Source organism: Pseudomonas fragi (assembly GCF_025426255.1).
GTDB lineage: Bacteria > Pseudomonadota > Gammaproteobacteria > Pseudomonadales > Pseudomonadaceae > Aquipseudomonas > Aquipseudomonas kulmbachensis.
In genome coordinates this window covers 4119164-4233372 of the sequence record NZ_CP104861.1, presented here as the reverse complement: position 1 = coordinate 4233372, position 114209 = coordinate 4119164, and the positions used below count along the sequence as shown (strand labels likewise).

At 58.2% G+C, this 114209-nt stretch carries 105 protein-coding genes and 1 pseudogene (1 of these 106 cut by a window edge); 69 read left to right on the top strand and 37 right to left on the bottom strand.

What is annotated here, in order from left to right; genetic code table 11:
* On the top strand, positions 1 to 478 hold the 3' portion of the coding sequence (locus N7D90_RS19640; RefSeq protein ID WP_261739553.1) for a LysR family transcriptional regulator. 434 nt of this gene lie to the left of the window's left edge; 478 of the gene's 912 nt are visible here — the last part of the coding sequence; its start codon lies off the left edge, out of view; the stop codon is at positions 476 to 478.
* On the opposite strand, the gene N7D90_RS19635 is transcribed toward N7D90_RS19640, so the two are convergent.
* Positions 467 to 913: a DMT family transporter gene (locus N7D90_RS19635; protein WP_261739552.1), complete on the bottom strand. Its 447-nt coding sequence runs from the start codon at positions 911 to 913 to the stop codon at positions 467 to 469. The genes N7D90_RS19640 and N7D90_RS19635 overlap by 12 nt on opposite strands.
* A gap of 144 nt (positions 914 to 1057) precedes the next feature.
* Here N7D90_RS19635 and moaC point away from each other — a divergent pair, with 144 nt between their 5' ends.
* From moaC to moaE, 3 genes are read left to right on the top strand one after another with little or no spacing between them, the layout of a single operon-like run.
* On the top strand, positions 1058 to 1531 hold the full coding sequence (gene moaC / locus N7D90_RS19630) for a cyclic pyranopterin monophosphate synthase MoaC (RefSeq protein ID WP_261739551.1): 474 nt from the start codon (positions 1058 to 1060) through the stop codon (positions 1529 to 1531).
* Positions 1528 to 1773, top strand: a complete 246-nt coding sequence (gene moaD, locus N7D90_RS19625) for a molybdopterin converting factor subunit 1 (RefSeq protein ID WP_261739550.1) — start codon at positions 1528 to 1530, stop codon at positions 1771 to 1773. The genes moaC and moaD overlap by 4 nt, the downstream gene beginning before the upstream one ends.
* A 2-nt stretch (positions 1774 to 1775) precedes the next feature.
* Positions 1776 to 2225, top strand: a complete 450-nt coding sequence (moaE, locus tag N7D90_RS19620) for a molybdopterin synthase catalytic subunit MoaE (protein ID WP_261739549.1) — start codon at positions 1776 to 1778, stop codon at positions 2223 to 2225.
* Between the two features lie 132 nt (positions 2226 to 2357).
* On the opposite strand, the gene rhlB is transcribed toward moaE, so the two are convergent.
* A complete protein-coding gene (gene rhlB / locus N7D90_RS19615) occupies positions 2358 to 3854 on the bottom strand; it encodes an ATP-dependent RNA helicase RhlB (RefSeq protein WP_261739548.1) in 1497 nt (498 codons plus the stop codon).
* Positions 3855 to 3938: 84 nt separating this feature from the next.
* Positions 3939 to 4595 (bottom strand): alpha/beta hydrolase, encoded by a 657-nt coding sequence (locus N7D90_RS19610; RefSeq protein ID WP_261739547.1) that lies wholly within the window; start codon positions 4593 to 4595, stop codon positions 3939 to 3941.
* A gap of 421 nt (positions 4596 to 5016) precedes the next feature.
* Here N7D90_RS19610 and N7D90_RS19605 point away from each other — a divergent pair, with 421 nt between their 5' ends.
* From N7D90_RS19605 to N7D90_RS19590, 4 genes are all read left to right on the top strand, one after another.
* On the top strand, positions 5017 to 6045 hold the full coding sequence (locus N7D90_RS19605; RefSeq protein WP_261739546.1) for an amino acid ABC transporter substrate-binding protein: 1029 nt from the start codon (positions 5017 to 5019) through the stop codon (positions 6043 to 6045).
* Between the two features lie 65 nt (positions 6046 to 6110).
* Positions 6111 to 7292, top strand: a complete 1182-nt coding sequence (locus N7D90_RS19600; protein ID WP_261739545.1) for an amino acid ABC transporter permease — start codon at positions 6111 to 6113, stop codon at positions 7290 to 7292.
* A gap of 10 nt (positions 7293 to 7302) precedes the next feature.
* Positions 7303 to 8400 (top strand): amino acid ABC transporter permease, encoded by a 1098-nt coding sequence (locus N7D90_RS19595; protein WP_261739544.1) that lies wholly within the window; start codon positions 7303 to 7305, stop codon positions 8398 to 8400.
* 13 nt (positions 8401 to 8413) lie between these two features.
* A complete protein-coding gene (locus N7D90_RS19590) occupies positions 8414 to 9178 on the top strand; it encodes an amino acid ABC transporter ATP-binding protein (RefSeq protein WP_261739543.1) in 765 nt (254 codons plus the stop codon).
* 114 nt (positions 9179 to 9292) lie between these two features.
* Here N7D90_RS19590 and N7D90_RS19585 read toward each other — a convergent pair whose 3' ends face one another.
* Both N7D90_RS19585 and N7D90_RS19580 read right to left on the bottom strand, forming a co-directional pair.
* Positions 9293 to 9763, bottom strand: a complete 471-nt coding sequence (locus N7D90_RS19585; protein ID WP_261739542.1) for a type II toxin-antitoxin system MqsA family antitoxin — start codon at positions 9761 to 9763, stop codon at positions 9293 to 9295.
* A complete protein-coding gene (locus N7D90_RS19580; RefSeq protein WP_261739541.1) occupies positions 9760 to 10071 on the bottom strand; it encodes a type II toxin-antitoxin system MqsR family toxin in 312 nt (103 codons plus the stop codon). Before N7D90_RS19580 ends, N7D90_RS19585 begins: the two co-directional genes overlap by 4 nt.
* A 164-nt stretch (positions 10072 to 10235) precedes the next feature.
* On the opposite strand from N7D90_RS19580, the gene N7D90_RS19575 reads away from it, so the two are divergent.
* The 4 genes from N7D90_RS19575 to N7D90_RS19560 all read left to right on the top strand — a co-directional run bounded on the left by N7D90_RS19575 (position 10236) and on the right by N7D90_RS19560 (position 13025).
* Complete coding sequence (locus N7D90_RS19575) at positions 10236 to 10895, top strand: FadR/GntR family transcriptional regulator (RefSeq protein WP_261739540.1); 660 nt, start codon at positions 10236 to 10238, stop codon at positions 10893 to 10895.
* Entirely contained in the window at positions 10885 to 12204 is a 1320-nt protein-coding gene (locus tag N7D90_RS19570; protein WP_261739539.1) for a CynX/NimT family MFS transporter, read from the top strand. Before N7D90_RS19575 ends, N7D90_RS19570 begins: the two co-directional genes overlap by 11 nt.
* 66 nt (positions 12205 to 12270) lie before the next feature.
* Positions 12271 to 12741 (top strand): nuclear transport factor 2 family protein, encoded by a 471-nt coding sequence (locus tag N7D90_RS19565; protein WP_261739538.1) that lies wholly within the window; start codon positions 12271 to 12273, stop codon positions 12739 to 12741.
* Positions 12738 to 13025 carry a GIY-YIG nuclease family protein gene (locus tag N7D90_RS19560; RefSeq protein WP_261739537.1) on the top strand — a complete coding sequence of 96 codons (288 nt, stop codon included), beginning with the start codon at positions 12738 to 12740 and terminating at the stop codon, positions 13023 to 13025. The genes N7D90_RS19565 and N7D90_RS19560 overlap by 4 nt, the downstream gene beginning before the upstream one ends.
* Before the next feature lie 71 nt (positions 13026 to 13096).
* On the opposite strand, the gene N7D90_RS19555 is transcribed toward N7D90_RS19560, so the two are convergent.
* Positions 13097 to 13447, bottom strand: coding sequence for a glutaredoxin family protein (locus N7D90_RS19555; RefSeq protein WP_261739536.1), 351 nt, complete (start codon positions 13445 to 13447; stop codon positions 13097 to 13099).
* The gene (yejK, locus tag N7D90_RS19550) at positions 13447 to 14451 is read right to left on the bottom strand and encodes a nucleoid-associated protein YejK (protein WP_261739535.1); all 1005 of its coding nucleotides are present in this window, start codon (positions 14449 to 14451) and stop codon (positions 13447 to 13449) included. The genes N7D90_RS19555 and yejK overlap by 1 nt, the downstream gene beginning before the upstream one ends.
* A 386-nt stretch (positions 14452 to 14837) precedes the next feature.
* Here yejK and N7D90_RS19545 point away from each other — a divergent pair, with 386 nt between their 5' ends.
* Entirely contained in the window at positions 14838 to 15119 is a 282-nt protein-coding gene (locus tag N7D90_RS19545) for an HU family DNA-binding protein (RefSeq protein WP_003440137.1), read from the top strand.
* A gap of 169 nt (positions 15120 to 15288) precedes the next feature.
* On the opposite strand, the gene rlmF is transcribed toward N7D90_RS19545, so the two are convergent.
* The 5 genes from rlmF to N7D90_RS19520 all read right to left on the bottom strand — a co-directional run bounded on the left by rlmF (position 15289) and on the right by N7D90_RS19520 (position 21902).
* The gene (rlmF, locus tag N7D90_RS19540) at positions 15289 to 16305 is read right to left on the bottom strand and encodes a 23S rRNA (adenine(1618)-N(6))-methyltransferase RlmF (RefSeq protein ID WP_261739534.1); all 1017 of its coding nucleotides are present in this window, start codon (positions 16303 to 16305) and stop codon (positions 15289 to 15291) included.
* Positions 16306 to 16403: 98 nt separating this feature from the next.
* Positions 16404 to 19250, bottom strand: coding sequence for a valine--tRNA ligase (locus tag N7D90_RS19535; protein WP_261739533.1), 2847 nt, complete (start codon positions 19248 to 19250; stop codon positions 16404 to 16406).
* A gap of 252 nt (positions 19251 to 19502) precedes the next feature.
* Positions 19503 to 19892 (bottom strand): DNA polymerase III subunit chi, encoded by a 390-nt coding sequence (locus N7D90_RS19530; protein WP_261739532.1) that lies wholly within the window; start codon positions 19890 to 19892, stop codon positions 19503 to 19505.
* Positions 19893 to 19899: 7 nt separating this feature from the next.
* Entirely contained in the window at positions 19900 to 20352 is a 453-nt protein-coding gene (locus N7D90_RS19525; protein WP_261739531.1) for a DNA polymerase III subunit chi, read from the bottom strand.
* Positions 20353 to 20411: 59 nt separating this feature from the next.
* Entirely contained in the window at positions 20412 to 21902 is a 1491-nt protein-coding gene (locus tag N7D90_RS19520) for a leucyl aminopeptidase (protein ID WP_261739530.1), read from the bottom strand.
* Between the two features lie 307 nt (positions 21903 to 22209).
* Between N7D90_RS19520 and lptF the strand changes: the two genes are divergently transcribed.
* The 8 genes from lptF (at position 22210) to pdxJ (ending at position 30628) form a co-directional block, all read left to right on the top strand.
* Positions 22210 to 23328 carry an LPS export ABC transporter permease LptF gene (lptF, locus tag N7D90_RS19515; RefSeq protein ID WP_261742490.1) on the top strand — a complete coding sequence of 373 codons (1119 nt, stop codon included), beginning with the start codon at positions 22210 to 22212 and terminating at the stop codon, positions 23326 to 23328.
* A complete protein-coding gene (gene lptG / locus N7D90_RS19510) occupies positions 23321 to 24382 on the top strand; it encodes an LPS export ABC transporter permease LptG (protein WP_261739529.1) in 1062 nt (353 codons plus the stop codon). Before lptF ends, lptG begins: the two co-directional genes overlap by 8 nt.
* Before the next feature lie 161 nt (positions 24383 to 24543).
* Positions 24544 to 26343 carry a translation elongation factor 4 gene (gene lepA / locus N7D90_RS19505; protein WP_261739528.1) on the top strand — a complete coding sequence of 600 codons (1800 nt, stop codon included), beginning with the start codon at positions 24544 to 24546 and terminating at the stop codon, positions 26341 to 26343.
* Between the two features lie 5 nt (positions 26344 to 26348).
* On the top strand, positions 26349 to 27203 hold the full coding sequence (gene lepB, locus N7D90_RS19500; RefSeq protein ID WP_261739527.1) for a signal peptidase I: 855 nt from the start codon (positions 26349 to 26351) through the stop codon (positions 27201 to 27203).
* A 217-nt stretch (positions 27204 to 27420) separates the two neighbouring features.
* Positions 27421 to 28110, top strand: coding sequence for a ribonuclease III (gene rnc / locus N7D90_RS19495; protein ID WP_019822045.1), 690 nt, complete (start codon positions 27421 to 27423; stop codon positions 28108 to 28110).
* Positions 28103 to 29005 (top strand): GTPase Era, encoded by a 903-nt coding sequence (era, locus tag N7D90_RS19490; RefSeq protein ID WP_261739526.1) that lies wholly within the window; start codon positions 28103 to 28105, stop codon positions 29003 to 29005. The genes rnc and era overlap by 8 nt, the downstream gene beginning before the upstream one ends.
* Positions 29006 to 29144: 139 nt before the next feature.
* Positions 29145 to 29834: a DNA repair protein RecO gene (gene recO / locus N7D90_RS19485; RefSeq protein ID WP_261739525.1), complete on the top strand. Its 690-nt coding sequence runs from the start codon at positions 29145 to 29147 to the stop codon at positions 29832 to 29834.
* A 50-nt stretch (positions 29835 to 29884) separates the two neighbouring features.
* Positions 29885 to 30628 (top strand): pyridoxine 5'-phosphate synthase, encoded by a 744-nt coding sequence (gene pdxJ / locus N7D90_RS19480; protein WP_261739524.1) that lies wholly within the window; start codon positions 29885 to 29887, stop codon positions 30626 to 30628.
* A 168-nt stretch (positions 30629 to 30796) separates the two neighbouring features.
* Here the strand turns inward: pdxJ and mltF are convergent, their stop codons facing one another.
* Positions 30797 to 32254 carry a membrane-bound lytic murein transglycosylase MltF gene (gene mltF / locus N7D90_RS19475; protein ID WP_261739523.1) on the bottom strand — a complete coding sequence of 486 codons (1458 nt, stop codon included), beginning with the start codon at positions 32252 to 32254 and terminating at the stop codon, positions 30797 to 30799.
* Between the two features lie 285 nt (positions 32255 to 32539).
* Here mltF and purL point away from each other — a divergent pair, with 285 nt between their 5' ends.
* Together purL and N7D90_RS19465 are read left to right on the top strand one after the other, a co-directional pair.
* Positions 32540 to 36436: a phosphoribosylformylglycinamidine synthase gene (gene purL, locus N7D90_RS19470; protein ID WP_261739522.1), complete on the top strand. Its 3897-nt coding sequence runs from the start codon at positions 32540 to 32542 to the stop codon at positions 36434 to 36436.
* A gap of 20 nt (positions 36437 to 36456) precedes the next feature.
* Positions 36457 to 36768 carry a YqfO family protein gene (locus tag N7D90_RS19465; protein WP_261739521.1) on the top strand — a complete coding sequence of 104 codons (312 nt, stop codon included), beginning with the start codon at positions 36457 to 36459 and terminating at the stop codon, positions 36766 to 36768.
* 98 nt (positions 36769 to 36866) lie between these two features.
* On the opposite strand, the gene nagE is transcribed toward N7D90_RS19465, so the two are convergent.
* The 7 genes from nagE to N7D90_RS19430 form a co-directional block, all read right to left on the bottom strand.
* Entirely contained in the window at positions 36867 to 38561 is a 1695-nt protein-coding gene (gene nagE / locus N7D90_RS19460) for an N-acetylglucosamine-specific PTS transporter subunit IIBC (RefSeq protein ID WP_261739520.1), read from the bottom strand.
* Positions 38562 to 38589: 28 nt separating this feature from the next.
* Positions 38590 to 41106 (bottom strand): phosphoenolpyruvate--protein phosphotransferase, encoded by a 2517-nt coding sequence (gene ptsP / locus N7D90_RS19455; protein WP_261739519.1) that lies wholly within the window; start codon positions 41104 to 41106, stop codon positions 38590 to 38592.
* A gap of 35 nt (positions 41107 to 41141) precedes the next feature.
* Positions 41142 to 42164 carry an SIS domain-containing protein gene (locus N7D90_RS19450; RefSeq protein WP_261739518.1) on the bottom strand — a complete coding sequence of 341 codons (1023 nt, stop codon included), beginning with the start codon at positions 42162 to 42164 and terminating at the stop codon, positions 41142 to 41144.
* The gene (gene nagA, locus N7D90_RS19445) at positions 42145 to 43251 is read right to left on the bottom strand and encodes an N-acetylglucosamine-6-phosphate deacetylase (protein ID WP_261739517.1); all 1107 of its coding nucleotides are present in this window, start codon (positions 43249 to 43251) and stop codon (positions 42145 to 42147) included. Before nagA ends, N7D90_RS19450 begins: the two co-directional genes overlap by 20 nt.
* A 33-nt stretch (positions 43252 to 43284) precedes the next feature.
* Positions 43285 to 44016 carry a GntR family transcriptional regulator gene (locus N7D90_RS19440; protein ID WP_261739516.1) on the bottom strand — a complete coding sequence of 244 codons (732 nt, stop codon included), beginning with the start codon at positions 44014 to 44016 and terminating at the stop codon, positions 43285 to 43287.
* Positions 44017 to 44288: 272 nt separating this feature from the next.
* Positions 44289 to 44855, bottom strand: coding sequence for a murein L,D-transpeptidase family protein (locus N7D90_RS19435; protein WP_261739515.1), 567 nt, complete (start codon positions 44853 to 44855; stop codon positions 44289 to 44291).
* Positions 44856 to 44890: 35 nt separating this feature from the next.
* Complete coding sequence (locus N7D90_RS19430; protein ID WP_261739514.1) at positions 44891 to 45448, bottom strand: NUDIX hydrolase; 558 nt, start codon at positions 45446 to 45448, stop codon at positions 44891 to 44893.
* A 146-nt stretch (positions 45449 to 45594) separates the two neighbouring features.
* Here N7D90_RS19430 and N7D90_RS19425 point away from each other — a divergent pair, with 146 nt between their 5' ends.
* From N7D90_RS19425 to purT, 5 genes are all read left to right on the top strand, one after another.
* Positions 45595 to 46197, top strand: coding sequence for a CoA pyrophosphatase (locus tag N7D90_RS19425; protein ID WP_261739513.1), 603 nt, complete (start codon positions 45595 to 45597; stop codon positions 46195 to 46197).
* Between the two features lie 131 nt (positions 46198 to 46328).
* Entirely contained in the window at positions 46329 to 46853 is a 525-nt protein-coding gene (locus N7D90_RS19420; RefSeq protein ID WP_261739512.1) for a gamma carbonic anhydrase family protein, read from the top strand.
* A complete protein-coding gene (locus N7D90_RS19415) occupies positions 46850 to 47053 on the top strand; it encodes a DUF1289 domain-containing protein (RefSeq protein WP_261739511.1) in 204 nt (67 codons plus the stop codon). The genes N7D90_RS19420 and N7D90_RS19415 overlap by 4 nt, the downstream gene beginning before the upstream one ends.
* Before the next feature lie 153 nt (positions 47054 to 47206).
* Positions 47207 to 47668 (top strand): VUT family protein, encoded by a 462-nt coding sequence (locus N7D90_RS19410; RefSeq protein ID WP_261739510.1) that lies wholly within the window; start codon positions 47207 to 47209, stop codon positions 47666 to 47668.
* A gap of 85 nt (positions 47669 to 47753) precedes the next feature.
* Positions 47754 to 48935, top strand: a complete 1182-nt coding sequence (gene purT, locus N7D90_RS19405) for a formate-dependent phosphoribosylglycinamide formyltransferase (protein ID WP_261739509.1) — start codon at positions 47754 to 47756, stop codon at positions 48933 to 48935.
* Between the two features lie 107 nt (positions 48936 to 49042).
* Here the strand turns inward: purT and N7D90_RS19400 are convergent, their stop codons facing one another.
* The 3 genes and pseudogenes from N7D90_RS19400 to N7D90_RS19390 form a co-directional block, all read right to left on the bottom strand.
* A complete protein-coding gene (locus tag N7D90_RS19400; protein WP_261739508.1) occupies positions 49043 to 50359 on the bottom strand; it encodes an MFS transporter in 1317 nt (438 codons plus the stop codon).
* Between the two features lie 158 nt (positions 50360 to 50517).
* Positions 50518 to 51381: pseudogene (locus N7D90_RS19395) on the bottom strand (transporter associated domain-containing protein); the annotation flags it as partial.
* 27 nt (positions 51382 to 51408) lie between these two features.
* On the bottom strand, positions 51409 to 52221 hold the full coding sequence (locus N7D90_RS19390) for an inner membrane protein YpjD (RefSeq protein WP_261739507.1): 813 nt from the start codon (positions 52219 to 52221) through the stop codon (positions 51409 to 51411).
* 208 nt (positions 52222 to 52429) lie between these two features.
* On the opposite strand from N7D90_RS19390, the gene ffh reads away from it, so the two are divergent.
* The 6 genes from ffh to N7D90_RS19360 all read left to right on the top strand — a co-directional run bounded on the left by ffh (position 52430) and on the right by N7D90_RS19360 (position 56509).
* Positions 52430 to 53806 (top strand): signal recognition particle protein, encoded by a 1377-nt coding sequence (ffh, locus tag N7D90_RS19385; RefSeq protein ID WP_261739506.1) that lies wholly within the window; start codon positions 52430 to 52432, stop codon positions 53804 to 53806.
* A gap of 249 nt (positions 53807 to 54055) precedes the next feature.
* Positions 54056 to 54307 carry a 30S ribosomal protein S16 gene (gene rpsP, locus N7D90_RS19380; protein ID WP_095036762.1) on the top strand — a complete coding sequence of 84 codons (252 nt, stop codon included), beginning with the start codon at positions 54056 to 54058 and terminating at the stop codon, positions 54305 to 54307.
* 5 nt (positions 54308 to 54312) lie between these two features.
* The gene (rimM, locus tag N7D90_RS19375) at positions 54313 to 54852 is read left to right on the top strand and encodes a ribosome maturation factor RimM (RefSeq protein ID WP_048363294.1); all 540 of its coding nucleotides are present in this window, start codon (positions 54313 to 54315) and stop codon (positions 54850 to 54852) included.
* A gap of 44 nt (positions 54853 to 54896) precedes the next feature.
* Entirely contained in the window at positions 54897 to 55607 is a 711-nt protein-coding gene (gene trmD / locus N7D90_RS19370) for a tRNA (guanosine(37)-N1)-methyltransferase TrmD (protein ID WP_228795904.1), read from the top strand.
* A 45-nt stretch (positions 55608 to 55652) separates the two neighbouring features.
* Positions 55653 to 56003, top strand: coding sequence for a 50S ribosomal protein L19 (rplS, locus tag N7D90_RS19365; protein ID WP_003440273.1), 351 nt, complete (start codon positions 55653 to 55655; stop codon positions 56001 to 56003).
* Positions 56004 to 56098: 95 nt separating this feature from the next.
* On the top strand, positions 56099 to 56509 hold the full coding sequence (locus tag N7D90_RS19360; protein ID WP_261739505.1) for an acyl-CoA thioesterase: 411 nt from the start codon (positions 56099 to 56101) through the stop codon (positions 56507 to 56509).
* Positions 56510 to 56627: 118 nt separating this feature from the next.
* Here the strand turns inward: N7D90_RS19360 and N7D90_RS19355 are convergent, their stop codons facing one another.
* On the bottom strand, positions 56628 to 58427 hold the full coding sequence (locus tag N7D90_RS19355) for a cation:proton antiporter (RefSeq protein WP_261739504.1): 1800 nt from the start codon (positions 58425 to 58427) through the stop codon (positions 56628 to 56630).
* A gap of 120 nt (positions 58428 to 58547) precedes the next feature.
* Here N7D90_RS19355 and xerD point away from each other — a divergent pair, with 120 nt between their 5' ends.
* The 7 genes from xerD (at position 58548) to N7D90_RS19320 (ending at position 65984) form a co-directional block, all read left to right on the top strand.
* Positions 58548 to 59444 carry a site-specific tyrosine recombinase XerD gene (gene xerD, locus N7D90_RS19350; protein ID WP_261739503.1) on the top strand — a complete coding sequence of 299 codons (897 nt, stop codon included), beginning with the start codon at positions 58548 to 58550 and terminating at the stop codon, positions 59442 to 59444.
* Positions 59445 to 59581: 137 nt separating this feature from the next.
* Complete coding sequence (locus N7D90_RS19345; RefSeq protein WP_261739502.1) at positions 59582 to 60313, top strand: thioredoxin fold domain-containing protein; 732 nt, start codon at positions 59582 to 59584, stop codon at positions 60311 to 60313.
* 136 nt (positions 60314 to 60449) lie between these two features.
* Positions 60450 to 61754: a homoserine dehydrogenase gene (locus N7D90_RS19340; RefSeq protein ID WP_261739501.1), complete on the top strand. Its 1305-nt coding sequence runs from the start codon at positions 60450 to 60452 to the stop codon at positions 61752 to 61754.
* Between the two features lie 60 nt (positions 61755 to 61814).
* The gene (thrC, locus tag N7D90_RS19335; RefSeq protein WP_261739500.1) at positions 61815 to 63224 is read left to right on the top strand and encodes a threonine synthase; all 1410 of its coding nucleotides are present in this window, start codon (positions 61815 to 61817) and stop codon (positions 63222 to 63224) included.
* A gap of 119 nt (positions 63225 to 63343) precedes the next feature.
* Entirely contained in the window at positions 63344 to 64969 is a 1626-nt protein-coding gene (locus N7D90_RS19330) for a transporter substrate-binding domain-containing protein (protein WP_261739499.1), read from the top strand.
* A gap of 5 nt (positions 64970 to 64974) precedes the next feature.
* Entirely contained in the window at positions 64975 to 65439 is a 465-nt protein-coding gene (locus N7D90_RS19325; RefSeq protein WP_261739498.1) for a PAS domain-containing protein, read from the top strand.
* A 131-nt stretch (positions 65440 to 65570) separates the two neighbouring features.
* Positions 65571 to 65984, top strand: coding sequence for a response regulator (locus N7D90_RS19320; protein WP_261739497.1), 414 nt, complete (start codon positions 65571 to 65573; stop codon positions 65982 to 65984).
* Positions 65985 to 66149: 165 nt separating this feature from the next.
* Here the strand turns inward: N7D90_RS19320 and N7D90_RS19315 are convergent, their stop codons facing one another.
* Positions 66150 to 66962: a TIGR02285 family protein gene (locus N7D90_RS19315; RefSeq protein WP_261739496.1), complete on the bottom strand. Its 813-nt coding sequence runs from the start codon at positions 66960 to 66962 to the stop codon at positions 66150 to 66152.
* A 42-nt stretch (positions 66963 to 67004) separates the two neighbouring features.
* A complete protein-coding gene (locus tag N7D90_RS19310) occupies positions 67005 to 68204 on the bottom strand; it encodes a CaiB/BaiF CoA transferase family protein (protein ID WP_261739495.1) in 1200 nt (399 codons plus the stop codon).
* Between the two features lie 137 nt (positions 68205 to 68341).
* On the opposite strand from N7D90_RS19310, the gene N7D90_RS19305 reads away from it, so the two are divergent.
* The 19 genes from N7D90_RS19305 to N7D90_RS19215 all read left to right on the top strand — a co-directional run bounded on the left by N7D90_RS19305 (position 68342) and on the right by N7D90_RS19215 (position 90598).
* A complete protein-coding gene (locus tag N7D90_RS19305) occupies positions 68342 to 68881 on the top strand; it encodes a YaeQ family protein (RefSeq protein WP_261739494.1) in 540 nt (179 codons plus the stop codon).
* A 42-nt stretch (positions 68882 to 68923) separates the two neighbouring features.
* Positions 68924 to 70633 (top strand): single-stranded-DNA-specific exonuclease RecJ, encoded by a 1710-nt coding sequence (recJ, locus tag N7D90_RS19300; RefSeq protein ID WP_261739493.1) that lies wholly within the window; start codon positions 68924 to 68926, stop codon positions 70631 to 70633.
* A gap of 289 nt (positions 70634 to 70922) precedes the next feature.
* Positions 70923 to 72029 (top strand): NADH:flavin oxidoreductase/NADH oxidase, encoded by a 1107-nt coding sequence (locus N7D90_RS19295; protein ID WP_261739492.1) that lies wholly within the window; start codon positions 70923 to 70925, stop codon positions 72027 to 72029.
* A 78-nt stretch (positions 72030 to 72107) separates the two neighbouring features.
* Positions 72108 to 72824 carry a tellurite resistance TerB family protein gene (locus tag N7D90_RS19290; protein ID WP_261739491.1) on the top strand — a complete coding sequence of 239 codons (717 nt, stop codon included), beginning with the start codon at positions 72108 to 72110 and terminating at the stop codon, positions 72822 to 72824.
* A gap of 184 nt (positions 72825 to 73008) precedes the next feature.
* Positions 73009 to 74685: an acid phosphatase gene (locus N7D90_RS19285; RefSeq protein WP_261739490.1), complete on the top strand. Its 1677-nt coding sequence runs from the start codon at positions 73009 to 73011 to the stop codon at positions 74683 to 74685.
* 202 nt (positions 74686 to 74887) lie between these two features.
* A complete protein-coding gene (locus N7D90_RS19280; RefSeq protein ID WP_261739489.1) occupies positions 74888 to 76510 on the top strand; it encodes a methyl-accepting chemotaxis protein in 1623 nt (540 codons plus the stop codon).
* Positions 76510 to 77025 carry a chemotaxis protein CheW gene (locus N7D90_RS19275; protein ID WP_261739488.1) on the top strand — a complete coding sequence of 172 codons (516 nt, stop codon included), beginning with the start codon at positions 76510 to 76512 and terminating at the stop codon, positions 77023 to 77025. Before N7D90_RS19280 ends, N7D90_RS19275 begins: the two co-directional genes overlap by 1 nt.
* The gene (locus N7D90_RS19270) at positions 77022 to 78293 is read left to right on the top strand and encodes a CheR family methyltransferase (protein ID WP_261739487.1); all 1272 of its coding nucleotides are present in this window, start codon (positions 77022 to 77024) and stop codon (positions 78291 to 78293) included. Before N7D90_RS19275 ends, N7D90_RS19270 begins: the two co-directional genes overlap by 4 nt.
* Positions 78293 to 78979: a chemotaxis protein CheW gene (locus N7D90_RS19265; RefSeq protein ID WP_261739486.1), complete on the top strand. Its 687-nt coding sequence runs from the start codon at positions 78293 to 78295 to the stop codon at positions 78977 to 78979. The genes N7D90_RS19270 and N7D90_RS19265 overlap by 1 nt, the downstream gene beginning before the upstream one ends.
* On the top strand, positions 78976 to 81270 hold the full coding sequence (locus tag N7D90_RS19260) for a hybrid sensor histidine kinase/response regulator (RefSeq protein WP_261739485.1): 2295 nt from the start codon (positions 78976 to 78978) through the stop codon (positions 81268 to 81270). Before N7D90_RS19265 ends, N7D90_RS19260 begins: the two co-directional genes overlap by 4 nt.
* Positions 81267 to 82277 carry a chemotaxis response regulator protein-glutamate methylesterase gene (locus N7D90_RS19255; RefSeq protein ID WP_261739484.1) on the top strand — a complete coding sequence of 337 codons (1011 nt, stop codon included), beginning with the start codon at positions 81267 to 81269 and terminating at the stop codon, positions 82275 to 82277. The genes N7D90_RS19260 and N7D90_RS19255 overlap by 4 nt, the downstream gene beginning before the upstream one ends.
* Before the next feature lie 52 nt (positions 82278 to 82329).
* Positions 82330 to 83331 (top strand): PleD family two-component system response regulator, encoded by a 1002-nt coding sequence (locus N7D90_RS19250; protein WP_261739483.1) that lies wholly within the window; start codon positions 82330 to 82332, stop codon positions 83329 to 83331.
* A 289-nt stretch (positions 83332 to 83620) separates the two neighbouring features.
* A protein-coding gene (gene prfB, locus N7D90_RS19245) for a peptide chain release factor 2 (protein ID WP_261739482.1) occupies positions 83621 to 84716 on the top strand; the annotation gives its coding sequence in 2 pieces (ribosomal slippage) (positions 83621 to 83692 and positions 83694 to 84716; 1095 coding nt in all).
* Between the two features lie 116 nt (positions 84717 to 84832).
* Positions 84833 to 86335: a lysine--tRNA ligase gene (gene lysS / locus N7D90_RS19240; RefSeq protein WP_261739481.1), complete on the top strand. Its 1503-nt coding sequence runs from the start codon at positions 84833 to 84835 to the stop codon at positions 86333 to 86335.
* A 266-nt stretch (positions 86336 to 86601) separates the two neighbouring features.
* Positions 86602 to 87306 carry a TetR/AcrR family transcriptional regulator gene (locus N7D90_RS19235; protein WP_261742489.1) on the top strand — a complete coding sequence of 235 codons (705 nt, stop codon included), beginning with the start codon at positions 86602 to 86604 and terminating at the stop codon, positions 87304 to 87306.
* A 12-nt stretch (positions 87307 to 87318) separates the two neighbouring features.
* Positions 87319 to 87867: a hypothetical protein gene (locus N7D90_RS19230; protein WP_261739480.1), complete on the top strand. Its 549-nt coding sequence runs from the start codon at positions 87319 to 87321 to the stop codon at positions 87865 to 87867.
* A gap of 43 nt (positions 87868 to 87910) precedes the next feature.
* The gene (locus N7D90_RS19225; RefSeq protein ID WP_395247638.1) at positions 87911 to 89188 is read left to right on the top strand and encodes a flavohemoglobin expression-modulating QEGLA motif protein; all 1278 of its coding nucleotides are present in this window, start codon (positions 87911 to 87913) and stop codon (positions 89186 to 89188) included.
* Positions 89189 to 89369: 181 nt separating this feature from the next.
* Positions 89370 to 90281, top strand: a complete 912-nt coding sequence (locus N7D90_RS19220; RefSeq protein WP_261742487.1) for an alpha/beta hydrolase — start codon at positions 89370 to 89372, stop codon at positions 90279 to 90281.
* Positions 90278 to 90598, top strand: coding sequence for a hypothetical protein (locus tag N7D90_RS19215; protein ID WP_261739479.1), 321 nt, complete (start codon positions 90278 to 90280; stop codon positions 90596 to 90598). Before N7D90_RS19220 ends, N7D90_RS19215 begins: the two co-directional genes overlap by 4 nt.
* A 207-nt stretch (positions 90599 to 90805) precedes the next feature.
* On the opposite strand, the gene N7D90_RS19210 is transcribed toward N7D90_RS19215, so the two are convergent.
* Together N7D90_RS19210 and N7D90_RS19205 are read right to left on the bottom strand one after the other, a co-directional pair.
* Entirely contained in the window at positions 90806 to 91585 is a 780-nt protein-coding gene (locus N7D90_RS19210; protein ID WP_261739478.1) for an OmpA family protein, read from the bottom strand.
* 66 nt (positions 91586 to 91651) lie between these two features.
* On the bottom strand, positions 91652 to 92065 hold the full coding sequence (locus N7D90_RS19205; RefSeq protein ID WP_395247637.1) for a DUF4398 domain-containing protein: 414 nt from the start codon (positions 92063 to 92065) through the stop codon (positions 91652 to 91654).
* Positions 92066 to 92335: 270 nt separating this feature from the next.
* On the opposite strand from N7D90_RS19205, the gene ppc reads away from it, so the two are divergent.
* From ppc to N7D90_RS19180, 5 genes are all read left to right on the top strand, one after another.
* A complete protein-coding gene (gene ppc, locus N7D90_RS19200) occupies positions 92336 to 94966 on the top strand; it encodes a phosphoenolpyruvate carboxylase (RefSeq protein ID WP_261739477.1) in 2631 nt (876 codons plus the stop codon).
* 286 nt (positions 94967 to 95252) lie between these two features.
* The gene (gene adk / locus N7D90_RS19195; protein WP_261739476.1) at positions 95253 to 95900 is read left to right on the top strand and encodes an adenylate kinase; all 648 of its coding nucleotides are present in this window, start codon (positions 95253 to 95255) and stop codon (positions 95898 to 95900) included.
* A 95-nt stretch (positions 95901 to 95995) separates the two neighbouring features.
* Positions 95996 to 96673, top strand: a complete 678-nt coding sequence (tsaB, locus tag N7D90_RS19190; protein WP_261739475.1) for a tRNA (adenosine(37)-N6)-threonylcarbamoyltransferase complex dimerization subunit type 1 TsaB — start codon at positions 95996 to 95998, stop codon at positions 96671 to 96673.
* 233 nt (positions 96674 to 96906) lie between these two features.
* Positions 96907 to 97203, top strand: coding sequence for a hypothetical protein (locus N7D90_RS19185; protein WP_261739474.1), 297 nt, complete (start codon positions 96907 to 96909; stop codon positions 97201 to 97203).
* Between the two features lie 3 nt (positions 97204 to 97206).
* Positions 97207 to 98076 carry a DUF72 domain-containing protein gene (locus N7D90_RS19180; protein WP_261739473.1) on the top strand — a complete coding sequence of 290 codons (870 nt, stop codon included), beginning with the start codon at positions 97207 to 97209 and terminating at the stop codon, positions 98074 to 98076.
* Here the strand turns inward: N7D90_RS19180 and N7D90_RS19175 are convergent.
* Positions 98073 to 98693 (bottom strand): energy transducer TonB, encoded by a 621-nt coding sequence (locus N7D90_RS19175; RefSeq protein WP_261739472.1) that lies wholly within the window; start codon positions 98691 to 98693, stop codon positions 98073 to 98075. The two genes, N7D90_RS19180 and N7D90_RS19175, sit on opposite strands and share 4 nt — an antisense overlap.
* 93 nt (positions 98694 to 98786) lie before the next feature.
* On the opposite strand from N7D90_RS19175, the gene N7D90_RS19170 reads away from it, so the two are divergent.
* Entirely contained in the window at positions 98787 to 99569 is a 783-nt protein-coding gene (locus tag N7D90_RS19170) for a class I SAM-dependent methyltransferase (protein WP_261739471.1), read from the top strand.
* A gap of 99 nt (positions 99570 to 99668) precedes the next feature.
* Here N7D90_RS19170 and N7D90_RS19165 read toward each other — a convergent pair whose 3' ends face one another.
* A complete protein-coding gene (locus N7D90_RS19165) occupies positions 99669 to 100310 on the bottom strand; it encodes a TetR/AcrR family transcriptional regulator (RefSeq protein WP_261739470.1) in 642 nt (213 codons plus the stop codon).
* A 90-nt stretch (positions 100311 to 100400) separates the two neighbouring features.
* Between N7D90_RS19165 and N7D90_RS19160 the strand changes: the two genes are divergently transcribed.
* Together N7D90_RS19160 and N7D90_RS19155 are read left to right on the top strand one after the other, a co-directional pair.
* A complete protein-coding gene (locus N7D90_RS19160; protein WP_261739469.1) occupies positions 100401 to 101501 on the top strand; it encodes an efflux RND transporter periplasmic adaptor subunit in 1101 nt (366 codons plus the stop codon).
* Between the two features lie 5 nt (positions 101502 to 101506).
* Positions 101507 to 104572, top strand: coding sequence for an efflux RND transporter permease subunit (locus N7D90_RS19155; RefSeq protein ID WP_261739468.1), 3066 nt, complete (start codon positions 101507 to 101509; stop codon positions 104570 to 104572).
* Between the two features lie 151 nt (positions 104573 to 104723).
* Here the strand turns inward: N7D90_RS19155 and N7D90_RS19150 are convergent, their stop codons facing one another.
* From N7D90_RS19150 to plsB, 3 genes are read right to left on the bottom strand one after another with little or no spacing between them, the layout of a single operon-like run.
* Complete coding sequence (locus N7D90_RS19150; RefSeq protein WP_261739467.1) at positions 104724 to 105413, bottom strand: DUF4197 domain-containing protein; 690 nt, start codon at positions 105411 to 105413, stop codon at positions 104724 to 104726.
* Between the two features lie 15 nt (positions 105414 to 105428).
* Positions 105429 to 105827 carry a YbaY family lipoprotein gene (locus N7D90_RS19145; protein ID WP_261739466.1) on the bottom strand — a complete coding sequence of 133 codons (399 nt, stop codon included), beginning with the start codon at positions 105825 to 105827 and terminating at the stop codon, positions 105429 to 105431.
* A gap of 12 nt (positions 105828 to 105839) precedes the next feature.
* Positions 105840 to 108350, bottom strand: a complete 2511-nt coding sequence (gene plsB / locus N7D90_RS19140) for a glycerol-3-phosphate 1-O-acyltransferase PlsB (RefSeq protein WP_261739465.1) — start codon at positions 108348 to 108350, stop codon at positions 105840 to 105842.
* 240 nt (positions 108351 to 108590) lie between these two features.
* Here plsB and N7D90_RS19135 point away from each other — a divergent pair, with 240 nt between their 5' ends.
* Positions 108591 to 108800: a cold-shock protein gene (locus N7D90_RS19135; protein WP_261739464.1), complete on the top strand. Its 210-nt coding sequence runs from the start codon at positions 108591 to 108593 to the stop codon at positions 108798 to 108800.
* Positions 108801 to 108960: 160 nt separating this feature from the next.
* Here the strand turns inward: N7D90_RS19135 and N7D90_RS19130 are convergent, their stop codons facing one another.
* The 4 genes from N7D90_RS19130 to N7D90_RS19115 all read right to left on the bottom strand — a co-directional run bounded on the left by N7D90_RS19130 (position 108961) and on the right by N7D90_RS19115 (position 114078).
* Positions 108961 to 109338, bottom strand: coding sequence for a hypothetical protein (locus N7D90_RS19130; protein WP_261739463.1), 378 nt, complete (start codon positions 109336 to 109338; stop codon positions 108961 to 108963).
* An 80-nt stretch (positions 109339 to 109418) separates the two neighbouring features.
* Entirely contained in the window at positions 109419 to 110228 is an 810-nt protein-coding gene (locus tag N7D90_RS19125; RefSeq protein WP_261739462.1) for a putative RNA methyltransferase, read from the bottom strand.
* Positions 110228 to 111379: a succinyl-diaminopimelate desuccinylase gene (dapE, locus tag N7D90_RS19120; protein ID WP_261739461.1), complete on the bottom strand. Its 1152-nt coding sequence runs from the start codon at positions 111377 to 111379 to the stop codon at positions 110228 to 110230. Before dapE ends, N7D90_RS19125 begins: the two co-directional genes overlap by 1 nt.
* A gap of 107 nt (positions 111380 to 111486) precedes the next feature.
* Complete coding sequence (locus N7D90_RS19115; protein WP_261739460.1) at positions 111487 to 114078, bottom strand: glycosyltransferase; 2592 nt, start codon at positions 114076 to 114078, stop codon at positions 111487 to 111489.
* Positions 114079 to 114209: the final 131 nt, after the last annotated feature.

The window sequence follows — 114209 nt, the reverse complement described above, 5'->3', positions numbered from 1 at the left end:
CAAAATCGACCTGGCCGTGGGGGTGTTTGCGACGCTGCCGGCGGATATCAGCTGCGACGTACTGTTCGAAGAAACCTTTACCTGCCTGCTTAACCGTCGTTCGTTGCCCGATAGTGGCGTGCTCGACCTGGACAGCTATCTGGCGCGTCCGCATTTGTTGGTGTCGATGGATGGCAACACCCAGGGCGAGGTCGACAACGTTTTGCGCGCCCGGGGGCTGCAGCGGCGGGTGGCGGTCAACGTTCCCCACTGGGGCACCGCGCCGGGGATGATTGCCGGCACCGATCTGATCCTCACCGTGGCCACCCGCACTCTGGACAACGTGCCGCTGGGGGACACGCTGGTGGCGATACCTCCGCCGCTGACCGTGGCGCCGTTCAACTATGTGCAGGTCTGGCACCAGCGGTTTAATCAGGATCCGGCCCATCGTTGGCTGCGTGAGCTGGTCAAACAGGTAAGCGCGCCTTCAACCCCGTGAGGCAATGACAAACCCTGCCAGCACCACACTCACCCCCAGAATTTTCTGCAGGCTCGGGCTGTTTTTGGGCAGGCCGAGCAAGCCAAAATAATCAATCACCAGCGAAATAATCAGCTGGCCCACCACCACCGCCATGATGAAATTCAGTGCTCCCAGGCGCGGCACGGTGATCAGTGCGACGGTGATGTAAAACACCCCGGCCAGGCCTCCGAGCCAGATCCACCAAGGGCCGGTGAGCAGCGCCGCGAGGTTGGGGCGGGGCACTTTCACGATCAGCATCACCAGCGCAATGGCCACGCCACTGACCAGCAACGAAATCACCGTGGCCCAAAACGGGTGGCCGAGCACAACGCCAAGCCGGGCGTTGCTGCCAGCCTGCAAGGGCACGGCAAAGCCTGCAAACAGGCTCAGGGCAATGACAACAAAAAGAGGCATAAGGACGGCTCCGAAGTTTCAACCGTTGTACGGCGAATGCCGGCAGGCGGCCAATTCGATGTTCTGATGCGCGGTATTCGCGGGGTCGATGGTCTTAACCAATTCTCGGGTTTACACTCCTTGCTCCTGTTTGGAGTACCCCCTGTGCTGACTCATTTAGATTCTCAAGGCCGCGCCAACATGGTTGATGTCACCGATAAAGCGGTGACATCCCGTGAGGCGCTGGCACAAGCCGTGGTGCGCATGCGCCCTGAAACCCTGGACATGATCGTCAGTGGTGGCCACCCCAAGGGTGACGTGTTTGCCGTGGCGCGGATTGCCGGGATTCAGGCGGCCAAGAAAACTTCGGACCTGATCCCGCTGTGCCATCCGCTGATGCTCACCAGCGTCAAGGTTGAACTCAGTGCTCAAGGCACTGATGCGGTGCTGATCGTGGCGCGTTGCAAGTTGTCCGGGCAGACCGGTGTCGAGATGGAAGCCCTGACCGCTGCCAGCGTGGCGGCCCTGACGATTTATGATATGTGCAAGGCGGTGGATCGCGGCATGACCATCGAAAGTGTGCGGGTACTGGAGAAGCTCGGCGGCAAGAGCGGGCACTTTCAGGCAGACGCGTCATGAAGCTCAACGTCGTTTTCTTTGCTCGTTACCGTGAGGCGCTGGGGCTGGATGGCGAGTCGGTGGACGGTGAGTTTGCGTCCATCGAACAGTTGCGGGCGCACCTGGCGCAACGCGGTGGCGCCTGGCAGGTGCTGGCCGAGTCCAACCTGATGTGTGCGCGCAACGAAGAACTGTGCAAACTGGATGAACCGCTGGTAGACGGCGATGAAGTCGCTTTCTTCCCTCCCGTGACCGGAGGCTGAACATGGCGATTCGGGTACAAGCGGCGACCTTTGACCCTGGCGCTGAAGTCAATGCACTGCACGCGGCCAATCTGGGCGTAGGGGCGGTGGTGAGCTTTGTCGGTTATGTGCGCGACTTCAATGAAGGGCGCGATGTGGCGGGGATGTTTCTGGAACACTATCCTGGCATGACCGAAAAGGCCCTGGCCAAGATCATGGTTGAAGCGGAACAACGTTGGCCGTTGCTCAAGCTTGAAGTGCTGCACCGGGTGGGTGCGCTGGAGCCGGGTGAGCCGATCGTGTTTGTGGGAGTGGCCAGTGCCCATCGCCAGGCGGCGTTTGACGCTTGTGCGTTTGTGATGGACTACCTGAAGACCCGCGCCCCGTTCTGGAAAAAAGAACAGACCGCTGACGGCCCGCACTGGGTTGAAGGGCGGGCCAGCGACGAAGTGGCGGCAGATCGCTGGAAGTAGCTAACGAGCTTTGTAGCCGCTGCCGAAGGCTGCGATAAGGGAGCCAGGCCCTTCAAAAAGCGTTGCCGCTTCGCAACCCATCGCAGCCTCGTACCTCGACAGCGGCTACAGAGTAACTACCGATTCAGCGTATTACGCGATTGCATCCGGATCGTGCGGTTTGCGTACCGCTCGTACCACCGGGCGCAGCAATTCGGTTGGCGGCGTTTCGCAGCTGATTTTGCGACCCAGCAAGGCTTCGATCGACGGCAGTTGATACGAGTCGTCTTCACCGGCAAAGCTGATGGAAACCCCGCTGGCACCTGCGCGGCCAGTACGGCCAATGCGGTGCACGTAATCGTCCGGCACTTCAGGCAGGGTGAAGTTGATTACGTGGCTGATGCCGTCGATATGAATTCCGCGACCTGCGACGTCGGTGGCCACCAGTACGCGGATCTTGCCTTCACGAAAGCCTTCCAGCGTCTTGATGCGCTTGTGTTGCGGCACGTCGCCCGATAGCTGGGCAGCGTTGATGCCGTCACGTACCAGGCGCTCTTCTATGCGGCGCACTTCGTCCTTGCGGTTGGCGAACACGATGACGCGCTCCCAGCCGTTGTCGTTCACCAGGTTGAACAACAACTTGTATTTGTCGGCACCGGCAACGGCATACACGTGTTGTTCAACCATATCGCTGGCGACGTTGAGCGCTTCGATTTCGACGATGGCAGGGTCGGTAGTCCATTGCTTGGCCAGGTTCATCACGTCCTCGGTAAAGGTCGCGGAAAACAGCAGCGTTTGACGTTCGGCTTTCTGCGGCGTTTGACGAATGATCTGGCGCACTTGCGGAATGAAACCCATATCCAGCATGCGGTCGGCTTCGTCGAGCACCATCACTTCGACCATGTCCAGATGCACTTCGCCGCGCTGGTTGAAGTCCAGCAGACGGCCCGGTGTGGCGACCAGAATGTCGCAATGACGCGCTTCAAGCTGCTTGAGCTGTTTGTCGAAGTCCATACCGCCGACAAACGTCATGACGTTGAGGTCGGTGTATTTGGTCAGGTCGGCCGCGTCCTTGGCGATTTGCACCACCAACTCGCGGGTCGGCGCGATGATCAGTGCGCGTGGCTCACCCATGTAACGCTCTTTGGGCGGCGGGGTCTGGGTCAATTGGCTGATGATCGAGATCAGGAACGCAGCGGTTTTGCCGGTGCCAGTCTGGGCCCGACCAATCGCATCGCGACCGCTCAGGGTGTAGCCCAGCACACCCGCCTGGATCGGCGTGCAATACGGGAAACCGAGGTCTTGAATGGCGTGCATCAGCTCGGGGGCGAGCTTGAAATCGTGAAAGCGGACTTTGCCTTCTTGTGGCTCGACCGCAAAGTCTTCGAGTTTCCAGGGAATGACCGGTGGCTTGGGGGCCACTTCGCGCCGTGGTTTTGCAACTTTAGGCTTTTCGATACGCGGTTGTTCATCCGCGGGCTGTGCGTCAGGAGTGGTCACCGGCGCTGGGGCTGGAGCAGGAGCAGAACGACCAGGCTGTTGCGCGTCGGTTCGCGGGCTGGTGTTGCTCGAAGGTGTAACGGAAGCTGGCGCGAGCGGCTCAGCCTCGCTTTTACCGAATATTTTTTTGAGTGCTTTGAGCACGGTCATCTCATCAGTTGGTTAAGGAGTGTACGCCGGGCAGTGTAATGCAAGTCGGGTGCTCGGCGTAGTGAACGACAGGATGTTTCGGTTTTAGGTCAGACGTTTCGTCAGCCAGGCCCCGATGTCGCGAATTTCCTCGGGTAACACTTCGTGGCCCATTGGGTATTCCTGCCATGTAACTGCTACGCCTGCTGCCTTTAAACGCTCATAAGCCGTACGGCCCATAGCGTTTTGGACTACATCATCGTACTGCCCATGTAGGCACAGGGCCGGGATACGTTGCTGGCTGGCGGACAATGGCAGCACATCGCTGAACGTCGGTGCATAGGTGGAAAGGGCAAGTACGCCACCCAATGGTCCCTGCCATTTCAAATAAGCAGTGTGGAACACCACGGCACCACCCTGGGAGAAACCGGCGAGGAAAATCCGGTTGGCGTCGATACCGCTCTGGCGCTGGGCTTCGATCAATTGAATGACCATGTCAGCCGACTCTTCCAGCTCTTCTTCGCAGATGGAGCGGGCAGGGCTCATGGCCTTGATGTCATACCAACTCGGCATGGCATAACCGCCATTAATGGTCACGGCGCGGGTCGGTGCCTGGGGCAATACAAAGCGTGTAGTCAAAAGCGACTGCTGCAGGATTTCGGCCACCGGCATGAAGTCATAACGGTCGGCACCCAAGCCATGGAGCCAGATAACACAGGCGTCCGCAGTCTTTTGGGGTTGGATAATCAGAGGTTGGGTCATGGCTGCTCCATCGTTGTGCATGTGCGCAAACCGGGTGCGCTACAAAAGTGCTCGATCGGTGAAAAATTACAGAAAATGTCGCTTGCTTGAACGTTTTTTCCAGCATTACGTACTGAACTTACTTAAGCAGCTGGTGTGGTACGCGCTTTGCTATGTGGACAGGGACGTGAATGCGTTCACCTTCGGCGGTAACACTAACAGGCTACTGCCGATGGGGGGACAGCAAAAATCCCGAGGTTGAAGTTAGACAAGGAATTCAACAGCTCAAGTGAGCGCTTCAGTTTGACGGTTCGTGCGATGCACCCATCGCTCAAGACTTATGCCGCTTGACCCAATAAAAGCCAACACGGGTCAACATTGCCTCACAAGGGGGCGGCGGGTCTTGTTCAAACACAATAAAAGCGCAGTACTGGAGGTTTGAATGAAGCAGTTGAAATCCACCCTGGCTCTGGCCACCGCAGCCATCGTGTTGAGTGTCAGTGGCTTTGCCCACGCAGGCGCAACCCTGGACGGCGTCAAAAAGAAAGGCTTTGTGCAGTGTGGCGTCAGCGACGGGTTGCCGGGTTTTTCGGTACCTGACAAAAACGGCAAGATCCTGGGCATTGATGCCGATATTTGCCGCGCAGTGGCCGCAGCGGTATTTGGCGATGCAACCAAGGTCAAGTTCAGCCAGTTGAACGCCAAGGAACGTTTCACCGCGCTGCAGTCAGGCGAAGTTGACGTGCTGTCGCGCAACACCACCTGGACCAGCTCCCGTGACGCGGGCATGGGCATGGTGTTTGCGGGCGTGACCTACTACGACGGTGTTGGCTTTTTGGTCAACAACAAGCTGGGCGTAAAAAGTGCCAAGGAACTGGACGGTGCAACCATCTGTATCCAGGCTGGTACGACTACCGAGCTGAACGTCTCGGATTACTTCCGCGCGAATAATCTGAAGTACACCCCGATCACCTTCGACACCTCTGATGAAAGCGCCAAGTCGCTGGAAAGCGGTCGTTGCGACGTGTTGACCTCCGACAAGTCGCAGTTGTACGCACAGCGCACCAAACTGGCGAACCCAAATGACTACGTGGTATTGCCTGAAACCATCTCCAAGGAGCCTCTGGGCCCTGTAGTGCGTAAAGGCGACGAAGACTGGTTCAGTATTGTGAAGTGGACTCTGTTCGCCATGCTCAATGCAGAAGAAGCAGGTATCACCTCCAAAAACGTCGTGGCTGAAGCCAAGTCGACCAAAAACCCGGATGTTGCCCGCTTGCTGGGTGCTGACGGCGAGTACGGCAAAGACCTGAAACTGCCAAAAGACTGGGTGGTACAGATTGTCAGCCAGGTCGGTAACTACGGCGAAGTCTTCGAGAAAAACCTCGGCAAAAGTACTCCTCTGGCCATCGACCGCGGGCTGAACGCTCTGTGGAATAACGGCGGCATTCAATACGCACCACCCGTGCGCTGATAGCCCTTTCACCCGGTAGGCCAACTGCCGGGTGATGTTGTTTGATCCATTTTTAGGGGCACTTCATGCAAACTAAAGTCGGCGCACCAAAGCCCAGGCTCAGCCTCGGCGATCCGCGTGTGCGTGGGTGGTTATTCCAGATCATCACCGTCGCACTGGTGGTGTTTATGGGCTGGTATCTGTTCAACAACACCCAGACCAACCTCCAGCACCGTGGCATTACTTCAGGTTTTGACTTTCTTCAACGCAGTGCCGGATTTGGCATTGCGCAGCATCTGATTGATTACACCGAGTCCGACAGCTACTCCCGGGTCTTTCTGATCGGTTTGCTCAACACCTTGCTGGTGTCAGTGATCGGTATCGTTCTGGCGACGATTCTCGGTTTTATCGTGGGTATCGCGCGGTTATCGTCGAACTGGATGATCAGCAAACTGGCAACGGTTTACGTCGAGGTCTTTCGCAATATTCCTCCTCTGCTGCAAATTCTGTTCTGGTACTTCGCGGTCTTTCTGACCATGCCGGGGCCACGCAACAGCCACAACTTTGCTGACATTTTCTATATGAGCAGCCGTGGCCTGAACATGCCGGCAGCCGTGGGCACCGAGGCCTTTTGGCCGTTTATGGCCAGTGTGCTGCTGGCGATTGTGGCTGTGGTGCTGATGGTTCGCCGGGCCAACCAGCGCTTCGAAGAGACCGGTGTTCCATTTCACAAGTTTTGGGTCGGGCTGGCACTGATGCTGGTGATTCCGGGCTTGTGCGTGTTGCTGTTTGGCACTCCGGTGCATTGGGAAATGCCGCAACTCAAGGGCTTCAACTTTGTCGGTGGTTGGGTGCTTATCCCTGAGCTGCTGGCGCTGACCATTGCGTTGACGGTGTACACCGCGGCATTCATTGCCGAAATCGTGCGTTCGGGGATCAAGTCGGTCAGCCATGGCCAGACCGAAGCTGCCCGCTCGCTGGGCCTGCGCCCGGGGCCGACATTGCGCAAGGTAATTATCCCGCAAGCACTGCGGGTGATTATTCCGCCGCTGACCAGCCAATACCTGAACCTGGTGAAAAACTCGTCGCTGGCGGCGGGCATCGGATATCCGGAAATGGTTTCACTGTTTGCCGGCACCGTACTTAACCAGACCGGGCAAGCGATTGAGGTCATTGCCATCACCATGAGCGTGTACCTGGCAATCAGCATCAGCATTTCGCTGCTGATGAATTGGTACAACACGCGTATTGCGCTGATCGAGCGATGAGGACGGGACTATGACGACTCATGTTTTTAAACCCGACATGCCACCGCCGGGTAACCGCATCGGTATTGTCGCTTGGGCGCGGGCCAATCTGTTTTCCAGCTGGCTCAACACCTTGCTCACCCTGTTTGCCTTTTACCTTATTTGGCTGATCGTGCCGCCGCTGCTGAGCTGGACGATTCTTGATGCCAATTGGGTCGGTAGCACGCGGGCTGACTGCACCAAGGACGGCGCCTGCTGGGTGTTCATCCAGCAGCGTTTCGGCCAATTCATGTATGGCTATTACCCTACCGAGTTGCGCTGGCGGGTTGATCTGAGTGTGTGGCTGGCCGTGATTGGCGCAGCGCCGCTGTTTATCTCGCGCTTCAAGCACAAGGCAATCTACGGCCTGGGCTTTTTGGTGGTGTACCCGATTCTGGCTTACAGCTTGCTGCACGGCGGTCACTGGGGGCTCACTAACGTGGCTACCAGCCAGTGGGGTGGCCTGATGCTGACGCTGGTTATTGCCACAGTGGGTATTGCTGGCGCCTTGCCATTGGGGATTTTGCTGGCGCTGGGACGACGTTCGGACATGCCGGCCATTCGCGTGGTGTGCGTGACCTTTATCGAGTTCTGGCGTGGCGTACCGTTGATCACCGTACTGTTTATGTCCTCGGTGATGCTGCCGCTGTTTCTGCCTGAGGGCATGAACTTCGACAAGCTGCTGCGGGCCCTGATCGGGGTGATTCTGTTCCAGTCAGCGTATGTGGCTGAGGTGGTGCGCGGCGGTCTGCAAGCGATTCCCAAAGGGCAGTACGAAGCAGCGGCGGCGATGGGCCTGGGCTACTGGCGCAGCATGGGCCTGGTGATCTTGCCGCAAGCTCTGAAGCTGGTGATCCCTGGCATCGTCAACACCTTTATTGCCCTGTTCAAGGACACCAGCCTGGTGATCATCATCGGCCTGTTCGACCTGCTCAACAGCGTCAAGCAAGCGGCTGCCGACCCGACCTGGCTGGGCATGGCGACCGAAGGCTATGTGTTTGCAGCGTTGGTGTTCTGGATTTTCTGTTTTGGTATGTCCCGCTACTCCATGCATCTGGAGCACAAGCTGGACACTGGCCATAAGCGTTAGGTAGGAGTGCGACATGAGTGAAGCAATCAAAAAAACCGCGAGCGCTGAAGGCATTATTCAGATGCAGGGCGTTAACAAGTGGTATGGCCAGTTCCACGTACTCAAGGACATCAACCTCAATGTGCAGCCGGGCGAGCGCATTGTGTTGTGCGGGCCATCGGGGTCGGGCAAGTCAACGACCATCCGCTGCCTCAATCGCCTCGAAGAGCACCAGCAGGGGCGCATCGTGGTCGATGGTGTAGAACTGACCAATGACATCAAGCAGATCGAATCGGTACGCCGCGAAGTGGGCATGGTGTTCCAGCATTTCAACCTTTTTCCGCATTTGACCATCCTGCAGAACTGCACGCTGGCACCGATGTGGGTGCGCAAGATGCCCAAGCGAAAGGCTGAAGAAATCGCCATGCATTATCTGGAACGGGTGCGTATTCCGGAGCAGGCGCACAAGTACCCGGGTCAGTTGTCGGGTGGCCAGCAACAGCGGGTGGCGATTGCCCGGGCGCTATGCATGAAGCCAAAAATCATGCTGTTCGATGAGCCGACTTCAGCGCTCGACCCGGAGATGGTCAAAGAGGTATTGGACACCATGATCGGTCTGGCAGAAGACGGTATGACCATGCTCTGCGTGACCCACGAAATGGGCTTTGCCCGCACCGTGGCTAACCGGGTGATCTTTATGGACAAGGGTGAAATCGTAGAAGAGGCCGCGCCGAATGACTTCTTCGACAACCCGCAAAATGACCGGACAAAACTGTTTCTGAATCAGATTCTGCATTGATTCAACAGCACCTGTAGGCGCTGCTGCAGGCTGCGATCGAGCCCGAAGGGTTTGCGGTGTTGAAGGGCGAAGGCCCTTCGGGCCTTATCGCAGCCTACGGCAGCGGCTACAGGCTTATTTATGGCGCTGCTGCTCTTTTTGCACCAGCAGCGCATTGATGTCAGCACACGCGTTGATTGCAGGCAGTTCCTGAACCAGTTCGGGATGGCGATCGAGTAAACGCATCAGCACAAACAATGGTTTTGGAGGCTCAACCTCGGCCCGCTCATAACGGCTGAACGCATTGTGGCCGCCCCCTGACAGCAACTGCACGGCACTCTTCTGGGTGAAGTGCAGTTTGCGCCGGATTCGCTTCATCTCTTCTGCCATTACCCGTTTGGCATCTTCAATCAGTTCGTCACCCGCCTGGGCATAACGCTCGGCGCTGGGAGCGTCGAATTCGATCTCAGCGCATTCCGTGCATTCGTAGCCGGCCAGGTTGTGCACCATCCGGTTCAACTGCTTGAAGTCCACATTGAAGCTGCGCCCTTTGAACGCTTGCATCACATCGCCGGCACCGCAGGTGTAGCAGTCATGTTTTTTCATAGGTCTTTTTCCTTGAAAGCGATGACTGGCGGCCCTCCACTTGGGCGATAAGTCACCTTGATGTAGATGGCCAAACCGTAGGCCTGTGCGTGATAGACGTCCTGCCAGACCTTGTGGTCGGCGTGGGTCGACATCGACTTGTAAAGTGATCTGCGCTCTAAAGTGGCAATGACCCGCTGCATTTGCGCGAGGGTAAGGCCCATGGTTCGTCCGCCATCCAATGCGCTTTTGGTAAACGCTACAGCGCCAAGCCGTCGAACATCGGCTTGAATCAACGGCAGGTTGTAGTGAGGTGTTTTCTTTTCCATAAGAGGCAGCCTCGATACGATTTAAATTACCCTTAAAGGGTTTTTTGTTCAATAGTTAGTGATCGTTTTTTGCGGCCTTTAAGCTGTAGTTGATTGCCCAACTGGATGTGTCTGGATAGGATGTAGGGAAATTCATCCTATGATTGGATGAAAAGGCGAATTCAATGACAGACGCTTCTCCGCTGATAAAACGTTCCCTGGTTGATCAGGCCCTTGAGCAACTGCGAACACGCATAAACAACGGCACCTGGGAGGTGGGGCAGCGCTTGCCGACCGAACCCGAGCTGGCGACGCAGCTGAACATCAGCCGTAACACTGTGCGTGAAGCGATGCGCGTGCTGGCGTTTGCCGGGTTGATTGAAATCCGTCAGGGCGACGGCAGTTACCTGCGTGGGCGCGTCGACCCGATGGACACGCTGCGTGCGTTGTCATCGTGCTCGATGGAGCAGGGCCGGGAGATGCGGCAAATCCTTGAAGTCGAAGCGGTTGGCCTGGCGGCCTTGCGTCGCACCGATGAGGACTTGCGGCTGTTGCATCAGGCACTCAATGCCAGTGGCCAGCATTACCACGGCGAACTCGATACCTATATCTGCTGCGACCTGGTGTTTCACCAGCGGCTGATTGATGCCGCGCACAACCCTGCCTTGAGCGAGTTGTACCGCTACACCTCGAGCGTCGTGACCAATCATTTACGCAAGACGATGGATATTCATCCGCGGCGTCAGTTGGTGTTTGACCTGCATGTCGAGTTACTGGAAGCCGTAGAACAACAAAACCCGCAACGAGCCATGGCGCTGTGCCGGACGTTGATCAATGAACCCTGAGCCGGAGCAAGCCATGAGTCCCCCCTCGTCAATCGCCAATGCCAGCGTTGAGCCCGCTCGTCATCTGGATGAGCTGGAAGAGTTACTGATCGACGCCGAAATTGACGATGAGCAGGTGCAACACACGCCACCCGTCGTGCTGCGCCCCTGGATGCTGCTGTTGGGGTTGGTGCTGGTGGCGCTGAACCTGCGTCCGGCGTTGTCGAGCATGGCGCCATTGCTTGGCGAGGTCTCGGACAGTCTTGGTTTGTCGGCAGCGAAGGCAGGCTTGTTGACCACGTTACCGGTGCTTTGCCTGGGGCTGTTCGCGCCTTTGGCGCCGATCCTGGCCCGACGTTTCGGGACGGAACGGGTGGTGCTGGGGATTCTTTTTACGCTGGGTGGCGGCATTGTCTTGCGCAGTTGCCTGGGTGAGGTCGGGCTTTTTGCCGGGAGTATTTTGGCCGGAGCCAGTATCGGAGTAATTGGCGTACTGCTGCCTGGCATTATCAAGCGTGATTTCGCCGGGCATGCCGGGACCATGACCGGGGTTTACACCATGGCCCTGTGCTTGGGCGCGGCACTGGCGGCGGGCGCGACGGTGCCCCTTAGTGAGTCGCTGGGCCAGAGCTGGGCCATGGGACTTGGGTTTTGGGCATTACCCGCACTGTTAGCAGCCATTTTTTGGTTGCCCCAAGTGGGCAAACGTCAGGGCTCACACAACGTTGCTTATCGCGTGCGCGGCTTGCTGCGTGATCCATTGGCCTGGCAAGTGACGCTCTATATGGGGCTGCAATCCTCGTTGTCTTACATCGTTTTTGGCTGGTTGCCCTCAATTCTGATTGGTCGCGGTTTGACCCCAACCCAGGCAGGGCTGGTGATGTCCGGCTCGGTCATCGTGCAATTGATCACGGCATTGAGCGCCCCGTGGCTGGCAACGCGGGGTAAAGATCAACGGCTGGCAATTGTGCTGGTAATGGCGATGACCCTGGCCGGTCTGTTCGGTTGTCTTTATGCCCCCATCGAAGGTTTGTGGGGTTGGGCGATTGTGCTTGGCCTGGGGCAGGGTGGTACGTTCAGTTTGGCCTTGACCATGATAGTGCTGCGCTCGCGGGACGCTCATGTCGCGGCCAACCTGTCGGGCATGGCCCAGGGCATTGGTTATACCGTGGCTTCGATGGGGCCGTTGGCCGTCGGTGTAGTGCATGAATTGACCGGTGGCTGGAATGCGGTGGGCTGGATTTTCGCGGTCATCGGCCTGGGCGCCATTATCGCCGGGCTCGGTGCTGGCCGATCCTTGTACGTGAATGTGCAGAGCGAGAAAGTCTGAGGCCCATAGTGTTTCTGTTCATGGCAGATTATCGTGTTCGGATTCCTGACCCGCACGGACCCTGCCATGAGCCAAGACCATCAAGCTTTGATTACGCGCTTTTATCAGGCCTTCCAGCAGCTTGATGTGCAAGCCATGGCCGCCTGTTATACCGACGATGTGCTGTTCAGCGATCCGGTGTTTGGCGAACTGCGTGGACAGAGTGCCGCTGACATGTGGCGCATGCTGACTTCGCGGGCCAAGGACTTCAGCCTGACTTTCGATCAAGTTCAGGCCGACGGGCAGCGCGGCAGTGCGCACTGGGTGGCAACCTATGTGTTCAGCCAGACCGGGGCTACGGTGGTCAATGATATTCAGGCGCGCTTTGTGTTTCGCGACGGCAAGATCTGCGAGCACCACGATCACTTTGACCTCTGGCGCTGGTCGCGTCAGGCGTTGGGTACAAAGGGCTTGTTGTTGGGGTGGACGCCGCTGGTGAAAAACGCCATCCGGGCTCAGGCCCAAAAAGGGCTCAAGGCCTTTCAGGTTAGCCGTTGAAGGTGAGCGCAAAACCCTGGTTTGTTTATCTGGTGCGGGCTGCCAATGGCTCGCTGTATTGCGGTATTAGCGATGACCCGGTGCGCCGCTTTGCCCAGCATCAAAGCGGTAAGGGCGCGCGCTTTTTTGCTTCAAGCCCGGCCGTGGCTTTGGTGTATGTCGAGACTTGGCCCGATAAAGGCGAAGCCTTGCGCCAGGAACGGCTGATCAAAAAGCTCAGGAAAAGCGCCAAGGAATGTTTGGTGCAAAGCCAGGCAGAGACGGTTTTGACCTGTAGCCGCTGACGAGGAACGAAGGCTGCGATCGATCGCAGCCTTCGTTCCTCGTCAGCGGCTACAGCAAGAGTGGTGTGATGTTATTTCAACGCCGCCAGTATCGCATCCGGTTTGAAGTCCCTGAGTAGCGTGCCGTTCACGTCCAGTATCGGAATTCCGCGTCCACCCAGGGCCTCGTAGGCTTGACGGGCAGCCGGGTCTTTCTCGATATCAAACTCCTTGAACGGAATGCCTTTTTCATCCAGAAACCGCCGCGTGGCCTTGCAGTAGCCGCACCACTCGGTGGAATACAGCACCACCCGGGCGTTGGCCCTGGTCTGTTCAGGCACGACCCCCGAGGGGTTGAGCATGCGCTCGATCTTGCCCCAGTTCTGGAAAATGACCACCACCACCAGAACAAACAGGACCTTCTTCAAAATACCGTTGAGCATTACTTGCTGCGCTTGAGCTGGTCGAGCAGTTGGGTCGGCAGGCCCTTGATCACCAGCGTGCCGGCTTCTTCGTCGAATTCGATCTTGGAACCCAGCAGGTGGGCCTCAAAGCTGATAGACAGCCCCTCAGCGCGCCCGGTGAAGCGGCGGAACTGGTTAAGGGTGCGTTTATCTGCCGGAATCTCTGGCGACAGGCCGTAGTCCTTGTTGCGGATATGGTCGTAGAACGCTTTCGGACGCTCTTCGTCGATCAGCTCCGATAACTCGGCCAGGCCCATGGGCTCGCCGATTTTGGCCTGGCTGCTGGCGTAATCGACCAGGGTCTTGGTTTTTTCGCGGGCGGACTCTTCGGGCAAGTCCTCGCTTTCTACGAAGTCGCTGAAGGCCTTGAGCAGGGTGCGGGTTTCGCCCGGGCCGTCGACGCCTTCCTGGCAGCCGATGAAGTCGCGGAAGTACTCCGACACCTTCTTGCCGTTTTTGCCTTTGATAAACGAAATGTACTGCTTGGACTGCTTGTTGTTTTGCCACTCGGAAATGTTGATCCGCGCGGCCAGATGCAGTTGGCCAAGGTCCAGATGGCGCGAAGGCGTCACGTCCAGTTCCGAGGTCACCGCCACGCCTTCGCTGTGGTGCAGCAGGGCGATGACCAGATAGTCGGTCATGCCTTGCTGGTAATGGGCAAACAGTACGTGGCCACCGGCTGAGAGGTTGGACTCCTCCATCAGCTTTTGCAGGTGCTCGACTGCAATGCGGCTCAAAGCGGTGAAATCTTTACCGCCATCGAGGTACTCCTTGAGCCAGCCGCTGAACGGATGCGCGCCGGACTCTGCATGGAAAAAGCCCCAGGCTTTACCTTGCTTGGCGTTATAGCTTTCGTTGAGGTCAGCGAGCATGTTCTCGATGGCTTGAGACGCGGCCAGTTCAGAGTCACGGGCGTGGAGAACTGCGGGCGTACCGTCGGGTTTTTTGTCAATTAAATGGACGATGCAATGACGGATCGGCATGGGCTTCTCGGCGAGTAATGAGAGGACAGGGGGCGTACCCCGCAAAGACGCCAAGTGTACCGCACCTGAGCGATAGGTCGGGGTTTGGGGGGCTTGAGACTGCTTCAGACGGTTTTTTTACGGTTTTAAGGCGATAAAGCTGACCAAAAGCCCAGGTAGAGGCGGATATTTCACCGTCTCTGTGCTAGTTTTGCCCGGTCTTGCGCTCGGAAACGGCGTAAAGCGTGCATTCAGCATGTGTCAGGTCGAACCAAACCCCGTTTTTGCTATCTACATACGCGATTCGTCGTGAAAGCTGGCGGGTGTGCCAGACCCTTGAGATCTGGCTCGATGGCTGACATTGCACTCTGCAAACCAAATGAATTTGATAGGGAAGGAACATCTCAATGGCTATTACTAAAGACCAACTGATCGCCGATATCGCTGAAGCTATCGACGCGCCAAAAACTACCGCGCGTAACGCTCTGGACCAACTGGCTCAGATCGTTGCTGATCAATTGGAAAATGGCGGCGAAATCACTCTGCCAGGTATTGGCAAACTGAAAGTGACCGAGCGTCCTGCCCGTACTGGCCGTAACCCTTCGACTGGCGCTGCCATCGAAATCGCAGCCAAAAAAGTTATCAAGCTCGTTGTGGCCAAAGGCCTGACTGACGCTGTTAACAAGTAAGTATTAAAAAAGCCGCGCCCGGACAAGTCCGGGCGCGGCTTTTTTATGGGCGCAAATCCTGTAGCCGCTGACGGGGTACGAGGCTGCGATGGGCTGCGAGGCAGCCCCGCTTTTTGAAGGCCCTTCAGGCCTTATCGCAGCCCGCAGCAGCGGCTACAGGCTTATGCACTTACTTCCAGTTCTTTTCACGCCACATCTGCTGCTGCTCTTTGTCGTGGAAGGTCCAGGCCACAAAGCGGCTTTGCTTGTTGCCCTGGGACATGTCCACCACTTGGCTTTCGCGCGCACCGGCTTTTTTCAGCGCAGTCTGGATGGCCGGCAAGTTCGATGCCTTGGATACCAAAACGCTGAACCACAGAATTTGTCGACCCACCTGGATGCTTTCGCGGATCAGTTGCGTGACAAAGCGCTGTTCGCCGCCTTCGCACCACAACTCGGCCGCCTGGCCACCAAAGTTCAGAACCGGCAGCTTGCGCTTTGGATCCGCCTTGCCCAATGCGCGCCATTTACGCTCACTGCCGCGCGTCGCTTCATCCAGGGATGCGTGGAACGGCGGGTTACACATGGTCAGGTCGAAGCGTTCGCTGCTTTCCAGCAGGTCCAGCAGGATTTTCTGCGGGTTGGGTTGCAGACGCAGGCTGATGGCTTTGTTCAGGCCGTTGGACTGCACGATTGCCTTGGCCGCTTTGACGGCTGTTGGGTCGACTTCGGTGCCCAGGAACTGCCAGCGGTATTCGCTATGGCCGATCAGCGGGTAGACGCAGTTGGCGCCCATGCCGATGTCCAGAACGCGAACGTTTTGCCCGCGCGGGATTTCGCCGTCGTTCATGCTGGCCAGCAGGTCAGCCAGGAAGTGCACGTAGTCAGCACGACCCGGGACAGGCGGGCACAGGTAGTCGGCCGGGATATCCCAGTGAGCAATGCCGTAGAACGCCTTGAGCAGGGCACGGTTGAATACGCGCACGGCAGTCGGGTTGGCGAAGTCGATGCTCTCTTTGCCGTACGGGTTGATGATCACGAACTCGGCCAGCTCCGGACATACCGAAATCAGCTGAGGGAAGTCGTAGCGGCCCTGATGGCGGTTGCGCGGGTGCAGGCTGGGTTTGACCCGTGGCTCGACCGGCTTGGCATCGCTGGCAGCCTTGGGCTTGTGGCGTGTGGCTTTGGAAGTACGTGGGGTAGTCATGTTCAATTCATTCCACAAAAGCAATCGCGGGCAAGCCCGTTCCTGCAGAGTTAAACCCTGCGGGAGCGGCCTTGCCCGCGATCAGGTGCGCAGCGTATTTACAGGCTGGAAATCCGCGCGTGCTGGTCTGCCAATTTGCTCAAGGCCTGTTCGGCTTCGGCCAATTTGGCACGTTCTTTTTCGATGACTTCGGCCGGAGCCTTGTCAACGAACGCGGCATTCGACAATTTGCCGCCCACTCGCGCAACTTCGCCGTGCAAGCGCTGGATTTCCTTGTCCAGGCGCGCCAACTCTGCATTTTTGTCGATCAGGCCGGCCATTGGCACCAGTACTTCCATCTCACCTACCAGAGCGGTAGCAGACAGAGGTGCTTCGGCGCCATCTTGCAACACAGTGATCGATTCGAGTTTAGCCAGCTTTTTGAGCAAGGCATCGTTCTCGGTCAGACGGCGCTGGTCTTCGCTGCTGACGTTTTTCAGGTACAGCTGCAACGGTTTGCCCGGGCCGATGTTCATTTCGCCACGGATGTTACGCGTGCCGAGCATCAAGCCCTTGAGCCATTCGATATCGTCTTCGGCAGCCTGGTCGATGCGTGCTTCGTTAGCCACCGGCCACGGTTGCAGCATGATGGTCTTGCCTTCAACGCCGGCCAGCGGCGCGATGCGCTGCCAGATTTCTTCGGTGATGAACGGCATGAACGGGTGCGCCAGACGCAAGGCCACTTCCAGTACACGTACCAGCGTGCGGCGGGTGCCGCGCTGACGTTCTACCGGAGCGTTTTCGTCCCACAGCACAGGCTTGGACAGTTCCAGGTACCAGTCGCAGTACTGGTTCCAGATGAACTCGTACAAGGCTTGTGCCGCGAGGTCGAAACGGAACTGGTCGAGGTGACGGGTCACTTCGGCTTCGGTGCGTTGCAACTGCGAGATGATCCAGCGGTCGGCCAGCGACAGTTCGTAGGCTTCGCCGTTCTGGCCGCAGTCTTCGCCCTTGTCCAGCACGTAGCGCGCCGCGTTCCAGATCTTGTTGCAGAAGTTGCGATAGCCTTCAACGCGGCCCATGTCGAACTTGATGTCACGACCGGTGGATGCCAGCGAGCAGAAGGTGAAGCGCAGGGCGTCGGTGCCGTAGCTGGCGATGCCGTCGGCAAATTCGTCGCGGGTCTGCTTCTCGATTTTCTTCAGCAGTTTTGGCTGCATCAGGCCGGTGGTGCGTTTGGCCACCAGGTCTTCGAGTTCAATACCGTCGATGATGTCCAGCGGGTCCAGGACGTTGCCCTTGGACTTGGACATCTTCTGGCCCTGACCGTCACGCACCAGGCCGTGTACATACACGGTCTTGAACGGAACTTGCGGGGTGCCGTCTTCGTTCTTCACCAAATGCATGGTGAGCATGATCATCCGGGCAACCCAGAAGAAAATGATGTCGAAACCGGTCACCAGCACGTCAGTGGAGTGGAAGGTTTTCAGCGCGTCGGTTTTTTCTGGCCAGCCCAGGGTGGAGAACGTCCACAGACCCGAACTGAACCAGGTGTCGAGCACGTCGTTGTCCTGTTGCAGCGCAACGTCCGGACCCAGGTTGTGCTTGGCACGAACTTCGGCTTCGTCGCGGCCTACGTAGACCTTGCCCGATTCGTCGTACCAGGCCGGAATGCGGTGGCCCCACCACAGCTGACGGCTGATGCACCAGTCCTGGATGTCACGCATCCACGAGAAGTACATGTTTTCGTATTGCTTTGGCACGAACGCGATGCGGCCGTCTTCAACGGCGGCAATCGCTGGTTCTGCCAATGGCTTGGTCGACACGTACCACTGGTCGGTCAGCCACGGCTCGATGATGGTGCCCGAGCGGTCGCCTTTCGGTACTTTCAGGGCGTGATCGTCGACGCTGACCAACAGACCGGCTTCGTCAAAGTCCGCCACGATTTGCTTGCGCGCTTCGAAGCGATCCAGACCGGCGTATTTGGCCGGCAGGGTGCCATCGACAGTTTCGTTCAGCTTGCCGTCGAGGTTGAACACCTGAGCAGCAGGCAGCACTTTGGCGTTTTTGTCGAAGATGTTCAGCAGTGGCAGGTTATGGCGCTTGCCGACTTCGTAGTCGTTGAAATCGTGGGCCGGGGTGATTTTCACGCAGCCGGTGCCGAATTCAGGATCGCAGTAATCGTCAGCGATGATCGGGATGCGGCGACCAACCAGTGGCAGCTCAACAAACTTGCCGATCAGGGCCTTGTAGCGTTCGTCTTCCGGGTTTACCGCAACGGCAGCGTCGCCGAGCATGGTTTCTGGACGGGTGGTAGCAACCACCAGGTAATCCAGACCTTCGGCGGTTTTGGCGCCGTCAGCCAGCGGGTAGCGCAGGTTCCACAGGAAACCTTTCTCGTCGTGGTTTTCCACTTCAAGGTCGGAAATTGCGGTGTGCAGCTTGGTGTCCCAGTTGACCAGACGCTTGCCGCGGTAGATCAGACCGTCTTCGTGCAGGCGAACAAAGGCTTCTTTCACGGCTTCGGACAGGCCGTCATCCATGGTGAAGCGTTCGCGGCTCCAGTCTACGGACGAGCCAAGGCGACGGATCTGACGGCTGATGTTGCCGCCGGATTGGTCTTTCCATTCCCAGATCTTGTCCAGGAACTTCTCGCGGCCCAAGTCATGGCGGTTCAGACCTTGTGCTTCGATCTGACGCTCAACCAGCATTTGGGTGGCGATACCCGCGTGGTCGGTGCCCGGCTGCCACAGGGTGTTGCGACCCTGCATGCGGCGGAAACGGATCAGTGCGTCCATGATCGCGTTGTTAAAACCGTGACCCATGTGCAAGCTGCCGGTGACGTTAGGCGGCGGGATCATGATGGTGTACGGGTCGCCCGCGCCTTGCGGGGCAAAATAATTCTCTTCTTCCCAGGTTTTGTACCAGGAAGTTTCAATGGCGTGCGGCTGGTAGGTCTTATCCATGCGCGGCGGGACCCTATTGGCATTAATTCAGGAAAGCCGACAAGTATAGCGGGGTGGGAGGCGCAGGGCGAGTTGTGGTGTGGTGCAGGAAAAATTTGTAGCAGCTGGCGAAGGAACGAGGCTGCGTTAGCCTGCGAACCAGTCGTAAAGTCCGAGTTCTCAGTTTATCTGACGCGCCGAGGTGTCTGACCTATGACTGCTGCGCAGCCGAACGCAGCCGAACGCAGCTCGTCAGCTGCTACAAGACCCGGATCAGCTCTGGTGTTGAGCGAGCAGGCGCTCCATATGCGCATCGAGGCGGCGTTTGATCTCGGTTTCGATATGCGGGGCGAAGTCGTTGATCACGTCTTGCATGATCGCTTGCGCAGCAGTGCGCAGTTCTTTGTCCAGATGCACCAACAGCGCGTCCGGGGCTTTTTCTGCCACGGGGGCCGGAGCTATGCCGACCAGTGGTATCTGGGCTGGCTCGGGCTCTTCTTCATCGCTGATCACTTCAGACAACAACGGGATCTGTGGATCCTGTTGGCCGACCATCTCCGTCAGCAGCGGCGGTTGCAGGCCCTCATCGCCGAGCAGCTTGCGAATGGATTCAAGATCATCGAGCAGGTGTGCGGCTTTTTGCGGCGAATTTGAAGTGTCCATCGTGTGCTCAGAGTCGTTGTAACTTGTGGTCTTGCAGAGGATAGCCCTGTTCACGGTAGAAGCGGAAACTCTCCCGTGCGGCCAGTCGAACGGCGGGGTCTTCGACCACTACTTCAGCCACGCGGGCGAAGCGTTTGAAGAATTCCGGGACTTTAAGGTCCAGGTTGATCAGCAAGTCCTGATGGGACAGGGGGGCATCCGTGCAACCCATGACAACTACACCATCGGGTTCATCTTCGGTGTTGCTGTGGGGCACGAAGCTTTCGCCCTTGAAACGCCACAAACGTTCATCCAGATCCTGGCGTTGTGCGGCGTCAGTGCAGTGCAAATACACGCGGTGGCCAAGGCGCCAGGCCTTCTCGGTGAGTTTGCAGGCAAAATCCAGCCGCGCCGAGGGTTCGGCGCTGGGCAGGATATAAAAGTCGATTTTGGTCGGCTCTTTGGTTAATTCTTGGGTCATTGCGGTTCCTGAATCCGGGCTACGCCGCCGTCAAGCGGCGCAGCCTTGGATTGTCAGCTTCAAGCGTTGGCGCGATCCAGCAGGTACTGGGTCAGCAGGGGGACTGGACGGCCACTGGCGCCCTTGTCCTTGCCGCCGCTGACCCATGCGGTGCCCGCGATGTCCAGGTGGGCCCAATGATAGGCCTTGGCGAAGCGCGACAGGAAGCAGCCAGCGGTGATGGCGCCGCCTTTAGGGCCGCCGATGTTGGCCATGTCGGCGAACGGGCTGTCCAGTTGCTCCTGGTATTCGTCGAACAACGGCAATTGCCAGGCACGGTCGTCGGCTTGCTTACCGGCTTCCAGCAGTTGGTTGATCAACTCGTCGTTGTTGCCCATCAGGCCCGAAGTGTGGGCGCCCAGTGCAACCATGCAGGCTCCGGTCAGGGTGGCGATGTCGATTACGGCCTGTGGCTTGAAGCGTTCTGCGTAGGTCAGGGCATCGCACAGCACCAGGCGACCTTCGGCGTCGGTGTTGAGGATCTCGACGGTCTGGCCGCTCATGGTGGTCACGATATCGCCCGGACGCGCAGCGCCGCCGCTTGGCATGTTTTCGGCGCAAGCCAGAATGCATACCAGGTTGATCGGCAGTTTCAGCTCAAGCACGGCGCGCAGGGTGCCGAACACGCTGGCGGCACCGCCCATGTCGTACTTCATTTCGTCCATGCCCGCGCCCGGCTTGAGGCTGATGCCGCCGGTGTCGAAGGTGATGCCTTTGCCGACCAGTACGAACGGTTTTTCGGATTTCTTGCCGCCGGCGTAGTTCATCACGATCAGGCGTGGCGGCTGGTCGCTGCCCTGGCCCACGGCGTAGAACGCGCCCATGCCCAGATCCTTGATCTTCTTCTCGTCGAGAATTTCGACTTTCAGACCTTTGTATTCTTTACCCAACTCCTTGGCCTGTTCTGCCAGGAAGGTCGGATGGCAGATGTTTGGCGGCAGGTTGCCGAGGTCGCGGGTGAACGACATGCCCGCTGCAATCGCCTGGGCGTGGGTTACGGCACGCTGGACTTCGGCCTGTGCGGCCTTGATGGTCAGCAGGGTGATTTTTTTCAGGGAGCGAGGTTCGGCCTTCTGGCTTTTGAATCGGTCGAAAGTGTACTCACCGTCGATCAGGGTTTCGGCCAGCAGGCGGGTTTTGCTGTAGCTGTCGCGACCCTTGACCACCAGTTCGTCGAGTGCGAACACCGCGTCGCTGCCGCCCAGGCCTTTGAGGACACCAAGCGCGGCACTGATGATTTTACGGAACGGGCGGTCGCCCAGTTCTTCATCCTTGCCGGTGCCCAGCAGCAGTACGCGTTCGGCCTTGAGGTTGGGCAGGCTGTGCAGCAGCAGGCTTTGACCGGCTTTGCCGGCCAGATCACCGCGCTTGAGGACTGCGCTGATAGCGCCGCCGGTGAGTTCGTCGATAACGTTGGCGGTAGGGCCCAGCTTGCGGCCTTCACCAATGGCGACCACCAGAGTGGCCGTTTTCAACGTTTCTGGACTAACGCTTTTTACAACCAGTTCCATGTCGGGGTCCCTGAGTCAAATAGTCAACATGCGCACAAACAATGCTGTTTGCTTGCTTGATAGAGGAGGCGCTTCACCTGCGATCCAGGCTGGCGACAAGGCGGGCAGTTTGAACCCCGTCGGACGAGCCTGACAACCCCGGTATAGGGCCAACTTGCCACTTTCAAGACTGCGCAGTGACAGGGGCGGCCATTCACAGGATAATGCACCATCTTTTTAAACGGCTCAGCTCATCCCCATGAGCCTGAACCGACTCGTTATGCTGCTTGTTTGGCCGCCTTAGCCTGACGACCCTGGAGTGTCTGGTTTGATCGTCTTCCGTTATCTATCCCGCGAAGTCCTGCTTACATTGAGCGCTGTCAGCGCTGTGCTGCTGGTCATCATCATGAGCGGTCGTTTCATCAAATATCTGGCTCAGGCCGCCTCGGGCGCACTGGATCCAGGCTCATTGTTCCTGATCATGGGCTTTCGCCTGCCAGGCTTCATGCAGTTGATTCTGCCGCTGGGGCTGTTCCTGGGCATTTTGCTGTCTTATGGGCGCTTGTACCTCGAGAGCGAGATGACCGTGCTGTCGGCTACCGGCATGAGCCAGCAACGTCTGCTGGGCATGACCATGGCACCTGCCGCACTGGTTGCACTGATCGTGGCCTGGCTCAGCCTGAGTCTGGCCCCGCAGGGTGCCAATGAATTTCAGTTGTTGCTCAACAAACAGGATGCCCTGACCGAGTTCGACACCCTGGAAGCCGGGCGCTTTCAGTCGTTGAGCGATGGTTCGCGGGTTACTTACACCGAAGAGCTGACCAATGACCGGACCCATTTGTCCGGCGTATTCATTACTCAAAAGAATCTCGGGCAGGACGCCAAGGACCGCAATATTTCAGTGTTGCTGGCTGAAAAAGGTCGTCAGGAGGTTCGCCCCGACGGCAGCCGTTGGTTGATTTTGGACAACGGCTACCGCTATGACGGCAACCCTGGGCAGGCTGATTATCGCGCCATCAAATACGACACCTACGGTGTATTGCTACCGAAGCCGGATGTCAGTAATGACGTGACGGACCGCGATGCGATCCCGACACGAAACCTGATCGGCAACCCGGAGCCGCGCTCGGTCGCCGAGTTGCAATGGCGTATTGCCTTCCCGTTTTTGGTGTTTATCGTGACCTTGATCGCAGTGCCGCTGTCGCGGGTAAATCCGCGTCAGGGGCGCTTCCTCAAACTGTTGCCGGCCATTCTTCTTTATATGGCCTATCTAAGCATGCTGACCTGGGGCCGAGGCCTGCTTGAGGGCGGCAAGATTCCTTTGGTGTTGGGCTTGTGGTGGGTACATGCCCTGTTCCTGATCATTGGCCTGGGGCTGATGTACTGGGAGCCGCTGCGCTTGAAGTTGGCGAGTCGCCGTAGTGCCAAGGAGATGACCCGTGGTTAAGCTCGACCGCTACATTGGTAGCAGTGTGTTGATGGCAATTTTGGCGGTACTGGGGATTATTCTGGGTCTGGCGCTGCTGTTTGCGTTGATCGACGAGATGCGCAGTATCAGCAGCAGCTACACCATCATGGACGTTTTCAGCTTTGTAATGCTGACTGCTCCGCGTCGCTTGTACGAAATGTTGCCGATGGCAGCGTTGATCGGCTGCCTGATCGGTTTGGGTGGTCTTGCAAGCAACAGTGAGCTGACCATCATGCGCGCGGCGGGTGTGTCCCTGGGGCGCATTGTCTGGGCCGTGATGAAGCCGATGCTGGTCTTGATGCTGGCAGGTGTGCTGATTGGCGAGTACGTAGTACCCGCCTCTGAAAACCTTGCCCAGGCCAACCGCGCACTGGCGCAAGGTGGTGGTGATGCGCAAAGTTCCAAGCATGGCCTGTGGCACCGCCAGGGTGATGAGTTCATCCATATCAACGCTGTTCAGCCCAACGGGCTGCTCTATGGTGTGACCCGGTATCGCTTCGATAAAGAGCGCAACATGTTATCGGCGAGCTTCGCCAAGCGTGCGCAATTCGATCAGGGGCACTGGCAGTTGAACGACGTCAGTACCACGGTTTTTCACGATCGCAGCACTGAAGTGATCAAGGTTCCGGAAGAAAGCTGGGACGTTTCGTTGAGCCCGCAACTGCTTAGTACCGTGGTCATGGCACCTGAATCGCTGTCGATCGCTGGCTTGTGGAGCTACATCCACTACCTCAAGGAACAGGGGCTGAATAATGGCCGTTATTGGCTGGCATTTTGGGTCAAGGTATTACAGCCGCTGGTGACTGCTGCTCTGGTGTTGATGGCCATATCTTTCATCTTCGGCCCATTGCGCTCTGTTACTCTTGGCCAGCGGGTATTTACCGGGGTGCTGGTGGGTTTCACCTTCAAGATTGCCCAGGACCTGCTGGGGCCGATGAGCCTGGTGTTCGGTTTCTCGCCGTTGTTCGCGGTGCTGGCACCGACTGCAATCTGTGCATTGGCAGGCATCTGGCTGCTGCGTCGAGCAGGCTGACAAGCCTTCATTGAGTTCGCCAGAAGCCCCTATCTCGCGACAGGGGCTTTTTTGTAGGTGTCCATTGGCCTGTGAACGTGACGCTTGGCGAGAGGATCAGGTACAATTCCCGGCTATTTTTCGGCGGGCAGTCTGCCTGCGACTTTTTTGAGTGTTGACCCGTGAGTGATTTGAGTCATATCCGCAATTTCTCCATCATCGCCCACATTGACCATGGCAAGTCGACGCTGGCCGATCGTTTTATCCAGATGTGCGGCGGCCTCGCCGAGCGCGAAATGGAAGCCCAGGTACTGGATTCCATGGATCTGGAGCGTGAGCGCGGGATCACCATCAAGGCCCACAGCGTTACTCTGTACTACACGGCCAAAGATGGCATTACCTATCAACTGAACTTCATTGATACCCCGGGTCACGTCGACTTCACCTATGAAGTCAGCCGTTCCCTGGCGGCCTGTGAAGGTGCTTTGCTGGTGGTTGATGCGGGGCAGGGCGTAGAAGCCCAGTCCGTCGCCAACTGCTACACCGCTATCGAGCAGGGCCTTGAGGTCATGCCGGTATTGAACAAGATCGACCTGCCGCAGGCTGATCCTGATCGCGTGAAAGAAGAGATCGAAAAGATCATTGGCATCGATGCCACTGATGCCGTGACCTGCAGCGCCAAGACCGGCCTGGGTGTGGACGAGGTGCTTGAGCGCCTGGTGCATACCATCCCTGCGCCAACCGGTAACTACGAAGATCCGCTGCAAGCGTTGATCATCGATTCCTGGTTCGACAACTACCTGGGCGTTGTGTCCCTGGTTCGCGTGCGCCACGGCCGCGTGAAAAAGGGTGACAAGATTCTGGTCAAGTCCACCGGCAAGATGCACCTGGTAGACAGCGTGGGTGTGTTCAACCCCAAGCACACGGCTACCGCTGATCTGAAAGCCGGTGAAGTAGGCTTCATCATTGCGGGCATCAAGGACATTCACGGTGCGCCAGTGGGCGATACCCTGACCCTGAGCTCAACCCCTGATGTTGACGTACTGCCAGGTTTCAAACGTATTCAGCCGCAGGTCTACGCCGGTTTGTTCCCGGTAAGCTCTGACGATTTCGAAGACTTCCGTGAAGCCCTGCAAAAGCTCACGTTGAACGACTCGTCGCTGCAGTACACCCCGGAAAGCTCCGACGCGCTGGGCTTCGGCTTCCGTTGCGGCTTCCTCGGCATGCTGCACATGGAGATCATTCAGGAGCGCCTTGAGCGCGAGTACGACCTGGACCTGATCACCACGGCGCCAACCGTAATTTTCGAACTGCTGCTCAAGACTGGCGAAACGATTTACGTCGATAACCCGTCCAAGCTGCCGGATGTATCTTCTATTGAAGACATTCGCGAGCCGATCGTGCGCGCCAATATCCTTGTGCCTCAAGAGCACCTGGGTAACGTCATTACCCTGTGTATTGAAAAACGCGGCGTTCAGCACGACATGCTGTTCCTGGGTTCTCAGGTTCAAGTGACCTACGACTTGCCGATGAACGAAGTGGTTCTGGACTTCTTTGACCGTCTCAAGTCCACCAGTCGCGGCTATGCTTCGCTTGATTACCATTTCAACCGTTATCAGTCGGCTAATCTGGTCAAGCTGGATGTATTGATCAACGGCGAGAAAGTTGATGCGCTGGCATTGATCGTTCACCGCGACAACGCTCACTACAAAGGGCGTGCGTTGACCGAGAAGATGAAAGAGCTGATTCCGCGTCAGATGTTCGATGTGGCAATTCAGGCTGCCATTGGTGGCCAAATCATTGCGCGCTCGTCTGTTAAAGCGCTCCGAAAAAACGTACTGGCCAAATGCTACGGTGGTGACGTTAGCCGTAAGCGCAAGCTGTTGGAAAAGCAGAAAGCCGGTAAAAAACGCATGAAGCAAGTGGGTAACGTGGAAATTCCACAAGAAGCCTTCCTTGCAGTGCTCAGGTTGGATAGCTAGGTCCTATGTCACTAAATTTCCCGCTGTTGCTGGTCATTGCTGTTGCCGTGTGCGGTTTGCTGGCGCTGCTCGATTTGGTCTTCCTGGCTCCTCGCCGGCGCAAGGCCATTGCCAACTATCAAGCCAGCGTTACGCCGGTTGATAGGCAGGTAGTCGAAAAGCTCAACAAGGAACCGCTGCTGGTTGAATACGGCAAGTCGTTCTTCCCGGTTTTGTTCATCGTGCTGGTGCTGCGTTCGTTTCTGGTTGAGCCGTTCCAGATCCCGTCCGGCTCGATGAAGCCGACCCTGGATGTGGGCGACTTCATTTTGGTGAACAAGTTTTCGTACGGGATCCGCTTGCCGGTACTCGATACGAAAGTCATCGAAGTGGGTGATCCGAAGCGGGGCGATGTGATGGTGTTTCGCTACCCAAGCGATCCGACGGTTAACTACATCAAGCGTGTAGTTGGCCTGCCGGGCGACAAGATTCGCTACACCAGCGACAAGCATCTGTATGTCAACGATCAACTGGTTGCCGAGCAACTGGTGGGCACCGAACCAGGAACCCTGGGCAGTGCCGAGTTGTACAAAGAGAAGCTGGGCGAGGTCGAGCACATGATCCGCAAGGAAATGAGCCGCTACCGTGCGCCACCTGATAAGGAATGGACGGTTCCGGCCGGGCATTACTTCATGATGGGTGACAACCGTGACAATTCGAACGACAGCCGTTACTGGGATGATCCGAACATTCCCAAAGACGAGCTGGGCATGGTTCCCGACAAGAATATCGTCGGCAAGGCCTTTGCTGTTTGGATGAGCTGGCCAGAGCCCAAGGCGAGCAACCTGCCGAACTTCTCGCGGGTTGGTCTGATCAAGTAGTCAAGACGGCGCTGTTAATAACAGCGCCGAATGCTTTTCAGGTGTACGAATAAGTCGTGTGCCTGAGTATTCAGGATGTGGATTTGAACAAAGCGTTAAGTGTGACGGCGGCGAACAGCCTGTTCCCTGTCCATTTGCTATGCGATAAACGAGCATCACTGATCCCTTATATCGGTCCGGTGGTGACATTCGGCCACGAACTCAGCGTGGGTAAATCGTGAGTTTTTCTTTAGAACGTTTAGAGCGTCAGCTCGGTTATACCTTCAAAGACCAGGAACTGATGGTTCTGGCCCTGACACACCGCAGTTTCGCGGGGCGCAATAACGAGCGTCTTGAGTTCCTGGGTGATGCCATTCTCAATTTTGTTGCTGGCGAAGCGTTGTTTGACCGCTTCCCGTTGGCCCGTGAAGGCCAGTTGTCGCGTCTGCGCGCGCGCTTGGTAAAAGGCGAAACCCTGGCCGTACTGGCTCGTGGTTTTGAGTTAGGCGAGTACTTGCGCCTGGGCTCTGGCGAACTGAAGAGCGGCGGTTTTCGCCGTGAATCGATTCTGGCCGACGCCCTTGAAGCGCTGATTGGCGCCATTTACCTGGATGCGGGCATGGATGCCGCCCGCGACCGCGTATTGGCCTGGCTTGCCAGTGAGTTCGAGACCCTGACTCTGGTCGATACCAATAAAGATCCAAAGACCCGCCTGCAAGAGTTCTTGCAGTCGCGTGCCTGCGATCTGCCGCGTTACGAAGTGGTAGATATCCAGGGCGAACCGCATTGCCGCACGTTCTTCGTTGAGTGCGAAATTGCCCTATTGAATGAAAAAAGCCGGGGTCAGGGTGTGAGCCGTCGTATTGCCGAACAGGTAGCGGCCGCCGCAGCACTGATAGCCCTTGGCGTGGAGAATGGCCATGACTGATACAACTGCAACTCGCTGTGGCTACGTTGCCATTGTTGGTCGACCAAACGTGGGTAAATCCACACTGCTGAACCACATTTTGGGTCAAAAGCTGGCGATCACTTCGCGCAAGCCGCAGACCACTCGCCACAACATGCTGGGCATCAAGACCGAAGGCACCGTGCAAGCGGTCTACGTTGATACCCCGGGCATGCACAAAGGCGGCGAAAAGGCCCTGAACCGCTACATGAACAAAACCGCTTCGGCAGCGTTGAAAGACGTTGACGTGGTGATCTTCGTCGTGGACCGCACCAAGTGGACCGACGAAGACCAAATGGTGCTGGAGCGCGTTCAGTACGTGACCGGTCCATTGATCGTGGCGCTGAACAAGACCGACCGTATCGAAGACAAGGCCGAGCTGATGCCGCACCTGAGCTGGCTTCAGGAGCAACTGCCGAACGCCCAGATCATTCCGATTTCGGCTCAACACGGGCATAACCTCGAAGCGCTGGAGCGTGTGATCGCCGATCACCTTCCGGAGAACGAGCACTTCTTCCCGGAAGACCAGATTACCGACCGCAGCAGCCGCTTCCTGGCCGCCGAACTGGTACGCGAAAAAATCATGCGCCAGATGGGTGCAGAGCTGCCTTACCAGATCACCGTAGAGATCGAAGAATTCAAGCAGCAGGGCAAAACCCTGCATATCCATGCCTTGATTCTGGTTGAGCGTGACGGTCAGAAAAAAATCATCATTGGCGACAAGGGCGAGCGCATCAAGCGTATCGGCACCGAGGCGCGCAAGGATATGGAGCTGCTGTTCGACTCCAAGGTCATGCTGAACCTGTGGGTTAAAGTGAAAGGCGGCTGGTCCGACGACGAACGCGCCCTGCGTTCCCTGGGCTACGGCGACTTGTAAACACAGCACTACCCGTGGGAGCGAGCCTGCTCGCGAAGGTCGTTAACGATAGTGCGCGTTTATTGGATAATCGCAGCGCTCTTCAGACCTTCGCGAGCGGGCTCGCTCCCACGGTGATTTCAGGCGTATACAAAACTCCATGTCCAGCAAGCCCATCGTCCCCCAGCTCGCCTACGTCCTGCACAGTCGACCCTATCGTGAAACCAGCGCGCTGGTTGATTTCATCACGCCTCAAGGACGTCTGCGGGCGGTGTTACGCAGTGCGCGGGGTAAGGCCGGTACGTTGGCGCGGCCCTTTGTTCCGCTGGAAATCGAGTTTCGTGGGCGTGGCGAGCTGAAAAACGTCGGGCGCATGGAAAGCGCCGGGATTTCAACCTGGCTCAATGGCGAAGCGCTGTTCAGCGGCCTCTATCTCAACGAATTGCTGATTCGGCTGTTGCCGGCTGAAGACCCTCATCCTGCTGTATTTGATCACTACGCAGCGACCTTGCTGGCGTTGGCCGAAGGCCGACCGCTGGAGCCTTTGCTGCGGGCGTTCGAATGGCGTTTGCTGGACGATCTGGGTTACGGCTTTTCGCTGAGCGTCGATATTCACGGCGAACCGGTAGAGGCCGATGGCATGTACCGCCTGCAGGTTGATGCAGGGCTGGAGCGGGTTTGGCTGCAACAGCCGGGGCTGTTTCATGGCGCGCAGCTGCATGCGATGGCCGAGGCGGACTGGGCTGCGCCTGGCGCATTATCGGCCGCCAAGCGCCTGATGCGTCAGGCACTGGCCGTTCATTTGGCTGGCAAGCCTCTGGCCAGTCGTGAGTTGTTTCGCAAGCCCTGAATAGACCGGTATGCTGTGCGCCGAATCTTCAACTCTTCAGGAGAGCCCCTGTGACCCAAAGCAACCGCATTCTTCTCGGCGTGAATATCGACCACGTAGCTACGCTGCGTCAGGCTCGCGGCACGCGTTACCCTGATCCGGTCAAGGCTGCGTTGGACGCGGAAGAGGCGGGCGCCGATGGCATCACCGTGCATCTGCGCGAAGACCGCCGGCACATTCAGGAGCGTGATGTGTTGCTGCTCAAGGATGTGCTGCAAACGCGCATGAATTTCGAAATGGGCGTAACCGAAGAGATGATGGTATTTGCCGAGCGCATTCGCCCGGCGCATATCTGCCTGGTGCCTGAAACGCGCCAGGAGCTGACCACCGAAGGTGGTCTGGATGTTGCCGGGCAAGAAGCGCGGATCAAGGCGGCGGTTGATCGTCTGGCTAAAATCGGCTGTGAAGTCTCGCTGTTTATCGATGCGGACGAGCGTCAGATAGAAGCGTCCAAGCGCGTGGGCGCGCCCGCTATCGAACTGCACACCGGTCGTTATGCCGATGCACAAACCCCGACCGAAGTGGCTGAGGAGCTGCAGCGTGTGGCTGATGGTGTGGCGTTTGGCCTGGCTCAGGGGTTGATCGTGAATGCCGGTCATGGCTTGCACTACCACAACGTAGAGGCAGTGGCTGCGATCAAGGGCATCAACGAGTTGAACATTGGCCATGCGCTGGTGGCGCACGCATTGTTCGTGGGCTTCAAATCAGCTGTGGCCGAGATGAAAGCGCTGATCCTGGCGGCGGCGAAGGCTTAATCCCCTTGTAGCAGCTGCCGAAGGAACGAGGCTGCGTTCGGCGACGTAGTCGTCGCAAATTAGACGCCTAAATGTGTCAGATATATCGAGTTATTCAGGTTTCACGACGGCTGCGCCGCCGAACGCAGCCTCGTTCCTTCGGTAGCTGCTACGAAATGACGCTTTTTGTCAGAGCTGCGGCTCTTCCTTCGGCTTGGTCTTGTCGACACCGGGGATGTGCAGCTTGCTGTCAGCGGCCTGATCGCCTTCAAGTTGCGGTTGTGTAGCCCATGTCAGGATGTCGTAGTAACGACGGATGTTGGCCACAAAGTGCACTGGCTCGCCGCCTCGGGCATAGCCGTAGCGGGTTTTGCTGTACCACTGCTTCTGCGCAAGGCGAGGCAGCATTTTCTTCACGTCCAGCCACTTGTTCGGGTTCAGGCCTTCTTTCTTGGCCAGCTTGCGTGCGTCGTCCAGATGGCCACCGCCAACGTTATAGGCCGCCAGCGCAAACCAGGTCCGGTCAGGCTCTTCAATATCACTGTCGAGCTCGCTCTTGATCAGCGCGAGGTATTTGGCACCGCCCATGATGCTTTGTTTGGCGTCCAGGCGATTGGATACACCCATTGCCTGCGCAGTGTTTTGGGTCAGCATCATCAGGCCGCGAACGCCTGTTTTGGACGTAACGGCGGGTTGCCACAAGGATTCCTGATAACCCATGGCGGCCAGCAGCCGCCAGTCGATCTGTTCTTTTTTGGCGGCGTCCTTGAAGAACTTTTCGTACTTGGGCAGACGCTGCTGCAAGTGCTGGGCGAAAGTGTAGGCGCCGACATAGCCAAGTACATCCACGTGCCCGTAGTAACGGTCTTTGAGGCGTTGCAGGGTGCCGTTTTTTTCGACCTTGTCCAGGTACGCATTGATCTCGTTGAGCAGGCTGTTGTCTTCACCTGCCGCGACCGCCCAGCGCTGGCTGCGGGCATCCCCCAGATCGAACGCCACGCGCACATTGGGGAAGTACACCTGGTTCATGGCCACTTCGTTGGAGTCGACCAGTGTCAGATCAATCTGACCCTCATCCACCATGCGTAGCAAGTCGACGACTTCGACGGCATCGGACTCGTCGTATTCAATGCCGGGATATTGCTTTTTGAGTTCGGCGAGCTGTTCGGCGTGGGAGCTGCCTTTCATGACGGTGATGCGCTTGCCGACCAGATCGGCAGCGGACGTGGGGCGCGATTGTCCGTTGCGATAGATGATCTGCGGTGTGACTTCGAGGTACGGGTGAGAAAACTTGGCTTGTTGCAGGCGCTTCTCGCTGCTGACCAGACCGGCAGCAGCTAAAGCCGGGCCGTTAGGCTGGCCCAGTTGATTGAACATGTCGTCCAGGTTGTCAGCTGTTTCGATTTTCAGCTCTACCCCCAAATCGTCGGCAAAGCGTTTCACCAGCTCGTATTCAAAGCCGGTTTCGCCATTGCGATCCTCGAAGTAGGTCGCGGGGCTGTTACGGGTAATCACCCGCAGTACCCCATCCTCCTTTACGCGCTCAAGGGTGCTGGGTTTTTCAACGCAGGCACCGAGCATCAGGAAGAGTCCGGTTGCGAGGAGCCATCTGGCTCCACGCTGGCGGATATCAGTTAGAGAAAACATCCGCGCAGTATACGCAAAGCAGCGCAGGTGCCATATCTCGACAATTTTCGAAGGTTCTGATAACAGCCGTCAAAATAGCTGAAACCCTTGTGGAATGGGGGTTGCGTCAATGTTTAAAGATCATAAGTGAGCATTCGCCAAACGGCTGATAGCCATAAAGAATAAGGCTTTGGTCGATTAGTGACGTTTGGTGTGCTTCAGGTGTGCCGTTTCGGGTGCCGTGGCGAACGGTTTAGGCTAGAATGCCGGGCCTCAAAGCATACCCCTCCCGAGGCTGTCCCGAAGATGTTGATCCTGCGCGGCGCTCCTGCCCTTTCTGCCTTTCGCCACAGCAAACTCCTTGCACAACTGAGCCTCAAGGTTCCGGCTGTCACTGGTTTGTATGCTGAATTCGCCCACTTTGCCGATACCACCGGTGAGCTGACCAGCGATGAACAGCAGGTACTGGCTCGTCTCCTGAAGTACGGCCCAAGCGTGCCGGTCCAAGAGCCGAGTGGCCGATTGTTCCTGGTGTTGCCGCGGTTTGGCACCATCTCCCCTTGGTCCAGCAAGGCTAGCGACATTGCCCGTAACTGTGGCCTGGCTAAAATCCAGCGCCTGGAACGCGGCATTGCGTTTTACGTTGCCGGTCAATTCAGCGACGCTGATGCTGAACTGATAGCCGCTGCATTGCATGACCGCATGACGCAAATCGTGCTGGGTAACCTGGAACAGGCTGCCGGTCTGTTCAGTCACGCCGAACCCAAGCCGCTGACTGCGATTGACGTGCTGGGTGGCGGTCGCGCCGCGCTGGAAAAAGCCAACATCGAGTTGGGCCTGGCGCTGGCCGAAGACGAAATCGACTATCTGGTCAATGCCTTCAACGGTTTGGGCCGTAACCCGCATGACATCGAACTGATGATGTTTGCCCAGGCCAACTCCGAGCATTGCCGCCACAAGATCTTCAACGCCAGTTGGGATATTGACGGTCAAAGCCAGGAAAAAAGCCTGTTTGGCATGATCAAGAACACCTACGTGATGCACAGCGAAGGCGTTCTGTCTGCTTATAAGGACAACGCTTCGGTCATCGTCGGCAGTGTTGCCGGGCGTTTCTTCCCGGATCCTGATACCCGCCAGTACGGTGCGGTGCAGGAGCCTGTTCACATCCTGATGAAGGTTGAGACCCACAACCACCCAACCGCGATCGCCCCGTTCCCGGGTGCAGCGACCGGTTCCGGTGGCGAGATCCGTGACGAAGGCGCAACCGGTCGTGGCGCCAAGCCAAAGGCCGGCCTGACCGGTTTTACCGTATCCAACCTGCAGATCCCGGGCTTTGAACAGCCGTGGGAAGTGCCGTACGGCAAGCCTGAGCGCATCGTTACCGCGCTGGACATCATGATCGAAGGCCCGCTGGGCGGCGCTGCATTCAACAACGAATTCGGTCGTCCGGCTCTGACCGGCTACTTCCGTACGTTCGAGCAGTCCATCACCACCCCGCGTGGCGAAGAAGTCCGTGGTTACCACAAGCCAATCATGTTGGCTGGCGGCATGGGCAACATCCGCGCCGAACACGTACAGAAAGCCGAAATCACGGTTGGCTCCAAGCTGATCGTGCTCGGTGGCCCGGCGATGTTGATCGGCCTGGGCGGCGGTGCTGCTTCCTCGATGGCTACCGGCGCAAGCTCGGCTGACCTGGATTTCGCTTCGGTACAGCGCGAAAACCCGGAAATGGAACGCCGTTGCCAGGAAGTGATCGACCGCTGCTGGCAGTTGGGTGACAAGAACCCGATCAGCTTTATCCACGACGTGGGTGCTGGTGGTTTGTCCAACGCCTTCCCTGAGCTGGTGAATGATGGCGACCGCGGTGGCCGTTTCGAACTGCGCAACATTCCAAATGACGAGCCGGGCATGGCCCCGCACGAAATCTGGAGCAACGAATCCCAGGAACGTTACGTTCTGGCCGTGGGCGTCGAAGACTTCGACCGCTTCCAGGCGATCTGCGAACGTGAGCGTTGCCCGTTTGCCGTAGTCGGTGAAGCCACTGCCGAGCCGCAACTGACGGTCACCGACAGCCACTTCGGTAACAGCCCGGTGGATATGCCACTGGAAGTGTTGCTGGGCAAGGCTCCGCGCATGCACCGTTCGGCAGTGCGTGAGCAAGAGCTGGGCGATGACTTCGATCCAGCTGCGCTGAGCATCGGCGAGTGCGTTGAACGCGTTCTGCATCACCCGGCCGTGGCAAGCAAAAGCTTCCTGATCACCATCGGCGACCGCACCATTACCGGTCTGGTTGCTCGTGATCAGATGGTTGGTCCGTGGCAAGTGCCAGTGGCTGACGTTGCCGTCACCGCCACCAGCTTCGACGTGTACACCGGTGAAGCGATGGCGATGGGCGAGCGTACTCCGCTGGCACTGCTGGATGCTCCGGCATCGGGCCGCATGGCTATCGGCGAAACCCTGACCAACATTGCGGCTTCGCGCATTGGCAAGATCAGCGATATCAAGCTGTCGGCCAACTGGATGTCGGCTGCCGGTCACCCGGGCGAAGATGCCCGTCTGTACGACACCGTAAAAGCAGTCGGTATGGAATTGTGCCCTGAGCTGGGCATCACCATTCCGGTGGGCAAGGACTCAATGTCTATGCAAACCCGCTGGAGCGAAGAGGGCACGGACAAAACCGTGACCTCGCCGCTGTCGCTGGTGGTTACCGGTTTTGCACCGGTGCTCGATATTCGCCAGACCCTGACCCCGGTACTGCGCATGGACAAAGGCCTGACTGATCTGGTTCTGATCGATCTGGGTCGCGGCCAAAACCGTATGGGTGCCTCGATCCTGGCGCAAACCTACGGCAAGTTGGGCAAGCATGCTCCAGACGTTGATGACGCAGAAGACCTCAAGGCCTTCTTCGCCGTAATCCAGGGTTTGAATGCCGATGGCCACCTGCTGGCTTACCACGACCGTTCCGACGGTGGTTTGCTGACCAGCGTAATGGAAATGGCGTTTGCCGGTCATTGCGGTGTCAACCTTGTGCTCGACGGTCTGGCTGAAACTGCCGCTGACATTCCTGCGATCCTGTTCAACGAAGAGTTGGGTGCGGTGATCCAGGTTCGTCAGGATTCGATGGCGGATATCCTTGCGCAGTTCAGCGCTGCCGGTCTGGGCGACTGCGTGTCGGTCATTGGCCAGCCGCGCAACTGTGACGATGTGAGCATCGAATTCAACGGCGAGACCGTGTTTGAAGGTCAGCGTCGTCTGCTGCAACGTCAGTGGGCTGAAACCAGCTTCCAGATCCAGCGTATGCGTGACAACGCTGATTGCGCCGAGCAAGAATTCGCCGTACTGCTGGAAGAAGACAACCCAGGCTTGAGCGCCAAGCTGAGCTTTGATGTCAACGAGAACATCAGCGCGCCGTACATCAAGACAGGCATTCGTCCTCAAGTGGCCGTACTGCGTGAGCAGGGCGTCAACGGTCAGGTTGAAATGGCGGCGGCATTCGACCGTGCCGGTTTCAACGCGATCGACGTGCACATGAGCGACATTCTGGCTGGCCGTGTCGACCTGAACGAGTTCAAGGGCCTGGTTGCCTGCGGTGGTTTCTCCTACGGCGACGTACTGGGTGCCGGTGAGGGCTGGGCCAAGTCGGCTCTGTTCAATGCCCGTGCTCGTGATGCGTTCCAGAGCTTCTTCGAGCGTACCGACAGCTTCTCCCTGGGTGTGTGTAACGGTTGCCAGATGATGTCCAACCTGAGCGAGTTGATCCCGGGCAGCGAGCTGTGGCCGCACTTTGTGCGTAACCGCTCCGAGCAGTTCGAAGCCCGTGTGGCGATGGTTCAAGTACAGGAGTCGAACTCGATCTTCCTGCAGGGCATGGCCGGTTCGCGCATGCCAATCGCTATCGCGCACGGTGAAGGCCATGCCGAGTTCGCCAGTGAAGAAGCCATGCTGCAAGCGGACCTGTCCGGTTCTGTGGCGCTGCGTTTCGTCGACAACCACGGCAAGGTGACTGAAAACTACCCGGCCAACCCGAACGGCTCGCCGCGCGGGATTACCGGTCTGACTAGTCGTGACGGCCGTGTGACGATCATGATGCCGCACCCTGAGCGTGTATTCCGCGCCGTGCAGAACTCGTGGCGTCCAGAAGAGTGGAACGAAGATGCGCCTTGGTTGCGCATGTTCCGTAACGCTCGTGCTTGGGTAAATTAAGAACAGGGTGGATTAAGACGATGTACAAGCTCAGCTTTTTCGTTCCCCCGAGCCATGTCGAAGTGGTCAAGGATGCCGTATTCACTGCCGGTGGCGGTCGAATCGGGACCTATGATCACTGCGCCTGGCAGACATTGGGCCAGGGCCAGTTTCGCGCGTTGGACGGCAGTCAGCCGTTTCTCGGGCAAACCGGTCAGGTCGAGTATGTAGGGGAATGGAAGGTTGAGCTGGTCGTCGCCGATGACCTGATTCACGCCGTGGTGGCTGCGCTCAAGCACAGCCACCCGTATGAAACGCCTGCTTATGAAGTGTGGCGTTTGGCGGATTTGTAAACCCTGATATGTAGCGGCTGCTGCAGGCTGCGATAGGGTGCGAAGCAGCCTTGGTTTTTTGAAGGTCCTTCGACCCTTATCGCAGCCTGCGGCAGCGGCTACAGGGGCTTGATCAACTGCCCCAACACCTCGCTCAACCTGCCTGCCTGTTCCCCTACCAACACATGCCAAACGCCATCGGCGTGCTGGCTGATGCCTTGGCTGCCCAAAGCCTTGAGCTGCATCTCTGACAGCAAACACTCTTCCCCAAGCTTGACCCGCAAGCGGGTGATGGCTACGCATTCAACGCGTAATACATTGCTGCTGCCGCCCAGTGCGGTCAGCCATCTTTGTGCGTGTTCGGGTTCGATTTTTTGCACCGGCTCAACCGTTGTGGCTTGCACGGTACTGGCAGCTGGCGAATGACTGACTTGCGTTAGCTGCAGGCGAATGTCATCGGCAATGCTGTCTGCCATTGGCCCAACCACGACTTGCAGGCTGCCTGCTCGGCCGGGGCGCATCACGCCCATGGCGCCCAGGGCTTTGAGTTCGCTGTCGACGGCCTTGCTGCGGTCGGCCAGTTCCAGGCGCAAGCGCGTGGTACAGGCGCCAACCGTGATCAGATTGTCCGGGCCGCCCAACGCCTGAATATAGGCTTTGGCGCGCTGGTTTTCGCAGAGGCCGGCGGTTTCTGCCACGGGGTTGTCTTCACGGCCCGGGGTCTTGAGTTTGAAGCGGCGGATGCAGTAATCGAACACCAGATAATAAATGCCGAAGTACGCCAGCCCGATTGGAAAGATCATCCAGCCATTGGTCGACTTGCCCCAGCCCAGCAGCATGTCGATGGCCCCACCGGAAAAGGTAAAGCCCAAATGGATATTCAGCAGGTTGGTGATAGCCATCGACAGGCCTGTCAGCAGTGCATGTAGCAAGTAGAGCAAAGGCGCGAGAAACATGAAGGCGAATTCAATGGGTTCGGTGACGCCGGTTAAAAATGCCGTCAGTGCCAACGACAGGAAAATCCCGCCCATCAACTTGCGTCGTTCTGGCAGCGTGTTGCGATACATCGCCAGGCAAGCAGCCGGCAGGCCGAACATCATCATCGGGAACATGCCGGTCATGAATTGCCCGCCATTGGGGTCGCCTGCAAAGTAGCGGCTCAGATCCCCGGTCACGACTTGTCCGGCTTCGTTGGTAAAGCTGCCGAACACGAACCAGGCCATATTGTTGAGGATATGGTGCAGCCCGGTCACGATCAGCAGTCGATTAAGCACACCGAAAATAAACGCGCCGAGGCTGCCGCTTTCGAGCAGCAAGACACCCAGGCTGTTGATGCCTTCCTGAATAGGCGGCCAGATCAGGCCAAACAACGCTCCCAGGGCCACGGCCGCAAACCCGGTGACAATCGGTACAAAACGCCGGCCGCCAAAAAACGCCAGGTATTCCGGCAGCTTGATGTCCTTGAAACGGTTATACAGCGCGCCTGCCATCAGGCCGCTGACGATCCCTGCCAGCATGCCCATGTTGATATTGGGGTCCAGCGCCTTGAGGGTCGATACCAGCACAAGGTAGCCGATAGCTCCCGCCAACCCGGCAGTACCGTTGTTGTCGCGGGCGAAGCCCACGGCAATGCCGATGGCAAAAATCAACGCCAGATTGGCAAAGATGGTGCCGCCCGCATCGTGGATGATTGCGATGTTGAGCAAGTCGGTGTCGCCCAGGCGCAGTAACAGCCCGGCAATGGGCAGGATCGCAATCGGCAACATCAACGCCCGGCCAAGCCGTTGCAGACCTTCGATGAAATATTGATACATGAGGGATTCTCCGTCGTTGTTTTTGTTGTTAGTCGCACAGCGGCCAGTACTGACGACAGGCTTCGCGTACCGATGCGGCATTGCTCATGTTCAGCAGGGTCTGGCTTAACGTTTGGCACATCCCGGCATCCAGCTGACGAACCCGGGCCTTGATTTCACCGATTTGCAGCGGGCTTACCGACAGTTCGCGAACCCCCAGGCCGATCAAGACCGGTGTGGCCAGCGGGTCACTGGCCAGCGCACCGCACACGCCTACCCAGCGCTGGTGTTTTGCAGCACCGGCGCAGGTGTGGGCGATCAGGCGCAGCAACGCCGGGTGCAAGGCGTCGACACGGGCGGCCAGCCCTGCGTGGTCGCGGTCCATCGCCAGGGTGTACTGCGACAAGTCGTTAGTGCCGATGGAGAGAAAGTCCGCATGTTCGGCCAATTGCTCAGCCATCAGGGCCGCTGCCGGTACTTCAATCATGACGCCCAGTTCCGGACGCTGGCTCAGGCCCATTTCAACGCGCAAGGCATCCAGGCGCTGACGGATATGCAGCAGCTCGTCGACTTCGGTAATCATCGGCAGCAGGATGCGGCAACGCTGCACTGGGCTGACTTGCAGCAGGGCGCGCAATTGCTGGTCGAGTACCTGGGGATGCAGTTGCGCCAGGCGAATACCGCGCAAGCCCAAGACCGGGTTGGCCTCGACGGGTAGAGGCAGGTAGTCGAGTTGTTTGTCGCCGCCTACGTCAATGGTGCGGATGATCACCGGCTTGTCGCCCATGGCATTGAGTACGCCCTGGTAGGCTGCAATCTGCTCTTTTTCATTGGGGGCGGTAGTACGATCGACAAACAGGAACTCAGTGCGCAGCAAGCCCACGCCGTCTGCACCATTGGCGTGGGCGCTGGCGGCTTCGTGGCTGGAAGCGACGTTGGCGGCAATTTCGATGTGTTGCCCGTCGCAGGTCATGGCGGGCTCACGGGCATGCAGTTGTTGACGGGCAAACCGTTGCTGTTGGGCGAGGATGGTTTGGCGCACCTGTTCGACGCGCTCCGTGGTCGGGGTCAATTCCAGGCGAGCATTGTCGGCGTCGAGTATGACTTCCTGGCCTGCGGGTAAACCCAGGACATCGGGGCCCAAGGCAACCAGGCAAGGCAAGCCTTTGCCGCGAGCCAGAATCGCCACATGGGAAGTGGCACCGCCTGCCACCATGCACAACCCGGCCACGTTCTGTGCGCTGAGCATCAACAGGTCGGAAGGGGTCAGTTCATGGGCTGCGACGATGGCCCCCGGCGGCAACTGGCAATGCCCACTCTCACCCAGCAGGGCCCGCAGTACCCGCTGCTGAAGATCGTGCAAATCGTTGGAGCGTTCGGCCAACAGGGTGTTGCCCAGACTTTTCAGGATCGTGCATTGCTGCTCGATGGCATCGCTCCAGGCATGGGCTGCGTCATGTCCTTGGGCGATGGCGACGTGGCTGGCTTGCAGCAGTGCGCTGTCTTCGAGCAGGTCCAGGTGGGTGGCGAAAATCGTTTCTTCATCGCAGTTGTGTTGCTCGCGTGCGGCGCTCAGGGTCAGCCGGATCTCTGCGCGCACTTGATCCAGGGCAGTATTGAGCGCCAGCAATTGTTGCTCGGGAACATGGTTGCCGAGGTCGGGCGGCAGTTGTACGCCGGACAAATAAAACAGCGGGCCGCTCGCCAGTCCGGGCGCAGCACATACCCCGTTAAGCTGGCCCGGCGGATTGAGTGGCCGGATCGGTGTCGGGGCAAGTGCGGGTCGGGCAGGTGCCGGAGCCGATTGAGCTTTGCCCAGTACAGCCAAAATGGCTTGGAGCGCGGCGTCGGCATCTTCGCCTGCGCAACTGACCTGAACCTCATCCTGCTCGCAGATGCCCAGTGCCAACAGCCGCACAATGCTGTCGCATGGGGCTGAGTTGGCGCCTATGTGCAAGCGCACCAGGCTCTTGAAACCCAGAGCGGTCTGGCGCACCAGCGCGGCAGGTCGCGCATGCAGGCCACCGTGATGGGTTATGCGCACGCTGCCCTGGGCCTGTTGGCTGGTGCTGCCAGCGCTGCCAACCGGGGCAGCGCTGGTACGCGCAACGATATGCAACAACGCCTCGCCTGCCAGAGCCGTGTCATGTTGCGGGGGGTGCAGTTCGAAATGCTCGCCGTTGGTCAGCACCAGAAGGCTGATCAGGCTTTTGCAGCGTTGCGCGATTTGATCGGGGTTGAAGCGCAGCAGCGGTTGGCCGTTACTGACCCGGGCGCCGTTTTCCACCAGCAGCTGAAAACCTTCGCCCTGAAGATCAAAGGTGTCCAGCCCCACATGCAGCAGCAGTTCGGCACCGTTTTCAGCGCGTATGGTCAGGGCGTGGGCGGTTTTGGCGACATGCACCACTACCCCGTCACAGGGCGCATACAAACAATCGTTCAGAGGGTCGATGCCAATGCCGTCGCCCATCATGCCACTGGAAAATACGGCATCCGGTACGAGGGCCAGCTTGATGATCGGACCGCTAAGCGGCGCGCTGAGGGTGAGGTTCTTATTATTGTGCATGGCGCGATACTCATTAAACCTGCGGGGAGGACAACTCAGTGGGTACGGGTCACTTTGCTCAAGAAGCGCGGCTGATCGGGGTCCAGCCCTCGGGCTTCGGCCAAGGCTGCGGCCATCACATAGAAGCTTTGGATCGCCAGGATCGGGTCCAGGTCCGGGTGCGCTGCCTGGCTCAAGGTCAGGTCGCGTTCGGCCACGTCATCGGGTGCCGCCAGCAATACACGGGCGCCGCGTTGGCGCATGTCGCGGGCCAGGGTCAGCAAGCCTGCCTGCTCCACGCCACGCGGGGCGAAAATCAGCAGCGGGTAATTTTCGTCAATCAGAGCCATGGGCCCGTGGCGCACTTCGGCACTGCTGAAGGCTTCTGCCTGCAGCGTCGAAGTTTCCTTGAATTTAAGCGCCGCTTCCTGGGCAATGGCGAAGCCTGCGCCCCGGCCGATCACCAGCAGTCGCTGGGCGTCGCGCAGGGTGTCGATGGCTTTGCTCCAGTCCTGTGTACAGGCGTCGCGCAGGCCTGCGGGCAGGAGGTTGCCGGCTTCGAGCAAGGCTTGGTCATTGGCCCAGTACGCAACCAGCCTGGCGCTGGCGCTCAGGGTGGCGATAAAGCTCTTGGTCGCGGCGACACTGTGTTCTGCGCCAGCACACAAGGGCAGGGTGTATGCGCTGGCGTCTGCCAGCGGTGAGTGTTCGGCATTCACCAGCGCTACGCTCAAGGCGCCGCGTTCGCGCAGCAAGCTCAGGCTGTCGATGATGTCGGGGCTTTGGCCGGACTGGGAAAAGGCAAACACCGCCTGGCCTTTCACCCGCAGTGGTGACTGGCGCAAGGTCACCACTGACATCGGCAACGACGCCACGGGCACGCCCAGGTGCTGCATGGTCAGATAGGCAAAGTAACTGGCGGCATGGTCAGAGCTGCCGCGGGCGAGGGTCATGGCCACATCGGGCGGATTGGCCCGCAGTTCGCGTGCGAGGTCGGTCAGGGCCGGGTCGAGATTGAGCAGTTGGCATTCGACGGCTTTACACGCGGTTTGGGCCTCTTCAAGCATTTTGGAAGTCAAGCGCTTCTCCTTCGACCATGACGGCAGTGATGTTCAATGAGCGATCCAGGCGCACGCAGTCAGCCCAGCTACCGGGCTGTAAGCGCCCGCGATCTTCAAGGCCGAGGTAATCGGCCGGGAACTGCGACAGACGCTGCGAGGCTTCGGCCAGCGGCAGACCAATTTTCACCAGATTGCGCAGCGCCTGATCCATCGTCAGGGTGCTGCCTGCCAACGTGCCATCCGCCAGGCGCACTCCGCCCAGGCACTTGGTGACGGTGTGGCTGCCCAGCTGGTATTCACCATCGGGCATGCCGGTGGCAGCGGTCGAGTCGGTGACGCAGTACAGGCAAGGGATCGCTCGCAAGGCGGCACGGATGGCGCCGGGATGCACGTGCAACAAGTCAGGAATCAACTCGGCAAAGCGCGCATGAGCCAGGGCCGCGCCCAGAATGCCGGGCTCGCGGTGATGCAGCGGGCTCATGGCGTTATACAAATGGGTAAAGCTGCTGGCACCGGCATCCAGTGCGGCCACGCCCTCTTCATAACTGCCCAGGGTGTGGCCCAGTTGCATGCGAATGCCGCGGGCGCTGAGTGTGCCGATCAGTTCGATATGCCCGGCAATTTCAGGCGCTATGGTGATGACCTTGATCGGCGCCAGGTTCAGGTAATCCTCGACTTCGGCCATCAGTGCGGTGTGCGCAAAGTTGGGTTGTGCCCCGAGTTTGCCAGGGTTGATAAACGGGCCTTCGAGATGCACACCGAGGACGCGGGCGCAGCCGCTCGGGCGAGTTTGGCAAAAGTCACCGAGGGCGCCGAGCACGCGGCTGATGTCGTGATTCGGCGCGGTCATGGTGGTTGCCAGCAAGGCCGTGGTGCCAAAGCGCAGATGGGTACGGGTGATGGTGTCGAAGGCTTGCGGCCCTTGCATGATGTCTTTGCCGCCACCGCCGTGAACGTGCAAGTCGATAAAACCGGGCAGCAGGTACGGCAAATCGTTATCTGCCGGGTTGCAGGGGCTGCCTTCGATGCCGACCACTTTGCCGTTTTCGTGGCGCAGGTAGCCGCGAACCCAGCCGTGGGCCGTGAGGATGTTGTCTTCGAGCATGAGCAGCCCTCTGGGCGTGGTGTCGAGTCAGGGTTAGCGGCGCAGTTCCGCCACGAAGTCGTAGTAGTCGTTGCGGCAATAGGTGTCAGTGACTTCGATGGGCGTGTTGTCTTCGAGGTAGCCAACCCGGGTCATCAACAGCATGGCGGTGCCAGGCTCAATGCCGACCAGGGTCGCGAATTCAGGCGAAGCGTTGATCGCCTGAATATGTTGAAGGGCGCGGACCACCGGTTTGCCGATGCTGTCCAGGTACTCATAGAGTGAGTCACCAATCACCTGTGGCTGCGGGATCAGAGAGGCGGGCAGGGCGCTCATCTCGATCGCCATGACAGTCTCATCGGCTTTGCGCAGGCGCTTGAGCCGCGCGACTTTATCGGTGGGCGACAGCGCCAGGCGAATCAGCTCTTCGTGGGTCGGCTGGGTAATTTCACGCTCTAGCCAGTGTGAGCTTGGGGCAAAACCTTTGAGCCTGAGCATTTCGCTGAAACTTGAAAGTCGCGACAACGGCTGTTCCAGGCGCGGCGTGATAAAGGTGCCCGAGCCTTGGCTGCGGCGGATCAAGCCTTGCTCGAACAGTACTTCCAGGGCTTTGCGGGCTGTCACCCGGGACAGGCCCAGTTGTTCGCTCAGGCTGCGTTCCGAAGGCAAGGCCTGCTCGGCTTTCCAGACGCCGGCGTGAATCGCGGCTTCCAGATTTCGGGCCAGTTGCAGGTACAGCGGCGTGGCCAGGGTGTCGTCCGGGCGTAGAGCCAGAAGAGTGTTCATGGGCGGTGCATCCGATGCGGTTATTAGGGTTTTGTCGCTCGGTAATGTGGCGAAAGTAATACCACTTCAATACCAAGTCAACGCGAGAATAATCACTATTCCCAGCATTAAGAGGGTGTTGTTCGGCTGAAAATATCTTTGGTGTTTAAGTGGTATTAGCGGTGCGCGGAAGGCGCTGAGAAGTTGCGGGCCCAGTCGGGCCCGGCGGGATGCAAAGGTATTAGACGTGGGGAAGAGGGAGTGGCGAACAACGACTGAAAATTATTTTTTGCTTACGGGCGGATTTCAACCATCGTGCCGTCTTTGACCAGGTTCCAGACTTCACGCATTTCGTAGTTTTTCATCGCGATACAACCATCGGTCCAGTCCAGGGTATGGAACAGCTCTTCTGGGTTGTCTTCGCTGTCCGGCGTGCCGTGGATCATGATCATCGAACCCGGGTTTACGCCCTCACGTCGGGCTGTCGCCGCGTCGCTGATATTGGGGTAGTTGATATGCATCGCCAGGTTGAACTTGTCGCTTTTTTTACGCCAGTCGACCCAATACATCCCCTCAGGGGTGCGCTTGTCGCCTTCACGCATTTTTGCCCCCTTGGGTTGCTTGCCCAAGGAAATACGGTAGGTCTTGATCGGTTTGCCATCGCTGATCAGTTGCAGCTTGCGGGCGGACTTGAGTACCAGGACCTTGTCGATGCTTTTCCCGGCATGGATCGGCTGTGCTGACGGGGTTGGCTGGAGTACCTGATTTTTATCGACGGGTTTTCCGTTTACGGTTATGACAACAGAAGCTTGGCAAGTAACGGCAAATGACAGGCAAAGAGCAGCGAGCAACCAACGCATTAGAGGGATATTCCTGAGGTACAAGGCAAACAGCATTATTGTTGGGGTTTATCAAGGCTGGCCAAAGGCGCTACAGCCTCGCTGCGCACAGGGTAGGTGGCACCAGGGCGGTCAGCGAAAAAGCATTCTAAGGTACGGCTGACCGTGCGAAAAGCCAGCTCTGACCAAGGGATGTCTGCTTCTTCAAACAGCCGGACCTCAAGGCTTTCTTCGCCTGCTGCAAAGTCGAGGCTTTGCAGCTCGGCGCGATAGAAAATATGCACCTGATTAATGTGCGGCACATCGATCAGGGTGTAGATATTCAGGTTTTCAACGATGGCACAGGCTTCTTCGAGGGTTTCGCGTCGGGCTGCGTTTTCTACCGTTTCACCGTTTTCCATAAACCCTGCGGGCAGGGTCCAGTAACCCTTGCGCGGTTCAATGGCGCGCCGGCACAGCAGCACTTGTGTGCCCCAGGTGGGCAGGCAACCGGCAACGATATTGGGGTTTTGATAGTGGACAGTGTTGCAGTGGTCGCAGACATAACGCAGGCGCGAATCGCCTTGCGGGATATGTTGGCTGACGGAGTGGCCGCACAGGTTGCAAAATTTCATGCTGTGGTCTCTGGGTACTGCGCCTATCTTGGGGGGTTAGACGGGGTCGCGGCAAGTGCAGCATTACGGGCTGCGACACTGCGGTGCTTGGGTGCCCCGGGCAATTTGGTGCATGATGCCCGATAAGTGACGGATCGAGATGACCTATGCTGGACGAGCTGCTTGGCCGTGTGAGCCGCTACACCCCCCGCACGCTGGAAACAGAACGCAACTTCCCGGAGGCGGCAGTGCTGTTGCCGGTGACACGCAGTGCTGAGCCCGAACTGATTCTGACCCTGCGCGCCAGCGGGTTGTCGACCCACGGCGGTGAAGTGGCTTTCCCCGGAGGGCGCCGCGATCCCGAAGACCCGGACCTGGTATTTACCGCTCTGCGTGAAGCCGAAGAAGAAATCGGCTTGCCGCCGGGGCTGGTCGAAATTATCGGTCCGCTCAGTCCCTTGATCTCATTGCACGGTATTCGGGTGACACCATACGTCGGTCTGGTGCCGGATTACGTTGAGTATCTGGCCAACGATGCCGAAATCGCCGCCGTGTTCAGTGTGCCGCTGGAGTTCTTTCGTCAGGACCCGCGTGAGCACACCCATCGCATCGATTACCAAGGGCGCAGCTGGTATGTGCCGAGCTACCGTTTTGGCGTCTATAAAATCTGGGGGCTCACGGCAATCATGATTGTTGAGCTGATGAACCTGCTCTACGACGACGTCAATATCAACCTGCATACCCCGCCTGAACGTTCCATTCCAATTTAGGCTCTGTACGAAATATATCTGCGCTCGGTTATGCTGCGTTGAAAACAGGCTCGCCTAACCTTCACTCGAAAACATTTCATACAGACCCTAGAGCCGTCAGCAGACGGCCACGCCTGCCTTGAGGACATCCCATGAAATACCGTCTGGGCGACTCGCTCGTCGAAACCCATCCCGACAGCTGGACTGCTCCCAATGCCACCCTGATCGGCAAGGTGCGCCTGGAGGAGGGTGCCAGCGTCTGGTTTAACGCTGTGTTGCGCGGTGATAACGAGTTGATCCTGATTGGCAGGCACAGCAACGTGCAAGATGGCGCGGTGATGCATACCGACATGGGCTATCCGCTGACGTTGGGTACGGGTGTGACCATTGGTCATAACGCCATGCTGCATGGCTGCACGGTGGGCGATTACAGCCTGATCGGGATCAATGCGGTGATCCTCAATGGCGCCAAAATCGGCAAGCACTGCATCATTGGCGCCAACTCGCTGATCGGCGAGGGCAAGGAGATTCCGGACGGTTCGCTAGTCATGGGATCGCCGGGCAAGGTGGTCCGCGACCTGACCGAGGAGCAGAAAAAACTGCTGGAGGCCAGCGCGGCTCACTATGTGAAAAACGGCCAGCGTTATGCGCGTGATCTGAAGGTGCAAGAGCAATGAGTGATACCGAGCGCCCGGTCGCCTCACCCTGCGTGAATATTTGCGCACTGGACGATGATGATGTGTGCAGCGGCTGCCAGCGTACCGTGGCAGAAATTACCCGATGGAGCCGCATGACTAACCCCGAGCGCCGTGAGGTGTTAGCGCTATGTCATGAGCGGGCCAAATCCAGTGGTGTGGTGTGGATGTTGGGGCGCTAACCTGTAGTCGCTGACGAGGTACGAGGCTGCGATGAGCTGCGCAGCCGCCCCTTTAAGGCCCTTCGGGCCTTATCGCAGCCTGCGGCAGCGGCTACAAAATCCTGACCGACTCAAGTACCCTGTGCGCCTTCTCTAGAGGTGTCGCCCGCTACTATGCTGTTTCTTGTCGCTTATATCGCCAGCGTTGTGCTGATCAACTTCGCGTTTTCCACGGCGCCGCATCTGGACATCATCTGGTCAGCCTGGGGCGGGCTGGTGTTTGTGTTGCGCGATATGGTGCAAACCCGCTTCGGCCACGGCGCCCTGTTGGCCATGCTGGCGGCGCTGGTGCTGTCGTACATCACCTCCGACCCTTCGATTGCCCTGGCCAGCGCCACAGCGTTCGCCGTCTCCGAATGTATCGACTGGCTGGTGTTCAGCATCACCAAGCGGCCCTTGCACGACCGCTTGTGGATCAGCTCTGCGCTGAGTATCCCGATTGATACCTTTATTTTCTTCGGCATGATCGATGCGTTTACTCCTGGCGTGATCATTACCGCCATGGCGTCGAAATTCGCCGGTGTCACCTGTGTATGGCTGGCAATGGCCTGGCGTTTGCGTAAAGCCGCCGTTTAGTCATGTAAAATACTGGCCTTTGTATCCCCCTGCAGGCGCAAGCTTTGCGCGCGCCTTCGATGATTTGTTTCCTTGAGGACCTGAAATGACCCGTATCGGAACTCCACTGTCGCCGACCGCGACCCGCGTATTGCTGTGTGGCTGCGGTGAGCTGGGCAAAGAAGTTGTCATCGAATTGCAGCGTCTGGGGGTCGAAGTGATCGCTGTCGATCGCTATGCCAATGCACCCGCCATGCAGGTTGCCCATCGCAGCCACGTGATCAATATGCTCGACGGCGCCGCCTTGCGTGCCGTGATCGAAGCAGAAAAACCACACTTTATCGTTCCGGAAATCGAAGCCATCGCCACCGCGACCCTGGTCGAACTGGAAGCTGAAGGTTTCACCGTCATTCCAACCGCCCGTGCCACTTCGCTGACCATGAACCGCGAAGGCATCCGTCGTCTGGCGGCAGAAGAGCTGGATCTGCCGACCTCGCCGTACCATTTTGCCGATACCTTCGAAGACTACAGCGCAGCCGTGCTGGATTTGGGTTTTCCGTGTGTGGTCAAGCCGGTAATGAGTTCGTCGGGCAAAGGCCAGAGCCTGCTGCGCAGCGCTGACGATGTAAAGGCTGCCTGGGACTACGCGCAAGAAGGCGGCCGTGCGGGTAAAGGCCGGGTCATCGTTGAAGGCTTTATCGACTTCGACTACGAAATCACTCTGCTGACCGTGCGCCATATCGGTGGCACCACCTTCTGTGCTCCGGTCGGTCACCGTCAGGAGAAGGGCGACTATCAGGAATCCTGGCAGCCGCAGGCCATGAGCCCGGTTGCTCTGGCCGAGTCCGAGCGTGTGGCCAGGGCCGTTACCGAGGCGTTGGGTGGTCGTGGTCTGTTTGGCGTTGAGTTGTTTATCAAGGGCGATCAGGTGTGGTTCAGCGAAGTTTCGCCGCGCCCGCACGATACCGGTCTGGTGACTTTGATTTCTCAGGACCTGTCGCAATTCGCGCTGCATGCGCGGGCGATTCTGGGCTTGCCGATCCCGTTGATCCGTCAGTTCGGGCCTTCGGCTTCGGCGGTGATTCTGGTTGAGGGGCAATCGACTCAGACCGCATTCGCCAACCTGGGCGCGGCTCTGAGCGAGCCGGACACGGCCTTGCGTCTGTTTGGCAAGCCAGAAGTCAACGGCCAGCGCCGCATGGGCGTGGCGCTGGCGCGGGATGAGTCGATTGAGGCTGCACGGGCCAAAGCGACCCGTTCTGCCAAAGCCGTAGTTGTAGAACTGTAAAAAACTTGTGGGAGCGGGCTTGCTCGCGATTGCAGCGCCTCGGTTCATCCGATGTTCCGAGTTGTCCGAATCGCGAGCAAGCCCGCTCCCACAGGTTGAGTGTTGCTTCAGGCCACCTTGTTCAGGTCAGCCTCTTTCGTTTCTTTCAGGCACAGCACAGCGATCAGGCTGAGCACGGCTGCGCCCGAAACATACCCGCCAACCCAACTCAAACCGCCCATGCTCACCAGCTTCTGGGCAAAGAACGGGGCCGCCGACGCGCCGACAATTCCGCCCAGGTTGTACGCGGCTGACGCGCCGGTGTAGCGCACGCGGGTCGGAAACAGCTCAGGCAGCAGAGCGCCCATCGGGGCAAAGGTCACACCCATCAAAAACAGTTCGATACACAGAAACAGCGCCACGCCCCAGGTCGAACCCTGGGTGAGCAGAGGTTCCATCAGGAAACCGGACAGGATCGCCAGCACGCCGCCGACAATCAGCACCGGCTTGCGCCCATAACGGTCGCTTGCCCAGGCCGACAAAGGCGTGGCGGCAGCCATGAAGAGCACGGCAAAACACAGCAGGCCGAGGAAGGTTTCGCGGGTATAGCCCAGGGTGGAGACGCCATAGCTCAGCGAAAATACTGTCGAGATATAGAACAGTGCATAGCACACCACCATCGAGGCGGCGCCCAGCAGCATCGGTGCCCAGTACTGGCTGAAGAGTTCGACGATGGGCATTTTCACCCGCTCGTGTTGTGCCACGGCCTTGGCAAACACCGGGGTTTCTTCCAGCTTCAGGCGCACATACAGCCCGACCATCACCAGCGCGGCGCTCAGCAGGAAAGGAATGCGCCAGCCCCATGAGCGGAACTGCTCATCGTTCAGGTTCATGGCCAGAATCAGGAACAGGCCGTTGGCCGCCAGAAAGCCGATCGAAGGCCCCAGTTGCGGGAACATGCCATACCAGGCGCGCTTGCCCTTGGGGGCGTTTTCGGTAGCCAGCAGTGCGGCCCCGCCCCATTCGCCACCCAGCCCCAACCCTTGGCCGAAGCGCAGTACGCACAGCAGGATCGGAGCCCAGGCGCCAATCGTGGCGTAGCCCGGCAGTACGCCGATCAGCGTGGTACACACGCCCATCAACAGTAGGGAAGCGACCAGAGTGGATTTGCGCCCAACCCGGTCACCGAAATGGCCAAACAGGAATGAGCCCAGCGGGCGGGCGAGAAAGGCGATACCAAAGGTCAGAAACGCCGACAGCATTTGCGCTGTACCGGAAGTCTGCGGGAAAAATACCGGGCCGATGACCAGTGCCGCTGCGGTGGCGTAGACATAGAAGTCGTAGAATTCGATCGCCGTACCGATAAAACTGGCCGTGGCAACCCGGGTTGCGGAGTTGACCGGCTTGTCGGGCGAGGCTTCGCTGTAAGTAGTACTGGAGGTCATACGCATATCCCTGACAGTTATGAGCTCGTTTACCGTTATCAGCTATTTCGGCGGATATGGCAGAGCGTTTTTTATGGTCGTTTAGCCCGAAGGGCTGGGGTGTAGGCGCAATGATTATAGGGAGGCCTTGCAAAATGTAACAAGGCCTTGCGCGGCGATTAAACCGCGGGTTTGACGCTGTTGTGCCAGATAAGCACACGGCTGACACGGTTATCTTCGGTCTGGAGGATCTCCAGGCGATAACCGCCGATTTTCAGGCATACCGTGGTTTCCGGGATGGTTTCCAGCGCTTCTGTAACAAGCCCGTTGAGGGTTTTTGGGCCGTCGCACGGCAGGTGCCAGCCCAGTGCCTTGTTCAGTTCGCGGATGGAGGCGGCGCCATCGATCACATAACGGCCGTCGGGCAGGGGGTCGATATGCGGGTTGCTGACGTCTTGCTCGTCCTCGAACTCGCCGACGATCTCTTCGAGAATGTCTTCAAGGGTGACGATGCCGAGCACCTCGCCGTACTCATCGACCACTACGCCCAGGCGGCGCTGCTGCTTGTGGAAGTTCAGCAGTTGCAGTTGCAGTGGGGTGCTTTCGGGGATGAAGTACGGTTCGTGACAGACCGCCAGTATTGCCTCTTTGGTCAGGCTGGCGTCGGGCAGCATATGCTGGATATGACGGGTGTTGAGGATGGCTTCGACTTGATTGATGTCGTTATGAAACACCGGCAGGCGCGTGCGCTCGGTGCTGCGCAATTGCTCTATAAGCTCTTCGATCGGATCGTCGAGATTGAGGCCCTCGACTTCGCTGCGCGGGATCAGGATGTCATTGACCGTGATGTTGTCCAGCGCATGGATGCTGGAGAGCAGGTGCGGGCGGCTGTTGGGTTGCTCGCCGTGTTGCTGGGGATCTTCGTCTTGCGGTTGCAGGGCTTCTGCGCGGCGGGCCGCTGAGCCACTTTTGCCGAGAAAATAGCCGGCAAGTATCCCGACTCCTGCGATCAACAGCGCCGAGACTGCGAGAATCGGCCCGGGGGGCAAGCTATCCATAATTATCGCCCGTCAGATATGCAGAATGTATTCACGAACCAGCTTGCTGCCAAAGTAGGCGAGCATCAGCAGGCAAAACCCGGCAAACGTCCAGCGGATGGCTTTGTGGCCGCGCCAGCCGAGGTGGTAGCGACCCCACAGCAGTACGCTGAATACGATCCATGCCAGGCAGGCCAGCAAGGTTTTGTGCACCAGATGTTGGGCGAACAGATTGCCCAGGAACAGCCAGCCGGAGATCAGCGACAGCGAGAGCAGTGACCAGCCAGCCCACAGGAAGCCGAACAGCAGGCTTTCCATGGTCTGCAGTGGCGGAAAGTTCTTGATCAGGCCTTTGGGGTGTTTGTGCTTGAGCTGATAGTTTTGCAACGACAGCAGCAACGCCTGGAACACCGCAATGGTGAACATGCCATAGGCCAGGATCGACAGCAGGATATGCGCCAGGATGCCGGGCTCTTCATTAATAACCTGGACCGTGCCTGGCGGGGCGAACTCGGACAGCAGTACCGTCAACATGCCCAGCGGATATAAAAGCAGCAGGAGGTTTTCAACCGGTATCCGTGCGCAGGCAACCAGCGTCACCGTGATGACGGCCACGGCAATCAGGCTGGCAGCACTGAAGAAGTCCAGTTCCAGACCCGCCGGGGTCATCAGGTGGGTAAACAGGCTGGTAGCGTGGGCGAGGACGGCAAGAATGCCGAGCGTCACCAACAGGCGTTTGTTTGCCTTGGCGCCCTGGCGCAGGCAAGTGCCTTGATAGAAGGTCGCAGCGGCGTACAAGCAGGCGGCGGCGAGGCTGGGTAGCAAGCTGGGTGACAAGGGGAGCATAAATCCTGTTAGGCAAGCCCGAAAGGGCTGAGTTTGGCATACAACCGCCCATGCACGAAAGACCACATAAGCCGACGGCAAGGTGTCGGACACGGCCAGTCTTCGCTATAATCCGCGACCTGCCCACGCCGCAGGCTCGCCGAGCATCAGTTTTACACGGGCTGGGCCGCAATAACCCCGGTCTACTTTGGGCCTGAAAGGATCGCGCATGTTTGAAAATTTAACCGATCGTCTCTCGCAGACGCTGCGCCATGTCACCGGCAAGGCCAAGCTGACCGAGGACAATATCAAAGACACCCTGCGTGAAGTGCGCATGGCGTTGCTGGAAGCCGACGTGGCTTTGCCGGTAGTCAAAGACTTCGTCAACGCGGTCAAAGAGCGCGCTGTGGGCACAGAAGTGTCGCGCAGCCTGACGCCTGGCCAAGCGTTTGTGAAGATTGTGCAGGCTGAGCTTGAAAGCCTGATGGGCGCTGCCAACGAGGATCTGGTCCTCAATGTCACGCCGCCTGCCGTTGTATTGATGGCCGGTTTGCAGGGTGCGGGTAAAACCACCACCGCCGGCAAGCTGGCGCGCTTCCTTAAAGAGCGCAAAAAGAAAACCGTAATGGTGGTTTCGGCTGACGTTTATCGTCCGGCCGCGATCAAGCAGCTGGAAACCCTGGCTGCTGAAGTGGGCGTTACGTTCTTCCCGTCCGATATCAGCCAAAAGCCGGTAGACATCGCTCGCGCAGCCATTGCTGAAGCCAAGCTGAAGTTTATCGACGTGGTGATTCTCGATACTGCGGGTCGTCTGCATATCGACGCCGAGATGATGGCCGAGATTCAGGAGTTGCACGCGGCGGTCAAGCCTGCGGAAACCCTGTTTGTGGTCGACGCCATGACCGGCCAGGATGCCGCCAACACGGCCAAGGCCTTTGGCGACGCGTTGCCGCTGACCGGTGTGATCCTGACCAAGGTCGACGGTGATGCCCGTGGTGGTGCCGCGTTGTCCGTGCGTGCAATCACTGGCAAGCCGATCAAGTTCATCGGTATGGGCGAGAAGAGCGATGCTCTTGAGCCTTTCCACCCGGATCGTATTGCCTCACGCATCCTGGGCATGGGCGACGTGCTCAGCCTGATCGAGCAGGCCGAGCAGACCCTCGATAAAGACAAAGCCGACAAGCTGGCTAAAAAGCTTAAAAAAGGCAAAGGCTTCGACCTCGAAGACTTCCGCGACCAACTGCAACAGATGAAGAACATGGGCGGCCTTGGCGGTCTCATGGACAAGCTGCCGAACATGGGTGGCGTCAATCTGGCGCAAATGGGCAATGCCCAGGGCGCGGCAGAGAAGCAGTTCAAGCAAATGGAAGCCATCATCAACTCCATGACCCCGGCCGAGCGCCGCGACCCTGATCTGATCAGCGGTTCGCGCAAACGCCGGATTGCCATGGGTTCCGGCACTCAGGTGCAGGACATCGGCCGCTTGATCAAGCAGCACAAGCAGATGCAAAAGATGATGAAAAAGTTCTCCACCAAAGGTGGGATGGCCAAAATGATGCGCGGCATGGGCTCGATGATGCCCGGCGGCGGCATGCCAAAAATGTAATTTACCTGCCCGAGCGCTTGCGTTCGGGCAACTCGCAGCAATGCGAGACACCCGGCAAACCCGCACTGTGCGGGAGCTGACCTGTCGCCATTCGTGGCGACCTTGTTGCAAGTCTGTAGGGTATGCCGGTAGGCGCCTGAAAAAGACATTTGCAAAAGTCCGGATATTCCTTAGAATATGCGGCCTTTCGGGCACCTATGCCCGCTGTGCCTTTAGATTTGCAGCACCGACTACAGGAACGATGTTCACATGCTAACAATCCGTCTTGCCCTTGGCGGCTCCAAAAAGCGCCCGTTTTACCACTTGACCGTTACCGATAGCCGTAACCCACGTGACGGTTCCCACAAGGAACAAATTGGCTTCTTCAACCCGGTTGCCCGTGGTCAAGAAGTTCGTTTCTCCGTTAAAGAAGACCGCCTCGCCTACTGGCAGAGCGTTGGTGCAACCATGTCTGAGCGTGTTGCTCAACTGGTTAAAGAAAACGCTAAGGCTGCGGCCTGAGCAATATGAGCGTGACGCCTGAAACTGCTGATGATTTGATCGTTATCGGCAAAATCTATTCGATTCACGGCGTGCGCGGCGAAGTGAAGGTTTATTCCTTTACGGATCCAATTGATAACCTGTTGGACTACAAAAAGCTGACGCTTCGGCGCGGTAATGATGTGCGACAGGCAGAGCTGGTCAGTGGCCGTTCTCATAACGGCAAGTTTCTGGTTGTAAAGCTCAAAGGTCTCGATGACCGTGACGAAGCTGGTCTTCTTCGCGAATTCGAAATCTGCGTGCCGCGTAACCTGTTTCCTGAACTGACCGACGGCGAGTACTACTGGTACCAGCTGCAGGGACTGAAAGTGACCAACCTTGAAGGGCAATTGCTCGGCAAGATTGTTGATCTGATGGAAACTGGCTCGAACGATGTCATGGAAGTCAAACCTTGCCCAGGTAGCCTGGATGATCGCGATCGCTTGTTGCCCTATACAGAGCAATGCGTGCTGAGCGTCGACCTTGCAGCTGGCGAGATGAAGGTGGATTGGGATGCGGACTTCTAAGCGTGGCTAAATTGCGCGTAGAAGTGATCAGTTTGTTTCCCGAAATGTTTTCCGCTATCAGCGACTACGGCATCACTAGTCGTGCGGTGAAACAAGGGCTCTTGCAGCTTACTTGTTGGAACCCGCGAGACTACACAACGGATCGACATCACACTGTGGACGATCGCCCATTTGGCGGTGGCCCGGGCATGGTGATGAAGATCAAGCCTCTGGAAGATGCACTGGTTCAGGCCAGAGAAGCAGCCGGAGAGGCGGCGAAGGTTATTTACCTGTCGCCCCAAGGCCGTCAACTGAATCAGTCGGCGGTACGCGAACTGGCGAATGAGGAAGCATTAATCCTCATTGCAGGTCGTTATGAAGGCATTGACGAGCGTTTTATAGACGCTTATGTCGATGAAGAGTGGTCGATTGGTGACTATGTACTCTCTGGTGGCGAGCTGCCGGCGATGGTTCTGATTGATGCGGTTACACGACTGCTGCCTGGAGCTTTAGGGCATGCGGACTCCGCGGAGGAAGATTCCTTCACGGATGGTTTGCTGGATTGCCCGCACTACACCCGACCGGAGGTGTATGCGGATCAGCGTGTTCCCGACGTATTGCTTAGTGGCAATCATGCACACATCCGGCGTTGGCGTTTACAGCAGTCCCTTGGGCGGACCTTTGAACGACGCGCCGATCTTCTGGAAAGCCGCTCGCTTTCTGGAGAAGAGAAGAAGCTGCTCGAGGAATATATCCGCGAGCGGGACGATAGTTAACAACGTATCGATGGTAGATCAGTTGATCTACCTTAGGAGCACAGCATGACTAACAAAATCATCCTTGCACTCGAAGCAGAGCAGATGACTAAAGAGATCCCTCCTTTTGCCCCGGGCGACACCATTGTCGTTCAGGTGAAAGTGAAGGAAGGCGATCGTTCGCGTCTGCAAGCTTTCGAAGGTGTAGTGATTGCCAAGCGTAACCGTGGCGTGAACAGTGCTTTCACTGTTCGTAAAATCTCCAACGGTGTTGGCGTAGAGCGTACTTTCCAGACCTACAGCCCGCAAATCGACAGCATGGCAGTGAAACGTCGCGGTGACGTTCGCAAAGCCAAGCTGTACTACCTGCGTGACCTGTCCGGTAAAGCAGCTCGCATCAAGGAAAAACTGGCTTAAGTCCAGCTTCCCGATGCAGAAAAAAGCAGCCTTCGGGCTGCTTTTTTGTTGCCTGAAATTTGTCATACCTTTGTCCAGTTGTAGGTAGTAAAAGCATGACTTTGCGTGAGCAAGAGATTCAACGCCGTACCGAATTGTCCGTTACCCGTATTACCAAAGCGGTATTCCCCTCGACCACCAATCATCACAACACACTGTTTGGCGGCACTGCGCTGGCCTGGATGGACGAAGTATCGTTTATCGCGGCGACTCGTTTTTGCCGTTTGCCGCTGGTGACTGTTTCTACCGACCGGATTGACTTCAACCACCCGATTGCAGCGGGCTGCATCGTTGAGTTGGTAGGGCGTGTGGTCAAAGTCGGCAATACCAGCCTCAAGGTCGAGGTTGAGGTGTATGTCGAAAGCATGAGCTGCGACAGTCGTGAGTTGGCGATCCAGGGCGTGTTCAGCTTTGTCGCCATCGATGACAACAAGCGCCCGGTGCCGGTATTGCCGCAAAACTTGTAGCCGCTGCCGTAGGCTGCGCTAAGGGCCGAAGGACCTTCGTTTTCGGGGGCGCAGCGCAGCCCATCGCAGCCATCGTTCCTCGGCAGCGGCTACAGGTTTTGTGTCGTCTGCTTTCGTCTCAGGCCTCCCGCCTGATCAACGCCAACAGCGTCCAGCCGGTTCCCGGTTTCAGTTCGCTGTTAGGTGTCACCACATGCACCCAGCCACTGTTGTCGCGGGCGAACAGCAGGGTCAGACGCTTGCCGTGCAGGGCCTGGTAATCTTCCCAAGTAAAGTTGTCGGTCAGGTTCGTGCTGTACAACTCGGCACCTTGGCTCAACTCGCTGGCCAGTTGGCCATAGGTCAGCGCGGGGCTGCCCAGCGCTTGCCCGCGGTACTCATGACTGGCGCGATGCTTGTCGGTACGGCGGTTTTCCTGGCCATTGGTTAATGCAAACAGGCGCTGAGGCCCGAACTCGTGGTGAAAACGTACCGCTGCCAGCGTATTCAGCTCGCCAGATGGCGACAGTGCGAGCAAGTACCCCAAGCCCACCAGATCAAGATGAGTTTCGGCATGCTGTGAGGCCGGATTACCAAAGTAAGTGGGCAGGTTTTCCATGCGGGCGGCGCGAATATTTTCCCAGTTGGAGTCCGTCAACAGGACGCGGCTGCCCAACTGCTGCAGTGCTTTGCCAATCACTCGCGCCGGGCCATTGGCCCCGACGATCAAAAAGCCGCTGGGTGCGGGCTCTGCCACTTTCAGCAGGCGGGCCAGAGGGCGCGCGGTGGCGCTTTGCAGCACCACGGTGCCAATGATCACCGCAAACGTAAGGGGAACCAGCAGCAGCGCGCCTTCATGGCCTGCTTCGTCCAGGCGGATAGCAAAGATCGCGGAAACGGCGGCTGCAACAATCCCGCGAGGAGCGATCCAGGCCAGCAGTGCGCGTTCACGCCAGTTCAGTTTTGAGCCCAAGGTTGAGAGCGCAACGTTCAGCGGCCGAGCAATGAGCTGAATGATCAGCAGTAACACCAGTACCGCAGGCCCAAGGCCAATCATGGCGTTCAAGTCCAGGCGCGCCGCCAGCAAAATAAACAGGCCCGAGATCAGGAAGATGCTCAGATTCTCCTTGAAGTGCAGGATGTTGCGCACATCCACACCTTTCATATTGGCCATCCACATGCCCATCAAGGTGACCGCCAGCAGGCCGGATTCGTGCATCACCTCATTGGCGCCAATAAATACGGCCAATACCCCCGCCAGTGTGGCCAGGCTTTGCAGGTATTCCGGCAGCCATTGGCGGCGCACGATGTGGCCCATGATCCAGCCACCCACGATGCCGAACAGGCTGCCGCACACAATCACCCCGGCGAAGGTCAGCAGGCTGTGACTCAGGCCCTCACCTGTGGCGCTGGCGATGATAAAGCTATAAACCACCACCGCGAGCAGCGCGCCAATCGGGTCGATGACGATGCCTTCCCAGCGCAGTATGTTGGCAATTGAGGCCTTGGGCCGCACCACGCGCAGCATCGGTACAATCACCGTCGGCCCGGTGACCAGTGTCAGCGTCCCGAAAAGCAATGCCAACAGCCAGTCGAAGCCCAGCAGCCAGTGTGTGGCCAGGGTAATTACAGCCCAGGTAGAGAGCGCGCCGATGGTCACCAGCCGGTGCACGACGGTGCCAATTTCGCGCCACTCGGACAGATGCAGGGTCAGGCTGCCTTCAAACAGAATCAGCGCTACTGCCAGAGACACCAAGGGCATCAGCAGGGGGCCAAACAGTTCTTGAGGGTCAAGCCAGCCCAGTACAGGGCCGACCAGAATGCCGGTCAGCAGTAAAAACAGAATGGCCGGCAGCTTCAGTCGCCAGGCCAGCCACTGGGAGCCCAAGGCTGCGATGCCGATACCGCCGAAAGACAGCAAAATCTGTTGTTCGGTCATAAGGTTATCCTGTGAAAACTTATGGTTTATGGCATCTGCCAGCCATGAAAGACTAGCGGCCACTTTTGCAGTTCACTTTTTATTTGTGCGTAGCCTTTGGTCTGCGCGTTTCGAGAGCTAATGTCAGCTATAGACGACCCACTTATCGACCGTTTTCTGGATGCCTTGTGGTTGGAAAAAGGCCTGTCGGACAACACCCGCGACGCTTATCGCAGTGATTTGGCCTTATTCAATGGCTGGCTGCAGGAACGCGACATTGCGCTGATCAATGCCGGACGCGAATTGATCCTGGATCACTTGGCCTGGCGTCTGGAGCAGGGGTACAAACCTCGGTCAACGGCGCGTTTTCTGTCCGGGGTGCGTGGCTTCTATCGTTACTTACTGCGAGAAAGGCTGATTAGCGTCGATCCGACGTTGCAGGTCGATATGCCGCAGTTGGGCAGGCCGTTGCCCAAGTCGCTGTCAGAGGCTGACGTTGAAGCGCTGCTCGCTGCGCCCGATCTGAGCGAGGTTATCGGTCAACGGGATCGGGCGATGCTCGAAGTGCTGTATGCCTGCGGCCTGCGGGTCACCGAGTTGATCAGCCTGACCCTGGAGCAGGTCAATCTGCGCCAGGGGGTATTGCGGGTGATGGGCAAGGGCAGCAAGGAGCGTCTGGTGCCGATGGGAGAGGAGGCCATCGTCTGGGTCGAGCGTTACATGCGTGATGCCCGGCATGAGTTGCTCGGCGGTCGCCCCAGTGATGTGTTGTTCCCCAGCCAGCGCGGTGAGCAAATGACTCGCCAGACTTTTTGGCACCGCATCAAGCATCAGGCCAAAGTCGCGGGGATCGACAAGTCGCTGTCGCCCCATACCTTACGTCATGCTTTCGCCACCCATTTGCTCAACCACGGCGCCGATTTGCGAGTGGTGCAAATGCTGCTGGGCCACAGTGACCTGTCCACAACGCAGATTTACACCCATGTCGCCCGTGCTCGTCTGCAAGACTTGCACGCCCGCCATCACCCGCGTGGCTAGGTGTCTTGTGTCAGTCAGAGTCGGTCATGCAAGTCATCTGTGGTAGGCTTTGCCGGTTTAGAAAGTGCGCCGCCCAAACCCGCTGTTTCAGGACGGGTGCTGAGATTTGGCCGCTTTGTCCGTCTTCAGGAGTTCCCATGCGTGTGACCCAAATTTTTGCCGCCGCAGCCATTGCGTTGGTCAGTACGTTCTCGTTCGCCGATACCGGCGCCGAGCAAGCTATTCGCAAGAGCCTTGAAACACTGCAACTGGATGTTCCGGTCGAGAGCATCAGCGCAAGCCCGATGGCTGGCCTGTATGAGGTCAAACTTAAAGGCAGCCGCGTGCTGTACGCCAGTGCCGATGGACAGTTCATCGTTCAAGGCTATATGTTTCAACTCAAGGACGGTAAGCCGGTCAACCTGACCGAGCAGGCCGAGCGTGTTGGCGTCGCCAAGTTGATCAATGGTATTCCGGTTGCAGAAACCGTTGTTTACCCTGCAATTGGCGAAACCAAGTCGCACATCACGGTATTTACCGACACTACCTGTCCTTATTGCCACAAATTGCACGCCGAAGTCCCGGAACTGAACAAAATGGGGATTGAAGTGCGCTATGTTGCGTTCCCACGTCAGGGTCTTGGTTCTCCGGGCGACCAGCAGTTGCAAGCGGTCTGGTGCTCCAAGGACAAGAAAGGCGCGATGGACAAAATGACTGATGGCAAAACGGTCGAGGCGCCAAAATGCGCCAACCCGGTTGCCAAGCAGTTTGCGATGGGCCAGTCCATCGGAGTAAACGGCACGCCAGCCATTGTTTTGGCTGACGGTCAGGTAATTCCGGGTTATCAGCCTGCTGCACAGGTTGGCAAGCTGGCACTCAGTGTTAAATAATCCTGCGTCGTCACGGTAAGCCTTTGACGATCATGGCGGGGCAGTTCCACTGCCCGGCTATTAATAGAGAACCGTGGTGATCCACGGTTGTTTTCCACGGCCGACCTTGAGTCGGCCGTTTTATGGGGAGTTCAGCGTGAATCCGGTCAAAGTAGGTATCTGTGGGCTCGGGACCGTCGGTGGCGGCACCTTCAACGTACTAAAGCGTAACGCCGAGGAGATTGCCCGCCGTGCCGGGCGTGGTATCCAGGTTGCGCAAATTGCAATGCGTACGCCAAACCCTCAGTGCGACATTACCGGTACCCCCATTACCAACGATGTCTTCGCTGTTGCGACCAACCCTGAAATCGACATTGTTATCGAGCTGATTGGCGGTTACACCATCGCCCGTGAACTGGTGCTCAAAGCCATCGAAAACGGCAAGCACGTGGTCACTGCCAACAAGGCGCTGATTGCCGTTCACGGCAATGAAATTTTTGCCAAGGCGCAGGAAAAAGGCGTGATCGTCGCGTTCGAAGCTGCTGTTGCAGGCGGCATTCCAGTAATCAAGGCGATTCGTGAAGGCCTGTCGGCCAACCGCATCAACTGGGTTGCGGGCATCATCAATGGCACCGGTAACTTCATTCTCACCGAGATGCGCGAAAAAGGCCGTACCTTCGAAGACGTGCTGGCTGAGGCGCAAGCACTGGGTTACGCCGAAGCGGATCCGACGTTCGATGTTGAAGGTATCGATGCGGCACACAAACTGACGATTCTGGCGTCGATTGCCTTCGGCATTCCGCTGCAGTTTGACAAGGCCTACACCGAAGGCATCACCAAACTGACAACCGCGGATGTGAATTACGCAGAAGCCTTGGGCTATCGCATCAAACACCTGGGCGTTGCGCGCATTACTCCCAACGGTATCGAGTTGCGTGTGCACCCGACGCTGATCCCGGCTGACCGTCTGATCGCCAATGTGAATGGCGTAATGAACGCAGTAATGGTCAATGGTGACGCTGCCGGTTCGACCCTGTTCTACGGTGCTGGCGCAGGCATGGAGCCTACCGCTTCGTCAGTGATTGCCGACCTGGTTGATGTGGTTCGCGCCATGACCAGCGACCCTGAAAACCGCGTACCGCACTTGGCCTTCCAGCCGGACTCGCTGTCGGATCACCCGATTCTGCCGATCGAGGCCTGCGAAAGCGCCTACTACTTGCGCATCCAGGCCAAAGACCACCCTGGCGTGTTGGCTCAAGTGGCCAGTATCTTGTCCGAGCGTGGCATCAATATCGAATCGATCATGCAGAAAGAAGTCGAAGAGCACGACGGTCTGGTGCCAATGATCCTGCTGACCCATCGTGTTATCGAGCAGCACATCAACGATGCCATTGCGGCGCTTGAAGCGTTGCAGGGTGTAGTGGGCCCAGTGGTTCGTATCCGCGTTGAACACCTAAATTAATTGATGGCGCCAAGCGGCAGGCTCCAAGCCGCTTGGCGCTCAAACCGAAGGTTTGAAGACATGCGCTATATCAGCACCCGTGGCCAGGCACCGGCCCTGAATTTTGAAGATGTATTGCTGGCCGGTCTGGCCAGTGATGGCGGTTTGTATGTACCGGAAAACCTGCCGCGTTTTACCCAGGAAGAAATCGCTTCCTGGGCAGGTTTGCCGTACCACGAGTTGGCGTTTCGGGTGATGCGCCCGTTTGTTGCCGGCAGCATCCCGGACGCAGACTTCAAAAAGATTCTCGAAGAAACCTACGGTGCGTTTTCCCACGCAGCGGTAGCACCACTGCGCCAGCTCAATGGCAATGAATGGGTGCTTGAACTGTTCCACGGCCCGACCCTGGCGTTCAAGGATTTCGCCCTGCAACTGCTCGGTCGCCTGCTTGACTACGTGTTGGAAAAACGTGGCGAGCGCGTAGTCATTGTCGGTGCGACTTCCGGTGATACTGGCTCGGCTGCGATTGAAGGCTGCAAGCATTGCGAAAACGTCGATATTTTCATCCTGCACCCCAATAACCGGGTGTCGGAAGTGCAGCGTCGCCAGATGACCACACTGTTCGGTGACAACATCCATAACCTCGCCATCGAAGGCAACTTCGATGACTGCCAGGAAATGGTCAAGGCCAGCTTCGCCGATCAGGGTTTCCTCAAGGGCACGCGCCTGGTTGCCGTGAACTCGATCAACTGGGCGCGAATCATGGCCCAGATCGTTTACTACTTCCATGCAGCCCTGCAACTGGGCGGGCCGCACCGTTCCGTGTCGTTCTCGGTGCCTACCGGCAACTTTGGCGATATTTTTGCGGGCTACCTGGCACGCAACATGGGTCTGCCGATCAACCAGTTGATCGTTGCCACCAATCGCAACGACATCCTGCATCGTTTCATGAGCGGCAATCAGTACGCCAAGGACACCCTGCACGCGACCCTGTCGCCGTCGATGGACATCATGGTGTCATCGAACTTCGAGCGTCTGTTGTTCGACCTTCACGGTCGCAATGGCGCGGCAGTTGCCGGCCTGATGGATACCTTCAAGCAAACCGGTAACTTCAGCGTTGAAGATGACCGCTGGACCGAAGCGCGTCGCCTGTTCGACTCGCTGGCGGTGGATGATGAGCAAACGTGCGAAACCATCGCCCAGGTATTTGCCGAGAGCGGCGAAGTGCTGGACCCGCACACTGCCATCGGTGTGCGTGCCGCCCGCGAATGCCGTCGTAGCCTGGATATTCCAATGGTTATCCTGGGCACTGCGCACCCGGTCAAGTTCCCTGATGCGGTTGAACAAGCAGGCATAGGAAAAACCCTTGAACTGCCGTCGCACCTTTCTGACTTGTTTGAACGAGAGGAGCGCTACACGGTGTTGGCCAATGACCTCAAGGCTGTTCAGGCCTTTGTCAGCCAGCATGGCAATCGCGGCAAGGCCCTTTAAAGGCATTCGTCTTACGCGTTTTGAAGCCCGTCATCTGACGGGCTTTTTTGTTTGTGCATGGCAGACTTGTTCGGTTTTCGCCCCCGTATGCTGGCGAGCGCTCAGTCAAGGATGCTGTCATGTCACGTCTTCGCCGGGCATCTGAAACATGGATGCGCCTAGTGCTGTTTATGGGCTTTTTAAGCGTTATGCCGCAGGCCATTGGCAACCACGGATTGCCCTTGAGCCTTGGAACAGGCCCTGTCGAGTTCAAGCCGCTGCAACTGGATGCCGCTGATCAGCAATGGCTGGCCAATCATGGCGCGCTGCGGGTTGGTATCGCCCTCGGCGATCACGAACCTGTCGATATCACCAATGACCGCAATCAATATCAAGGCCTCAGTGCCGAATACCTCAGTATCGTGCGCGACAAACTGGGTGCAACTGTTGAAGTCCTTGGTTTCAGAAAACGCGATCAAGCCGTTGCAGAGCTGTTGGCCGGGAAGATCGACATTCTGACCAGTGCCAGTGGTTTTGAACGAGGGGTCGAGGGGATCACTTTTTCCCAGGAGTACATGACTGATCGGCTGGTTCTGGTCGGCCGTGCAGGTGAGGCTAAACCGGTTACAGGCTGGGCCGGTAAAAAAATCGGGGTGGTCGATGGCTACGTCGATATTCTGACCGTCCATGCGTTTTACCCTGACAGTGAGATCATAAACATTCCCGATTTGCACAGTGCGATGGAAACACTGGCAGAAGGGGGCGTTGATGCGTTTATCGGTAATGAACTCATTGTGCAGTCATTCAAAAGCATTCGGCCTTATTCGCAACTGCACATTATCGGGCACAGCGCGTTACCTGTTTACGGACTCGCATTTGCATCCCGTCGTTCTGACCCTCAGCTTGCTTCCCTGATCGAAAAAGCCCTGTCCAGCCTTGATGAGAGCACCTCGCGCATGGTCCTTTCCCGCTGGACGACCGGCCTTGAAGGCAGCATTGCGCAACAACGCATCAACCTGCTGCCTGGCGAGCGGGAGTGGATCGCGCGTAATCCGGTTGTGACCCTGGCTACACAGCAGTTTGCGTTGTACTCCTTCAGGACCGGGGACGGTCGATGGGCGGGGTTGAGCATTGATATTCTGGCGCGTATTTCACGCATGACCGGCTTGCAGTTTGTGCATAAAGAGGTGTTTTCAACCGCGCAAACCTTGGCCATGCTCAAAAGCGGCAAGGCGCAAATGAACGCCAGCCTCTCCAGAAGTCGTGAGCGCAAAGCCTATTTGAACTTCACCCATTCCTACGGTGGCGCTCCCTGGGTTTTTGTCGTGCGCGTCAATGATTCTCGCCTGGGGTCATTGGACCAGCTATCCGGAAAAACCCTGGTGCTTCCAGCAAGGCATGCCCTCGAAGACTTGGTTCGACGTGAATACCCTGCAATCACCCTGCGGCTGGTCGATACCTATGCCCAGGCGCGCCACGCGGTCGCTCAGGGCGAGGCGGATGCGACCGTCCAGAGCGAGACCCAGGCGCATTTGTATCCGCCGGGGCGTCTCAAGGTCGGGCGCAGTGTGGACGGGCGCTGGGCTGCCGCCAGTTTTTCGATACCCGACCAGTACCCTGAGCTGCTCAGCATCATGAACAAGGCTCTGGAGGCCATACCAGTGACCGAATTTCGCGCGTTGAGAGCCAACTGGCTGGGGGCGTTGGCAAACCGCTTGTTATCGACAGTGGCTTGTATCATTCCGAGTGGCTGTACTGGGCGATAGCGGGTTTGCTGGTAGTCGGCCTCATGCTGTTTTCATACAACCGATTTTTACGTAGGCAACTGATTATTGGGCGCCAGCTTGAACAAGCCCTGCAGGCGCAGCTGGAGCTCAGCCAGCGTTATCTGGATGGCATCCCCAGCCCGATCTTTGTGCTGGGCCTTGAAGGTCAGTTGCTCACCTGCAATCAATGCTATGAAGAGCGGTTATCGGTCAATCTGGCGCAGATTTGCGGGCTGAAGGTCACGGACGTCAATTTGTTTCCTGATCAACTGGCCCAGCAGTTTCAGGGCGAAATCATGCACATGCTGCAAAGCCGAAGGCCTTACTACCAGAAGCGTTGGGTGGAGTTTAAATCGGGAGGTATGGAGATCTATCAGTGGACCGTCCCGTTTTACTCCGTTTCCGGACGTTTGGAGGGCTTGGTAGGAGGGTGGTTTGATGAGCATGAAGCCAGAAAGTGGGACTCGTGAGACTGGTTTCAAAGGTTAAATACAGTTTTTTGAACTTCCCCCTGCTTTTTCGGATATGTCCGATGTTTCTTGGTCGTTAGGCCTACTAAGGTTGATCTCCTCGATAACAGTAGGTTTATGTCTGAAGGCCCATGATGCGACCTCTGAAAGTATTGATTCTTGAAGACAACCCATTTCAGTTGATGGTGCTGCATCAGATGCTCAACGCATTCCGTATTTTCGACGTGCTGACGGCCGTAAGCGTGGATTGCGCCCGCAACTCTTTGCTCAAGAGCGGGGGCATCGATGTCGCCATTTGTGATCTAAATATGCAAGGGGCATCAGGTCTGGAGCTGATCAGCGAGTTGGCGCTGAAGCGTAAAGCGAGTGCTTTGATCATCCTGAATGCTACTGAGCCTCAAGTCGTCGAAATGGCGGTCTGTATGGCTCGCAAGCAAGGTCTCAAGGTGTTGGGTTGCTTGCCCAAGCCCGTAACCATAGGCGGGTTGGGGCAATTGCTGGAGTCATACCGGAGTTCCTTTTTGAGAACGGGTAGTGCGAATTAATTGCATATGCCGGGGGAACTTCCTGCGATTTCTGCGTGTCTGATTTTGCATCGGCAGGATCAAGCATATTGCTCCGATGTTTGTAGCCTGTTGAGCAGGTCATCTTGACCTTGTTAAACCCCGAGTTGTCTCCCCACTTCTCGGGGTTTTTTTATGGTTTTTTTGTCACTGCGGATCCGGATGTGGCAAGTGCATCGGCCCGATTTTGGTAAGTACCGCATTAACGTTGCGAATGACTTCGCGACCGTCAGGTGTGTCCGAACAGCCGACGTAAATGGTTTGATACTCGGGGGCACCCTGAATGGGGTAAAACACCATTGTTTCGGACGACAAGCCCTGTTGGCTGATCTTGGCCTGAATTTCCGGCCAATATCCCAGTAGCGCCTGGATGCGACCTGCATGCTGCATCTGCAACAGACTGCCCAGCGGGTCGTTGCCGTAATGCATGAAAAACTGGCTCGCCGGGCTCTGTGACAGCAACTCGTCAACCCACACGCCATAGCTACGTTTGGCGATGAGCCCAAGCTTCAAGGCTTGAGCATTTAACAGGCTCGGCAAGTCCACCTTGTCATCATGGACAAAGGGGGCGATCAGTTGTTGGTCCTTGCGCAGAATCGCCATGCCATTGCTGTGTAAAACCGCAACAGGCACGGAGTAGATAATCGAGCGGGCCCGGGCAGGGTTCCAGATCAGGGCCGGATCGCAGGTCAGAGACGGCTCTGCAAGCATTTGCAGGGCGCGGGCGCGGTTAACCGGCATGACCACGTGTTGGTACTGCGGCATGCTATCTATCAGGATCTGCGTCACTTGATCGATGATGCCCTGACCTTTCTGCGGGCCGTAGAACACGGTCAATGGCGGCAAGTCACGCATCAGCCAGATGAGCTGTTGCTCGGCCTGGCTGCAGGGCGTCCATGCCAGTAAAAGCGAGGTGATCAGGCCTGCCCAAGGGCTTCGCCACTTCGAGCGATGAGTCATTGTGCTGATCTCCTTCGGTCCCACCAGGAATGGGCCATCAGCCTAAATGGCACCGGTTTGCTTGAGGTTGGCGATTGCGGCGGCGTCGTACCCCAAGCTGCCTAATACTTCATCATTGTGGGCACCCAGTTCGGGTCCAACCCAATCTGCAGAGCCGGGGGTATCAGACAGCTTGGGTACGATGCCGGGCATTTTGAAGTCTTTACCGTCAGGCAGCCTGGCTTGCAGAAACATTTCACGGGCTAAAAACTGTGGGTCAGTGAACATGTCTTCTGCCGAGAAAATACGGCTGGCGGGCACTTGTGCCGTGCCCAGCCGCTCAAGCACTGTCTCCAACGGTAACGAGCCGACCCAGCGGTCAATAACCCCGTACAGCTCATCACGACGTCCATCTCGGCCATCATTGCTGGCAAGTGCCGGGTCATTTGCCAGGTCATCACGACCAATGATCTGCATAAAGCGTTTGAAGATTGCGTCGCCATTGGCGCCGATCTGAATGTGCTTGCCGTCCAGGCTGGTATGGATCGAAGACGGGGTAATGCCCGGCATGATGTTGCCCGTTCGCTCACGGATAAAACCGAAGACATCGAACTCGGGCACCATGCTTTCCATCATGGCAAAAATGGCCTCGTAGAGCGCCACATCCACCACCTGGCCCAGCCCCCCGTTAACTTCGCGATGACGTAAAGCCATCAGGGCACCAATCACGCCCCACAGTGCGGCAATCGAGTCGCCAATCGAGATGCCGGTGCGCACCGGCGGGCGATCCTCAAAGCCAGTGATGTAGCGCAGCCCGCCCATGGATTCGCCGACCGCGCCAAACCCCGGCTGGTCTTTCATCGGGCCGGTTTGACCAAAGCCGGAGAGGCGGACCATCACCAGTTTCGGGTTCAGCGCGTGCAGCACATCCCAGCCCAGGCCGAGTTTTTCCAGCACGCCGGGGCGGAAGTTTTCGATCAGGATATCGGCGTCCGCCAGCAATGCCTTGAGGATGTTCAGGCCGTCAGGGTGCTTGAGGTTCAAAGTCAGGGATTTCTTGTTGCGCGCCTGGACGAACCACCACAACGACGTGCCTTCGTATAGCTTGCGCCACTTGCGCAGTGGGTCTCCGCCATCCGGGGATTCGACCTTGATCACCTGTGCGCCAAATTCGGCGCAAATGCGTGATGCAAAAGGCCCTGCGATCAGGGTGCCCAGTTCGACGACTTTGAGGCCCGAAAGGGGTTTGGTGGCGAGCGTCATGTGCAATCCTTGTCCGGGGGGAGCGAGCGAGTACAGCCTTTTAACATAGCCGAGCGCTCGCAAGAAGCTGGCCGATTCGTTGAATGACAGTGTATCGGTTAGACTTGCCGCCTTTCTCCGTATCAAGAAGCCCGTTCATGGCACAGCCGTCCACGACCTACAAGTTTGAACTCAACCTTACCGATCTCGATCGCGGGGTCTATGAAAGCGTCAAGCAGACCATCGCCCGTCATCCTTCGGAGACCGAAGAACGCATGACCGTGCGCCTTCTGGCCTACGCCTTCTGGTACAACGAGCAGCTGTCTTTTGGTCGTGGTCTGTCTGATGTTGACGAACCAGCCTTGTGGGAAAAAAGCTTGGATGACCGTGTTTTGCACTGGATCGAAGTCGGCCAGCCTGATTCTGACCGCCTGACCTGGTGTTCGCGCCGCACTGAGCGCACCAGCTTGCTGGCCTATGGCAGCTTGCGCGTGTGGGAAGGCAAGGTGATTCCAGCGATCAAAAACCTGAAAAACGTCAATATCGCTGCCGTCCCGCAAGAGATTCTTGAAGTACTGGCCAAAGATATGCCACGAGTTATCAAGTGGGACGTGATGATCAGCGAAGGCACGATCTTCGTGACCGACGATCGCGGCCAGCACGAAGTGCAATTGCAGTGGCTGCAAGGCGAACGCTAAGCCGCACCATTTTTTTACGATCTAGAGACCTATCACCCGCTTATGCGCATCGAACCTCGCCCACTGCCTCAAATCCTGCCTTTTCTGGGCGAAATGCCAACCCTGCTGACGCGTCTTTACGCGGCACGGGGCGTGCAGTCCCAGGCTGAACTGGATAAAAGCCTGGCGCGGCTGATCCCGTATCAGCAGCTCAAGGGCATCGATGCCGCCGTGGATTTGCTGGTGGTGGCGCTCGAACAGCGTCAGCGCATCTTGATCGTCGGCGATTTTGACGCCGACGGTGCCACGGCCAGCACCGTCGGTATGCTCGGTTTGCGGTTGCTGGGGGCGGCTCATGTCGATTATTTGGTGCCGAACCGCTTCGAATACGGCTACGGCCTGACCCCGGAAATCGTCGAAGTCGCGCTGACACGTACTCCGCAGTTGCTGATCACGGTCGACAACGGCATCTCCAGTATCGAAGGTGTAGCCGCGGCGAAAAAGGCCGGGTTAAGCGTGCTGGTGACCGACCACCACTTGCCGGGCAACGAGTTGCCAGCGGCTGACGCCATCGTCAATCCCAACCAGCCCGGCTGCGATTTTCCGAGCAAGGCGCTGGCTGGGGTAGGGGTGATCTTTTATGTACTGATCGCTTTGCGTGCGCGCTTGAACAGCCTGGGCTGGTACCAGAACAGCAAGGCGCCGAATATCGCCGAATTGCTGGATCTGGTGGCACTGGGCAGCGTGGCCGATGTGGTGCCGCTGGATGCCAATAACCGGATTTTGGTGCATCAGGGACTTGAGCGAATCCGTGCCGGGCGTGCTCGTCCGGGGCTCAAGGCGATTTTGGAGGTGGCCAAGCGTGACCCTTCAAAAATCACCTCGACCGATCTGGGCTTTATTCTGGGGCCACGTCTGAACGCCGCCGGGCGTCTGGACGACATGAGCCTGGGCATCGAATGCTTGCTCACTGATGATGCCAATGCGGCGCGAGAAATGGCCGCGCAACTGGACGAGATGAATCAGGACCGCAAATCCATTGAGCAAGGCATGCAGCGTGAAGCTCTGGCCCAGCTCAAGGACCTGACCATCGACAGCATGCCGTTTGGCTTGTGCCTGTTTGACCCTGAGTGGCACCAGGGAGTGATCGGGATTCTGGCTTCGCGTCTCAAGGAGAAGTACTTCCGGCCGACCTTCGCTTTTGCCGATGCGGGCGACGGCATGCTCAAAGGCTCCGGACGTTCGGTGCCTGGGTTTCATATTCGTGATGCGCTCAGCGTGGTGGCCGCACAACACCCGGACTTGATCAGCAAATACGGTGGGCATGCGATGGCTGCCGGCTTGACCTTGCCCGAGGCCAACTTCCCTCTGTTTTGCGAGGCATTTGATGCCGAAGTCCGACGTCAATTGCGTGAAGAAGACCTCACGGGGCGCATGTTGTCCGACGGCAGCCTGGCGGTTGAAGAGTTTCATCTGGAGCTGGCTCGGGCTCTGCGCAATGCCGGCCCGTGGGGGCAGCACTTCCCCGAGCCGTTGTTTCACGGGGTGTTCCAGCTGGTAGAGCAACGCATCGTTGGCGAGCGGCATTTGAAAGTTGTGCTCAAAACTGAATGCGGCAGCGTAAAGCTTGACGGCATCGCTTTCGGGATTGATCGCGACGTGTGGCCGAACCCGACCATTCGCTGGGTCGAGCTGGCCTACAAACTCGACCTCAACGAGTTCCGCGGCAATGAAACTGTGCAACTGATGATTGCCCATATCGAACCGCGCTAACTCACGCCCGCAAACTTTTTTGTAGCAGCTGTCGAGCTCCGCGAGGCTGCGTTCGGGTGCGCAGCGCCCGTGAATCCTGAATCAAGGATTTGTCTGAACCACCGCAATGCCAGGCTTTGCGGCTGCTACGCACCCGAACGCAGCCTCGCGGAGCTCGTCAGCGGCTACGAGGACTTGCGCCCCTATTAGAGTCGCTACAGGTTTTGTACTGAACTCCCCCTCATCCAGTGATGTCGACTAGGCTCTAACGAAGTATCTGGAGCCCGCCCACTGGAATTAGAGGTGACCCATGAGTCTGCTGCTCGAACCCTACACCCTGCGTCAACTGACCCTTATTAACCGCATTGCGGTCTCGCCAATGTGCCAGTACTCCAGCGTCGACGGGCTGGCCAATGACTGGCATCTAGTCCATCTGGGTAGCCGCGCTGTTGGTGGCGCTGGGCTGATTTTTACCGAAGCCACCGCCGTAGTCCCTGAGGGACGTATCACCGCCCAGGACCTTGGGTTGTGGAATGACGAACAGATCGACCCCCTGCAACGCATTACCCGCTTTATTCGCGCTCAAGGGGCCGTGGCCGGTATCCAGCTGGCGCATGCCGGGCGCAAGGCCAGTACCCATCGGCCCTGGTTAGGCAAGCACGGCAGCGTCAAGGTGGAGGAGGGCGGCTGGGTGCCCGTCGGGCCTTCGCCAATTGCTTTCGACCCACAGCACACTGCGCCGACGCAGTTGGACGAAGCCCAGATCAGTGAGGTGATCCAGGCCTTTGTCGCCGCCGCCAAACGGGCGCTCGAGGCGGGTTTCTCGGTGGTTGAAATACACGCGGCCCATGGTTATCTGCTGCATCAATTCCTTTCGCCTTTGAGCAACCAGCGTCGTGACCAATATGGTGGCTCTTTCGAGAACCGCATTCGTCTGGTGCTGCAAGTGACCGAGGCTGTACGCGAGGTGTGGCCACAAGAGTTGCCGCTGTTTGTGCGGGTCTCGGCCACCGACTGGGTGGAAGACGGTTGGAACCCGGATGAAACCGTTGAGCTGGCACGACGTCTCAAGGTGCTGGGCGTTGACCTGATCGATGTATCTTCGGGGGGGACTGCGGCGGCGGCCGAGATTCCGGTCGGGCCGGGTTATCAGACACGCTTTGCCGAACGTGTACGCAAAGAAGCTTGTATCGCCACCGGTACGGTGGGGATGATTACCGAGCCTGCGCAGGCCGAGCATATTCTGCGCACCGGTCAGGCCAACCTGATTCTGCTGGCCCGTGAGCTGTTGCGCGACCCGTACTGGGCGCTGCACGCAGACGATGACCTGGGCGGTAAAAAGGCCACTTGGCCAGCCCAGTATCAGCGTGCTACTCACCGTGATCAGCCGATCCATGAGTCCGATCTGCGCGACTGATTCGACGTTTTTTTCACGCTAAACCCGCCTGGTGGCGGGTTTTCTGGCTCCCTTGAACCCTGTTGCGAGAGGATGTTTATGAGTACGCGAGGATTGCTTGATCAGTTACTGAAATCCGGCCAGCAAATGCTGGAGAAAAAAACCGGCGCTCAAGGCAGCGCTTCCAGTTCCAGCAAAGGGGGCCTGGGTGATTTGCTCGGCTCTGGTGGGTTGGGCGGTTTGCTCTCAGGTGCCGGAGGCGGTGCGTTGGCAGCCAGTGCCCTGGGCTTGCTGCTGGGAAACAAAAGCGCGCGCAAGTATGGCGGTCAGGCGTTGACCTATGGTGGCTTGGCCGCATTGGGCGTGCTGGCCTACAAAGCCTATGGCAACTGGCAGGCCAATCAGGGCACTGCACCGCAAACCGAACCACAAACCATTGACCGCGTAGCGCCGGCGCAAGTCGAGCAACATAGCCAGGCGATCCTCAAGGCCCTGGTGGCTGCCGCCAAGGCGGATGGTCATGTCGATGAGCGCGAGCGGCAGTTGATCGATGGCGAGCTGAGCAAATTGAATGGCGACCCTGCGTTGCGCCAGTGGCTGCAAGCAGAGCTGAACAAACCGCTGGACCCTGCGGAGGTGGCAAGTGCCGCCAGCACTCCGGAAATAGCCGCCGAAATGTATATCGCCAGCCTGATCCTGGTGGATGAAGAGCATTTTATGGAGCGTGCATACCTGGAAGAGCTGGCCAAGCAGCTCAAGCTCGACCCTGGCCTCAAGGCCGAGCTGGAAGCACAGGTCAAACAGGCCCAAGGCTAAAGCCCTCTGCGGTATGTCTATTTCAGCGCCCCGGTCCGCAATGGCCCGGGGCGTTCCTGTCTAACCCCCCCCTGTTTATGCCAACTCGCAGCTCTTTTCTGCGAACCGCTGCCACTTCGCCGTCATAATCTCCTGCTAGCTTGCCCGCAAGAAATATTTTGTTACGTTTGATCAGGAATATGTAATGAGCGACGAGACAGACCAGGACACCCAACTCCCGGCGGATAGCAGCCGCCGTCGGTTTCTCGCCGGTGCCGCTGCACTGGGCGTAGGCGCAGCCACCTTGAGCGCTTATGGTGGATCAGGGCCTGACAGTCCCGCCAATACGGCGCCGCTGACGCCTGCCGAACTGGACAGCAAGCTCCACGAACAGGTCAAGACCATCGTGGTGATCTATGCCGAGAACCGCAGTTTCAATAATCTGTTCGCCAACTTTCCCGGCGTCGAGAAGCCGTTGTCGGCACTAAAGCCCGCCGATTACCAACAGCGCGACCGCGACGGTAGCCTGTTACAGACCTTGCCACCGGTCTGGGGCGGGGTAGTGCAGACAGGGCCGCAAACGGTCGATGGTGTGACCTACGCTCCTGGTGTGCAGTACCAGGAAAACCTGGCCAACGCCCCGTTCGCCCTCAAAGGGCCCAATCAGGAAGATCTACCGCTGAACCTGGTGACCCGCGACCTGTGGCACGTGTTTTATCAGAACCAGATGCAGATCAACGACGGCAAGAATGACCAGTTCGTCGCTTGGGCAGACTCCGGTGGTTTCACCATGGGTTACTACGCCCAGACGCGGTATTCGCTGCGTCTATGGGACGTGGCGCGGGAATTCGTGCTGTGTGACAACTTCTTTCAGGGAGCATTTGGCGGCTCGTTTCTCAACCACCAGTACCTGATCAGCGCCACTGTGCCGTTCTATCCGAACGCAGGCACTTCAGTTGCCGAAGCCCAGATTGCCGTGCTGCAAGGGGACGACCCGACCGGCACGCGCCTCAAACCCCTGGAGAAATCACCGGCCAGTGCCATGACCGGCGCGCCGCAGTTCGGCCCAAGCGCACTGACACCCGATGGTTTTGCGGTAAACACCATGGCTCCGCCTTACTGGCCAACCTGGATCCGCGACCCTGAGCGACCGGACTACGCCAAGTCCGACCTGCCGAGCGTGCTGGTGCCACAAACCCACGAGCATATCGGCGACAAGCTGAACCAAAAGAATATCGACTGGGCTTGGTATGCCGGTGCTTGGCAGGCCACGCTGGAGCAGTTCAAGGGATCGGAGGGGATTCCCAAAATTCCTGGCTTCCAGTACCACCACCAGCCGTTCAACTACTTCGTGAACCAAGGCCCGGAGAACCCGAGCGAGCGCAGCAAACGCCTGCGTGACGGTGGCCTGGGGGACGAGGCAAGTACCAACCGCTTCTTGGCCGACGCCGAGGCTGGCAAGTTGCCTGCGGTGTGCTTCTACAAGCCCCAGGGCAACCTCAACCTGCATGCCGGCTATGCCGATGTAGCTGCTGGTGATCGCCACCTTGATCGCGTGCTCAAGGTGCTGCGCAACAGTGCGCAGTGGGAGAACATGGTGGTGGTGCTCACAGTGGACGAAAACGGTGGCTGGTGGGACCACGTCGCTCCGCCCAAGGGTGACCGCTGGGGGCCAGGTACGAGAATTCCGGCATTGGTGGTGTCGCCTTTCGCACGCAAGGGTACGGTGGATCACACGGTGTATGACACGGCCTCGATCCTGCGCCTGATCACTCGCGTGCATCAGTTGGAAATGCTTGATGGCCTCAAGCAGCGCGACGATGCAATGAAAGCCCGCGGCCAGGCGCCCATGGGTGACCTGACCAATGCACTGACGTTTTAACGCGTAATCACGGTGCTCTGTGGGAGCAGGATCGCTCCCACAGAGCAATGAGTTCAAATCGAGATCTCCTACACGTTTTGGATATTTTAAAATGTAGGTTTTTTTGTTTATTGCTGTGAGATCCGTCTCAACCGCTGTGCGAATCATTGCGTACCCTCGGCTATACTCACCATCATTTTGTATAGCTCCCCGAGGATCGACTGTGAAGAACTGGACGTTGCGCCACCGCATATTGGCGAGCTTTGCGGTAATCATCGCCATTATGCTGTTGATGGTTGTTGCTGCTTACTCGCGCCTGCTGTCGATCGAGAGCAGCGAAGAGACGGTACGCACCGACTCGATCCCCGGGGTTTATTACAGTTCGATGGTTCGCAGCGCCTGGGTCGACAGTTATGTCTTGACCCTGGAACTGGTGGGTTCTATCAACCAGCGTGCTCTGACCAACGAAGACCGCAAGCTGTACGCCAGCTACCAGGAACGTTTGAACAAAGAGCTGGATAATTACCGCAGGACTATCTTTGAAGGTGGAGACAGGGCTCGCTTTGATGAGTTCCTGGGGCTTCGCAAAGATTACGATCAACTGCTGGCCAGTGTCCTCGACCTGTATCAGAACAAGGATTTCGTACAGGCCCATAAGGTGCTTTCCGAGCAACTGGCGCCAGCCTGGATGGCCGGCCGCATGCAGCTCAACGAGGTCATCGACAGTAATCGTGATTCGGCCTCGACTGCGACCGATAACATTGCCCATGCGGTATTGACCGCCAAGTTAAGCATGATTATTTCGCTGATCATTGCCGTGCTGGCGGCGGCCCTCTGTGGCTTCCTGTTGCTGCGGGCGATCATGTCGCCGATGAAGCGCATCGTTTCGATTCTGGAGGTGATGCGTTCCGGTGACTTGAGCTCACGCTTGAATCTGGAGCGTAAGGATGAGTTTGGCGCGGTTGAAACCGGCTTCAACGACATGATGGCCGAACTGACCTCGCTGGTATCTCAAGCTCAGCGCTCTTCGGTGCAAGTCACCACGTCAGTGACTGAAATCGCCGCCACTTCCAAGCAACAACAAGCCACGGCCACTGAAACCGCAGCGACCACCACCGAAATTGGCGCCACGTCCCGCGAAATTGCAGCCACATCCCGTGACTTGGTACGCACCATGACCGAAGTGACCTCGGCAGCCGATCAGGCCTCTATACTGGCCGGTTCCGGGCAGCAAGGCCTGGCCCGCATGGAAGAGACCATGCACTCGGTAATGGGCGCCGCCGATCTGGTAAACGCCAAGCTGGCGATTCTTAACGAGAAGGCCGGCAACATTAATCAGGTGGTGGTGACCATCGTCAAAGTGGCCGACCAGACCAACCTGTTGTCACTCAACGCTGCCATCGAAGCTGAAAAAGCCGGTGAGTATGGTCGTGGCTTTGCCGTCGTCGCCACTGAAGTCCGCCGGTTGGCCGACCAGACGGCTGTGGCCACTTACGATATCGAACAGATGGTTCGCGAAATTCAGTCAGCGGTCTCTGCAGGCGTGATGGGCATGGACAAGTTTTCTGAGGAAGTACGTCGCGGTATGTCCGAGGTGCAGCAGGTAGGCGAGCAACTGTCGCAAATCATTCATCAGGTTCAGGCTTTGGCGCCGCGAGTGCTGATGGTCAATGAAGGCATGCAGGCTCAGGCGACGGGCGCCGAGCAGATCAATCTTGCACTGGTACAACTGGGCGATGCCAGCAGCCAAACCGTCGAGTCCTTGCGTCAGGCCAGCTTTGCGATCGACGAACTCAGTCAGGTTGCCGTTGGGCTGCGCAGCGGCGTTTCGCGTTTTAAAGTCTGATGAGCGAGCTTCTAGCCAAACACTCAGGCGCCAAGGTGTCGAAAGAACGCCTGTTTTTGGTGTTTTACATCGCCAGTGAACGCTACGCACTGGCGGCCACAGATGTGGTCGAAGTGCTGGCACGTTCGCCGCTCAAGCCGATTGCCCAGGCACCCGCTTGGGTGGCCGGGGTGTTTGCTCATCGCAATCGGATGGTGCCGGTGATCGATATCAGCGCCATGACCTTTGGTAGCGCGGCCGTGGCGCGTACCAGCACCCGGCTGGTGCTGGTCAACTATCGCGGCCAATTGCTGGGGATGCTACTGGAGCAAGCCAGCGACACTTTGCGCTGTGATCCGGCGGACTTTCAGCCCTATGGTCTGGATAACCGTGATGCACCTTACTTGGGGCCGGTGCGTCAAGACGAGTCAGGGCTATTGCAGTGGTTGAGTGTGGATGACCTGCTTAGCCCCGCTGTGTATGCACTGCTGTTTCCTGCGAGCGATGACGGTGCTTGTGAGCAGGTGATCGCATGAGTGACGATCAACGTTTTTTCGATTTCCTGAAGCTGCGCATTGGCCTGGACGTGGCCTCGGTCGGCCCGGCAATCATTGAGCGTGCCGTTCGCCAGCGCTGTTCTGCACTGAACATGGCCGATAACGATCGCTACTGGCAGCACCTGCTCAGCTCCCAGGATGAGCAGCAAGCCCTGATCGAATCAGTGATCGTGCCCGAGACCTGGTTCTTTCGTTACCCCGAATCGTTTGCCACGCTGGGGCGTCTGGCCAGAGAACGTCTGGCCGAGATCGGCAGTCGCCGCGCCCTGCGTATTCTGAGCTTGCCGTGTTCAACCGGCGAAGAGCCTTATTCGATTGCAATGGCGTTGTTTGATGCGGGGTTTGCAGCGCATCAATTCAAAGTCGAAGCGCTGGATGTCAGCCCGCTCTCGGTGCAGAGGGCGCAGAGAGCGCTGTATGGAAAAAACTCATTTCGTGGGCAGCAAACTGACTTTCGCGAGCGTTACTTCAGCCTTGAGGACGACGGTTATCAGCTGTCGGCACGGGTATGCGAACAAGTCAGCTTCAATGTCGGAAACTTGCTGGACCCCATGTTGCTGGCCAGCTTCGAGCCTTTTGACTTCGTGTTCTGCCGCAACCTGTTGATCTACTTTGATCTTAAAACCCAGCAGCAGGCACTGGATGCACTCAAGCGCATGACCCGTGATGATGGCGTATTGTTTATCGGCCCGGCCGAAGGCAACCTGCTCAGCCGGCTGGGCATGCGCTCGATCGGTGCGCCGCAGTCGTTTGCCTTTTGCCACAGTCGTGAGCCATTACCTGCAGCCCGCCCTGTGCTGGCTGAATTCAAGCCGTTGATCCGCCCACAACGGGCAGTGCCAGTGCCGCCACCGGCCAGCCGACCTTTTGCCCCGCGACCTCAAACCTCTACCGCGCAAAAGCCGAGTTCACTGACAGATGAACCGAAAGCGCTGCTGGAGCAAATCGCCAGCTTGGCCAATGAAGGCAAAAGTAATGAGGCACGGGCCGCCTGCGAACAATTTTTGCAACGACATGAGCCCCAGGCCGAAGTGTTTTACTGGCTGGGTTTGCTCAGCGATGTTCAGGGTCAGACATCCCAGGCACAGGTTTTTTATCGCAAGGCGCTGTACCTGGAGCCTCAACATTCTGAAGCACTGGCCCATCTGGCGGCCCTGCTGGCTTCGCAAGGCGATGTCGCAGGCGCCCAGCGCTTGAACGAGCGCGCTGCCCGTAACGGGCGTTCCGCCCACAGTGAGCGTAAATAATGAGCGCTTTAGCAGCCCAGAACTTGATTCACTCCGAAGCACAAGACATTGATGACTGCTGGAACCGTATTGGTATCTACGGTGACAAGAGCTGCCCGTTGCTGGAGCAGCATATTCATTGCCGTAACTGCGCCGTCTATTCGAGTGCCGCGACCCGTTTGCTGGATCGTTACTCATTTGAACAGGAACATCAGGAACTCTATGCACCACAGGCGCATGAAGAAAAAGTCGCTACGTGCTCGCTGGTGATTTTTCGTTTGGGTGACGAGTGGCTGGGGCTGGCCACGCGCTGCCTGGATGAAGTCGCACAAATGCAGTCGATTCACTCCTTGCCGCATCAGCGCTCCAGGGCTTTGCGCGGTGTGGCCAATGTGCGCGGCACATTGGTGCCGTGCCTGTCGCTGGTCGAACTGCTGGGGCTGGACCCCTCGGTGCCTGGCGCAACATCGCTGCGGATCATGCCGCGCATGCTGATTGTGGCGGCTCACGGCGGGGCGGTGGTACTGCCGGTGGATGAGGTGGATGGTATTCACAACATCGCCGAGCATGAATTAAAAGCGGCGTCGAGTTCAGGCGAGCATGCCAGCGCCAAATACACCCAGGGTGTGCTGCAGTGGAAAACCCGCAGCCTGCGCTTGTTGGATGAAGAGCAACTTTTGAGCGCAATCACCCGGAGCCTCACATGACCCCCGAGCAAATGCGCGACGCCTCGTTGCTCGAGCTATTCAGCCTTGAGGCCGAGGCGCAAACCCAGGTGCTCAATGCCGGTTTGCTGGCGCTTGAGCGCAACCCGACGCAGGCCGATCAGCTTGAAGCCTGCATGCGTGCGGCACACTCGCTAAAGGGCGCAGCCCGGATAGTCGGAGTGGACGCCGGGGTCAGTGTTTCCCATGTGATGGAAGACTGCCTGGTCAGCGCCCAGGAAGGCCGTTTGTACCTGCAACCCGAGCATATAGATGCTCTGTTGCAGGGCACCGATTTGTTGATGCGCATTGCCACGCCTGGCAGTGACAACGTCGGTCCGGCAGATATTGACGCCTACGTGACACTCATGAACGGGTTGCTGGACCCAGCGAACGCGCATGTGGCACCGCCTGAATTTGATGTGTCGCAACTGTTACTGGCACCCATGCCGCACGCCCCCGCACCTTTGCTTGAGCCGTTATTGCAGGCCGAGCCCGAGGTTACGCCAGAGCCAATGCGTCGCCCCCAGCGGCTGACCGAAAGCGGCGAACGGGTGTTGCGGGTCACGGCGCAGCGCCTGAACAGCCTGCTCGATTTGTCCAGCAAATCGCTGGTAGAAACCCAGCGTCTCAAGCCCTACCTGGTGACGTTACAGCGCCTCAAACGCATGCAGGGCAGCAACCTGCGGGCAATGGATACGCTCAGTGAACATCTCAAGACCATGGTCCTCAGTCATGAAGCCGAAGAGGCGCTGGCAGATGCCCGGCGCATTCTGACTGAGTCGCAGCGCCTGCTCAGTGAGCAGACCGCCGAGCTCGACGAGTTCTGCTGGCAGGCTGGTCAGCGTGCGCAATTGCTCTACGACACCGCACTGGCTTGTCGTATGCGCCCGTTTGCCGATGTCCTGGTCGGGCAGGAGCGCATGGTGCGTGATTTGGGCCGCGCCTTGGGCAAGCAGATTCGCCTGGAAATCGAAGGCGAAAAAACTCAGGTCGACCGCGATGTACTGGAAAAGCTTGAAGCGCCACTGATCCATTTGTTGCGTAATGCCGTCGATCACGGCATCGAAACTCCGGAGCAGCGGCTGCTTGCGGGTAAACCTGCCGAAGGTTTGATCCGCTTGCGCATCTCCCATCAGGCCGGTTTGCTGGTGCTTGAACTGAGCGATGACGGGGCCGGTGTTGATCTGGATCGTTTGCGCCGCACTATCGTCGAGCGTCAGCTGTCTACCGAGTCGACGGTGGCGCAACTGAGCGAAGAAGAACTGCTGACCTTTCTGTTTTTGCCGGGGTTCAGCCTGCGTGACATCGTGACCGAGGTTTCGGGGCGTGGCGTGGGGCTGGACGCCGTTCAGCACATGGTGCGCCTGCTGCGCGGAGCCATTGTGCTGGAGCACACTGCGCAACGTGGTAGCCGCTTCCATCTGGAAGTACCGCTGACCTTGTCCGTGGTCCGCAGCCTGGTGGTTGAGGTCGCAGACGAGGCCTATGCCTTCCCGCTGGCGCATATCGAGCGCATGCGTGACCTGCAACCGGACGAAATCGTGCAACTTGAAGGCCGCCAGCACTTCTGGCATGAAGGCCGGCATGTAGGGCTGGTTGCCGCCAGCCAGTTGCTGCAGCGCCAACCCAGCCAGAGTGACGATGAAACCCTGAAAGTCGTGGTGATTCGCGAGCGCGACGCGGTCTATGGCGTGGCCGTCGAGCGCTTTATCGGTGAGCGAACCCTGGTGGTATTGCCCCTCGATCCGCGCTTGGGCAAGGTGCAGGACATTGCGGCCGGGGCCTTGCTTGACGATGGTTCCCCCGTATTGATCGTAGATGTTGAAGATATGCTGCGATCGGTCGACAAACTACTCAACACCGGACGTCTGGAGCGTATCGACCGGCGTAATCGGCATACCGCAGAACTGACCCGCAAACGTATTCTGGTGGTCGATGACTCGCTGACGGTGCGCGAATTGCAACGCAAGCTGCTGCTTAACCGGGGCTATGAAGTGGCTGTGGCGGTGGATGGCATGGACGGTTGGAATGCCTTGCGTGCCGAACACTTCGATCTGTTGATTACCGACATCGATATGCCGCGCATGGATGGCATCGAACTGGTCACTTTGTTGCGTCGTGACAGTCGATTGCAATCGATGCCGGTGATGGTGGTGTCTTACAAGGATCGAGAAGAAGACCGTCGGCGCGGCCTGGATGCAGGAGCCGACTATTATCTAGCTAAAGCCAGTTTCCATGACGATGCCCTGCTCGATGCAGTGGTTGAACTCATTGGAGGAGCCCAAACATGAGAATCGCCATCGTCAATGATATGCCCTTGGCGGTTGAAGCCCTGCGTCGGGCGCTGGCGTTCGAGCCCGCCCATCAGGTGATTTGGGTCGCCGCAGATGGCGAGGAAGCAGTGCGCCTGTGTGCCGAGAACACGCCGGACCTGATTCTGATGGACCTGATCATGCCGGTGATGGATGGCGTCGAAGCCACGCGCCGGATCATGGCCGAAAGCCCGTGCGCCATTGTGATCGTTACCATCGATCGCGAGCAAAACGTCCATCGCGTATTTGAAGCCATGGGTTTTGGTGCGCTGGATGTGGTGGACACCCCGGTGTTGGGTGGCAGTAACCCCAAGGAGGCGGCGGCGCCCTTGCTGCGCAAGATCCTCAATGTCGGCTGGTTGATGGGCCAGGGTGAGAAGCGTGTCCCACCGGTATCCGCCCAGCCTCGTGTCCCGGGTATGCGGGGCGGGTTGGTGGCGATCGGTTCGTCGGCAGGCGGCCCGGCAGCGCTCGAAACCTTGCTCAAAGGTCTGCCGAGGAACTTTGAAGCGGCAATCGTGCTGGTTCAGCATGTTGATCAGGTTTTTGCGGCCGGAATGGCCGAGTGGCTGAGCAACTCGTGCGGGCTCAATGTTCGTTTGGCCCTCGACGGTGAAGCGCCTCAGGCGGGGACCGTGCTGCTGGCGGGCACCAACCACCATATCCGGCTATTGAAGAATGGCACGCTGGCCTATACCGCCGAGCCGGTAAATGAAATTTATCGACCTTCGATAGATGTATTTTTTGAAAGTGTTGCCCGGCACTGGAGTGGCGATGCGGTGGGTGTGCTGTTGACCGGAATGGGGCGTGACGGGGCTCAAGGCCTCAAGCTTATGCGCCAGCAGGGCTTTCTTACCATTGCCCAGGATCAGTACAGCAGTTCGGTGTACGGCATGCCCAAAGCGGCGGCCGCCATCGATGCAGCGGTTGAAATCCGCCCCTTGGACAAGATTGCGCCACGCTTGCTGGAGAAATTTGCCAAATGACTGGTAAAACCCGACAGGACTGGCTTGAAGGTTGTAATTCAGGTGAACGCGCATGAATGACTTGCAGTTGGACGACGTCAAAACTGACGAAAACTCGGCCATGGTATTGCTGGTAGACGATCAGGCAATGATCGGCGAAGCCGTACGCCGTGGGCTTGCTCTTGAGCAAAATATAGACTTTCACTTTTGTGCGGACCCGCATCAGGCTATTGCTCAAGCCATCCGCATCAAGCCGACGGTGATTTTGCAAGACCTGGTGATGCCGGGGCTTGACGGTCTGACCCTGGTGCGCGCGTACCGCAATCACCCGGCGACCCAGAATATTCCGATCATTGTGCTTTCCACCAAGGAGGATCCGCTGATTAAAAGCGCGGCTTTCTCGGCTGGGGCCAATGATTATTTGGTGAAACTGCCGGATAACATCGAACTGGTGGCGCGGATTCGCTATCACTCAAGGTCTTACATGACGCTGTTGCAGCGTGATGCGGCTTACCGTGCGTTGCGGGTCAGTCAGCAGCAGTTGCTGGATACCAATCTGGTGCTGCAACGCCTGATGAATTCCGATGGGCTGACCGGGCTGTCCAACCGCAGGCACTTCGATGAGTATCTGGAACTGGAGTGGCGCCGCGCCATGCGCGAGCAAACCCAGTTGTCGTTGTTGATGATCGATGTCGACTACTTCAAGTCCTTTAACGACAGTTTTGGTCATTTGGACGGCGACGAAGCGTTGCGCAAAGTGGCCTCGGCCATCCGCGATGCCAGCAGCCGACCGTCTGACTTGCCAGCCCGTTATGGTGGCGAGGAATTTGCCATCGTACTGCCCAATACCTCGCAGGGCGGAGCCCGGCTGGTAGCTGAAAAGCTGCGTATGGCGGTCGAAGCCATGAACATCCCGCATATTTCGCCGACAGCGGGTCAGTGCCTGACCATCAGCATTGGCCTGGCGACCATGACCCCGCAACAGGGCGGCAATTGCCGGGAGCTGATTTCGGCGGCAGACAAGGGGCTGTATCTGGCCAAGAAAAATGGGCGTAACCAGGTGGGGATCGAGTAACCCACTCCCGTAGCCGCTGCTCGTCAGCGGCTACGGGTTTTTAGTGTTAATTGGAATGCCGCGTACATCCTTCCAGGACCTTGTCCCCATAGGAAAGATGAGATTGCTGACGGAATGCGTCAATAAGCTATCACCCCGGATCATCTGTGGGAGCGGGCTTGCTCGCGATTGGGGCGATGCGGTTTGTGTTGATTTTCCTGCCCATAACCCCGCCAGGCGGGCTGCTGATGTGCTTGGTTTACGGTATACTCCCCGGCTTTGTAAAAATCGCCTACGAGTGCCGCCAGCCATGGAAATCAACCCGATCCTTAACAGCATCAAGGACCTGTCAGAGCGCTCCGAAACCATTCGGGGGTATCTTTGACTACGATCAAAAGCATGAGCGTCTGACTGAAGTCAATCGCGAGCTTGAAGATCCGAGTGTCTGGAACAACCCTTCGTACGCCCAGGAGCTGGGGCGCGAGCGCTCCCTGCTGGCGCAGATCGTTGAAACCCTTGATGAGATGCACACCGGTCTGGCCGATGCCAAAGACCTGCTGTTGATGTCCGCCGAGGAAGAAGATCAGGCCGCTGTAGATGACGTTGCCGCTGAGGTGGAACGTCTGCGCGAAGCCCTTGAAAAACTCGAATTCCGCCGCATGTTCCGCGGTGAAATGGACGCCAACAACGCTTACCTGGACATTCAGGCAGGCTCCGGTGGTACCGAAGCGCAAGACTGGGCCAATATCCTGTTGCGGATGTATTTGCGCTGGGCCGACAAGCGCGGCTTCGATGCCACCATCATGGAGCTGTCTGCCGGTGACGTTGCCGGGATCAAAGGCGCGACCGTACATATCAAGGGCGAGTACGCATTTGGTTGGTTGCGCACCGAAATTGGCGTCCATCGTCTGGTCCGCAAAAGCCCGTACGACTCGGGCAACCGTCGTCACACCTCGTTCTCGGCTGTATTCGTTTCGCCGGAAATCGACGACAACATCGAAATCGACATCAACCCCTCGGACCTGCGGATCGATACCTATCGCTCCTCCGGTGCGGGTGGTCAGCACGTAAACACCACCGACTCCGCCGTACGTATTACTCACGTACCGAGCAACACCGTGGTGAGCTGCCAGAACGAACGTTCGCAGCATGCGAACAAAGACACCGCGATGAAAATGCTGCGCGCGCGTCTCTACGAGCAGGAAGTCCAGAAGCGTAATGCCGCTTCCCAGGCGCTGGAAGACACCAAGTCGGATATCGGCTGGGGTCATCAGATCCGCTCGTACGTACTTGACGCCTCGCGTATCAAGGATTTGCGTACCAATATCGAGCGCAGTGATTGCGATAAGGTGCTCGACGGCGATATCGACGAGTACCTGGTAGCCAGCCTGAAACAAGGGCTGTAAGTCGAGCGACCAACCGTAAAGTGCGAAGCCAGTGCGATGCCCAAAAGGCGTGCTAAAGCCCGCTTCCCCCCGCCGCAAGGTGGGGGTAACGAACCTGTGATGGAATTTTTTAAGACATGAGCGACCAACAACTCGATCCGCAAGACCTGCAACAGGAAGAAAACGCCCTGATCGCCCTGCGCAAGGAAAAACTTGCAGCCGAGCGCACCAAGGGTAATGCCTTCCCGAATGACTTCCGCCGTGACAACTACTGCGCCGACCTGCAGAAGAAGTACGCGCAAGCGACCAAGGAAGAGCTGGCCGAAGCCGCCATCCCGGTCAAGGTTGCTGGTCGCATCATGCTTAACCGTGGCTCGTTCATGGTGATCCAGGACATGACCGGTCGCATCCAGGTCTACGTCAACCGCAAGACCCTGCCGGAAGAAACCCTGGCCGCTGTGAAAACCTGGGACCTGGGCGACATCATCGCTGCTGTTGGCACCCTGGCCCGTTCCGGCAAAGGCGACCTGTACGTTGAAATGACCGACGTGCGCCTGCTGACCAAATCCCTGCGCCCGCTGCCGGACAAGCACCACGGCCTGACCGACACCGAGCAGCGCTATCGCCAGCGTTACGTTGACCTGATCGTCAACGAAGACGTGCGTCACACTTTCCGTGTGCGTTCGCAAGTCATCGCCCACATCCGCAGCTTCCTGATGGCGCGCGACTTCCTTGAAGTGGAAACGCCGATGCTGCAAACCATCCCGGGCGGCGCGGCGGCCAAGCCATTCGAAACCCATCACAACGCTCTCGACATGGACATGTACCTGCGCATCGCGCCGGAACTGTTCCTCAAGCGTCTGGTGGTAGGCGGTTTTGAAAAGGTGTTCGAGATCAACCGCAACTTCCGTAACGAAGGCGTTTCGACTCGTCACAACCCTGAATTCACCATGTTGGAGTTCTATCAGGCTTACGCCGACTACGAAGACAACATGGACCTGACCGAAGAGTTGTTCCGTGAACTGGCGCAGCTGGTTCTGGGCACTACTGACGTGCCGTACGGCGACAAAGTGTTCCACTTCGGCGAACCATTTGTACGTCTGTCGGTGTTCGACTCGATCCTCAAGTACAACCCCGAGCTGACCGCTGACGACCTGAACGACATCGACAAGGCTCGCGCCATCGCCAAAAAAGCTGGCGCCAAGGTGCTGGGCTTTGAAGGTCTGGGCAAGCTGCAAGTGATGATTTTCGAAGAACTGGTCGAGCACAAGCTGGAACAGCCGCACTTCATCACCGAGTACCCGTTCGAAGTGTCGCCGCTGGCTCGTCGTAACGACGAAAACCCGAACGTCACTGACCGTTTTGAGCTGTTTATCGGTGGTCGTGAAATCGCCAACGCCTACTCCGAGCTCAACGATGCTGAAGATCAGGCTGAGCGCTTTATGGCTCAGGTCGCGGATAAAGACGCAGGCGACGACGAAGCCATGCACTACGATGCAGACTTCGTACGTGCCCTGGAATACGGCATGCCGCCGACTGCCGGTGAAGGTATCGGTATCGACCGTCTGGTGATGTTATTGACCAACTCACCGTCGATTCGTGACGTGATCCTGTTCCCGCACATGCGCCCACAAGCGTAACGCACCAGAATAAAAAGCCGCCGATTTGAGGCGGCTTTTTATTGCCCGGGATGTAGGGTCCTGCAGCCGCTGCCGAAGGCTGCGACAAGGGCCGCAGACCCAACCCATGGCAGCCTTCGGCAGCGGCAGAGATACTTCAAGCGTGGGAGCGAGCCTGCTCGCGAAGATCATTCGCGAGCAGGCTCGCTCCCACTGGGGCTTGACCTGGAACAGAGTATCTACAGAGTGTTAATCAACGTTAAAAGGAATTTATCGTGAACCTTGTCGTGTCTCCGGAAGGCGCCGCAAATGTCGCCGTGGCAGTAGCTGAAAGTGTTCAATACCAAGGCCGCAAGGCCAGCCGGCATGGCAGCGAGCAGCGCCGCCAACTGATCCTCGATGCCGCCATGCGCATTGTGGTCCGCGACGGTGTGCGCGGGGTACGGCATCGGGCTGTGGCCGCAGAGGCCGGGGTGCCACTGTCGGCAACCACCTACTACTTCAAGGACATTGACGACCTGCTCAATGACACCTTCGCTCAGTACGTGGAGCGCAGTGCTGCGTTCATGGCCAAGCTTTGGCAAAGCACCGAAGGCAAGTTGCGCTACCTGGTGGCCAAGGGCGATGGCAGCCAACGGGCCCGTGCCGTACTGGCGGATGAAATCGCCGAGATGACCGCTGATTATCTTCAGCATCAAATGCTTACCCGTCGCGAGCATCTGATGGCCGAGCAGGCTTTTCATCAGGCGGCACTGTTCAACCCACGGCTGGCGGTGCTGGTACGTTCGCATCAGCAGATTTTCCTGCAGGGCGCCGGCCAGATCTTCGAAGTGCTAGGCTCCAGGCAACCTCAGCAGGATGCCAAAGTCTTGACGGCGATTATCGGTCGGATGGAGTATCAGGCCCTACTTGATGGCGCGCAGCCTGAGGCGGATAACGACCGGCTGGCTATTCTTACGCGCTACATGCACTTGGTGCTGGCCGCTCTATAGAAGGATGCAGGCATGAAAGCTTGGCGCGTGATGCTTATGGCATTGTCGTTTTTGATGTTGAACGGTTGTCTTGTGACCTTTAGCCAGGCGCCGCTTGCGCCACAGCCAGCGCCTAAACAGCTGCTGGGCAAGTGGGTCAGCAAGGATGCCTGGGGGCAAGCACGCAATCTTGAGATCAGTGCCATCGACAAAACCCGATACCAGGCCGTGGTCTACCCCAAGGGCGAACCCAAGGCCCGTGAGCGTTATGTGTTTATCGTTGCTCGCCACGGCAGTCGCTGGTATGCCTCGGCTGCAATACCGGCCAAACTGGGCGGCAATCACACGCTGAGCGGTTTTGAGTTGACCGATAACGGTGAGCTGGTGATCTACGATCTGGACCTTGATCAAATCAAGCAGGCTATCGGCCAGTCCGTGTTGAACGGCGATCCGGTCGAAACCGCAGAAGGCCCTGGCACCTTGATCAAAAGCCCGTCGGCCGATGTTTTTGCCTACCTGGACGACCCGGCCAATTCCGACGTATTTGTCGAAGCAGCCCGCTATAAACGCGCGGCCAAATAACGTTCTTGATTACAAGCACGCTCTTAATTAAAGGAAGCTGCCGGTGGACGACTACCAGCGCACGATCCGCACCTTGTCTGACCGCATCGTGTTGGCACAAACCCCGATTCGCGTACTGGATGCGGTGAAGTGGGACGACAGCATCCGCCAGGGGTTTCTCAAGGCCAAAGGCAAGGAAATGCCTGCGGTCAGCCGCGATTATTATCTGGGGCGACCGTTGTCCTTTGACTCGGGCGCAGTGAAATCCGAGTTCCAGAACATCGAGCGCGACATCACCCGCCAACTAGGCCAGTTCAACCCGGTCGGGCAGATCATGCGCCGCATGTGCAAGGAGTACCGGATGGTGGTGCGCATGCTTGAAGCGCGCGGTACTGAAGACTTCGGGCTGATTTCCCAGGAACTGTATGGCGCCGCCTCGGACGCGTTCCATGCCGGTGATCCGACCTTGGCCGATCTGGGCTTGATGATGTCCGACTACCTGGACAATATCGACGGCCACGGGGCGCTCAAGGACGAAGCCAAGACCCTGACCGCCAAAGATGCGGTGAACCTGCTGCAAAGCCGCCTGAACAAGGTATTTGGCGAGGCAGAGGAAACCATCCGGGTGTTTGAGTCCGATGGCATTGTTGCGGACGCGGCAGCGGGTGCCGATTACATCAAGATCCGCACCGATGCGATGTTTAACGAACGTGATGTGCGGGCCTTGGAAGTGCATGAGGGCCTGGTGCATGTGGGTACCACGCTTAACGGTCTGAACCAGCCAATCTGTACCTTTCTGTCCAAGGGCCCGCCGTCGTCCACGGTGACCCAGGAAGGCCTGGCGATTTTGATGGAAATCATCACCTTTGCGTCCTACCCGAGCCGGCTGCGCAAGTTGACCAACCGCACTCGCGCCATTCATATGGTGGAGGAGGGCGCGGACTTTATGCAGGTGTATGAGTTCTTCCGTGAGCAAGGTTTTGAGATGCCAGAAAGTTATGGCAACGCGAGCCGAGTTTTCCGTGGATCAGTGCCCAATGGCCTGCCATTCACCAAAGACTTGTCCTACCTCAAAGGCTTCATCATGGTTTACAACTATATTCAGCTGGCCGTGCGTAAAGGCAAGCTGGAGCAAGTGCCGCTGCTGTTCTGTGGCAAAACCACGCTGGAAGACATGCGCACCCTGCGTCAGTTGGTGGATGAAGGGCTGGTGGTCGCGCCCAAATACTTGCCGGATCAGTTCCGCGACATGAATGCGCTCTCGGCCTGGATGTGTTTCTCCAACTTCCTCAACCACCTGAGCCTTGACCGTATTGAAGCGGACTACTCGAATATTTTGTGACGTACACCGTGAACCGTAGCAGCTGCCGAAGGCTGCGTTCGATGGCGAAGCCATCGCAATATCGGGTTTCGCGGTGTTTCAGGTCAACGGCGTCTGCCGGTTTTACGACTGCTGCGCAGCCGAACGCAGCCTTCGGCAGCTGCTACAAGTAATGCAACCTTCGCAACTGGTGCCAACTCAGATGAAAACCCTGGCTGCACTCTGCCTGCTGTTGACCCTCAGCGGATGCAGCTCATTGCTGTTTTACCCCGAGCCCGGCCAGCCGATTACTCCGGCGGCGGCAGGCCTGGACTATCGTGACGTGACCCTCACTGCCGCCGATGGCACGCGCCTGAGTGGCTGGTGGCTACCGGCCAAAAAAGGCGTGCCGCTCAAGGGCACGGTGCTGCATCTGCACGGCAATGGCGGCAATCTGGCTTACCACTTGGGCGCTACTGCCTGGCTGCCAGAGCAGGGCTATCAAGTGCTGATGCTCGACTATCGCGGTTACGGCCTGTCGCAGGGCTCACCGGGTTTGCCTGCGGTGTATCAGGACATCGACGCGGCTTTCGACTGGTTGCAGCAACAACCGCAAACCCGAGGTCAGCCACTGATCGTGCTGGGGCAGAGTCTGGGGGGAGCGATGGGCGTGCACTACCTGAGTGAACATCCGCAGCAGCGGGCACGAATCAAGGCGATGGTGCTGGATGGCGTTCCGGCCAGTTACCGCGAAGTAGGGCAGTTTGCCTTGAGCACGTCCTGGCTGACCTGGCCGTTGCAAGTGCCGTTGTCGTGGCTGGTGCCCGACGCCGACAGTGCGGTTTATGCGATGCCGCAAATGGGCGGCGTGCCGCTGCTGATTTTCCACAGCCTGGATGATCCGGTCGTGCCGCTTTCCAATGGCCTGCGCCTGTATCAAGCTGCGCCCCCGCCAAAGGTGCTGCAACTGACGCGTGGCGGTCACGTCCAGACGTTTGCCGACCCAACCTGGCGTCAGGTGATGCTGCGCTACCTGGATGACCCGCAACACTTTAATGGCGTGCGGCGCTTGGGCGAAATTCCCAACTACCCCGCCTCACCGAACACCGAACTTGAAGCCGAGAGCCAACAATGAGTGAAGAACGCAACGCCATCCCCCTGATCATCACAGGTATCTGCAGCATCATCGGCACCGTGGGTGCTCTGTGGTACTACGGCTATCTGCACTTCGCCAAGCCTGAAGATGCGTTGTTGCTCAGCGACTTCACCATGCTCAAGACCATTCCCGGTGAAGACTACAAAGTCTCGCTCACGCCAGCCAACCAGGTGGCGCAGTGCATCGACGGCATCATCGTACTGTTCGACACCGAGCAGAAGGGCCTGACCGGGGTGTTGGTCAATAACAAGAAACAAGCGGTGCGTTGCCTGGGCCAGGAAACACCGAAGCTGTAGCAGCTGCCGAAGGAACGAGGCTGCGTCCGGCGGCGCAGCCGTCGTAAAACCTGAACTCGCGTTTTTTCAGCTAAACCGTGCTTTCAGTGTTTACGACGGCTGCGCCGCCGAACGCAGCCTTCGGCAGCTGCTACGCAGAGTTGCCCGCGTTCGTACAGAAGCAAAAAGCCCCGCCTGATCGCTCAGACGGGGCTTTTTTGCATGGGCTTATTGCATCGAGGAACGTGGTGCTACCGGCTGGTTGTCGTTGGAGATGGTCACTTCAACGCGGCGGTTCTGAGCTCGGCCCGAATCGGTGGCGTTGCTCGCAACCGGGTATTCCTTGCCATAACCCTGAGCCACGATACGGGTTGGGTCTACACCCTTGCGCACCAGAGCATTACGCACAGACTCGGCACGACGCTCAGACAAGGTCTGGTTGAAAGCTGCCGAACCGACGCTGTCGGTGTAACCCTCGACAATCACCTTGCGATCCGGATTCTGGACCAGGTACTCAGCCAAGGTGTTGATATTGCGCATGCCGTTGGGTTGCAGATCGGACTTGCCGAACTGGAACAGCACATCGCCAAAGGTGACCAGCGTGCCGCGTTCGGTTTGCTTGGCGTTCATGCCCTTGAGTTGCTTGATCTGCGCATCACGGGCATCAAGCAATGCCTGGGAGCGTGCAGCACCGGCATTTTTCAGGTTGTTTTCAGCGGTGCGCAACGCGATGGTTTGCTTGGCCACTTCAATACGCTGGTTGGTCAGATAGGCCAACTGGTCAACCTTGGACTCGTCTTCCTTGTTCAGATAAGCCTTTTCAGCCTTGTCCAGCCATTCGCTGGCGTCCTTGGTTTCAAGCGCTGCAACCTTGGTGGCTTCAGGGTTGGTTTGCAGGCCGGAGAAGTTGGTCTTGGCGTTTTCCAGATTGACGTTTGGCTGGTGCGAGCACGCCGCCAGGCCAACGCTCAGGGCCAACAGGGCAGGGATCAGTACTGTATTGCGCATGATATTTAGTCCTTTCTATCGATTAGGAATGCTGTGTCGTCGGGTGCAGTGAAAAAACAGCAGCGTTTACTGAACGCTGCGCATGCCTTCCTGACGCAATTCCTGCACGGCTTTCTGAGCATCCTGAACAGCTTTCTCGGCTTTGGCCGCCTGGGCTTTGCGCTCTGCTACGCGAGCGTCCCACTCAGCTTGTTCGGACAGGCGTCGGGCCTCGTCGTATTTTTTGTCATGCATGGCCAGCTCGGCTTGCTTGAGCTTGTCCTGGGCAGACTTCATTTCCACCGGCGCATATTCAGTACCGCCCGCGCTCACGGCGTTATTCACGGCCGACTGAGTCACTGCGTATTGTTCCGACGGCGGGTTGCCAGCACATCCAGCCAAAACGAAGCTGGTGCCGATTGCCAGCGCAGCCAGTTTTAGCCCGCGCAGGCGTGGTGAGGTGGTTTTGACAGTGCGGGTCATCATGGTCTTCAACTCCATTGGGAAACTCCTTAGAAACAGCAAATTCCATCACGACTGGTGGCGTCACCCGGAGTGTTGGAACACGAGTTCCAGCGGTGATGGTTAATGGCTGTGACCGGAGCGTTTTTTGAATAGTTCAATAAAAGATGGCATATGGCCTAAAAGAATTCTGACCGTTCGGTCAGCGCATTTTTCTGGTACGGCGGCGCGGATGGCTTGCCAGAAACAGCGTTTGCAACGCACTCTTGGGGCACGAGCTGTCCCCGGATACCGCTGGAGAAACTGCTGATGACCGATATTGATGCACGCTTGCGCGATGATGTTCACCTGCTGGGTGAGCTGTTGGGTAATACGATTCGTGACCAATACGGCGAAGAATTTCTCGCCAAGATCGAGCTTATTCGCCGGGGAGCCAAGGCCGATCGGCGCGGCACTACAGGCGAAGAGTTGAGTGCGATTCTGGATGCCCTGAGCGACGATGAAGTGTTGCCGGTGGCGCGGGCGTTCAACCAGTTTTTGAACCTGGCCAATATCGCCGAGCAGTACCAGCTCATCCACCGGCGTGAAGAGGGGCAGGCCGAGCCTTTCGAGGCGCTGGTGTTGCCGCAGTTGCTCGAGCGGCTGCTGGCCGAGGGGCATAGTGCCGAGTCGCTGGCGCGTCAGGTAGGCCGTCTGGAAATCGAGCTGGTGCTCACCGCACATCCCACTGAAGTGACCCGGCGTACCTTGATTCAAAAGTACGATGCAATTGCCGAGCAACTGGCTGCCCAGGACCATCGTGACCTGACCCTCGCGGAAAAAACCGAGATCGAACAGCGCCTGCAGCGGTTGATCGCTGAAGCCTGGCACACCGAAGAAATCCGTCGTACTCGTCCCACGCCTGTCGATGAGGCCAAGTGGGGGTTTGCGGTCATTGAACATTCGTTATGGCACGCGGTGCCGCACATGTTGCGCAAGGCGGACAAGGCTCTGCATGCGGCCACCGGGCTGCATTTGCCGCTGGAAGCGGCACCGATCCGTTTTGCTTCCTGGATGGGCGGCGACCGTGACGGCAACCCCAATGTCACGGCCACTGTGACCCGTGAGGTGCTGCTGCTGGCGCGCTGGATGGCGGCTGATCTGTATCTGCGCGATATCGACAAACTAGCGGCTGACCTTTCGATGCAGCAAGCCACGCCCGCGTTGCTGGCCGTAGCAGGGGAGAGCGGCGAACCGTATCGGGCCGTGCTCAAGCAATTGCGTGAGCGCCTGCGCGCTACCCGTAGCTGGGCCCAGAGCGCGCTGAGCAGTAACCAGAGCGCTCCCGAGGCGGTGTTGCAGGACAATCGCGATCTGCTGGCGCCGTTGCAACTGTGTTATCAGTCCCTGCATGCCTGTGGCATGGGTGTCATTGCTGACGGTCCATTGCTTGATTGCCTGCGTCGGGCCGTAACCTTTGGCCTGTTTTTGGTGCGCCTCGATGTGCGTCAGGACGCCTCTCGCCACACGGCGGCAATGACGGAAATCACTGACTATCTGGGTCTGGGCCGTTACGAGGACTGGGACGAAGAAGCGCGCTTGATCTTCCTGATGCGCGAACTGGCCAACCGCCGACCGCTGCTGCCGGGCTACTTCAAACCCGGTGCCGACACCGCCGAAGTTCTGGCGACATGCCGCGAAGTGGCCGCTGCACCGGGGGCCTCGCTGGGTTCTTATGTGATTTCGATGGCGGGAGCCGCTTCTGATGTGCTGGCGGTGCAACTGCTGCTCAAAGAAGCCGGGCTTGAGCGTGCGATGCGTGTGGTGCCGCTGTTTGAAACCCTCGCGGATCTCGACAATGCAGGTCCGGTTATCGAACGTTTGCTGTTGCTGCCGGGTTATCGCGCCCGTTTGCATGGCCCGCAGGAAGTCATGATTGGCTACTCCGATTCGGCCAAGGACGCGGGCACCACGGCGGCGGCCTGGGCGCAGTATCGAGCGCAGGAAACCCTGGTCAATATCTGCCGTGCGCAAAGCGTTGAGCTGCTGTTGTTCCATGGTCGCGGCGGCACCGTGGGGCGTGGCGGTGGCCCGGCCCACGCGGCGATTCTGTCGCAGCCGCCGGGGTCGGTGGCGGGGCGTTTCCGTACTACGGAGCAGGGCGAAATGATTCGCTTCAAGTTCGGCCTGCCGGATATCGCCGAGCAAAATCTGAACCTGTATCTGGCCGCTGTACTGGAAGCCACCTTGCTCCCGCCACCCCTGCCGGAGCCGGGTTGGCGGGCGCTGATGGATGAGTTGGCGGCAGACGGGGTCAAGGCCTACCGTGGGGTGGTGCGCGATAACCCGCAGTTCGTCGAGTACTTCCGCCAATCCACCCCGGAGCAGGAGTTGGGCCGTTTGCCGTTGGGCAGCCGTCCGGCCAAGCGTCGGGCAGGCGGGATTGAAAGCCTGCGGGCCATCCCGTGGATTTTCGGCTGGACCCAGACCCGCCTGATGCTACCCGCCTGGCTGGGCTGGGAAACCGCGTTGAGCCAGGCGCTGGCACGGGGTGAAGGCGAGCAGTTGGCGCAAATGCGCGAGCAGTGGCCGTTCTTCCGCACTCGCATCGACATGCTGGAAATGGTCCTGGCCAAGGCCGATGCCGATATCGCCCGGCTCTACGACGAGCGTTTGGTGAGCCCGGAACTGCTGCCATTGGGTGCGCACTTACGCGACTTATTGTCGCAGGCATGCGCGGTGGTTCTGGGTTTGACCGGTCAGGCGCAGTTGATGGCGCATAGCCCGGAGACCCTTGAATTCATTCGTTTACGCAACACTTACCTTGATCCTCTTCATCTATTGCAGGCCGAGCTTCTGGCGCGCTCGCGGCGCCAGCAAGCAGCCCAGGACAGCCCTCTGGAACAGGCATTACTGGTAACTGTGGCCGGGATCGCGGCGGGCTTGCGCAACACCGGCTAAGGCAAAAGAGCGGCCAATGTCGCACCAGGGGGCGTGGGGACCGGGCAGAGTTGCTACCGATCCCTGCGCGGGCGCGACACTTTATTGTGGGGTTGAGACCTGTGACACGCGGCCGCACAGGCCCGTTTAGCTGTAATTTTTCCTACTTTTGGCGTCTTGTGTGGGCCGGGCCTGCTGTGTATCTTGATCAGCCCTTGGCCGTTTTGATGGCCATAACCCGATTTTGAGACTGGCCCAAAGAGGCGAGTCTGTTGTCATTTAAATAAAAAATTTGAGGAGCACATCGATGCGCGTAATTCTGCTGGGAGCTCCCGGGGCCGGTAAAGGTACTCAGGCAAAGTTCATCACTGAAAAATTTGGCATCCCGCAAATCTCCACTGGCGACATGTTGCGTGCAGCCGTTAAAGCCGGCACCGAGCTGGGCCTGATCGCCAAAGGCGTAATGGACAGCGGTGGTCTGGTCTCCGACGACCTGATCATCAACCTGGTCAAAGAGCGTATTGCTCAGCCGGACTGCGTAAACGGTTTTCTGTTCGACGGTTTCCCGCGCACCATTCCGCAAGCTGAAGCCTTGGTCAAAGCCGGTGTCGAGCTGGACCACGTGCTGGAAATTGCAGTAGAAGACGAAGAGATCGTTCAGCGTATTGCTGGCCGTCGTGTACACGAAGCTTCGGGCCGCGTTTACCACACCGTCTACAACCCGCCAAAGGTTGAAGGCAAGGACGACGCCACTGGCGAAGACCTGGTACAGCGCAAGGACGACACCGAAGAAACCGTTCGTCATCGCCTGTCGGTTTACCATTCGCAAACCAAGCCGCTGGTGGACTTCTACCAGAAGCTGGCTGCTGCCCATGGCAAGCCGAAGTACAGCCACGTTGAAGGCGTTGGCTCGGTAGAATCGATCACTGCCAAGGTGCTTGAAGCGTTGAGCTGATAAGTCGATTTTGCGTCATCACAACAGCCCGCTTGCGGGCTGTTGTTGTTTATACTGCTGCACTATTTCCAATTCTGATTCTGACGGGAACACCGATGAGCACCTTGCTGGCCCTGGATACCGCGACTGAAGCTTGTTCTGTTGCCCTGTTGCACGATGGCAAGGTCACGAGCCACTACGAGGTGATCCCGCGCCTGCACGCGCAAAAGCTGTTGCCGATGATTAAAGAGCTGTTGGCTCAGGCGGGTATCGAGCTGTCGGCAGTCGATGCCATTGCCTTTGGTCGTGGGCCTGGTGCCTTTACCGGCGTGCGTATTGCCATTGGCGTGGTCCAGGGCTTGGCTTTTGCGCTGGAGCGCCCGGTGTTGCCGATCTCCAACCTGGCGGTACTGGCCCAGCGTGCCCATCGCGAGCACGGCGCGACCCAAGTGGTGTCGGCCATTGATGCGCGGATGGATGAAGTGTATTGGGGTTGCTATCGCGAAGAGGCGGGGGAAATGCGTCTGCAAGGCGCTGAAGCCGTCTTGGCGCCCGAGGCTGCCACCTTGCCCGATGGCGCCACAGGCGACTGGTTTGGCGCGGGCACTGGCTGGGGTTACGCCGAGCGTTTGCAGGTCAAGCCGTACGCGATGGATACGGGCATGTTGCCCCACGCTGAAGACCTGCTGACCCTGGCCCGATTTGCCTGGGCCCGTGGCGAAGCCATCCGCGCCGATGACGCGCAGCCGGTGTACCTGCGTGACAAGGTGGCGACACCCAAAGCCGAGCGCTAAACCCCGCTGCCCTGTAGCAGCTGCCGAGGTACGAAGCCGTCGTAAAACCTGAGCTCTCATTGTATCTGACACACTGGGGCGCTTGAATTCACGACGGCTTCGCCGCCGAACGCAGCCTTCGTACCTCGGCAGCTGCTACGCATATTGTTTGCACCGCGCAACCAATCGCTGGCTCATTTGCTTAGTCAGCCTGGCGCCGCTAAATTGTAACTATCGCTACCGAGCTTGCTGCCATGCGCATTGACGGCTTTTCTTCCCAGTCCTACCCGATCAAGCGCAAGCCGCGTAAAGGCCAGCCGCTGCTTGATGAGTCGGTTGAGGACAGTGAAGTTCCGCTCGAAAGCGCTCCGCAAGCTACCCGTACGTCCTCATCCAGCGACCGCATCAGCCAGTTGCCAGTGCGCTCCCAGGACATGATCTTCCAACGTGCCATGAGCAAAAACGCAGCCAGTGCCCTTGCCAGCTACCTGACCACCGCAGGCTTTGTTGAATGGGAAACCCAAGTGCTAGGGCTGGACCTGTATATTTGAGCCATGACTCAAATACCTCTGCCTTATTACCTTGGTTGCCCGTCCTGGAGTGACAACGCCAGGCGCGAAGGCCTGTACCCGCAGAACGCTCGCTCGACCGATTTTCTAAGCTTGTATGCGCAGGTCTTCAATGCCGTCGAAGGCAACACTACCTTCTATGCCAGGCCCGCACCGACCACGGTCGAGCGCTGGGCGCAAAGCCTGCCGGAACACTTTCGCTTTACCGCCAAGTTCCCGAGGGAAATCAGCCATGGCGGTGATTTGCGTGAGCAAACAGCGGCAGCAGAAAGCTTCCTGCAGTTGTTGCGGCCCTTGGGAGCACGCGTAGCGCCGTTTTGGCTACAACTACCGGCTAGCTTCGGCCCTCATCGTTTGGCCGAGCTGGTGAGCTTTATAGACGCTCTGGAGTGCCCGCTGGCCGTTGAAGTGCGTCACCCGGAGTTCTTTGCCAGGGGCGATGCCGAGCGCTTGCTCAATCGCCTGCTGATGGATCGCGGGGTCGAGCGTATCTGCCTTGATCCGCGCGCACTGTTCAGTTGCACCTCGACCGATCCTGCGGTGCTTCACGCGCAATCGAAAAAGCCCAAAGTGCCTCCGCGCCCGGCAGCCTTCACGCAATTCCCGCAGGTGCGGTTTATTGGTCGCCCGGAGCTGGAGGCCAATGATCCGTATTTGTTGCCCTGGATTGAAAAAGTCGCGGGCTGGATCGAGGAAGGGCGCACGCCATATGTGTTTCTGCACACGCCGGACAATCACCGCGCGCCTGAACTGGCGCGGCGTTTTCATCGGCAACTGAGTGCAAGGTTACCGGGGCTGCCCGCACTGCCTGAGTTGCATCAGCAGACGGCGGTGGAACAGTTGGGCCTGCTTTAAGCCGCCATTCGCAGGTTGTTGACCACCAATGGGCGGGCCCAGCCCAGATCGAAGTCCATTGCCCGTTGTTGCTCGATCAGGGTCATGGTGTCGAATGGCTCGGCAGGGGGTGGCAACAGGTCCAGCTCGAATTCTGCAATCGGCAGATGCAGTGGGCGTGGCTCAGGCCCCGGGCCTGGGGCGGGCAGCGGATGTCCCTGTGCCATGACCAGCGGCCGCACCCAGGTCTTGTTGAAATTCTGTTGCTGCTGTTGGGCGATAAGATCTTCAGCCGGGTAGGGCACGGCTGGCGGTGGCAGCAGGTCCAGTTCGAATTCGGCAATGGGCAAAAACAGAGCTTGCGGCGGGCGCAGCTCGGTGTCCTGAACTTCGCAATGGCGCTGGGTCACGATAGTACCCAGTACCTCACTCCCGCCACGGGGCTCGGCATTTACATCCCTGGCCAGGTTGGCCACATCAATCGCTGCAAACTCTTCAGTGCCGGACTGTTCTGCCAATGCTTGGGCGTAGAAGTCCTTCCACAGGTGATTGACGCTGCCCGTGATCTGCGAATTGTGTCGGCCAAAGTCGCCAATTGGCGCAATAAAGCCGATGGATGTGGAATGAATGTCTGACATAGCTCTCGGACAACGCCCGGCTCTGGCAAAATGGCGGATATTTCATTTATCGGCAGTCTTTGCCGATCATTAAATTTTTGGGCGTGTTTTTAGATGATTGAGCAAGCAGCGGGCTGTCGTATCAAAGTCGAGGCATTGGACGAGGCCTATCAGGCCCTGGCCGAGCAATGGGCTGAGCGCCTGGGTTTGCCTCTGGACGAGCCGGATGCGCAGTTCGCCTTGCAGTTGAGCGCCCAGGGTTTGCAATTGCAGCAACTGGGCCCGGATGCGCCGGGGCCAGTGCGGGTCGACTTCGTGGAAGGCGGCGCGGCCCATCGTCGTTTGTTCGGCGGCGGGACCGGGCAGATGATTGCCAAGGCGGTAGGCATCCAGCAGGGCGTACGCCCGCGGGTGCTGGATGCCACAGCGGGTTTGGGCAAGGATGCGTTCGTTCTGGCGAGTCTGGGCTGTGAAATGAGCCTGATCGAACGCCAACCACTGATTGGCGCGCTGCTTGAGGACGGCCTGGCTCGTGGCCTGGATGATTTTGAAGTTGCGCCTATCGTGTCGCGCATGCACTTGCTTAAAGGCAATTCGATTGAAGTGATGCGCAACTGGGAAGGCGAACCGCCGCAGGTGATCTACCTCGACCCGATGTTCCCGCATCGTGAGAAAACCGCGTTGGTGAAGAAAGAGATGCGCCTGTTTCGCCCGTTAGTCGGTGATGACAATGATGCCCCGGCCCTGCTTGAAGCGGCGCTGGCGCTGGCGACTCACCGGGTGGTGGTCAAGCGCCCACGCAAGGCACCGTGCATTGCAGGGCCAAAGCCGAGCCATGCATTGGATGGCAAATCGAGCCGATACGATATTTATCCGAAGAAGGCGTTGAAGCCCTGATACAAAGCTTGGGCAGCGCCAGCAGAGAACCTTAACCGTGGTTGCTCGCGAACGGCCTTCGCGAGCAGGCTCGCTCCCACGGGAGCAACAACCGAGTGTCTACAGGAACGGCCGATAAGCCCGCATGAAAATCGCCACGACTTCCTGTACATGGGCCTCGCTCGCTTCGGGGCCCGGCGGCTCGCCGCCGGCAAACAGCAGGCGAAAGTTGGGTGCGCCCTTGAGCATGCAGAAGAAGTGCTCCGCCGCGTAGTGAGGGTCGTCTATCTGCAACCCACCGCTCTGATCGATCTTGCGCAACAACCCCTCCATCTCGTGAACCACGCGCTCGGGGCCCGCTTCGAGGAAAATTTGCGACAGCTTGGGGTCCTGGCTGCCCAGGGTGACCATCAGGCGGTGCAGGTTCAGCGACTCCTCACTGTTGATCAGCCCCTGAAAGCCGCGGGCGATATTCAACAGCACCGCCTCTATCGGCTTGCCTGCGGGTAATTCAAAAAACAGTTCCGGTAATTGCTCAGTGCATTTGGACATGATCGCCGAAGAAAACAGCGTTTCCTTGTCGGTGAAGTGGCTGTAGACCGTCAGTTTTGACACGCCCGCCAGGCCTGCAACCGCATCCATGCTGGTATTGGCATAGCCATTGGTCAAAAACAGGGTTTTGGCGGCGTCAAGGATCGACTGGCGTTTTGCCAGGTCCTTGGGGCGGCCGAGGGCATTGGGGGGTAAATGATGGTCAGGCATATCCGTTTATTACTGGACTGGTGAGTTTAGTATTAATAACATGCTGGTCAGTATAAATATTCCAAGCCCCATTAGCGAAAGGTCGTCACCATGTTGCGCCATGCCTTGCCCCGCGCTGTGCCTCTATGTCTGGTTTTTTTATTATCTGGGTGTGGGCATGAAGAGCCTGCCAAAATCAGCATTAGCCCGGCGATGGTGGTGCAACCGCAGCCTTCGGCGCAGGCGAACCAAAGTTATCCTGGTGAGGTGCGGGCCCGTTTTGACCCGCAGTTGGCGTTTCGTATTGGCGGCAAAGTCACCAAACGTCTGGTTGACGAAGGCGAGCGGGTCAAGGCGAATCAGCCACTGGCCGAGCTGGACCCGCAAGACGTACGCCTGCAACTGGACGCTACCCGTGCTCAAGTGGCCGCCGGGCAGGCCAACCTGAATCTGGTACGGGCTGAACGCGACCGCTACAAGACCCTGCTGGATCGGCAGATGGTCAGCCGTTCGCAGTTCGACAACGCCGAAAACCTCTACCGCTCGGGTGAAGCCAAGCTGCAGCAGCTCAAGGCCGAGCAGGACGTAGCCAGCAATCAGGCAAGCTACGCCGTGTTGCGTGCGCCACAAGATGGTGTGATCGCTCAGCGTCAGGTCGAAGTCGGGCAAGTGGTAAACGCCGGGCAGACGGTGTTCACCTTGGCTGCCGATGGCGAACGTGAAGTGCTGATCAGCCTGCCGGAGCAGGACTTTGGCCGCTTCAAGATCGGTTTGCCGGTAGCGGTGGAGCTGTGGTCGCAACCCGGCCAGCGCTTCAGTGGACGTATTCGAGAACTGTCACCGTCGGCCGATCCAAAGTCGCGCACCTTTGCTGCCCGTATCGCCTTCACTGCGGGCAAAGTGCCTGCCGAATTGGGCCAAAGCGCCCGGGTCTTTATTCAGAGCGAAGGCGTCAGCACGTTGTCGGTACCTTTGTCGGCCTTGACTGCCGAGAACGGTGCAGCCTACGTGTGGCGCGTCGGCCAGGGCAACAAGTTGGAGCAGGTCCCCGTGCGTGTAGGACCGTTTGGCGAGAAAAGCGTGCCGGTACTCGAAGGCCTCAAGGCCGATGACTGGATCGTTGCCGCCGGGGTGCATGTGTTGCACCCCGGACAGGAGGTGCGGCCGATTGATCGCTCCAACCGGGCGATCAATGTTGCGGCGAAGGAGTAATCCCCATGGGTTTTAACCTTTCCGCATGGGCGTTGCGCAATCGCCAAATCGTACTGTTCCTGATGCTTTTGCTGGCAATTGTCGGCGGGCTTTCTTACACCAAATTAGGCCAAAGCGAAGACCCGCCGTTTACCTTCAAAGCCATGGTGATTCGAACCCTGTGGCCGGGTGCCACGGCTGAAGAAGTCTCGCGCCAAGTCACTGAGCGTATTGAAAAGAAACTGATGGAGACGGGCGAATACGAACGGATTGTCTCGTTTTCGCGCCCTGGTGAGTCGCAAGTGACCTTTATGGCACGCGACTCGATGCACTCAAACCAGATTCCGGAGTTGTGGTACCAGGTCCGCAAAAAGATCAGTGACATCCGTTACACCTTGCCGCCGGATGTGCAGGGGCCGTTTTTCAATGATGAGTTCGGCACCACCTTCGGCAATATCTACAGTTTAAGCGGCGAAGGTTACGACTACGCAGTGCTCAAGGACTACGCCGATCGCATCCAGATCCAACTGCAACGGGTCAAGGATGTAGGCAAGGTCGAGCTACTGGGGCTGCAGGACGAAAAAATCTGGATCGAGCTTTCCAACCTCAAGCTCGCAACCCTGGGCTTGCCGCTGGCGGCGGTGCAAAAGGCACTTGAAGAGCAAAATGCGGTATCGACTGCGGGCTTCTTCGAAACCCCGGCCGAACGTGTGCAATTGCGCGTCAGCGGTAATTTCAAAACGGTCGAAGAGATCGAACATTTCCCGATTCGCGTAGGTGAGCGCACCTTGCGGATCAGCGATGTGGCCGATGTGCGTCGTGGCTTTAATGACCCACCTGCGCCGCGTATACGCTTTATGGGCCAGGACGCAATTGGTCTGGCTGTAGCGATGAAAGATGGCGGCGATATTCTGGTGCTGGGCAAGGCGCTGGACACCGAGTTTGAACGAATCCAGAAGCATCTCCCGGCCGGCATGCAATTGGGCAAGGTCTCTGATCAGCCTGCGGCGGTGAAAACCAGCGTTGGCGAATTTGTGCAGGTGCTGGTGGAAGCACTGGTTATTGTGTTGCTGGTGAGTTTTTTCTCGCTGGGTATACGCACTGGCATGGTGGTGGCGCTGGCCATTCCGCTGGTGCTGGCAATGACCTTTGCCGCTATGCATTACTTCGGCATCGGGCTGCATAAAATCTCCCTGGGTGCTCTGGTGCTGGCGCTGGGCCTGTTGGTGGACGACGCGATCATTGCCGTGGAAATGATGGCGATCAAAATGGAGCAGGGCTACGACCGGCTCAAGGCGGCGAGCTTTGCCTGGACCAGCACTGCGTTCCCGATGCTCACCGGTACGCTGATTACCGCTGCGGGTTTCTTGCCGATTGCCATGGCGCAGTCGAGCACGGGCGAATACACCCGCTCGATTTTTCAGGTGGTGACCATTGCCCTGCTGGCGTCGTGGGTTGCGGCAGTAGTGTTTGTGCCGTACCTGGGGGCGCTGTTGTTGCCGGATCTGGCGAAGATCCATGCCGCCAAGCACGGCACCGGAGCTGGCGTGCCTGACCCCTATGCGACACCGTTTTACCAGCGGGTTCGACGGCTGGTGGAGTGGTGCGTGACGCGGCGCAAAACCGTGATAGCACTGACCGTGCTGCTGTTCCTGGGGTCGGTAGTGTTGTTCAAATTCGTCCCTCAGCAGTTCTTTCCGGCGTCCAGCCGTCTGGAGCTGATGGTCGATATGAAACTGGCCGAAGGCGCTTCGTTGAGCAACACCACCGATCAGGTCAAACAGCTCGAAGCGCTGCTCAAGGATCACCCTGGGATCGCCAACTACGTGGCCTATGCCGGGACCGGCTCGCCACGTTTTTACCTGCCACTGGATCAGCAGTTGCCTGCGGCCAGCTTCGCCCAGTTTGTAGTGCTGGCCAAGACCATCGAGGACCGCGAAAACCTGCGCACCTGGTTGATTAGCACCCTTAACGAGCAGTTTCCGACAATACGGTCGCGGGTCACGCGCCTGGAGAACGGCCCGCCTGTGGGCTATCCGGTGCAGTTCCGGGTCACCGGTGAGCATATCGAAGAGGTAAGGGCACTGGCGCGCAAGGTGGCGGCCAAGGTTCGCGACAACCCTTATGTGGTGAACGTGCACCTGGACTGGGAAGAACCGAGCAAAGTGGTGTACCTCAATGTCGATCAGGACCGTGCTCGGGCCTTGGGTGTGAGCACGGCCAACCTGTCGCGCTTTTTGCAAAGCACCTTGCTTGGCTCAACCGTCAGTCAGTACCGCGAAGACAACGAGTTGATCGAGATTCTGCTGCGCGGCACGCCTCACGAACGCACTGAACTGTCATTGCTGCCGAGCCTGGCAGTGCCGACCGACAATGGCCAGAGCGTGGCCCTGTCGCAAATAGCGACCCTGGAATATGGCTTTGAAGAGGGCATTATCTGGCACCGCAACCGCCTGCCGACCGTGACCGTGCGTGCGGACATTTATGGCAAGGAGCAACCCGCAACTTTGGTACAGCAGATTTTGCCGACCCTTGAAGATGTACGCGCCGAGTTGCCGGATGGTTACTTGCTGGAAGTGGGCGGCACCGTTGAAGACTCCACCCGTGGTCAGGACTCGGTGAAAGCCGGTGTGCCGCTGTTTATCGTGGTGGTGCTGACGTTGTTGATGGTGCAGCTGCGCAGCTTCTCGCGCATGGTGATGGTGTTTCTGACGGCGCCGTTGGGCTTGATCGGTGTGACGCTGTTCCTGCTGCTGTTCGGCAAGCCATTCGGCTTTGTGGCGATGCTGGGCACCATTGCGCTGTCGGGGATGATCATGCGCAACTCGGTGATCCTGGTGGATCAGATCGAGCAGGACAAAGCGGCGGGGCTGGACCCGTGGCGGGCGATTATTGAAGCGACGGTGCGGCGTTTTCGCCCGATTGTGCTGACCGCGCTGGCGGCGGTGCTGGCAATGATCCCGCTGTCACGCAGCGTGTTCTTCGGCCCGATGGCGGTGGCCATCATGGGCGGGCTGATCGTGGCGACTGCGCTGACCCTGCTGTTTTTGCCGGCTTTGTATGCGGCGTGGTTCAAGGTGAGGAAGGTTTAAAGGCAAAAGCCCCTCACCCCAACCCTCTCCCCGAGGGTGAGGGGGCCGATTGGGGGATATTGGAGCGCCACAGCAGTCTGAAGATACTGCACTGAATCCGACAACAGCTCGGTCAGTCCCCTCTCCCTCCGGGAGGGGGCTAGGGTTGCTCTTAAAGCGTCCCAAACACCTTCTTGGCCAAACTGGTAGCTGCTGCTGCCGGGTTCTGGCGGATGGTTTCTTCCTGTTTGCCGATCATTTCGAACAAGCCATCCAGGGCTTTTTCGGTCACGTAGCTTTCGATATTGGCGCTTTTGGCGTCCACCACACCCAGCGTGGCTGCTTGCCCTGCGAATGCGTTGTACTGCTGGGCCAGACCAACCTTGTCCGTGGCGGCTTTGACGATTGGCAGGAACTTGGCGCGGATCTGTTCGCGGCTGCTTTTGTTCAGGTACTGGGTGGCTGAGTCCTGGCCTCCGGTGAGGATGCCCTTGGCATCTGCCACGCTCATGTTTTTCACCGCATTCACCAACAACACTTGGGCTTGTGGCACGGCCGCTTCTGCGGCCTTGTTCATGCTGGTTTCAAGTTGGTCGACCTGAGCGCCCATGCCGAATTGCTTCATCTTTTTCGCGACTTTACCGAGGTTGCCCGGCAACTCGATCTTGACCTCGGGGTTGTTGCTGAAACCACCGGGGGTACCCAGTTGCTTGACCGCAATCTGTGCACCTTGGGTCAGGGCGTCTTTAAGGCCGCCAGTGGCATCGCTTTGCGACAGATCGCTCAACGACAACGCCAGCGCGTTGGCCGAAATCAGCAGGCCTGCGCACAGGCCCGCGAAACGTAGAGAAGGACGCAGCATGGGGTAACTCCTTGATTAGCGAACCTGATCCACACGCAAACGGATCGGTTGCAGGGTTTTTGCATTCAGGTCGACGCTGTTGCGCTCAGTGCTGATAAACAGCAACTGGCCATTCTCTTCAATCCGCGCACTCACCGCATAGGTATGGCCGGGCTTGACCTGCGCCGGGTCATAAGTCAGGTGGAACGGTAGTGGCACCTGACCGTTGATTTGGCCACTTTGCTTGGCAAGCGTTACCGCCGGAGCGTCGGCCAGCGAGACATCCTGCAAGCTCACTTCCAGTGTAGCCGTAGGCGGCAGGGCAATACGTTGCAGGTAAAACACTTCACCGTCGAGGGACGCTTGCGGGGCTGAGGTCATGGAACTACAGGCTCCGAGCAGGGCTGTGAGGCTGAGTAAAAGTACTTTTTTCATGGGGAGCTCCTATCAAGATGTTTTTTCGAGCGAAAGCGGCGGCTGCTCTTGTGGGTCTTCGCTGCGGTGCAAGGCAACCTGGCGAATCGACAAGCGAATTTCGGCCGGCAATACACGTTTGGCGGCGCCTTCGGCCAGTTCGCCGAGCAGTTCGTGGTAGCTCAACTTACCGCTGGCATCGCGGCGCAGTACGTCTTCTTCAAGCAATGTCTGGATAAAGTGGCGGAACAGGCTCTTGTCGAAAAACTCGGGAGCGTTGAGCCCGTGCAGGATCGACAGCCGTTGGGCCATCATGGTGCACAAGTCTTCCAGTTCTTCGGCGCTCAAGGTGTTCTGACCACTGTTGAGCAGCAAGGATATGGCCATGTAGAAGCGTTGCAGGGTTTGCGCAATGCTCCTGGACAACAGGGTCAGCAGTACAAAATGCCGCGAACTTGGCGCCGGGCGCAGGTACACGCCGTTTTCGAAGCGCAACAAGCCTTGTTCGACAAAAGCCTCGAGCCACTGGTCGACCACACCGTCGAGTTCTTGCGTTGACCAGCGGATAAACAACTCCGATTGCAGGTACGGATACAGTGCGTGGGTGTAGCGCAGGATCTGTTCGCGGCTCATGCGCGAGGCGCTTTGGAAGAAGCTGGCCAGCAACGAAGGCAATGCAAAAATATGCAGCACGTTGTTGCGGTAATAGGTCATCAGGACTGCGTTCTGCTCATCCAGATAAAGGATTTTGCCCAGCGCATCGCTTTGCTCGGCGAGCAGGTTCATGTCTTTCACATGGTTGATCAGCGCCCGGCCGTCGCCTTCGGGCAAGGTGGTGTGCGGCGAGTAGGGTACGCGGCGCAGCAGGGCCAGATACAGATCCAGCACCCGCGCCATAGCCTGTTCGTCCAGTGCCAGTCGGGTGGTGGAAAGCAGGGCCAGCGCCACCAGGTTTACCGGGTTGATGGCTGCCGCTTCATTCAAATGCTGAGCAACCTTTTCAGCCAGGCGATTGGTGGTTGGGCTCAACCATTCCGGGCGATACAGCGGCGCCAGTTCCTGCTGGCGCCAGCCCGGTTGCTCTTGTTCAAGAAACTCGGCGAGTTTGATCGGTTCACCAAAGTTGACCGCGACCTGACCGAACTTCTGTTTTTTAAGGGCGCCAATTACTTTGAAAATATCGAAAATCGATTCTTTCTTCTTGCTCGCACCGCGCAATTCGCCCAAGTAGGTACGACCCTCGAGTACGCGCTCGTAGCCGATGTACACCGGTACAAACACAATCGGTGTACGCGATGAACGCAAGAAGCTGCGTACGGTGATGGCCAGCATTCCGGTTTTCGGTTGCAGCATGCGCCCGGTGCGGGAGCGACCGCCTTCGACGAAGTACTCCACCGGGAAACCCTTGGTGAACAAGGTATGCATGTATTCGTTGAACACCGAGGTGTACAGCGGGTTGCCCTTGAAGGTGCGGCGCATGAAAAAAGCCCCGCCCCGACGCAGCAGGCGGCCCAGTACCGGCATGTTCAGGTTGATCCCGGCGGCGACATGCGGCGGGGTCAGACCATTGCGAAACAGCAGGTAGGACAGCAGCAGGTAGTCGATATGGCTACGGTGGCACGGCACGTAAATAATTTCGTGGCCTTGGGCGACCTTTTGCACGCTCTCGATATGGTTGACCTTGACCCCGTCATAAATCTTGTTCCAGAACCAGCTCAGGAGCACTTCGAAAAAACGGATCGCGGTGTAGGTGTAGTCGGATGCGATTTCATTGGCGTAGCGCAGCGCCTGGGCTCGGGCCTTGTCCGGCGAGATGTTCTCGCGCTCGGCTTCATCGAGGATCGCCTGGCGCACGGCAGGCTCGTTGACCAGGCCCTTGACCAGGTTGCGACGGTGCGACAGATCGGGGCCGATGGTGGCGGTTTTCAGGTTGCGAAAGTGCACCCGCAAAATGCGTTGGGCCATGCGCACGGTGCGTTCGTGGCCTTTGTTGAGGTCGATCAGTTCGCGCAAATGAATCGGTGCCGAGAACTGCACGCGGGTTTTGCGGCCCAGTATCAGGATCCGCAGCATGCGGCGCAGGCGCCCGGTCACTGCCCAGCTGTCGGCAAACAGTAGCTTCCAGGGGCTCGATTCGCTGTCCGGGGACTGGCCCCAAAACACGCTGACTGGAATGATTTGCGCATCTTCGCCCGGATTGTGGGTCAGGCCGTCGACCAGACGGGTCAACACCGGCGGTGCCCCGCGCTTGTCCTGACGGCCCAGCCAGTCTGGCTCGGGGGTCAGGTAAAAGAAGGCGGCAGGCTCAATCATCTCGCCCACGGCGACCGGCAATACCGGGCGCGGCAGACCGGCCTTGGAACATTCGGTGTCGACCACGGCCAGTTCGGTCAGCGAAGGCGATTGCAACACATAGAACACCGGTCGGCTGCGATCCAGGTTCAGGGAAAGGGAAGACTGATTAATCGTCTCCGAGCGCACCCACAGGTACAGCAAGCGACGCAGGGCGCCAAATACAAGGCGGCGGAACGGGGAGGGGGTCATACGGCTTCTGCGTTAGTGGATTAAACGAGTGTTTACTCGGTCGGGTAGTTTGCCGTATCTCCGGAAAATCGGCAAAAAAGCGGCGAACTAATATTGATTGAGTGTTTTTTTGCCTGACTTATACTCGGTGTTCTTTCGCGATTGTGCGTAAGACCGAATCTTCAAAGATCAGCGTTAAACGATAGTTCTCAAAGGGCCAATTAACGAGCCCGATCAATAATAAAAAGGGGGAAAGGTTCCATGACAACGCGCGTAACAGGCAATGTGAAGTGGTTCAACGATGCCAAGGGCTACGGCTTTATTCAGTGTGAAAACGGGGCTGATGTGTTTGTGCATTACCGCGCTATTCGCGGTGAAGGCCATCGCAGTCTGGCTGAAGGCCAGCAGGTCGAATACACCCAGGTCACCGGTGACAAGGGCTTGCAGGCCGAGGATGTAGTGGGGTTGTAACGCCAGCCTTGCAGCAGCTGCCGTAGGAACGAGGCTGCGTTCGGCGGCGTAGCCGTCGTAAAGTCAGGCCACGCGCAGGCTCAGATAAGCTGCGCGCTCACGTTCTACGACGGCTTCGCCGCCGAACGCAGCCTCGTTCCTTCGGCAGCTGCTACGGCACTCAGGAACCAGTTTTCCAGGTGATTTCTTCCTGGCCGTCTTCGCTGATACGAATCCAGCGGTCGGCGTCGGCCTCGCCCTGTTCTTCGACCCAGCTACCCGGCGCGCAACGTACTTCCACGTTCAGCGCTTTAAAGGCTGCATGGGCGCAAGTGATGTCGTCTTCCCACGGCGTTTTATCGCTGTCCAGATACAGGCTGTTCCATTTGCCGACGGCTTTTGGCATCCAGGTAACGGGTACGTCGCCTGCGGTGCACTTCCAGGTTTCGCCTTTCTTTTTCCATTCCGTGCACGGGCCCAGCACTTTCGCGAGCCAGGCTTCGACGTCTTTGTAAGTGACCGCTTCTTTCAGGTAAATCTCGATATCGGGTTGGCGCATGGATGTCCTCACTGTGGGTCTGAAAAATCCACTCGCGGATTAATCGGATCAAGGGCGTATGCCCCTGACCGTAAAGTTGGTTATTGAAGAACGAAGTAATCGTAGCGCATCGAAACCGTCACCACTAAAGGCTCGGGGTGTTCGATGACCTGGGCCCGACGCTCGGCGCTGGCGCGCCAGCCATGGGGGGTCATGGCCAGCAGGTTGGCGCGATCCTGGGGTTCGCTCAAGCTGAGTGTGAACTCCAGGGTTTCGCTGTGTTGCAACTGCATGCCTTCGGGCACCAGGGCCAGGTGTTTGTCGTCGGCATAGTCGCGTACTTCGTCGTACAGCCGTTCGCGCAATTGCATCAAATGCCCGCGGGTTGGGCCGATACGCATCAGGCCGCCGCCCGGGGTCAGCAGGCGCTTGGCTTCGAGCCAATCCAGCGGGCTGAATACGCTGGCCAAAAACTGGCAACTGGCGTCGGCCATAGGCACGCGGGCCATGCTGGCGATCAACCAGGTCAGTTGCGGGTTGCGTTTGCAGGCGCGCTTGACCGCTTCGCGGGAGATATCCAGCGCGTAGCCATCCGCGTTGGGCAGCGCCTCGGCGATTTGCGCGGTGTAGTAACCCTCGCCACAGCCGATGTCGAGCCAGCGTTGCGGTGCGCGTTCGGCTGCCAATTCCGCCAGGCGTTTGGCCACCGGTGCGTAATGGCCAGCGTTGAGAAAGTCGCGGCGGGCCTCGACCATGGCCTGGTTGTCGCCAGGGTCGCGGCTGTTTTTGTGTTGCACTGCCAGCAGGTTCAAATAACCCTGGCGGGCACGGTCAAAGCTATGCCCGGCTGGGCAGGCCACGCCATTGTCGACCGCATGCAGCGGCTCGGAGCAGATTGGGCAGGCAAGCATCAGGCGAGCAACTTGATCAGGGTCTGGTAGTAGATTTCGGTCAGCACATCAAGATCGCTGGCAAGAACCCGTTCGTTGACCTGGTGAATGGTCGCGTTGACCGGCCCCAGCTCTACAACTTGCGTGCCCAGGGTGGCGATAAAGCGCCCATCGGACGTGCCGCCGCTGGTGGAGGCTTTGGTTTCGCGGCCGGTCACCTGCTTGATGCTCGACGATACCGCGTCCAGCAGAGCGCCTGGCTCGGTCAGGAATGGCAGCCCGGACAGCGCCCACTCGATGTGCCAGTCCAGACCGTGCTTGTCCAGAATGTCCGCCACGCGTTTTTGCAGGCCTTCAACGGTGGATTCGGTCGAGAAGCGGAAGTTGAACACCGCTACCAGATCACCGGGGATCACGTTGGTCGCGCCAGTACCGGAGTTGAGGTTGGAAATCTGGAAGCTGGTCGGCGGGAAAAAGGTGTTGCCGTTGTCCCAGTGCTCGGCGGCCAGTTCGGTCAGTGCGGGTACTGCGAGATGAATCGGATTCTTGGCCAGATGCGGGTAGGCCACATGGCCTTGCACACCGCGCACGGTGAGCTTGGCGCCCAGCGAGCCGCGCCGGCCGTTTTTAACCACGTCACCCACCAGCGTGGTGCTCGACGGTTCGCCGACGATGCACCAGTCCAGACGTTCGTTGCGGGCAGCGAAACGCTCAATCACCGCCTTGGTGCCGTGATGGGCCGGGCCTTCTTCGTCGCTGGTAATCAGAAATGCGACCGAACCCTTGTGGTCCGGGTAGTCGGCGACGAAGCGCTCAGCAGCCACCAGCATGGCTGCCAGGCTGCCTTTCATATCGGCAGCACCACGACCACAAAGCATGCCGTGCTCATCGATCAGCGCATCAAACGGGTCGTTTTGCCAGGCTTGCACCGGGCCGGTCGGCACTACGTCGGTGTGACCGGCGAAGCACAGTACCGGGCCTTCGTGTTTGCCGTGGGTGGCCCAGAAGTTGTCGACGTCTTCGATGCGCATCGGCTCAAGCTTGAAGCCTGCATCGCCCAGGCGCTGCATCATCAGCTTCTGGCAGTCGGCATCGATCGGCGTCACGGATGGGCGACGGATCAGATCGCAGGCAAGTTGCAGGGTCGGCGAAAGGTCGGCGTGGGCCGTCATGGTATGGACTCCGAAGCGGGACAGGTGCGGGGCGGCACGGCACAAAAGGGCGGTTATCTTAAAGCAAAACGGCGACCAGAGGCCGCCGTTTAGTGGTTGCAGTCAATTTATGCAGCAGGTTGTTCTTCTGCTTCTTCGACCGGTTTGGGCAACGAAGACATAAAGGCCATGATCAACGCCGCCAGATACGGCAGCGATTGCACCAGCAGCATCACCACCCAGAAACGCATGTCGTTGCTTGGCAGGCCTTGTACCAGGAAGATCCCCAGCGCAGCGCCCCAAAGCAGCAGCATGATGAACACTTCTTCGCGGGCTTCCGAGATCGCGACCCAAAAGCCGTGGTTATCGGCGTTTTTAGGTGTACGGAAGAACGGAATGCTGGTGGTGAAGAACCCGTAGAGCACCGCTTTGGCGATGGTATGGGACAACGCCAGCCCGGCCAGAGCCGCGGCAAATGCATCCTTGAGGTTAACCCCCACTGCACGACGGTACAGGAAGATGATCTTGCCAACCTTGAACACAAACAGTGCCAATGGCGGGATAGCGAAAATCAGCAGCGGCGGATCGACCCGCGTCGGCACAATAATCATTGCCGCCGACCACAACAGGGCACCCACGGTGAAGAAGATGTTCATGCCATCGGCCACCCACGGCAACCAGCCCGCAAGGAAGTGATAGCGCTGACCACGGGTCAGTTCCGTGTCTTTGCCGCGTAGCAGGCTGGAGGTGTGACGCTTGATAATCTGAATCGCACCGTAGGCCCAGCGGAACCGCTGTTTCTTGAAGTCGATAAAGGTGTCAGGCATCAGGCCCTTGCCGTAGCTATTGTGCGAATAAGCTGCTGAATAACCTTTTTCGAACACGCGCAGGCCCAGCTCGGCGTCTTCACAGATGCACCAGTCCGCCCAGCCGAGCTCTTCGAGCACGGAGCGTCGGGTCATGGTCATGGTGCCGTGCTGAATGATCGCGTCACGGTCGTTGCGGGTGACCATACCGATATGGAAGAAGCCCTTGTATTCCGAGTAGCAGAGCTTCTTGAACTTGCTTTCGTTCTGGTCGCGGTAGTCCTGGGGCGATTGCACGATGGCGATTTTCGGGTCGGCAAAGTGCGGCACCATGTGCTTGAGCCAGTTGCGGTCCACGCAGTAATCGGAGTCGATCACCGCGATCACTTCGGCATCCGGCGCGGTGTGCGGGATCAGGTAGTTCAACGCGCCGCCCTTGAAGCCAGCCAGAGGCGCGACGTGGAAGAACTTGAAGCGTGGGCCGAGGGTGGCGCAGTAGTCGCGCACCGGCTCCCAGACCGCCGGGTCCTTGGTGTTGTTGTCGATGATCAACACTTCGAAATCGGGATAGTCGAGGTTCGCGAGGGCGTCGAGGGTCTGTTTGACCATCTCCGGCGGCTCGTTGTAGCACGGCACATGGATCGAGACTTTCGGGCGATAGGCATCGTCGGCTTCGACCGGTAAAAATTCCCGTCGCCGTTTGTGCGTCCATACCGCCTCGGCCAGTTCATGGGCCTCGGTAAGCAGGACGATAAACACCCCGAGTGCACCCAATCCGAGCAAGAAGCCCACGGTCAGGCTAAACCAGGTGCTGTATTGCTGGCTGTAGTCGTAACCGATCCAGACCAGCACCGACCCGCACAGGAACGCGGTAAAGGTCAGGAAGGTTCGGCCACGCTGGCGCAAGGCCGAACCGTCGATCAGCAGCAGTGCCAGCGACAGCAGGCCCATGACCACTGAGCCAATTGCCAGCACGCGCCACTGTGGAATCGCGACCACCGGGCCTTCAAAGTTGAATTTTTGCTGACGAGCAGCGTTGTACACGCCCCAGTACGCGCCCACCGAGCCTTCATCGCTGGCCTTCCACGGCTGGTCGAAGGCTTCGATCACAAAGTAGTTGTAACCGCGACGGTTCAGGGTGTTGACCAGTGTACGCAGGTAAATCGCCTGGTCGGCCGGAGTGGCATCAGCGCCACCGCGCATGCGGCCATTGCTCGGCCAGCCAACCTCCGACAGCAGCAGTGGTTTTTTCGGGAACATCTTTTTCAGGTCGCGAGCACGGTCCAGTACAAACTGCCCCGCCTCGTCCACCGGGATAAATTCCCAGTACGGCAGAATGTGCGCGGCGATCAGGTCAACGTGCTTGGCCAGTTGCGGGTATTTCTCCCAGATATGCCATTGCTCGGACGTAGTGACCGGTACCTTGACTGCAGCGCGAACCCGATCCAGCAACACGATCAGGTCTTCAGGGGTGATTTCTTCGCGGAACAGGGCTTCGTTACCCACCACAACCCGCACCACGCTGCGCGAGTTATTGGCCAGTTCGATGGCTCTCTGGATTTCGCGTTCGTTGCGCTCCAGATCAGGGCTGATCCAGATCCCGATGGTCACGCGCAAACCGAATTCTTCCGCCAGCTTGGGGATATCACCCAAGGTGCCGTCGACCGAGTAGGTCCGAATGTTGTCGGTCAGCTTGCTCATGATTTCCAGATCGCGACGCATTTCATCGTCGGTCGGGTATTGGTCTTTCTGCGGGTACTGGCCTTGCTGGAACGGCGAGTACGAAAAGCCGGAGATTTGCTCGGGCCAGTTCGGTGCAGAAACCGGGCGATTAATCAGCGCCCAGAAGCCTGTGAACAGGGCGGCGATGGCCAATACCACCACCAGGTTGAGTCCAAATTTACGCGATGACATAACTATTTCGGGTTCCAAAGGGAGTGGAACGAAGATCGCTCGGCGGGTGCCAAACGGCGCGCATCCTACACTGTGCTCTGACCCATCGTATAGCTGACGGAATTGGGTCTGGCATTTGGCAGTTGCAGCCG

Coding starts and splice junctions, on each gene's coding strand:
- rlmF (WP_261739534.1), bottom strand. CDS start 16,305: ATGACTACCCCACGTACTTCCAAAGCCACACGCCACAAGCCCAAGGCT.
- N7D90_RS19580 (WP_261739541.1), bottom strand. CDS start 10,071: ATGGAAAAGAAAACACCTCACTACAACCTGCCGTTGATTCAAGCCGAT.
- N7D90_RS19275 (WP_261739488.1), top strand. CDS start 76,510: ATGAGCGAGCTTCTAGCCAAACACTCAGGCGCCAAGGTGTCGAAAGAA.
- N7D90_RS19160 (WP_261739469.1), top strand. CDS start 100,401: ATGTTGCGCCATGCCTTGCCCCGCGCTGTGCCTCTATGTCTGGTTTTT.
- N7D90_RS19355 (WP_261739504.1), bottom strand. CDS start 58,427: ATGACCGAACAACAGATTTTGCTGTCTTTCGGCGGTATCGGCATCGCA.
- mltF (WP_261739523.1), bottom strand. CDS start 32,254: ATGTTTTCTCTAACTGATATCCGCCAGCGTGGAGCCAGATGGCTCCTC.
- N7D90_RS19435 (WP_261739515.1), bottom strand. CDS start 44,855: ATGCGTTGGTTGCTCGCTGCTCTTTGCCTGTCATTTGCCGTTACTTGC.
- lepB (WP_261739527.1), top strand. CDS start 26,349: ATGTCACTAAATTTCCCGCTGTTGCTGGTCATTGCTGTTGCCGTGTGC.
- N7D90_RS19115 (WP_261739460.1), bottom strand. CDS start 114,078: ATGTCATCGCGTAAATTTGGACTCAACCTGGTGGTGGTATTGGCCATC.
- N7D90_RS19530 (WP_261739532.1), bottom strand. CDS start 19,892: ATGGACACTTCAAATTCGCCGCAAAAAGCCGCACACCTGCTCGATGAT.
- N7D90_RS19260 (WP_261739485.1), top strand. CDS start 78,976: ATGACCCCCGAGCAAATGCGCGACGCCTCGTTGCTCGAGCTATTCAGC.
- N7D90_RS19255 (WP_261739484.1), top strand. CDS start 81,267: ATGAGAATCGCCATCGTCAATGATATGCCCTTGGCGGTTGAAGCCCTG.
- era (WP_261739526.1), top strand. CDS start 28,103: ATGACTGATACAACTGCAACTCGCTGTGGCTACGTTGCCATTGTTGGT.
- recO (WP_261739525.1), top strand. CDS start 29,145: ATGTCCAGCAAGCCCATCGTCCCCCAGCTCGCCTACGTCCTGCACAGT.
- N7D90_RS19145 (WP_261739466.1), bottom strand. CDS start 105,827: ATGAAAAAAGTACTTTTACTCAGCCTCACAGCCCTGCTCGGAGCCTGT.
- N7D90_RS19360 (WP_261739505.1), top strand. CDS start 56,099: ATGACTTTGCGTGAGCAAGAGATTCAACGCCGTACCGAATTGTCCGTT.
- trmD (WP_228795904.1), top strand. CDS start 54,897: ATGTTTTCCGCTATCAGCGACTACGGCATCACTAGTCGTGCGGTGAAA.
- N7D90_RS19215 (WP_261739479.1), top strand. CDS start 90,278: ATGAGTGAAGAACGCAACGCCATCCCCCTGATCATCACAGGTATCTGC.
- N7D90_RS19610 (WP_261739547.1), bottom strand. CDS start 4,595: ATGACCCAACCTCTGATTATCCAACCCCAAAAGACTGCGGACGCCTGT.
- tsaB (WP_261739475.1), top strand. CDS start 95,996: ATGAGCACCTTGCTGGCCCTGGATACCGCGACTGAAGCTTGTTCTGTT.
- N7D90_RS19210 (WP_261739478.1), bottom strand. CDS start 91,585: ATGCGCAATACAGTACTGATCCCTGCCCTGTTGGCCCTGAGCGTTGGC.
- N7D90_RS19230 (WP_261739480.1), top strand. CDS start 87,319: ATGAAAGCTTGGCGCGTGATGCTTATGGCATTGTCGTTTTTGATGTTG.
- N7D90_RS19595 (WP_261739544.1), top strand. CDS start 7,303: ATGACGACTCATGTTTTTAAACCCGACATGCCACCGCCGGGTAACCGC.
- N7D90_RS19430 (WP_261739514.1), bottom strand. CDS start 45,448: ATGAAATTTTGCAACCTGTGCGGCCACTCCGTCAGCCAACATATCCCG.
- N7D90_RS19605 (WP_261739546.1), top strand. CDS start 5,017: ATGAAGCAGTTGAAATCCACCCTGGCTCTGGCCACCGCAGCCATCGTG.
- N7D90_RS19180 (WP_261739473.1), top strand. CDS start 97,207: ATGACTCAAATACCTCTGCCTTATTACCTTGGTTGCCCGTCCTGGAGT.
- lysS (WP_261739481.1), top strand. CDS start 84,833: ATGAGCGACCAACAACTCGATCCGCAAGACCTGCAACAGGAAGAAAAC.
- N7D90_RS19125 (WP_261739462.1), bottom strand. CDS start 110,228: ATGCTTGCCTGCCCAATCTGCTCCGAGCCGCTGCATGCGGTCGACAAT.
- N7D90_RS19250 (WP_261739483.1), top strand. CDS start 82,330: ATGAATGACTTGCAGTTGGACGACGTCAAAACTGACGAAAACTCGGCC.
- yejK (WP_261739535.1), bottom strand. CDS start 14,451: ATGCCGATCCGTCATTGCATCGTCCATTTAATTGACAAAAAACCCGAC.
- N7D90_RS19170 (WP_261739471.1), top strand. CDS start 98,787: ATGATTGAGCAAGCAGCGGGCTGTCGTATCAAAGTCGAGGCATTGGAC.
- N7D90_RS19315 (WP_261739496.1), bottom strand. CDS start 66,962: ATGACTCATCGCTCGAAGTGGCGAAGCCCTTGGGCAGGCCTGATCACC.
- N7D90_RS19270 (WP_261739487.1), top strand. CDS start 77,022: ATGAGTGACGATCAACGTTTTTTCGATTTCCTGAAGCTGCGCATTGGC.
- N7D90_RS19390 (WP_261739507.1), bottom strand. CDS start 52,221: ATGCTCCCCTTGTCACCCAGCTTGCTACCCAGCCTCGCCGCCGCCTGC.
- ptsP (WP_261739519.1), bottom strand. CDS start 41,106: ATGCACAATAATAAGAACCTCACCCTCAGCGCGCCGCTTAGCGGTCCG.
- rhlB (WP_261739548.1), bottom strand. CDS start 3,854: ATGACCGTGCTCAAAGCACTCAAAAAAATATTCGGTAAAAGCGAGGCT.
- dapE (WP_261739461.1), bottom strand. CDS start 111,379: ATGACGGCCCACGCCGACCTTTCGCCGACCCTGCAACTTGCCTGCGAT.
- N7D90_RS19520 (WP_261739530.1), bottom strand. CDS start 21,902: ATGGAACTGGTTGTAAAAAGCGTTAGTCCAGAAACGTTGAAAACGGCC.
- N7D90_RS19585 (WP_261739542.1), bottom strand. CDS start 9,763: ATGAAAAAACATGACTGCTACACCTGCGGTGCCGGCGATGTGATGCAA.
- N7D90_RS19565 (WP_261739538.1), top strand. CDS start 12,271: ATGAGCCAAGACCATCAAGCTTTGATTACGCGCTTTTATCAGGCCTTC.
- N7D90_RS19535 (WP_261739533.1), bottom strand. CDS start 19,250: ATGGATAAGACCTACCAGCCGCACGCCATTGAAACTTCCTGGTACAAA.
- N7D90_RS19415 (WP_261739511.1), top strand. CDS start 46,850: ATGAGTGATACCGAGCGCCCGGTCGCCTCACCCTGCGTGAATATTTGC.
- N7D90_RS19165 (WP_261739470.1), bottom strand. CDS start 100,310: ATGCCTGACCATCATTTACCCCCCAATGCCCTCGGCCGCCCCAAGGAC.
- rimM (WP_048363294.1), top strand. CDS start 54,313: ATGAGCGTGACGCCTGAAACTGCTGATGATTTGATCGTTATCGGCAAA.
- ppc (WP_261739477.1), top strand. CDS start 92,336: ATGACCGATATTGATGCACGCTTGCGCGATGATGTTCACCTGCTGGGT.
- N7D90_RS19425 (WP_261739513.1), top strand. CDS start 45,595: ATGCTGGACGAGCTGCTTGGCCGTGTGAGCCGCTACACCCCCCGCACG.
- N7D90_RS19150 (WP_261739467.1), bottom strand. CDS start 105,413: ATGCTGCGTCCTTCTCTACGTTTCGCGGGCCTGTGCGCAGGCCTGCTG.
- N7D90_RS19465 (WP_261739521.1), top strand. CDS start 36,457: ATGTACAAGCTCAGCTTTTTCGTTCCCCCGAGCCATGTCGAAGTGGTC.
- moaD (WP_261739550.1), top strand. CDS start 1,528: ATGAAGCTCAACGTCGTTTTCTTTGCTCGTTACCGTGAGGCGCTGGGG.
- N7D90_RS19590 (WP_261739543.1), top strand. CDS start 8,414: ATGAGTGAAGCAATCAAAAAAACCGCGAGCGCTGAAGGCATTATTCAG.
- N7D90_RS19330 (WP_261739499.1), top strand. CDS start 63,344: ATGTCACGTCTTCGCCGGGCATCTGAAACATGGATGCGCCTAGTGCTG.
- N7D90_RS19285 (WP_261739490.1), top strand. CDS start 73,009: ATGAGCGACGAGACAGACCAGGACACCCAACTCCCGGCGGATAGCAGC.
- N7D90_RS19220 (WP_261742487.1), top strand. CDS start 89,370: ATGAAAACCCTGGCTGCACTCTGCCTGCTGTTGACCCTCAGCGGATGC.
- N7D90_RS19400 (WP_261739508.1), bottom strand. CDS start 50,359: ATGACCTCCAGTACTACTTACAGCGAAGCCTCGCCCGACAAGCCGGTC.
- purL (WP_261739522.1), top strand. CDS start 32,540: ATGTTGATCCTGCGCGGCGCTCCTGCCCTTTCTGCCTTTCGCCACAGC.
- N7D90_RS19420 (WP_261739512.1), top strand. CDS start 46,329: ATGAAATACCGTCTGGGCGACTCGCTCGTCGAAACCCATCCCGACAGC.
- N7D90_RS19305 (WP_261739494.1), top strand. CDS start 68,342: ATGGCACAGCCGTCCACGACCTACAAGTTTGAACTCAACCTTACCGAT.
- N7D90_RS19525 (WP_261739531.1), bottom strand. CDS start 20,352: ATGACCCAAGAATTAACCAAAGAGCCGACCAAAATCGACTTTTATATC.
- xerD (WP_261739503.1), top strand. CDS start 58,548: ATGTCAGCTATAGACGACCCACTTATCGACCGTTTTCTGGATGCCTTG.
- nagE (WP_261739520.1), bottom strand. CDS start 38,561: ATGTATCAATATTTCATCGAAGGTCTGCAACGGCTTGGCCGGGCGTTG.
- N7D90_RS19155 (WP_261739468.1), top strand. CDS start 101,507: ATGGGTTTTAACCTTTCCGCATGGGCGTTGCGCAATCGCCAAATCGTA.
- N7D90_RS19205 (WP_395247637.1), bottom strand. CDS start 92,065: ATGGAGTTGAAGACCATGATGACCCGCACTGTCAAAACCACCTCACCA.
- recJ (WP_261739493.1), top strand. CDS start 68,924: ATGCGCATCGAACCTCGCCCACTGCCTCAAATCCTGCCTTTTCTGGGC.
- N7D90_RS19135 (WP_261739464.1), top strand. CDS start 108,591: ATGACAACGCGCGTAACAGGCAATGTGAAGTGGTTCAACGATGCCAAG.
- rpsP (WP_095036762.1), top strand. CDS start 54,056: ATGCTAACAATCCGTCTTGCCCTTGGCGGCTCCAAAAAGCGCCCGTTT.
- N7D90_RS19545 (WP_003440137.1), top strand. CDS start 14,838: ATGGCTATTACTAAAGACCAACTGATCGCCGATATCGCTGAAGCTATC.
- N7D90_RS19265 (WP_261739486.1), top strand. CDS start 78,293: ATGAGCGCTTTAGCAGCCCAGAACTTGATTCACTCCGAAGCACAAGAC.
- N7D90_RS19320 (WP_261739497.1), top strand. CDS start 65,571: ATGATGCGACCTCTGAAAGTATTGATTCTTGAAGACAACCCATTTCAG.
- N7D90_RS19185 (WP_261739474.1), top strand. CDS start 96,907: ATGCGCATTGACGGCTTTTCTTCCCAGTCCTACCCGATCAAGCGCAAG.
- N7D90_RS19440 (WP_261739516.1), bottom strand. CDS start 44,016: ATGAACACTCTTCTGGCTCTACGCCCGGACGACACCCTGGCCACGCCG.
- plsB (WP_261739465.1), bottom strand. CDS start 108,350: ATGACCCCCTCCCCGTTCCGCCGCCTTGTATTTGGCGCCCTGCGTCGC.
- N7D90_RS19635 (WP_261739552.1), bottom strand. CDS start 913: ATGCCTCTTTTTGTTGTCATTGCCCTGAGCCTGTTTGCAGGCTTTGCC.
- N7D90_RS19310 (WP_261739495.1), bottom strand. CDS start 68,204: ATGACGCTCGCCACCAAACCCCTTTCGGGCCTCAAAGTCGTCGAACTG.
- N7D90_RS19600 (WP_261739545.1), top strand. CDS start 6,111: ATGCAAACTAAAGTCGGCGCACCAAAGCCCAGGCTCAGCCTCGGCGAT.
- purT (WP_261739509.1), top strand. CDS start 47,754: ATGACCCGTATCGGAACTCCACTGTCGCCGACCGCGACCCGCGTATTG.
- N7D90_RS19575 (WP_261739540.1), top strand. CDS start 10,236: ATGACAGACGCTTCTCCGCTGATAAAACGTTCCCTGGTTGATCAGGCC.
- N7D90_RS19570 (WP_261739539.1), top strand. CDS start 10,885: ATGAACCCTGAGCCGGAGCAAGCCATGAGTCCCCCCTCGTCAATCGCC.
- N7D90_RS19345 (WP_261739502.1), top strand. CDS start 59,582: ATGCGTGTGACCCAAATTTTTGCCGCCGCAGCCATTGCGTTGGTCAGT.
- ffh (WP_261739506.1), top strand. CDS start 52,430: ATGTTTGAAAATTTAACCGATCGTCTCTCGCAGACGCTGCGCCATGTC.
- rplS (WP_003440273.1), top strand. CDS start 55,653: ATGACTAACAAAATCATCCTTGCACTCGAAGCAGAGCAGATGACTAAA.
- N7D90_RS19295 (WP_261739492.1), top strand. CDS start 70,923: ATGAGTCTGCTGCTCGAACCCTACACCCTGCGTCAACTGACCCTTATT.
- thrC (WP_261739500.1), top strand. CDS start 61,815: ATGCGCTATATCAGCACCCGTGGCCAGGCACCGGCCCTGAATTTTGAA.
- moaE (WP_261739549.1), top strand. CDS start 1,776: ATGGCGATTCGGGTACAAGCGGCGACCTTTGACCCTGGCGCTGAAGTC.
- N7D90_RS19555 (WP_261739536.1), bottom strand. CDS start 13,447: ATGCTCAACGGTATTTTGAAGAAGGTCCTGTTTGTTCTGGTGGTGGTG.
- adk (WP_261739476.1), top strand. CDS start 95,253: ATGCGCGTAATTCTGCTGGGAGCTCCCGGGGCCGGTAAAGGTACTCAG.
- N7D90_RS19175 (WP_261739472.1), bottom strand. CDS start 98,693: ATGTCAGACATTCATTCCACATCCATCGGCTTTATTGCGCCAATTGGC.
- N7D90_RS19290 (WP_261739491.1), top strand. CDS start 72,108: ATGAGTACGCGAGGATTGCTTGATCAGTTACTGAAATCCGGCCAGCAA.
- N7D90_RS19410 (WP_261739510.1), top strand. CDS start 47,207: ATGCTGTTTCTTGTCGCTTATATCGCCAGCGTTGTGCTGATCAACTTC.
- N7D90_RS19130 (WP_261739463.1), bottom strand. CDS start 109,338: ATGCGCCAACCCGATATCGAGATTTACCTGAAAGAAGCGGTCACTTAC.
- nagA (WP_261739517.1), bottom strand. CDS start 43,251: ATGCTCGAAGACAACATCCTCACGGCCCACGGCTGGGTTCGCGGCTAC.